This is a genomic window from Neorhizobium tomejilense, assembly GCF_964254135.1.
GTDB lineage: Bacteria > Pseudomonadota > Alphaproteobacteria > Rhizobiales > Rhizobiaceae > Neorhizobium > Neorhizobium tomejilense.
In genome coordinates this window covers 882,066-990,935 of sequence record NZ_CAXUSO020000001.1, presented here as the reverse complement: position 1 = coordinate 990,935, position 108,870 = coordinate 882,066, and the positions used below count along the sequence as shown (strand labels likewise).

The 108,870-nt window shown below is 62.0% G+C and carries 117 protein-coding genes, 1 tRNA gene and 1 other annotated feature (2 of these 119 running past the window's edge); of the genes, 68 read left to right on the top strand and 50 right to left on the bottom strand.

Going from position 1 to position 108,870, the window contains the following annotated elements:
• Window positions 1-362: the 3' portion of a 50S ribosomal protein L13 gene (gene rplM, locus ACSQ3G_RS05195; RefSeq protein ID WP_037080613.1), read on the top strand. The gene continues 103 nt to the left of window position 1, outside the view; the window shows 362 of its 465 coding nt (coding positions 104-465); its start codon lies beyond the left edge, outside the window; it ends in the stop codon at window positions 360-362.
• A 2-nt stretch (window positions 363-364) separates the two neighbouring features.
• Window positions 365-832 carry a 30S ribosomal protein S9 gene (gene rpsI, locus ACSQ3G_RS05190; protein WP_046605537.1) on the top strand — a complete coding sequence of 156 codons (468 nt, stop codon included), beginning with the start codon at window positions 365-367 and terminating at the stop codon, window positions 830-832.
• A 66-nt stretch (window positions 833-898) separates the two neighbouring features.
• On the opposite strand, the gene ACSQ3G_RS05185 is transcribed toward rpsI, so the two are convergent.
• Window positions 899-1,360 (bottom strand): Lrp/AsnC family transcriptional regulator, encoded by a 462-nt coding sequence (locus ACSQ3G_RS05185; protein ID WP_038541909.1) that lies wholly within the window; start codon window positions 1,358-1,360, stop codon window positions 899-901.
• A 150-nt stretch (window positions 1,361-1,510) separates the two neighbouring features.
• Here ACSQ3G_RS05185 and ACSQ3G_RS05180 point away from each other — a divergent pair, with 150 nt between their 5' ends.
• The 4 genes from ACSQ3G_RS05180 to ACSQ3G_RS05165 all read left to right on the top strand — a co-directional run bounded on the left by ACSQ3G_RS05180 (window position 1,511) and on the right by ACSQ3G_RS05165 (window position 5,193).
• Entirely contained in the window at window positions 1,511-2,302 is a 792-nt protein-coding gene (locus tag ACSQ3G_RS05180; protein WP_436109291.1) for a phenylalanine 4-monooxygenase, read from the top strand.
• Between the two features lie 83 nt (window positions 2,303-2,385).
• Window positions 2,386-3,345 (top strand): agmatinase, encoded by a 960-nt coding sequence (gene speB, locus ACSQ3G_RS05175; protein ID WP_436109290.1) that lies wholly within the window; start codon window positions 2,386-2,388, stop codon window positions 3,343-3,345.
• A gap of 64 nt (window positions 3,346-3,409) precedes the next feature.
• Entirely contained in the window at window positions 3,410-4,342 is a 933-nt protein-coding gene (gene argC / locus ACSQ3G_RS05170) for an N-acetyl-gamma-glutamyl-phosphate reductase (protein WP_436109289.1), read from the top strand.
• The gene (locus ACSQ3G_RS05165) at window positions 4,342-5,193 is read left to right on the top strand and encodes an aminoglycoside phosphotransferase family protein (RefSeq protein WP_436109288.1); all 852 of its coding nucleotides are present in this window, start codon (window positions 4,342-4,344) and stop codon (window positions 5,191-5,193) included. Before argC ends, ACSQ3G_RS05165 begins: the two co-directional genes overlap by 1 nt.
• On the opposite strand, the gene ACSQ3G_RS05160 is transcribed toward ACSQ3G_RS05165, so the two are convergent.
• Together ACSQ3G_RS05160 and ACSQ3G_RS05155 are read right to left on the bottom strand one after the other, a co-directional pair.
• Window positions 5,190-5,597 carry a DoxX family protein gene (locus ACSQ3G_RS05160; protein WP_436109287.1) on the bottom strand — a complete coding sequence of 136 codons (408 nt, stop codon included), beginning with the start codon at window positions 5,595-5,597 and terminating at the stop codon, window positions 5,190-5,192. The genes ACSQ3G_RS05165 and ACSQ3G_RS05160 overlap by 4 nt on opposite strands.
• Window positions 5,598-5,755: 158 nt before the next feature.
• Window positions 5,756-6,856: a COX15/CtaA family protein gene (locus tag ACSQ3G_RS05155; protein ID WP_436109286.1), complete on the bottom strand. Its 1,101-nt coding sequence runs from the start codon at window positions 6,854-6,856 to the stop codon at window positions 5,756-5,758.
• Between the two features lie 145 nt (window positions 6,857-7,001).
• Between ACSQ3G_RS05155 and ACSQ3G_RS05150 the strand changes: the two genes are divergently transcribed.
• Both ACSQ3G_RS05150 and ACSQ3G_RS05145 read left to right on the top strand, forming a co-directional pair.
• The gene (locus tag ACSQ3G_RS05150) at window positions 7,002-7,214 is read left to right on the top strand and encodes a DUF2842 domain-containing protein (protein ID WP_046667802.1); all 213 of its coding nucleotides are present in this window, start codon (window positions 7,002-7,004) and stop codon (window positions 7,212-7,214) included.
• A 119-nt stretch (window positions 7,215-7,333) separates the two neighbouring features.
• The gene (locus ACSQ3G_RS05145) at window positions 7,334-8,590 is read left to right on the top strand and encodes a GNAT family N-acetyltransferase (protein ID WP_436109285.1); all 1,257 of its coding nucleotides are present in this window, start codon (window positions 7,334-7,336) and stop codon (window positions 8,588-8,590) included.
• On the opposite strand, the gene ACSQ3G_RS05140 is transcribed toward ACSQ3G_RS05145, so the two are convergent.
• Window positions 8,591-10,822 carry a GumC family protein gene (locus tag ACSQ3G_RS05140; RefSeq protein ID WP_436109284.1) on the bottom strand — a complete coding sequence of 744 codons (2,232 nt, stop codon included), beginning with the start codon at window positions 10,820-10,822 and terminating at the stop codon, window positions 8,591-8,593.
• A gap of 213 nt (window positions 10,823-11,035) precedes the next feature.
• On the opposite strand from ACSQ3G_RS05140, the gene ACSQ3G_RS05135 reads away from it, so the two are divergent.
• The 11 genes from ACSQ3G_RS05135 to ACSQ3G_RS05085 all read left to right on the top strand — a co-directional run bounded on the left by ACSQ3G_RS05135 (window position 11,036) and on the right by ACSQ3G_RS05085 (window position 18,698).
• Window positions 11,036-11,593, top strand: a complete 558-nt coding sequence (locus ACSQ3G_RS05135; RefSeq protein WP_172717254.1) for a polysaccharide biosynthesis/export family protein — start codon at window positions 11,036-11,038, stop codon at window positions 11,591-11,593.
• A gap of 7 nt (window positions 11,594-11,600) precedes the next feature.
• Window positions 11,601-12,761 (top strand): glycosyltransferase family 4 protein, encoded by a 1,161-nt coding sequence (locus tag ACSQ3G_RS05130; RefSeq protein WP_436109283.1) that lies wholly within the window; start codon window positions 11,601-11,603, stop codon window positions 12,759-12,761.
• A gap of 99 nt (window positions 12,762-12,860) precedes the next feature.
• Window positions 12,861-14,414, top strand: coding sequence for an undecaprenyl-phosphate glucose phosphotransferase (locus tag ACSQ3G_RS05125; protein WP_436109282.1), 1,554 nt, complete (start codon window positions 12,861-12,863; stop codon window positions 14,412-14,414).
• Window positions 14,411-15,676, top strand: a complete 1,266-nt coding sequence (locus ACSQ3G_RS05120) for an O-antigen ligase family protein (protein WP_436109281.1) — start codon at window positions 14,411-14,413, stop codon at window positions 15,674-15,676. Before ACSQ3G_RS05125 ends, ACSQ3G_RS05120 begins: the two co-directional genes overlap by 4 nt.
• Window positions 15,677-15,707: 31 nt before the next feature.
• Window positions 15,708-16,001, top strand: coding sequence for a helix-turn-helix domain-containing protein (locus ACSQ3G_RS05115; RefSeq protein WP_172724202.1), 294 nt, complete (start codon window positions 15,708-15,710; stop codon window positions 15,999-16,001).
• 75 nt (window positions 16,002-16,076) lie between these two features.
• Complete coding sequence (locus ACSQ3G_RS05110) at window positions 16,077-16,226, top strand: hypothetical protein (RefSeq protein ID WP_436109280.1); 150 nt, start codon at window positions 16,077-16,079, stop codon at window positions 16,224-16,226.
• A gap of 104 nt (window positions 16,227-16,330) precedes the next feature.
• Window positions 16,331-16,519 carry a hypothetical protein gene (locus ACSQ3G_RS05105; RefSeq protein ID WP_038585561.1) on the top strand — a complete coding sequence of 63 codons (189 nt, stop codon included), beginning with the start codon at window positions 16,331-16,333 and terminating at the stop codon, window positions 16,517-16,519.
• 504 nt (window positions 16,520-17,023) lie between these two features.
• Window positions 17,024-17,100 (top strand) — tRNA-Pro (locus tag ACSQ3G_RS05100).
• A gap of 344 nt (window positions 17,101-17,444) precedes the next feature.
• A complete protein-coding gene (locus ACSQ3G_RS05095) occupies window positions 17,445-17,939 on the top strand; it encodes a hypothetical protein (RefSeq protein WP_436109279.1) in 495 nt (164 codons plus the stop codon).
• Window positions 17,923-18,300, top strand: coding sequence for a helix-turn-helix domain-containing protein (locus ACSQ3G_RS05090; RefSeq protein ID WP_436109278.1), 378 nt, complete (start codon window positions 17,923-17,925; stop codon window positions 18,298-18,300). The genes ACSQ3G_RS05095 and ACSQ3G_RS05090 overlap by 17 nt, the downstream gene beginning before the upstream one ends.
• Complete coding sequence (locus ACSQ3G_RS05085) at window positions 18,300-18,698, top strand: hypothetical protein (RefSeq protein WP_436109277.1); 399 nt, start codon at window positions 18,300-18,302, stop codon at window positions 18,696-18,698. The genes ACSQ3G_RS05090 and ACSQ3G_RS05085 overlap by 1 nt, the downstream gene beginning before the upstream one ends.
• Before the next feature lie 289 nt (window positions 18,699-18,987).
• Here the strand turns inward: ACSQ3G_RS05085 and ACSQ3G_RS05080 are convergent, their stop codons facing one another.
• From ACSQ3G_RS05080 to ACSQ3G_RS05050, 7 genes are all read right to left on the bottom strand, one after another.
• On the bottom strand, window positions 18,988-19,443 hold the full coding sequence (locus ACSQ3G_RS05080; protein ID WP_436109276.1) for a BA14K family protein: 456 nt from the start codon (window positions 19,441-19,443) through the stop codon (window positions 18,988-18,990).
• A gap of 99 nt (window positions 19,444-19,542) precedes the next feature.
• On the bottom strand, window positions 19,543-20,076 hold the full coding sequence (locus ACSQ3G_RS05075; protein ID WP_436109275.1) for a MerR family transcriptional regulator: 534 nt from the start codon (window positions 20,074-20,076) through the stop codon (window positions 19,543-19,545).
• Between the two features lie 153 nt (window positions 20,077-20,229).
• Window positions 20,230-20,568, bottom strand: a complete 339-nt coding sequence (locus tag ACSQ3G_RS05070) for an integration host factor subunit alpha (protein WP_007770264.1) — start codon at window positions 20,566-20,568, stop codon at window positions 20,230-20,232.
• A 121-nt stretch (window positions 20,569-20,689) separates the two neighbouring features.
• Window positions 20,690-21,661, bottom strand: coding sequence for a beta-ketoacyl-ACP synthase III (locus ACSQ3G_RS05065; protein WP_037080647.1), 972 nt, complete (start codon window positions 21,659-21,661; stop codon window positions 20,690-20,692).
• A gap of 20 nt (window positions 21,662-21,681) precedes the next feature.
• Window positions 21,682-22,728, bottom strand: a complete 1,047-nt coding sequence (gene plsX, locus ACSQ3G_RS05060) for a phosphate acyltransferase PlsX (RefSeq protein ID WP_436109274.1) — start codon at window positions 22,726-22,728, stop codon at window positions 21,682-21,684.
• 153 nt (window positions 22,729-22,881) lie between these two features.
• Window positions 22,882-23,448: a YceD family protein gene (locus ACSQ3G_RS05055; RefSeq protein ID WP_105402975.1), complete on the bottom strand. Its 567-nt coding sequence runs from the start codon at window positions 23,446-23,448 to the stop codon at window positions 22,882-22,884.
• Between the two features lie 6 nt (window positions 23,449-23,454).
• A complete protein-coding gene (locus ACSQ3G_RS05050; protein ID WP_436109273.1) occupies window positions 23,455-24,006 on the bottom strand; it encodes a ubiquinol-cytochrome C chaperone family protein in 552 nt (183 codons plus the stop codon).
• 223 nt (window positions 24,007-24,229) lie between these two features.
• Here ACSQ3G_RS05050 and ACSQ3G_RS05045 point away from each other — a divergent pair, with 223 nt between their 5' ends.
• The gene (locus tag ACSQ3G_RS05045; RefSeq protein WP_105426660.1) at window positions 24,230-24,745 is read left to right on the top strand and encodes an outer membrane protein assembly factor BamE; all 516 of its coding nucleotides are present in this window, start codon (window positions 24,230-24,232) and stop codon (window positions 24,743-24,745) included.
• Between the two features lie 72 nt (window positions 24,746-24,817).
• On the opposite strand, the gene ACSQ3G_RS05040 is transcribed toward ACSQ3G_RS05045, so the two are convergent.
• From ACSQ3G_RS05040 to ribH, 4 genes are all read right to left on the bottom strand, one after another.
• Window positions 24,818-26,959: a sodium-translocating pyrophosphatase gene (locus ACSQ3G_RS05040; protein WP_436109272.1), complete on the bottom strand. Its 2,142-nt coding sequence runs from the start codon at window positions 26,957-26,959 to the stop codon at window positions 24,818-24,820.
• Between the two features lie 219 nt (window positions 26,960-27,178).
• Complete coding sequence (locus tag ACSQ3G_RS05035; RefSeq protein WP_436109271.1) at window positions 27,179-28,402, bottom strand: MFS transporter; 1,224 nt, start codon at window positions 28,400-28,402, stop codon at window positions 27,179-27,181.
• A gap of 30 nt (window positions 28,403-28,432) precedes the next feature.
• Window positions 28,433-28,912, bottom strand: coding sequence for a transcription antitermination factor NusB (gene nusB, locus ACSQ3G_RS05030; protein ID WP_038549009.1), 480 nt, complete (start codon window positions 28,910-28,912; stop codon window positions 28,433-28,435).
• Window positions 28,913-28,915: 3 nt separating this feature from the next.
• A complete protein-coding gene (ribH, locus tag ACSQ3G_RS05025) occupies window positions 28,916-29,374 on the bottom strand; it encodes a 6,7-dimethyl-8-ribityllumazine synthase (RefSeq protein WP_046636529.1) in 459 nt (152 codons plus the stop codon).
• 206 nt (window positions 29,375-29,580) lie between these two features.
• Here ribH and ACSQ3G_RS05020 point away from each other — a divergent pair, with 206 nt between their 5' ends.
• Window positions 29,581-30,102 carry a GNAT family N-acetyltransferase gene (locus ACSQ3G_RS05020; RefSeq protein ID WP_436109270.1) on the top strand — a complete coding sequence of 174 codons (522 nt, stop codon included), beginning with the start codon at window positions 29,581-29,583 and terminating at the stop codon, window positions 30,100-30,102.
• A 15-nt stretch (window positions 30,103-30,117) separates the two neighbouring features.
• Here the strand turns inward: ACSQ3G_RS05020 and ACSQ3G_RS05015 are convergent, their stop codons facing one another.
• The 5 genes from ACSQ3G_RS05015 to ACSQ3G_RS04995 all read right to left on the bottom strand — a co-directional run bounded on the left by ACSQ3G_RS05015 (window position 30,118) and on the right by ACSQ3G_RS04995 (window position 35,193).
• Window positions 30,118-30,732 (bottom strand): riboflavin synthase, encoded by a 615-nt coding sequence (locus ACSQ3G_RS05015; protein ID WP_436109269.1) that lies wholly within the window; start codon window positions 30,730-30,732, stop codon window positions 30,118-30,120.
• Window positions 30,732-31,850: a bifunctional diaminohydroxyphosphoribosylaminopyrimidine deaminase/5-amino-6-(5-phosphoribosylamino)uracil reductase RibD gene (gene ribD / locus ACSQ3G_RS05010; protein ID WP_436109268.1), complete on the bottom strand. Its 1,119-nt coding sequence runs from the start codon at window positions 31,848-31,850 to the stop codon at window positions 30,732-30,734. Before ribD ends, ACSQ3G_RS05015 begins: the two co-directional genes overlap by 1 nt.
• Before the next feature lie 2 nt (window positions 31,851-31,852).
• Window positions 31,853-32,332 (bottom strand): transcriptional regulator NrdR, encoded by a 480-nt coding sequence (gene nrdR / locus ACSQ3G_RS05005; RefSeq protein ID WP_007771094.1) that lies wholly within the window; start codon window positions 32,330-32,332, stop codon window positions 31,853-31,855.
• A gap of 61 nt (window positions 32,333-32,393) precedes the next feature.
• On the bottom strand, window positions 32,394-33,683 hold the full coding sequence (glyA, locus tag ACSQ3G_RS05000) for a serine hydroxymethyltransferase (RefSeq protein WP_105426664.1): 1,290 nt from the start codon (window positions 33,681-33,683) through the stop codon (window positions 32,394-32,396).
• A gap of 178 nt (window positions 33,684-33,861) precedes the next feature.
• Window positions 33,862-35,193, bottom strand: a complete 1,332-nt coding sequence (locus tag ACSQ3G_RS04995) for a L,D-transpeptidase family protein (RefSeq protein WP_105402968.1) — start codon at window positions 35,191-35,193, stop codon at window positions 33,862-33,864.
• Window positions 35,194-35,615: 422 nt separating this feature from the next.
• On the opposite strand from ACSQ3G_RS04995, the gene ACSQ3G_RS04990 reads away from it, so the two are divergent.
• Both ACSQ3G_RS04990 and ACSQ3G_RS04985 read left to right on the top strand, forming a co-directional pair.
• Window positions 35,616-35,837, top strand: a complete 222-nt coding sequence (locus tag ACSQ3G_RS04990; protein WP_105402967.1) for a hypothetical protein — start codon at window positions 35,616-35,618, stop codon at window positions 35,835-35,837.
• Window positions 35,838-35,959: 122 nt separating this feature from the next.
• Entirely contained in the window at window positions 35,960-36,196 is a 237-nt protein-coding gene (locus ACSQ3G_RS04985) for a hypothetical protein (protein WP_038541845.1), read from the top strand.
• A 133-nt stretch (window positions 36,197-36,329) separates the two neighbouring features.
• On the opposite strand, the gene ldtR is transcribed toward ACSQ3G_RS04985, so the two are convergent.
• Entirely contained in the window at window positions 36,330-36,845 is a 516-nt protein-coding gene (ldtR, locus tag ACSQ3G_RS04980; protein ID WP_037081118.1) for a transcriptional regulator LdtR, read from the bottom strand.
• 233 nt (window positions 36,846-37,078) lie between these two features.
• The gene (locus ACSQ3G_RS04975; protein ID WP_046636524.1) at window positions 37,079-37,516 is read right to left on the bottom strand and encodes a DUF6163 family protein; all 438 of its coding nucleotides are present in this window, start codon (window positions 37,514-37,516) and stop codon (window positions 37,079-37,081) included.
• Between the two features lie 117 nt (window positions 37,517-37,633).
• Here ACSQ3G_RS04975 and ACSQ3G_RS04970 point away from each other — a divergent pair, with 117 nt between their 5' ends.
• From ACSQ3G_RS04970 to ACSQ3G_RS04945, 6 genes are all read left to right on the top strand, one after another.
• On the top strand, window positions 37,634-38,014 hold the full coding sequence (locus ACSQ3G_RS04970; protein WP_436109267.1) for a cupin domain-containing protein: 381 nt from the start codon (window positions 37,634-37,636) through the stop codon (window positions 38,012-38,014).
• A 92-nt stretch (window positions 38,015-38,106) separates the two neighbouring features.
• The gene (hemB, locus tag ACSQ3G_RS04965) at window positions 38,107-39,120 is read left to right on the top strand and encodes a porphobilinogen synthase (RefSeq protein WP_436109266.1); all 1,014 of its coding nucleotides are present in this window, start codon (window positions 38,107-38,109) and stop codon (window positions 39,118-39,120) included.
• Between the two features lie 61 nt (window positions 39,121-39,181).
• A complete protein-coding gene (locus ACSQ3G_RS04960; protein WP_436109265.1) occupies window positions 39,182-39,640 on the top strand; it encodes an RDD family protein in 459 nt (152 codons plus the stop codon).
• A 127-nt stretch (window positions 39,641-39,767) separates the two neighbouring features.
• Window positions 39,768-40,529: an arginyltransferase gene (locus ACSQ3G_RS04955; RefSeq protein ID WP_436109264.1), complete on the top strand. Its 762-nt coding sequence runs from the start codon at window positions 39,768-39,770 to the stop codon at window positions 40,527-40,529.
• A gap of 9 nt (window positions 40,530-40,538) precedes the next feature.
• The gene (locus tag ACSQ3G_RS04950; protein WP_436109263.1) at window positions 40,539-41,444 is read left to right on the top strand and encodes a DMT family transporter; all 906 of its coding nucleotides are present in this window, start codon (window positions 40,539-40,541) and stop codon (window positions 41,442-41,444) included.
• Between the two features lie 57 nt (window positions 41,445-41,501).
• Window positions 41,502-41,759, top strand: a complete 258-nt coding sequence (locus ACSQ3G_RS04945; RefSeq protein WP_436109262.1) for an AbrB/MazE/SpoVT family DNA-binding domain-containing protein — start codon at window positions 41,502-41,504, stop codon at window positions 41,757-41,759.
• On the opposite strand, the gene parC is transcribed toward ACSQ3G_RS04945, so the two are convergent.
• Window positions 41,760-44,042: a DNA topoisomerase IV subunit A gene (gene parC / locus ACSQ3G_RS04940; RefSeq protein WP_436109261.1), complete on the bottom strand. Its 2,283-nt coding sequence runs from the start codon at window positions 44,040-44,042 to the stop codon at window positions 41,760-41,762. It lies immediately after the preceding gene.
• 256 nt (window positions 44,043-44,298) lie between these two features.
• On the opposite strand from parC, the gene ACSQ3G_RS04935 reads away from it, so the two are divergent.
• A complete protein-coding gene (locus ACSQ3G_RS04935) occupies window positions 44,299-45,489 on the top strand; it encodes an aq_1923 C-terminal domain (RefSeq protein ID WP_436109260.1) in 1,191 nt (396 codons plus the stop codon).
• A gap of 54 nt (window positions 45,490-45,543) precedes the next feature.
• On the opposite strand, the gene ACSQ3G_RS04930 is transcribed toward ACSQ3G_RS04935, so the two are convergent.
• Both ACSQ3G_RS04930 and ACSQ3G_RS04925 read right to left on the bottom strand, forming a co-directional pair.
• Window positions 45,544-47,031, bottom strand: a complete 1,488-nt coding sequence (locus tag ACSQ3G_RS04930; RefSeq protein ID WP_436109259.1) for a SulP family inorganic anion transporter — start codon at window positions 47,029-47,031, stop codon at window positions 45,544-45,546.
• An 80-nt stretch (window positions 47,032-47,111) separates the two neighbouring features.
• Window positions 47,112-47,169, bottom strand: a sequence feature (sul1 is cis-regulatory element that is thought to sense ions involved in sulfur or methionine metabolism; They are found in Alphaproteobacteria).
• A gap of 104 nt (window positions 47,170-47,273) precedes the next feature.
• Window positions 47,274-47,594, bottom strand: a complete 321-nt coding sequence (locus tag ACSQ3G_RS04925; RefSeq protein WP_436109258.1) for a DUF1236 domain-containing protein — start codon at window positions 47,592-47,594, stop codon at window positions 47,274-47,276.
• A gap of 244 nt (window positions 47,595-47,838) precedes the next feature.
• Here ACSQ3G_RS04925 and ACSQ3G_RS04920 point away from each other — a divergent pair, with 244 nt between their 5' ends.
• Window positions 47,839-48,993 carry a serine hydrolase domain-containing protein gene (locus ACSQ3G_RS04920; RefSeq protein WP_436109257.1) on the top strand — a complete coding sequence of 385 codons (1,155 nt, stop codon included), beginning with the start codon at window positions 47,839-47,841 and terminating at the stop codon, window positions 48,991-48,993.
• A 69-nt stretch (window positions 48,994-49,062) separates the two neighbouring features.
• Here ACSQ3G_RS04920 and aspS read toward each other — a convergent pair whose 3' ends face one another.
• Window positions 49,063-50,853: an aspartate--tRNA ligase gene (aspS, locus tag ACSQ3G_RS04915; RefSeq protein WP_436109256.1), complete on the bottom strand. Its 1,791-nt coding sequence runs from the start codon at window positions 50,851-50,853 to the stop codon at window positions 49,063-49,065.
• Between the two features lie 337 nt (window positions 50,854-51,190).
• Here aspS and ACSQ3G_RS04910 point away from each other — a divergent pair, with 337 nt between their 5' ends.
• Together ACSQ3G_RS04910 and rnd are read left to right on the top strand one after the other, a co-directional pair.
• Window positions 51,191-52,438, top strand: a complete 1,248-nt coding sequence (locus ACSQ3G_RS04910; RefSeq protein WP_436109255.1) for an MFS transporter — start codon at window positions 51,191-51,193, stop codon at window positions 52,436-52,438.
• A gap of 77 nt (window positions 52,439-52,515) precedes the next feature.
• Window positions 52,516-53,661, top strand: a complete 1,146-nt coding sequence (gene rnd, locus ACSQ3G_RS04905; RefSeq protein ID WP_436109254.1) for a ribonuclease D — start codon at window positions 52,516-52,518, stop codon at window positions 53,659-53,661.
• Here rnd and ACSQ3G_RS04900 read toward each other — a convergent pair.
• Both ACSQ3G_RS04900 and ACSQ3G_RS04895 read right to left on the bottom strand, forming a co-directional pair.
• On the bottom strand, window positions 53,658-54,077 hold the full coding sequence (locus ACSQ3G_RS04900) for a type II toxin-antitoxin system VapC family toxin (protein ID WP_046636510.1): 420 nt from the start codon (window positions 54,075-54,077) through the stop codon (window positions 53,658-53,660). The two genes, rnd and ACSQ3G_RS04900, sit on opposite strands and share 4 nt — an antisense overlap.
• Window positions 54,074-54,319: a FitA-like ribbon-helix-helix domain-containing protein gene (locus ACSQ3G_RS04895; RefSeq protein WP_046636509.1), complete on the bottom strand. Its 246-nt coding sequence runs from the start codon at window positions 54,317-54,319 to the stop codon at window positions 54,074-54,076. The genes ACSQ3G_RS04900 and ACSQ3G_RS04895 overlap by 4 nt, the downstream gene beginning before the upstream one ends.
• 99 nt (window positions 54,320-54,418) lie before the next feature.
• Between ACSQ3G_RS04895 and ACSQ3G_RS04890 the strand changes: the two genes are divergently transcribed.
• Window positions 54,419-54,736 carry a hypothetical protein gene (locus ACSQ3G_RS04890; protein WP_436109253.1) on the top strand — a complete coding sequence of 106 codons (318 nt, stop codon included), beginning with the start codon at window positions 54,419-54,421 and terminating at the stop codon, window positions 54,734-54,736.
• Here the strand turns inward: ACSQ3G_RS04890 and ACSQ3G_RS04885 are convergent.
• Window positions 54,708-55,115: a DUF2000 family protein gene (locus tag ACSQ3G_RS04885; protein ID WP_436109252.1), complete on the bottom strand. Its 408-nt coding sequence runs from the start codon at window positions 55,113-55,115 to the stop codon at window positions 54,708-54,710. The two genes, ACSQ3G_RS04890 and ACSQ3G_RS04885, sit on opposite strands and share 29 nt — an antisense overlap.
• Between ACSQ3G_RS04885 and ACSQ3G_RS04880 the strand changes: the two genes are divergently transcribed.
• From ACSQ3G_RS04880 to ACSQ3G_RS04870, 3 genes are all read left to right on the top strand, one after another.
• A complete protein-coding gene (locus ACSQ3G_RS04880; RefSeq protein ID WP_436109251.1) occupies window positions 55,114-56,058 on the top strand; it encodes an AraC family transcriptional regulator in 945 nt (314 codons plus the stop codon). The genes ACSQ3G_RS04885 and ACSQ3G_RS04880 overlap by 2 nt on opposite strands.
• A 127-nt stretch (window positions 56,059-56,185) precedes the next feature.
• The gene (locus tag ACSQ3G_RS04875) at window positions 56,186-57,556 is read left to right on the top strand and encodes an esterase-like activity of phytase family protein (RefSeq protein WP_436109250.1); all 1,371 of its coding nucleotides are present in this window, start codon (window positions 56,186-56,188) and stop codon (window positions 57,554-57,556) included.
• Between the two features lie 256 nt (window positions 57,557-57,812).
• Window positions 57,813-58,238 carry a hypothetical protein gene (locus ACSQ3G_RS04870; protein ID WP_436109249.1) on the top strand — a complete coding sequence of 142 codons (426 nt, stop codon included), beginning with the start codon at window positions 57,813-57,815 and terminating at the stop codon, window positions 58,236-58,238.
• Window positions 58,239-58,285: 47 nt separating this feature from the next.
• Here ACSQ3G_RS04870 and ppx read toward each other — a convergent pair whose 3' ends face one another.
• From ppx to ACSQ3G_RS04850, 4 genes are all read right to left on the bottom strand, one after another.
• Complete coding sequence (gene ppx, locus ACSQ3G_RS04865) at window positions 58,286-59,806, bottom strand: exopolyphosphatase (protein ID WP_436109248.1); 1,521 nt, start codon at window positions 59,804-59,806, stop codon at window positions 58,286-58,288.
• 5 nt (window positions 59,807-59,811) lie between these two features.
• Entirely contained in the window at window positions 59,812-62,013 is a 2,202-nt protein-coding gene (locus ACSQ3G_RS04860; RefSeq protein ID WP_371411987.1) for an RNA degradosome polyphosphate kinase, read from the bottom strand.
• A 68-nt stretch (window positions 62,014-62,081) separates the two neighbouring features.
• Entirely contained in the window at window positions 62,082-62,801 is a 720-nt protein-coding gene (gene hdaA, locus ACSQ3G_RS04855) for a DnaA regulatory inactivator HdaA (protein ID WP_046667833.1), read from the bottom strand.
• 7 nt (window positions 62,802-62,808) lie between these two features.
• The gene (locus ACSQ3G_RS04850) at window positions 62,809-64,005 is read right to left on the bottom strand and encodes an AI-2E family transporter (protein ID WP_436109247.1); all 1,197 of its coding nucleotides are present in this window, start codon (window positions 64,003-64,005) and stop codon (window positions 62,809-62,811) included.
• Window positions 64,006-64,183: 178 nt separating this feature from the next.
• Between ACSQ3G_RS04850 and purM the strand changes: the two genes are divergently transcribed.
• The 4 genes from purM (at window position 64,184) to ACSQ3G_RS04830 (ending at window position 66,884) form a co-directional block, all read left to right on the top strand.
• Window positions 64,184-65,257 carry a phosphoribosylformylglycinamidine cyclo-ligase gene (gene purM / locus ACSQ3G_RS04845; RefSeq protein ID WP_436109246.1) on the top strand — a complete coding sequence of 358 codons (1,074 nt, stop codon included), beginning with the start codon at window positions 64,184-64,186 and terminating at the stop codon, window positions 65,255-65,257.
• Window positions 65,254-65,937 carry a phosphoribosylglycinamide formyltransferase gene (gene purN, locus ACSQ3G_RS04840; protein ID WP_436109245.1) on the top strand — a complete coding sequence of 228 codons (684 nt, stop codon included), beginning with the start codon at window positions 65,254-65,256 and terminating at the stop codon, window positions 65,935-65,937. The genes purM and purN overlap by 4 nt, the downstream gene beginning before the upstream one ends.
• Before the next feature lie 105 nt (window positions 65,938-66,042).
• The gene (locus ACSQ3G_RS04835) at window positions 66,043-66,369 is read left to right on the top strand and encodes an antitoxin Xre/MbcA/ParS toxin-binding domain-containing protein (protein WP_172717179.1); all 327 of its coding nucleotides are present in this window, start codon (window positions 66,043-66,045) and stop codon (window positions 66,367-66,369) included.
• On the top strand, window positions 66,366-66,884 hold the full coding sequence (locus tag ACSQ3G_RS04830; RefSeq protein WP_436109244.1) for an RES family NAD+ phosphorylase: 519 nt from the start codon (window positions 66,366-66,368) through the stop codon (window positions 66,882-66,884). Before ACSQ3G_RS04835 ends, ACSQ3G_RS04830 begins: the two co-directional genes overlap by 4 nt.
• Window positions 66,885-66,893: 9 nt before the next feature.
• Here the strand turns inward: ACSQ3G_RS04830 and ACSQ3G_RS04825 are convergent, their stop codons facing one another.
• The 3 genes from ACSQ3G_RS04825 to ACSQ3G_RS04815 form a co-directional block, all read right to left on the bottom strand.
• Window positions 66,894-68,063 (bottom strand): alpha-D-ribose 1-methylphosphonate 5-triphosphate diphosphatase, encoded by a 1,170-nt coding sequence (locus ACSQ3G_RS04825; RefSeq protein WP_436109243.1) that lies wholly within the window; start codon window positions 68,061-68,063, stop codon window positions 66,894-66,896.
• Window positions 68,064-68,216: 153 nt separating this feature from the next.
• Window positions 68,217-68,810 carry an NUDIX domain-containing protein gene (locus ACSQ3G_RS04820; RefSeq protein WP_436109242.1) on the bottom strand — a complete coding sequence of 198 codons (594 nt, stop codon included), beginning with the start codon at window positions 68,808-68,810 and terminating at the stop codon, window positions 68,217-68,219.
• Window positions 68,807-70,960 carry a molybdopterin-containing oxidoreductase family protein gene (locus ACSQ3G_RS04815; RefSeq protein WP_436109241.1) on the bottom strand — a complete coding sequence of 718 codons (2,154 nt, stop codon included), beginning with the start codon at window positions 70,958-70,960 and terminating at the stop codon, window positions 68,807-68,809. The genes ACSQ3G_RS04820 and ACSQ3G_RS04815 overlap by 4 nt, the downstream gene beginning before the upstream one ends.
• A gap of 83 nt (window positions 70,961-71,043) precedes the next feature.
• Here ACSQ3G_RS04815 and ACSQ3G_RS04810 point away from each other — a divergent pair, with 83 nt between their 5' ends.
• Genes ACSQ3G_RS04810 through ACSQ3G_RS04800 form a run of 3 tightly spaced genes read left to right on the top strand, consistent with a single transcriptional unit; the run spans window position 71,044 to window position 73,258 of the window.
• Entirely contained in the window at window positions 71,044-71,922 is an 879-nt protein-coding gene (locus ACSQ3G_RS04810) for a 23S rRNA (adenine(2030)-N(6))-methyltransferase RlmJ (protein ID WP_436109240.1), read from the top strand.
• 50 nt (window positions 71,923-71,972) lie between these two features.
• Window positions 71,973-72,638: a ribonuclease T2 family protein gene (locus tag ACSQ3G_RS04805; protein ID WP_436109239.1), complete on the top strand. Its 666-nt coding sequence runs from the start codon at window positions 71,973-71,975 to the stop codon at window positions 72,636-72,638.
• 23 nt (window positions 72,639-72,661) lie between these two features.
• Entirely contained in the window at window positions 72,662-73,258 is a 597-nt protein-coding gene (locus ACSQ3G_RS04800) for a glutathione S-transferase (protein WP_436109238.1), read from the top strand.
• A gap of 58 nt (window positions 73,259-73,316) precedes the next feature.
• Here ACSQ3G_RS04800 and ACSQ3G_RS04795 read toward each other — a convergent pair whose 3' ends face one another.
• The gene (locus ACSQ3G_RS04795; protein WP_046667843.1) at window positions 73,317-73,952 is read right to left on the bottom strand and encodes an outer membrane protein; all 636 of its coding nucleotides are present in this window, start codon (window positions 73,950-73,952) and stop codon (window positions 73,317-73,319) included.
• A gap of 682 nt (window positions 73,953-74,634) precedes the next feature.
• Here ACSQ3G_RS04795 and uvrC point away from each other — a divergent pair.
• The 4 genes from uvrC (at window position 74,635) to ACSQ3G_RS04775 (ending at window position 78,142) form a co-directional block, all read left to right on the top strand.
• Window positions 74,635-76,674 carry an excinuclease ABC subunit UvrC gene (uvrC, locus tag ACSQ3G_RS04790; RefSeq protein WP_436109237.1) on the top strand — a complete coding sequence of 680 codons (2,040 nt, stop codon included), beginning with the start codon at window positions 74,635-74,637 and terminating at the stop codon, window positions 76,672-76,674.
• Between the two features lie 97 nt (window positions 76,675-76,771).
• The gene (gene pgsA / locus ACSQ3G_RS04785; RefSeq protein WP_046605600.1) at window positions 76,772-77,359 is read left to right on the top strand and encodes a CDP-diacylglycerol--glycerol-3-phosphate 3-phosphatidyltransferase; all 588 of its coding nucleotides are present in this window, start codon (window positions 76,772-76,774) and stop codon (window positions 77,357-77,359) included.
• On the top strand, window positions 77,356-77,613 hold the full coding sequence (gene moaD, locus ACSQ3G_RS04780) for a molybdopterin converting factor subunit 1 (protein ID WP_046667845.1): 258 nt from the start codon (window positions 77,356-77,358) through the stop codon (window positions 77,611-77,613). Before pgsA ends, moaD begins: the two co-directional genes overlap by 4 nt.
• 70 nt (window positions 77,614-77,683) lie before the next feature.
• A complete protein-coding gene (locus ACSQ3G_RS04775; RefSeq protein ID WP_105431939.1) occupies window positions 77,684-78,142 on the top strand; it encodes a molybdenum cofactor biosynthesis protein MoaE in 459 nt (152 codons plus the stop codon).
• Here the strand turns inward: ACSQ3G_RS04775 and ACSQ3G_RS04770 are convergent, their stop codons facing one another.
• Window positions 78,143-79,039: a branched-chain amino acid ABC transporter permease gene (locus ACSQ3G_RS04770; protein WP_436109236.1), complete on the bottom strand. Its 897-nt coding sequence runs from the start codon at window positions 79,037-79,039 to the stop codon at window positions 78,143-78,145. It abuts the gene before it with no gap.
• A gap of 63 nt (window positions 79,040-79,102) precedes the next feature.
• On the opposite strand from ACSQ3G_RS04770, the gene ACSQ3G_RS04765 reads away from it, so the two are divergent.
• Window positions 79,103-79,651: a CGNR zinc finger domain-containing protein gene (locus ACSQ3G_RS04765; protein ID WP_436109235.1), complete on the top strand. Its 549-nt coding sequence runs from the start codon at window positions 79,103-79,105 to the stop codon at window positions 79,649-79,651.
• Entirely contained in the window at window positions 79,648-80,148 is a 501-nt protein-coding gene (locus tag ACSQ3G_RS04760) for a hypothetical protein (protein WP_436109234.1), read from the top strand. Before ACSQ3G_RS04765 ends, ACSQ3G_RS04760 begins: the two co-directional genes overlap by 4 nt.
• Before the next feature lie 91 nt (window positions 80,149-80,239).
• On the opposite strand, the gene ndk is transcribed toward ACSQ3G_RS04760, so the two are convergent.
• Together ndk and ACSQ3G_RS04750 are read right to left on the bottom strand one after the other, a co-directional pair.
• The gene (ndk, locus tag ACSQ3G_RS04755) at window positions 80,240-80,662 is read right to left on the bottom strand and encodes a nucleoside-diphosphate kinase (protein ID WP_007769585.1); all 423 of its coding nucleotides are present in this window, start codon (window positions 80,660-80,662) and stop codon (window positions 80,240-80,242) included.
• A 96-nt stretch (window positions 80,663-80,758) separates the two neighbouring features.
• A complete protein-coding gene (locus ACSQ3G_RS04750; RefSeq protein ID WP_436109233.1) occupies window positions 80,759-81,448 on the bottom strand; it encodes a glutathione S-transferase family protein in 690 nt (229 codons plus the stop codon).
• Window positions 81,449-81,654: 206 nt separating this feature from the next.
• On the opposite strand from ACSQ3G_RS04750, the gene ACSQ3G_RS04745 reads away from it, so the two are divergent.
• A complete protein-coding gene (locus ACSQ3G_RS04745) occupies window positions 81,655-82,689 on the top strand; it encodes a GGDEF domain-containing protein (protein ID WP_436109232.1) in 1,035 nt (344 codons plus the stop codon).
• 138 nt (window positions 82,690-82,827) lie between these two features.
• Here ACSQ3G_RS04745 and ACSQ3G_RS04740 read toward each other — a convergent pair whose 3' ends face one another.
• Entirely contained in the window at window positions 82,828-83,547 is a 720-nt protein-coding gene (locus ACSQ3G_RS04740; protein ID WP_105437307.1) for a RhiA family protein, read from the bottom strand.
• 219 nt (window positions 83,548-83,766) lie between these two features.
• Between ACSQ3G_RS04740 and ACSQ3G_RS04735 the strand changes: the two genes are divergently transcribed.
• The gene (locus ACSQ3G_RS04735) at window positions 83,767-84,480 is read left to right on the top strand and encodes a Crp/Fnr family transcriptional regulator (protein ID WP_436109231.1); all 714 of its coding nucleotides are present in this window, start codon (window positions 83,767-83,769) and stop codon (window positions 84,478-84,480) included.
• Between the two features lie 81 nt (window positions 84,481-84,561).
• On the opposite strand, the gene ACSQ3G_RS04730 is transcribed toward ACSQ3G_RS04735, so the two are convergent.
• Entirely contained in the window at window positions 84,562-85,446 is an 885-nt protein-coding gene (locus ACSQ3G_RS04730; protein ID WP_436109230.1) for a hypothetical protein, read from the bottom strand.
• 168 nt (window positions 85,447-85,614) lie between these two features.
• Between ACSQ3G_RS04730 and ACSQ3G_RS04725 the strand changes: the two genes are divergently transcribed.
• From ACSQ3G_RS04725 to ACSQ3G_RS04695, 7 genes are all read left to right on the top strand, one after another.
• Window positions 85,615-87,498, top strand: a complete 1,884-nt coding sequence (locus ACSQ3G_RS04725) for an ATP-binding cassette domain-containing protein (RefSeq protein WP_436109229.1) — start codon at window positions 85,615-85,617, stop codon at window positions 87,496-87,498.
• Between the two features lie 172 nt (window positions 87,499-87,670).
• Entirely contained in the window at window positions 87,671-89,029 is a 1,359-nt protein-coding gene (locus ACSQ3G_RS04720; RefSeq protein ID WP_436109228.1) for a TadE/TadG family type IV pilus assembly protein, read from the top strand.
• Complete coding sequence (locus ACSQ3G_RS04715) at window positions 89,030-89,548, top strand: TadE/TadG family type IV pilus assembly protein (RefSeq protein ID WP_436109227.1); 519 nt, start codon at window positions 89,030-89,032, stop codon at window positions 89,546-89,548. It begins immediately after the preceding gene.
• Window positions 89,549-89,613: 65 nt separating this feature from the next.
• Window positions 89,614-90,150, top strand: a complete 537-nt coding sequence (locus tag ACSQ3G_RS04710; RefSeq protein WP_172724111.1) for a TadE/TadG family type IV pilus assembly protein — start codon at window positions 89,614-89,616, stop codon at window positions 90,148-90,150.
• Window positions 90,151-90,434: 284 nt separating this feature from the next.
• Window positions 90,435-90,728, top strand: a complete 294-nt coding sequence (locus ACSQ3G_RS04705) for a CopG family ribbon-helix-helix protein (protein WP_436109226.1) — start codon at window positions 90,435-90,437, stop codon at window positions 90,726-90,728.
• A 5-nt stretch (window positions 90,729-90,733) separates the two neighbouring features.
• Window positions 90,734-91,033: a type II toxin-antitoxin system RelE/ParE family toxin gene (locus ACSQ3G_RS04700; RefSeq protein WP_105421328.1), complete on the top strand. Its 300-nt coding sequence runs from the start codon at window positions 90,734-90,736 to the stop codon at window positions 91,031-91,033.
• A 73-nt stretch (window positions 91,034-91,106) separates the two neighbouring features.
• Window positions 91,107-91,958 (top strand): polysaccharide deacetylase family protein, encoded by an 852-nt coding sequence (locus ACSQ3G_RS04695; protein WP_436109225.1) that lies wholly within the window; start codon window positions 91,107-91,109, stop codon window positions 91,956-91,958.
• 18 nt (window positions 91,959-91,976) lie between these two features.
• Here the strand turns inward: ACSQ3G_RS04695 and ACSQ3G_RS04690 are convergent, their stop codons facing one another.
• Both ACSQ3G_RS04690 and ACSQ3G_RS04685 read right to left on the bottom strand, forming a co-directional pair.
• Entirely contained in the window at window positions 91,977-92,426 is a 450-nt protein-coding gene (locus tag ACSQ3G_RS04690) for a DNA polymerase III subunit chi (protein ID WP_436109224.1), read from the bottom strand.
• Window positions 92,426-93,916, bottom strand: coding sequence for a leucyl aminopeptidase (locus ACSQ3G_RS04685; RefSeq protein WP_436109223.1), 1,491 nt, complete (start codon window positions 93,914-93,916; stop codon window positions 92,426-92,428). The genes ACSQ3G_RS04690 and ACSQ3G_RS04685 overlap by 1 nt, the downstream gene beginning before the upstream one ends.
• A 232-nt stretch (window positions 93,917-94,148) precedes the next feature.
• On the opposite strand from ACSQ3G_RS04685, the gene ACSQ3G_RS04680 reads away from it, so the two are divergent.
• The 8 genes from ACSQ3G_RS04680 to ACSQ3G_RS04645 all read left to right on the top strand — a co-directional run bounded on the left by ACSQ3G_RS04680 (window position 94,149) and on the right by ACSQ3G_RS04645 (window position 103,452).
• On the top strand, window positions 94,149-94,940 hold the full coding sequence (locus ACSQ3G_RS04680; protein ID WP_105421320.1) for a phosphatase PAP2 family protein: 792 nt from the start codon (window positions 94,149-94,151) through the stop codon (window positions 94,938-94,940).
• 114 nt (window positions 94,941-95,054) lie between these two features.
• A complete protein-coding gene (gene lptF, locus ACSQ3G_RS04675) occupies window positions 95,055-96,230 on the top strand; it encodes an LPS export ABC transporter permease LptF (protein WP_105402923.1) in 1,176 nt (391 codons plus the stop codon).
• Window positions 96,227-97,315 (top strand): LPS export ABC transporter permease LptG, encoded by a 1,089-nt coding sequence (gene lptG, locus ACSQ3G_RS04670; protein ID WP_105402922.1) that lies wholly within the window; start codon window positions 96,227-96,229, stop codon window positions 97,313-97,315. The genes lptF and lptG overlap by 4 nt, the downstream gene beginning before the upstream one ends.
• Window positions 97,315-99,642, top strand: coding sequence for an LPS-assembly protein LptD (locus ACSQ3G_RS04665; RefSeq protein ID WP_436109222.1), 2,328 nt, complete (start codon window positions 97,315-97,317; stop codon window positions 99,640-99,642). The genes lptG and ACSQ3G_RS04665 overlap by 1 nt, the downstream gene beginning before the upstream one ends.
• A gap of 133 nt (window positions 99,643-99,775) precedes the next feature.
• Entirely contained in the window at window positions 99,776-100,720 is a 945-nt protein-coding gene (locus tag ACSQ3G_RS04660) for a SurA N-terminal domain-containing protein (protein WP_436109221.1), read from the top strand.
• A gap of 43 nt (window positions 100,721-100,763) precedes the next feature.
• A complete protein-coding gene (gene pdxA / locus ACSQ3G_RS04655) occupies window positions 100,764-101,780 on the top strand; it encodes a 4-hydroxythreonine-4-phosphate dehydrogenase PdxA (protein WP_436109220.1) in 1,017 nt (338 codons plus the stop codon).
• Entirely contained in the window at window positions 101,780-102,613 is an 834-nt protein-coding gene (rsmA, locus tag ACSQ3G_RS04650) for a 16S rRNA (adenine(1518)-N(6)/adenine(1519)-N(6))-dimethyltransferase RsmA (RefSeq protein WP_436109219.1), read from the top strand. The genes pdxA and rsmA overlap by 1 nt, the downstream gene beginning before the upstream one ends.
• A gap of 137 nt (window positions 102,614-102,750) precedes the next feature.
• The gene (locus ACSQ3G_RS04645; RefSeq protein ID WP_436109218.1) at window positions 102,751-103,452 is read left to right on the top strand and encodes a hypothetical protein; all 702 of its coding nucleotides are present in this window, start codon (window positions 102,751-102,753) and stop codon (window positions 103,450-103,452) included.
• Between the two features lie 165 nt (window positions 103,453-103,617).
• On the opposite strand, the gene gmk is transcribed toward ACSQ3G_RS04645, so the two are convergent.
• From gmk to ACSQ3G_RS04620, 5 genes are all read right to left on the bottom strand, one after another.
• Window positions 103,618-104,298, bottom strand: coding sequence for a guanylate kinase (gene gmk / locus ACSQ3G_RS04640; protein ID WP_046636472.1), 681 nt, complete (start codon window positions 104,296-104,298; stop codon window positions 103,618-103,620).
• Between the two features lie 3 nt (window positions 104,299-104,301).
• Window positions 104,302-105,189 (bottom strand): YicC/YloC family endoribonuclease, encoded by an 888-nt coding sequence (locus ACSQ3G_RS04635; RefSeq protein WP_436109217.1) that lies wholly within the window; start codon window positions 105,187-105,189, stop codon window positions 104,302-104,304.
• Window positions 105,190-105,221: 32 nt separating this feature from the next.
• The gene (mltG, locus tag ACSQ3G_RS04630) at window positions 105,222-106,415 is read right to left on the bottom strand and encodes an endolytic transglycosylase MltG (RefSeq protein ID WP_105437290.1); all 1,194 of its coding nucleotides are present in this window, start codon (window positions 106,413-106,415) and stop codon (window positions 105,222-105,224) included.
• A 149-nt stretch (window positions 106,416-106,564) separates the two neighbouring features.
• Window positions 106,565-107,827 carry a beta-ketoacyl-ACP synthase II gene (gene fabF / locus ACSQ3G_RS04625; RefSeq protein ID WP_436109216.1) on the bottom strand — a complete coding sequence of 421 codons (1,263 nt, stop codon included), beginning with the start codon at window positions 107,825-107,827 and terminating at the stop codon, window positions 106,565-106,567.
• A 128-nt stretch (window positions 107,828-107,955) separates the two neighbouring features.
• Window positions 107,956-108,192 carry an acyl carrier protein gene (locus tag ACSQ3G_RS04620; RefSeq protein WP_003502080.1) on the bottom strand — a complete coding sequence of 79 codons (237 nt, stop codon included), beginning with the start codon at window positions 108,190-108,192 and terminating at the stop codon, window positions 107,956-107,958.
• Between ACSQ3G_RS04620 and ACSQ3G_RS04615 the strand changes: the two genes are divergently transcribed.
• Window positions 108,191-108,466 (top strand): hypothetical protein, encoded by a 276-nt coding sequence (locus ACSQ3G_RS04615; RefSeq protein ID WP_172724109.1) that lies wholly within the window; start codon window positions 108,191-108,193, stop codon window positions 108,464-108,466. The two genes, ACSQ3G_RS04620 and ACSQ3G_RS04615, sit on opposite strands and share 2 nt — an antisense overlap.
• A gap of 13 nt (window positions 108,467-108,479) precedes the next feature.
• On the opposite strand, the gene fabG is transcribed toward ACSQ3G_RS04615, so the two are convergent.
• A protein-coding gene (gene fabG, locus ACSQ3G_RS04610; protein WP_046636468.1) for a 3-oxoacyl-[acyl-carrier-protein] reductase crosses the window boundary here: on the bottom strand, window positions 108,480-108,870 show its 3' portion. The gene runs 347 nt beyond the window's last position; only the last 391 of its 738 coding nucleotides appear in the window; its start codon lies beyond the right edge, outside the window; it ends in the stop codon at window positions 108,480-108,482.

Genomic DNA, 108,870 nt, shown 5'->3' with positions numbered 1-108,870 from the left:
GGCTCCGCGGCAAGCACAAGGCCACCTTCACTCCGCACGTCGATGATGGCGACAACGTCATCATCATCAATGCGGAAAAGTGCGTCCTCACCGGCAAGAAGTATTCCGACAAGACCTATTACTGGCACACCGGTTACCCGGGTGGCATCAAGGAGCGCACCGCGCGCCAGATCATCGAAGGCCGCTTTCCGGAGCGCGTCATCGAGAAGGCTGTCGAGCGCATGGTTCCCCGTGGTCCGCTCGGCCGTCGCCAGATGAAGAACCTGCGCGTCTACGCCGGTTCCAACCATCCCCATGAAGCACAGCAGCCGGTCGCCCTCGACGTGGCATCGCTGAACAGCAAGAACGTAAGGAGCGCCTGATAATGGCCGATCTTTCCTCCCTGAAGGACCTCGCGCCGGCTGCCGAAGCTGCCGCTCCGGTCTATGTCCGCAAGGTCGATAGCCTCGGCCGCTCCTATGCGACCGGCAAGCGCAAGAACGCCGTCGCCCGCGTCTGGGTCAAGGCTGGCACCGGCAAGATCACGGTCAACGGCCGTGACTTCTCGACCTACTTCGCCCGTCCCGTCCTGCAGATGATCCTGCAGCAGCCGGTTATCGCCGCAGCCCGCACCGGCCAGTTCGACATCGTCGCGACCGTCGCCGGTGGCGGTCTCTCCGGCCAGGCCGGCGCCGTTCGTCACGGCGTTTCCAAGGCACTCACCTACTTCGAGCCGGGCCTTCGCGGCGTGCTCAAGAAGGGTGGCTTCCTGACCCGCGACAGCCGCGTGGTCGAGCGTAAGAAGTACGGCAAGGCAAAGGCCCGCCGCTCCTTCCAGTTCTCCAAGCGTTAATCGCTTCTGGTTTCAGACTTGCAAAAGGCGGGGCTTCGGCTCCGCCTTTTCGTTTTATGGGCTTTCTCATATCGGCAGCTCGGTGGTCGATTTCAGTTCGCGCAGGACAAAGCTGGAGACCACGTTGCGCACATGCGGATTGCGCATCAGGTGGCGGGTCATGAAGGCCTCGTAGGCTTCGACATCGCGCGCCCGGATCTTCAGCATGTAGTCGAACGTTCCCGACAGCGCATAACACTCCATGATCTCCGGCCGGTCGCGCACGACGGTGGCAAAGGCTTCAATTGCCTCCTCGTGATGGTCCTCCAGCGTCACATGGGCGACGATGCAGAGCTTGAGGTCGAGTTTTGCCGGATCGAGAAGTGCTACCCGCTTTCGGATGACGCCCTCGGCCTCCAGTTCCTGGATCTTGCGCCAGGCGGTGCTTTGCGACATGCCGGCCTTTTCCGCCAGTTCGGCAAGCGACGAACCATCGCCCGTCTGCACGAGTTGCAGAAGCTTGCGGGCCGCCTGCAGGTTTTCTTTCATGATGGCCTCTCCTCCCGAAATATCCTCCCATTATTTACGCCCAATTCGGCAAAGCTGAAATGATTACCCGCGCTTTGGGAGATATAATGGTGATCTGACGGCCGGTGGCTGGAGCACCCGGCCATTCCATCACGCAACGGGGAGGCGCTCATGACCAAACAAAGCACCTACACGGCAAACCTGCCGGATGCAGACGGGATCTATCACTACACACGCGAAGAAGACGGGATCTGGAGCGAACTCTACGAACGCCAGATGAGGCTCCTGGCCGACAAGGCCTGCCGGGAATATCTGGATGGCGTCCAGGCACTCGGATTGAAGGCGGACAAGGTTCCGCAGCTTCGCGATGTCGACCGGCGCCTCAACGAGACCACCGGCTTCGGCGTCGAGGGTGTGCCCGCCCTCATTCCGCCATCGCGTTTCTACGAGTTGCTGTCGCAGGGTAAGTTTCCGCTGGCGACCTTCATCCGCCGCCGCGAGCACATCGACTATATCGAGGAACCGGATATCTTCCATGAGGTCTTCGGCCACTGCCCGCTCCTCACCAACCAGAGTTATGCCAATTTCGTTCGCCGATTCGGCGAAAAAGCCGTCGGGCTTGGCCGGGAATATTCCTGGCATCTATTCCGGATCTTCTGGTTTACCGTCGAGTTCGGCCTGATCGACACGCCGCAAGGGCGCCGCTGCTTCGGCGCCGGCATCGTCTCCTCTCCCAACGAGACGCGGGCCGCCATGGAAGGCCGCGAGGCCGAATTCCGGCCCTTCGATCTGATAACGGTGCTCAGGACCCCCTACCGCATCGATATCGTCCAGCCGATCTACTATGTCATCGACAGCTTTGCGCAGCTGGAATCGATCATCGAGGAGGATATCGGCGCGCGCATCAGCGAGGCCAAGGCGCTGGGAGACTTTCCGCCGGTGTTCGAAGCCAAGGCTTCCTGAACGGGAGGCATTTGTTTCGTTCAGGCTTGCCTTGTCGGCCCTTATTGTCCAACGTCCCGCCACCTTAACGATGGAGGGACGCCATGGCAGAAAAGTCGATCGACCATGCCTTCACTGCAAAAAGCCTGACCTCGGCCGCGTCGGACCCGACGTTTGCCGGCGCACTGTCGTTCATGCGCCGCCGTTTCACCAAGGATCTGGCGGGTGTCGATACGGTTGTCTGGGGCATCCCCTTCGATGCCGCGACCTCCAACCGGCCGGGCGCCCGGTTCGGGCCGCAGGCGATCCGGCGGGCATCGGCGATCTTCGACAACGATCCGCAATATCCGTTCCAGCGCGATCTCTTCGCCGAGATGGCCGTCGTCGATTATGGCGACTGCCTGCTCGACTACGGCAACCACCAGAAGACCCCGGCTGCGATCGAGACCCAGGCGAATGTCATCCTCGACAGCGGCGCGTTTTTGCTGACGCTCGGCGGCGACCATTATGTCACCTGGCCGCTGCTCAAGGCGCATGCCGCCAAACACGGACCGATGGCGCTGGTGCAGTTCGACGCGCATCAGGACACGTGGCTCGACGACGAGGGACGCATCGACCACGGCTCCTTCGTGGCGCGGGCGGTGCGGGCCGGCCTCATCGACCCTGCCCGATCGATCCAGGTCGGCATCCGCACCCATGCGCCGGAAGATTTCGGGATCCGCCTCCTCTACGGCCATGAGGTTGAGGAGATGACGGCAGCCGAGATCGCGAGGGTTATCGTCAATCACGTCGGGGAAACACCGACCTACCTCACCTTCGACATCGACTGCCTCGATCCGGCTTTTGCGCCGGGCACCGGCACGCCGGTCGCCGGCGGGCCTTCGAGCGCCAAGATACTCTCGGTGCTGCGCCAGCTTGGGGGCCTCGACATCCGCGGCTCCGATGTCGTCGAGGTGGCACCGGCGTATGACCATGCGGATATCACCGCCATTGCGGGGGCGACGGTTGCGATGTATATGCTCGGTCTTCGCGCGGAACGCCGCGCGGGCGCGTTAAATTTCTGAATCAACTTGCTGGTAAACTGAATCCGGCATCCAATCCAAGGCACTGATCTAACAGGATAAGACCATGACAGCGAAAATCTTCATCGATGGCGAACACGGTACCACGGGACTGCAGATCCGCACCCGCATGGCCGGCCGCCGCGACGTCGAATTGCTGTCGATCCCGGAAGCGGAGCGGCGCAACGCCGCCATGCGCGAGGATCTCCTGAACAGCGCCGACGTCGCCATCCTCTGCCTGCCGGACGATGCCTCGCGGGAAGCCGTGACCATGCTTGCCGGCAACAACAAGGTGCGGGTGATCGACACCTCGACCGCCTTCCGCGTCGACCCCTCCTGGGCCTATGGCTTTGCGGAGATGGACAAGGCGCAGGCAGACAAGATCAAGGCCGCCCGGCATGTCGCCAATCCGGGCTGCTACCCGACCGGCGCGATTGCCCTCATCCGGCCGTTGCGCGCCGCCGGCATCCTGCCTGACGGTTATCCGGTCACGGTCAACGCGGTCTCCGGTTATACCGGCGGCGGCAAGCAGATGATCGCGCAGATGGAAGACCAGGCCAGGGAAGACGCCATCTCGGCCAACAACTTTCTCTACGGTCTGAACCTCAAGCACAAGCACGTGCCGGAGATGAAGATCCACGGCCAACTCGACCGTGCGCCGATCTTCTCGCCGTCGGTCGGCCGCTTCGCGCAGGGCATGATCGTGCAGGTGCCGCTCTTCCTCGAAGACCTCAAGGACGGCGCGACGATGGAGAGCATCCACAAGGTGCTGGTCGAGCATTATGCCGGCCAGGATATCGTCACCGTCGTGCCGCTCGAAGAGAGCAAGGCACTTGCCCGCGTCGATGCGGAAGAGCTGGTCGATACCGACACGATGAAGCTCTTCGTGTTCGGCACGCCGGGCGGCGCCTATGTCAACCTGGTGGCCTTGCTCGACAACCTCGGCAAGGGTGCCTCGGGTGCGGCCGTCCAGAACATGGACCTGATGCTTTCGGCCTGATGACCGAAGGCATTCCCTTCCCTTTTTCCTTTCCTGGCGAATGGCGGATCGAAACCGCCAGACAGATAGCCGATACCGTCGTCGGCACAGTCCTTGAAGTGACGCGCGCCGGCGGCGAGATCGATATCGTCAAGATCCTGAAACCGAAGGCATTGGAAGACAGTCTTCGCGGGGCCGATTTCATGGCCTGGCGGGATGGCGTCGGCTGCGTTCGGCTGATCGCGCGTTCGGACGATCTCCTGCTGATGGAACACGCAGGCACGGTGACGCTGCGGGACTATATGGAAACCCATGGGGACGGGCACGCAACCCGGATCGCCGCCGAGGTCCTCGCGGAGTATCATCGGCCGTCCGACATCGCGCCGCCGGCAAGCCTGATGCCGCTTTCCCGCTATTTCAAAAGCCTGTTCGAGAAGGCCGAGGCAGACCGCCGCGACGGTGTTGCCAACCCGTTCATCGAGGCGGCGGAATTGGCGGAAAGGCTGATCGCCGATCAGCGGGACATCAAGCCGCTGCATGGCGACCTGCACCACGAAAACATCATGCTCGGCCCGCGCGGCTGGCTGATCATCGATCCGACCGGATTGATCGGCGATCCGGCGCTGGACGTCGCCAACATGTTTTCCAATCCGCTCGACCGCTTCGACCTCACCCGCGGTGAAGACCGCATTGCCTCCATGGCCGCCGTCTTCGCCGAAACCCTTGGTCGCGACGTTCGCACTATCCTGCAATACGCCTTCGCCTATGGCTGTCTCTCGGCAGCCTGGCATGAAGAAGACGGCAATGCGAAAGACCGCGACGACGAGCTTGCAGTCGCCGCCGCGGTCCGCAGTGTGCTGCAACAGGCTTAAGCGAGCGCCTGCCTCAAACCCAGATGGACGGCGAGCTTCTCGCCGGGGCCATGCACGGCTGCGAAGAGCAGCCCGGCCAGGAAGGTGAAGTGATCGACGAAGAAGCCGAACTCCGCCTGATTGGCTTGCCAATGGCTGGGGCCATGGAAAGCGAAGGCCAGGAAGATGACGTAGGCGCCGGCAAGCAGCGCCGCTTCGGAGAAGAAGGCGCCGGTCAGGAATGCGAGGGCCAGCCCCACCTCGAAGATCGCCGCGATCCAGGCGAGGAACAGCGGGAACGCAAACCCGGCGCCCGAAATGAACCCGGCGGTTGCCTGCATATCTAGAAACTTGAACGTCGTCGCCATGACGAACACGCTGCCGAAGATCAGCCTTGCGACGAGAATTGCGATTGTATTTGCCATAACCCTACCCTCTCCTTGGCCGAAGCCCTTTGAACTATGTCCCAAGGACGGGCGACGGACACTGTGGCCGACATCGGACTGCAGATTTTTCGCAGTAAAAAGGCGGACGGAATTCAATCCGCCCGCCTCTCGCGGATATTTGTCAATGTACGGGCAGATCAGCTCTGCGTGACGATCGCCGTCTCCGGCGGATATTCGCCGACGAAACCGCGCCAATGGGCGACGGCAAAGCCGAGCACGATCAGGGCGGCGGCCTGGTGCGTCAGCGCCAGATCGAGCGGCACCTGCATGACGAGCGTCGAGATGCCGATGACGGCCTGTAGCGTCACCAGCCCGAACAGCAGGACGGAGCGGCGGGCATGGGTCGAGCCGGGGGCCAGCCGGAGAGAGACGATCATGTGCACGAGAGTGGCGGCCCACAGAACATAGGCGCCGCAGCGGTGCACGAACTGTACCGTCTTCGGGTTCTCGAACAGATTGATCCACCAGGGCTGCTGGACGAAGAGGTCGGCCGGGACCAGGGCGCCGTCCATTAGCGGCCAGGTGTTGTAGGAAAGGCCGGCATCCAGCCCCGCCACCAGCGCACCGAGATAGATCTGGAAGAGGACCAGGAAGGCGATCCCGCCGGCTGCCCATTTGGATCTTGCCGTCGGCGGAAGGTCGCGGCTATGCGGCGCCAGCCCGCGCATGATCCAGATGCAGGCGCCGAAGATCAGACAGGCGATGACGAGGTGCGTCGCGAGCCGGTATTGCGAGACGCTGACCAGTTTGGTGAGGCCGGAAGATACCATCCACCAGCCGATGAACCCCTGGAAACCGCCAAGCGCGAGAAGGCCGACCAGCGGACCCCGCAGGCGCTTTTCGATGCGACCGGTGAGCCAGAAGAACATCAGCGGCAGGGCGAAGACCAGGCCGATCGAGCGGGCGAGGAAACGGTGCGCCCATTCCCACCAGAAGATCGACTTGAACTGGTCGACCGTCATGTCCTTGTTGATTTCCTGATATTGCGGAATCCGCTGGTAGAGGCGGAATTCCTCGTCCCATTCCGCAGCCGACAGCGGTGGGATGACGCCGTGGATCGGCTTCCATTCGGTGATCGACAGGCCGGAATCGGTAAGCCGCGTCGCGCCGCCGACCAGGACCAGACAGAACAGCGTGAAAACCACGACGCCGAGCCAGATACGCACGGCCTTGCGGTCGCGCTCGCGGCGCTTGGTGTGGTTCAGGACATCGATGATCACAGCATCGGTTGCCGACATGGGTATGCTCCTGTCGCTCAAGCCAAAAGGACGCTGGTGCACGGCCATGCATCCATCAAGCATTTCGCGTTGCTTTGCCCCATCAACCCATGCAAAACAAGCCCCGGCGCTTTGCGGCATGCGGTCGCGGATAGGAGAAGACGTTTTGGTCCCGCGTTTGAGAAGTTTCATCGGCACCATCCTGATCATCGTTCTGGTGATCTTCTATGCGCTTGCCGCGACGACCTTCGCGACGCTGCTGCTTGCCACTTCGCCATGGTGGGTGCATTTCCTCTACTTCCTGATCAGCGGCCTCCTCTGGATCCTGCCGGCCATGCTGATCATCAAATGGATGGCAGGACCGAAGCCCAAGGGATAACCGGCTTTACCATCGGTTAACCAGCGGCAACGGTTTCGCGGGGCGTGAGGCCGCCGGTAAACCGAATTTTGGTGCCCTCCCCCTATGTTGCCGGCCAAACGGCATCAGCGGGCAAAGCCATGCAGCGGAAGATCCACCACGAAGATCAGGTCGAGGACATGCTCGACGCGCCGAAGGGTCAGAAAACCGTCCGGCTCGCCGAGCTATCGCTCGTTTCGACCGACGATCTCGAATCCGTCGAGGCCGAGTGGCGGCGGCTCGAAGGGCTTGGCAAAAACTCCCTGCATCAGGGTTTCGACTGGTGTCTCGCCTGGGTTCAAGCGCATCGCAGCGAACTTGCGATTATCCAGGGCGTTGTCGATGGCCGCACGCTTTTCATCCTGCCGCTCGAAATCGTGTCGGAACGCCGCGCCCGGATCGCCCGCCTGCTCGGTCACCGGTTCAACAACGTCAATACCGGTCTCTTCGATGCCGAGCTCGCCGCACCCGATGCGGAAGAACTGCAGAATTTCGCCTATGGCCTGAGGCTCGCCCTCTCCGACAAGGCGGATCTGGTCGTTCTCGACAATATCCCGCTCGTCTGGCGGGGCATGCGACATCCGCTGTCCGCATTTGCTTCGATCGAAAACCAGAACCATTCCTTCCAGTTGCCGCTCTTTCAGAATTTCGAGGCGACGCTGGCGCAGCTCAACGCGAAAAGCCGCCGCAAGAAGTTCCGCTCGCAGAGCCGCAAGATCGAGGCGATCGGCGGTTATGACCATTTCATCCCGACGGACCCCGCCGAAAAACATGCCCTGATCGATATCTTTTTCCGCCAGAAAGGCGAGCGTCTGAGACTGTTCGGCCTGCCGGACGTCTTCCAGCTGCCAGGCATCCAGGATTTCTTCCACCGCCTCATGGATGTCCCGGCCAGGGGAACCGATACGCCGCTGATGCTGCATGCCATCCGGCTGCGCGGCGAGCACGAGGGGCATATCGCGGCGATTGCCGGCCTGTCGCGCAAGGGCGATCATGTCATCTGCCAGTTCAGCTCGATCGACGAGACGATCTGCCCGGAGGCGAGCCCCGGCGAGTTGCTGTTCTGGCTGATGATCGAGCAGTCCTGCCGGGAAGGCGCGTCGGTGTTCGATTTCGGCGTCGGCGACCAGCCCTACAAGCGTAACTGGTGCACCCAGGAAACGGTGCAGCACGATATGTTGCTGCCGCTGACCTGGAAGGGTTCGGTGATGCGGCCGTTCCTGATCGGAGTGACCAAGGCGAAGGCGGCGGTCAAGCGCAGCCCTCACCTCTATGCGATGGTGCAACGCTGGCGGTCCCGCCGATGCCCGAAAACGTCGGAAGCCCCCGCCTCCGACGCAGAACCGTCAGCCGAATAGTCAGGCGGCGCGGCGTTTGCCGGGACGTGGCGAATGCCGGCCGGCGGTCTGCGCCATGACCAGCAGGTTGCTGTAACCGGCCGCCTCGAAATCCGTCACCAGTTCGGCGACTTCCTCATCCTTGAAGCCCGGCACCGACAGGACGATCTCCGCCATGGCGTTGCGGGTCAGGCGAGAAATGCCGGCGATCTCAGCCGGGCCGCATTCGATCAGCACCAGGTCATAGGCATCCGCCAGCGCGTCGATGACCATCGACAGGCGATCCACGCCGCGCATGGCACGCGCCGGATCGGAAGCGCCGTGCGGAATGATATGCGCGTCGGAAAGCCGATCCGGATGGATCGCGTCGCCGAAGGCGGTTTCGCCGCAGAGAAGGTCGGTAATGCCGGGCAGTTTCGGATTTTCCACCATCATCTGTGTCGGGGCGGCGGAACCGGTCATGTCGACCAGCACGACGGTGCGGCCGCTCTCGGCAATCTCGCGGGCGAGCATGACGGTCGCTGTCGAACCCTCGTCACCACCCGGTGAAATGGCGATCGCGACTGGCACGTCGTGGCGCTGCAGATAATGCGCGACCGAGCCGATGGTGAAGCCGCTATCGTCGACCTCCGCTACGGCTTCCTCCGCTTCGCTCTCCTTTTCGGCCAGCGACTGTTCGGCGATCTTGGCATAGGCGAGCGCTGCCGCGTTCTTCGCGCTTTCGCGGGCCGGTTCCGGCCGGTCGAAACGGGCGGCCTCGGCCTGCATCTGGTGGACCGGCAGGGGAGCGGCCGCAGCGGCGGGCGCGGATGCGCTAGCTGCCGGCACAATCTCGTCATCGATCTCTCTAACGCTGGACGGACGCAGGGCACGGCCAGAGAAGAGTTCGCTGACGATGACGATCAGGCAGCCGAAAATGAAGGTGGCGAGCGATACGACAATGACGATCGGGATGATCTTCGGGAAATAGGGTTCCGACGGTTCGACGGCTTTCGAGACGACGCGCGCGTCGGCCGGGCTCGAATTGCCCTCGAGGCGGGAGGTCGCCTCGCGGTAACGGGCGAGATAGGTTTCGAGCAGCTGGCGCTGGGCGGCGGCCTCGCGTTCCAGCGCGCGCAGGCCCACTTCTTCTTCGCCCGTCTTGGCGGAATCCGCCTTCAAGCCGTTGAGCTGGCCCATCAACTGGCGCTCGCGGATGCGCGACATCTCGGCTTCGTTTTGAAGGCTCGCGAGGATTTTCTTGGTTTCGCTCTCGATCTGCTGGCGGATGCCGGAAAGCTGGCCGCGCAGGCCTTTCAGCCGCGGATGGCCTTCGAGCAGCGAGGTCGAGGAGTCGGAGATCTGTGCCTGAAGGTTGGCCTCCGCCTCCTTCAGCCGCTGAATGACCTGCGAACCGACGACATCGCTCAGCGTGTCGGAAGCACGGCCGGCCTTCAGGGCGGTGCGGACGTTTTCGGCACGCGCCTCGGCATTCGCCCGCTCGCCGCGGATGCGGGCAAGTTCGGTCGAGATGTCGTTGAGCTGCTGGGTCGAGAAGCTGTTGGTCTCGGTGGTCTGGAACAGGCCGTTGGAGGAGCGGTAATCCGCGACCTTCTTTTCAGCCTCCTTGACCTTGCTGGTCAGGTTGGCGATTTCCGGCTCCAGCCATTTGGCGGTCTCGGAATGAGTGTCGAGCTTGGCGCCGCTCTGGAGCTGGAGATAGACCTCCGCCATCCTGTTCGGGATGTCGGCGGCAAGCTTCGGATCGCGCGAGGAGAACTCGATGGCGATGACGCGCGAATTCTCGACCGCATAGACATCCAGCTTCTCGCGGAATTCCTGGATCACCCGGTCTTCCGGGTCGAGCGACATCGGATCCTGCTTCAGGCCGATCAGGACCAGTGGATCGGGCAGGAGGGACTGCGCGGTCGGATCGAATTCCTTGAGCCTGGCGAGGTTGAGGTCGCGGGCAACGCGCTTGATCAGGTCGGTCGATTGCAGCAGCTGCGCCTGGCTGGTGATGTTGAGCGAGTCCAGCAGCGGGTCGTTGGCCTGTGCGGCCGCGTCCCCTCCCGACAGGTTGGGCGAGCGGGATTCGATCAGGAGCCGCGTCTCGCCCTTGTAGCTTGGCTTCATCAGGGTGGTACCGACAAGGGCCAGCGCTGCCGCGACGACCGTCGCGCCCAATATCCTGCCCTTGCGTTCCCAGACCGCCGATATGACCCGCCCGAGGTCGATGTCCACGTCCTGATTGCCACCGTTTACGCCTGACATGATACGCTCCAACTGATCGGTTTCGGCGAAGAGTAAAGGATCATGGTAACGCGAGGGTTAATGGCCAAGTACAGCGGTGGTACCCCAAGAAAATCCCCAAATTCCCGGCCTCTTTACCGGGCATTAACCCTAACGGATCGATAACGGGGACAGATGGTATGAACAGCCGGAGCCTCGACCGCGGAAATGTCCTTCGCCCCCTTCAAACGCGTGATGGCCAAACAGGTGCTGGCGTTAGCCCTCGCTGCGACGGCGCTTGCCGGCTGCACGAGCTACGCGCCCGCCCCGAAAAGCTTCCAGCAGGCAGCCATGCAGCCGTACAGGCTGGATAGCGGCGACCGGCTGCGCGTCAGCGTCTTCGAGCAGCCCGGCCTCACCAATACCTATACGGTCGACCAGGCCGGTTACATCGCCTTCCCGCTGATCGGCCAGGTGGCTGCCCGCGGCCAGACGCTGCCGGCGCTGGAAGGCTCGATCGCTTCCCGCCTCAAGCAGGGTTACCTGCGCGATCCGGACGTTACCGCCGAGATCGACCGCTATCGTCCCGTCTTCGTCATGGGCGAAGTCGGCCGGCCCGGGCAATATTCCTACGTGCCGGGGATGACCGCCCAGAACGCGATCGCGATCGCCGGCGGCTTCACCTCCCGCGGCAACCAGCGCGATGTCGACGTCACCCGCAAGATCAACGGCCAGGTGATCACCGGCCGCACCGTCATCTCTTCCACGGTGCTTGCCGGCGACACGATCTACGTCCGCGAGCGGCTGTTCTGACCGGTCCATGGCGGAGAGCCCTCCCTTGCGGATACTGCACTGCTTCAGGTCGCCCGTCGGCGGAATCTTCCGCCATGTGCGCGATCTCGTCGAGGAGCATCGGGCGGCCGGCCACGAGGTCGGTATCCTGTGCGACAGTTCGACCGGTGGAGCGCATGAGGACCGGCTGTTCGACAGCATAAGGCCGCTGCTTTCGCTCGGCCTCACCCGCATTCCGATGCGCCGCGCGATCGCCCCTTCCGATTTCGCGGCCATCTACAGGAGTTACAAACATATCAAGAGCTTGCAGCCGGACATCTTGCACGGGCACGGCGCCAAGGGTGGCGCCATTGCCCGGCTGATCGGCTCAGCCCTGCGGGTCAACAGGTATCGCGTAGCCCGCCTCTATTCGCCGCATGGCGGCAGCCTGCATTTCAGCCGGTCGAGCCTTTCCGGCCAGGCCGTGCTGCGGCTGGAACGTTTCCAGGAGCATTTCGGCGACGCTCTCGTCTTCGTCTGCGACTACGAGCGGCACACCTACGAGGCCAAGGTCGGCAAGCCGCGCAAGGTGTCGCGGGTGATCTACAACGGCATCAAGGATGCCGAGTTCGAGCCGATTGCCACCGACCCTGCGGCACCGCATTTCCTCTATATCGGCATGCTGCGCGACCTCAAGGGACCGGACGTCTTCATCGACGCCTTCGCCCGCACCGAAAGGGCGGTCGGTCATCCGCTTTCGGCCCTGATGGTCGGCGATGGCCCGGATCGCGACCGCTACGAGGCGATGATGGCCGAGCGCGGGCTTGGCCGCCGCATCCAGATGAAGCCGGCCATGCCGGCGCGCGACGCGTTCGCCATGGCGAAGATCGTCGTCGTCCCCTCCCGTGCCGAGGCGATGCCCTATATCGTGCTCGAGGCGCTGGCGGCCGGCAAGCCGGTGATCGCCTCGCGGGTCGGCGGCATTCCGGAAGTGCTCGGCGACACCAGTGAAGCCCTTGCCATTCCCGGCGACGCCGCGGACCTCGCCTGCGTCATGACGCAAGCGGTCACGACGCCCGGCTGGCAGGATGCGGTGATGCCGAAACCGGAAGCCTTCAAGGCGGTGTTTTCCGCCTCGGTCATGGCCCGCGAGATGCTCGGCCTGTATCAAGACCTGACAGGTTCGAAGCCGGATCCGGGGCGCGGCTAAAGGCTTCCTTCACCTCTTTTTGGTAAGCGTTTCCCATTGCTTCCAGTGTCGCCGGGGCTTCTAACGCCGCCGGGCCCGGAAGACCAAAGGGATCGGTCCATGAACCAGCCGAACAAGTCCGAGCAGTTCGATGTCGAAAGCCTTCGCAAGAAGGTTTCGGAACTCCGTGCAGCCGACGAAAAGCACGATCCGGCGAACGCCACGGTGCTCAATCCGTTTGCCCGCCAGATCGCCGAGCAGTTCCGCAACGACAGCTATTCGCCGACGATGCTGATCGGCCTGTTCCGGCTGTTCGAGCTCGTGGCCATGCTCGCGATCGGACTTGGTGTCGGGGCGCTTTTCGCGCCGATCGATCTTAGCGCCTTTCTCGCCCGTTTCGCGCTTATCGCCTGGGGCTCGACACTCACGGTCCTGCTTCTGCAGGTGGCCGACACCTATCAGATCCCGTCGCTGCGCGGCGCCTCGCGCGCCGCCAAGCGGGTCTTCGTCGGCTGGACGATCGGTTTCCTGCTGACCGCATCGACCCTCTATCTGGTCGAACCCAAGCCCTATCCGCTTGCCGGCCTTTTCGCCTGGTTGGTCACCGGCGCCTCTTTCCTGTTCCTCGAACGGCAGCTCACGGCCTTTGCCATCCGTCACTGGGGTCGCAACGGCGTGATGGAACGCCGCGCCATCATCGTCGGCGGCGGTGAGCCGGCGAAACAGCTCGTCCGCCAGCTCGAACAGCAACCCGACAACGACATCCGCATCTGCGGCATTTTCGACGACCGCAACAGCGAACGTTCGCCGACCGTCGTTGCCGGCTATCCGAAGCTCGGGACCTTCGCGGAACTCATCGAATTCGCCCGCCTCGCCCGCATCGACATGCTGATCATAGCGCTGCCGGCGACCGCCGAGGCCCGCATCCTGCAGCTGCTTCGCAAGCTCTGGGTGCTGCCGGTCGATATCCGCCTTGCCGCCCACGCCAATCGCCTGCGTTTCCGCCCCCGCTCCTATTCGCATGTGGGCGCCGTGCCGATGTTCGACATTTTCGACAAGCCGATCCGCGACTGGGACTCGGTCGCCAAGCGCGTCTTCGACATCGTCTTTTCGGTGGTCGGCCTCCTCCTTACCTGGCCGATCATGCTGGCCGCGGCAATTGCCGTGAAGGCGACCTCGAAGGGGCCGATCCTGTTCCGCCAGAAGCGCCACGGCTTCAACAACGAAATCATCGACGTCCTGAAGTTCCGTTCGATGTACACCGACCTCGGCGACCAGACGGCAGTCAAGGCCGTCACCAAGGGTGACCCGCGCGTCACCCCGGTCGGCCGATTCCTGCGCAAATCCTCGATCGACGAACTGCCGCAGCTGTTCAACGTGCTGCGCGGCCAGCTTTCGCTCGTTGGCCCCCGCCCGCATGCGGTGCTCGCCCAGACGGGAACGCGCAAATATGTCGACGTGGTCGAGAGCTATTTCGCCCGCCACCGCGTCAAGCCGGGCGTCACCGGCTGGGCGCAGATCAATGGCTTGCGCGGCGAACTCGACAGCGACGAGAAGATCCGTGCCCGCACGGCCTACGACCTCGACTATATCGAGAACTGGTCGCTGCTCTTCGATCTCAAGATCCTGTTCCTGACGCCGATCCGGCTTCTCAACACGGACAACGCCTATTGAGCACGCTCGACTATAGCCGGCCAGGCAGCCACCCAACGGGTTTCGACAGCCGCCTTGCCGCTATGAAGCTGGCCGGTTCCGGCCTGATCGCCTTTGGCGTCTTCCTGTCCGGCTTCGTCATTTCCGAGCCTGCCCCTTACGAACTGATCATGGTGATCCAGATCGGCATCTGGTTCCTGCTCGGCCTGAAGATATCGCGTACCGTCGCGCCGCTTCTCGTGATGCTGCTGACGTTCAACATGAGCGGCCTGTTCTCGATGTTCATCATGAAGGACATGAGCGGGGCGCCGATGTATTTCGCCGTCTCCACCTTCCTGGCCCTGAGTTCGGTGTTTTACGCGGCGATCATCGAGAACGACCACCGGCGCCTCAACCTGATCTTCAAGGCCTGGGTGGCGGCGGCAATCATCACCTCACTGCTCGGCGTTCTCGGCTATTTCAACGCCTTTCCGGGCTCGCATGTGTTCACCCGCTACAATCGCGCCATGGGCGCCTTCCAGGACCCGAACGTCTTCGGTCCCTATCTCGTCGCCCCCCTCCTCTACCTTCTCTACCGGTTGCTCACCGGACCGCTGATGAAGGCGCCGCTGCTGATCGCCGGCATCCTTGTCCTGGCGCTCGGCATCTTCCTCTCCTTCTCGCGCGCCGCCTGGGGCCTTCTCATATTTGCCGGCATCGCTTTGGTGATCGTCATGCTCCTCAAGGAACGCACGACCGCCTTCCGGTTCAAGATCCTGGCGATCGCGGGCGGAGCCGCGATCTTCCTTGTCCTCGCCCTTGCGATCGCGCTGCAGTTCCCGCAGGTCTCCGACCTGTTCACGAACCGCGCCAAGCTGGTGCAGGACTATGACGGAGCCCGGCTTGGCCGTTTCGAGCGCCACAAGATCGGCTTCCTGATGGCCATGGAACGGCCGCTCGGGCTAGGCCCGATGGCCTTTGGCAAGATCTTTGGCGAGGACGAGCACAATATCTGGCTGAAGACGCTGACCACCTATGGCTGGCTCGGCGCGATCACCTATCAGATCATGATCTGGTCGACGCTGTGGTTCGGCTTCCGCTACATGCTGCGCGAACGCCCGTGGCAGGCCTATCTGATGGTCGCCTGGGTGATGATATTGGGCCATGCAATCATCGGCAACGTCATCGACACCGACCACTGGCGGCATTTCTACCTCCTGCTCGGCATCGTCTGGGGCTGCATGGCGCTGGAACACCGCTTCATCCGGTCGCAGCGGCGACCACCCGCGCGCAGGACCGCTTGACTTTGCCGCCTGGCGCTCCAGATTTTCTAGAATGCTGACGGTCTCTCAACTCCGCGCTGCACGCGCGATGACAGGAATGACGGTGGAGGAACTCGCCGCCGCATCCGGGCTTTCCAAATCCGCCATCGAAGAGGCCGAAGCCTCCCAGGTCTTCGCAAATGCCGGTGTCACCGATCGGCTCCGTTCGATCTTCGAGTCGAAGGGCGTGTTGTTCCTCGGTGCCGGACAGGACGATGCCGGCGCCGGGCCGGGGTTGAGGCTGCGTCAGCAGTTTCATGACGAGGGAATCCGCCCCCAGAACCTCAACGCCGCAAACGACGACTGATATTTGCCGCGACGCGGGAACTCTTTGAGATTTCACGCATTTCCCGGCTGCTTGACAACACGCGAGCGGTTGTGAGTGACGCGCGCCAACAATCTCTATCTCATTAACGGCACTTTACCTGTCGCCTTCGTCGGCGTCGGTTTTTACGTCAATCGCGAAGAGACCAAGCCGAAAGGCGTCGAGCTCGGCATCGGCCAGAATGGTATTAAAGCCCAAGAGAAGTGAGGGTTCGTTAGAGGATACATTATTAACGATAGAAGCTCAGAGTTGTCCGGAACAAAATTTGCTCGGCGGATTTAGGTTCAGACAAACAAGAAAAGGGGATACTTATGTCTACGCATATGAATCTCGAGGATATCGACAGTAAAGGCTTGAAGAAAGTCTGGAGCGTTGCCGAGTTCGCAAAGCGCTATCGTATCGATCACGAGGAAGAAACCCGCCTTCTGAAACTTCTCGGACCCTTTGCGTCCCAGCAGGAACTTTTGATGAATGCAAGCCGGGCGCCGCGTTTTCGCTAAGCATTCGCATAGATACCGCAGCTAATCTTTTAGCCCGCCTTCAAGCCGAAGTTTCCAGCATGCGTAGCTTCGTTCTACATCTAAAATTACCTTCCGCAGGAACCTCTGCAATCCCCTTGTATTTGGCCTCCAGGAACCAATTGCCGCCCGAGCGGTTAGCCGCGGCTGCAGCCCCGGCGAGGCCCGTGCCGCTGCCCGCGACGAAGGCTTTCGCGACGCCCAGGTCGTCCGCGTGACGAGCCGCAGCGTCACCGTCGAGGGCTTCACGCGCAACGGACCGGACCGCATCACTTTCGCAAACCGCCGCGGCTGTCCCGAAATCTGACCTATCGCCGAGGCTGATTGGTCCATTGCCCCCGAAAGCCGCGCCCGAACTCGGGACCCGGCTTTTGTGTTCATCGGCGCACTCTTATGCCGGCCATCCTCTTTTTCTTCCGATCGAGGGATTTTGAGCTTGCGCCGCGATAGCGGAGCGACTAGGGAAAACATGCTCATTGAGCAGGTCGGGGCGTAGCGCAGCCCGGTAGCGCACTTGACTGGGGGTCAAGGGGTCGTCGGTTCAAATCCGGCCGCCCCGACCAATTATCCCCTTGAAATCTCAGTCAAAATCGGATGATTTGACGTTCTTCCCCGGAGGGGAAAAAACGGAACAAAAGCCGCTCAAAATGCGAAGTTCGAGGCATCAAATCCCGGAAAAGTCCCGAACGTCATTCCAAAATGTCCGCCGTTCGCGCTAGAAACGCGCGCCCCCAGCCTGCTAAAGCAATCTTGAAGCTATTAACGCGGGATCGGCGGAGAGTTCGGCACGAGGACGTTCCGCCGCGAGGCATTCTACCCTGCCGTTTACTTTAACAGTCGTAGGGTTGACACTGCTAGAGCATTGCGATGATACGTTGTGTTCCTCCCCCTTGTTAACGATTGCTTGTTGACTTATATGGCAACATTAGAAGAATTAGAAACGGCCGGCGTCCTTAAGAGAGTCAGAATCCGGATTGCCTTGCCGGATCGGGAGAGACGGTCCCTTTGGGTAATGCCGGCGGTGGAAAACTGGATCCGAAAAGAGCTGAAAGAACTTGTGGCTTTTGAACCAACGGATATCTCCCCGGAGCTCCAAGCGCGCGGTCTATTTAAGATGTTTATTGCAGGAGAGGCTTTGTCGGAGGGAGAAGAATTTCGTCTCATGCGGCCCATGGAGCACGACGTGTATGAGCTAAGGAGCGCCGATTTACGCTTCTTTGGCTGGTTCTACAGACCATCAGTTTTTATCGCAGTGGCCGCAGACACCATGGAGCGCGTACACACTATCTCGGGTTTATCTTCCGGATATCGAAACGCAGTCTCCGCGGCGCGTGCCAGTATCAATCTTGATCCGCCCAAGTACATCGAAGGAGCGAGCATTCGCCATGTCTTTTCTATTTGAGCTTGATCCAAAGGACGAAGCCGTCGCTGACCTTGTCGCCGAGGTCGGAAAGAAGCTGCAGCGCACGGTCAATCTGCGTGGCCTCACACAAAATGAGATAGCCCAACGGCTTGAAGTCGACCGCTCGCGCGTCAACCGTTGCCTATCTGGCTTCAACAATCTCACACTAAAAAGCTTGGCAGAACTTACGTGGGCGATGAATAGCAAAATTAGGTTTGAAATAGAGCTGAACGAAGAGGAGCAGGTCCAGGCAGCCGACGAAACTCGTGTAAACGTAGTCGCTTTGGCAGGGTGGCAGGGGGCTAGTCAGCAACAATCTGCGGTGCCCGATCTCGCCATGCTTAGGAAGGCATTCGGCTAATGCAAATCGATGTTGTATTTTGTGATTTAATCCGCACGGAGGTCAACGGAAAGCAGCTGCTGATCGGTGTCTACCCGGGAGACGTCATTATGGCGACTCATATCCCCGGCCCAATCCACGTGGCGGCATGGGCTCGGGTACGCGAGCTACCGGTGGGTAAACACCAGTTTGAGATATCTTTTTTTTCGCCACAGGATTCGGTCAGGACTGCCGCCAGCTTTAACGGAACGATAGAAGTCGCATTTGCAGGAATGATTTCAACCATCCATGCTGGGCCGGCGGTGATTCACGTTGACGAGATCGGCTTCATTAATGTGCAACTGAAAGTCACGACTGCTCAGGGGCGGATCATAGGCGATCAGTTTGCGGGGAAAATCTTTGTCGGCAAGGTTCCCTGAGGAATCTCATCGCCCTCCGGGCGGCTCGGCCATAAATCAATGGAGCCCAAAAAGAAGCCCGCCGGAGCGGGCAAGTTTGGTGAAAGTGGGAGGCCGAGGGAACAGGCGTAAGGAGACGCGCTATGACTGACCTCCGCGTTAGACGCCCATCCGGTCACACATTCGGGCCTGAAGGCGCAATGGAAGAAGTTGCGCAAGGACGCAGAACCGGGACTTCCCCATGCGATCTACCCACCCCACCGGATTGGCAGGGCGGGCTTAAGGTTTTCATCCGGTTCCACGACGGATATCAGTAGGGCGAATAGCACTGCTGGCGCGGGCCGTAATAGGGCTGGAACGTGTTGTCATAGGCCCTGTAGGACCGGTAGCGGGCGTAGCACCAGTTCACGTGCGAATTGCCGCCGACATAACGCCGAGGCGGGTAGTAGCGCGGTGCGTATCTCGGTGTGTAGCGCGGCTGGGCCAGCGCTCCGCCGATGATCGCGCCAAGTGCAAGCCCCCCGATGATCGCACCGGCATCCGGGCCACGGCGGTGGCGGCGGTAATGCCGATCGCCATAATAGCGGTCGCGGTAATAACGACGCCCTTCCCAGCGGTCACGGTCGCGCCAATAATATTGCACCTGCTGGATATCCTGAGATCTCTCGATGCGCGGTGCGCTGATCGACGGAAACGCCTGGGCGGGAGCGACGCCGCTAAAAGCCGTAATCAGGGACAGAATGGCGACGGCGAGCTTTTTTTTCATAATTCACCTCCTCTGATTTTCCTTATGAAGAAATGATCCTCCATTTCTCCTGAACCAGAGGTGAATGGTAAATTTTGCTTAACGTTGGCGTGCGTTGAGTTAGCGAACCTGATCCAAGAGGCGCTTGCATTCCAAAAGGTCGAAGAGCGCTTCCTGCAGCAAGGCACGGTCTTCCTTGCCGATGCTGGACTTGCCGATCGACACTTCCATGTCGTCCTCGTGCGAGGAGCCAAACCCGAAAAAGCGACCGCTCGGCTTCACCTTGGGGCGGCCGACGATCTGATCCTCTTCGGCCGTGCTGATCTTCGGCTCGGCCTGCTTTTCGCTATTTGCCGCCATGATTGCTTCCATCGTGGCGAGATCGCCTGAGGCAATCGCAGAGACGAACTTGTTGCCGTTCGTCTTCAGGAGCTTCTGCACGCCCTTAATGGTGTAACCGTGATCGTAGAGCAGGTGGCGGATGCCCTTCAGGAGATCGACGTCCTCGGGCCGGTAATAACGCCGCCCGCCGCCGCGCTTCATCGGCCGGATCTGCGGAAAACGCGTTTCCCAGAAGCGCAGCACATGCTGCGGCAGGTCGAGGTCGTCGGCGACCTCGCTGATCGTACGAAAGGCGTCCGGGCTCTTCTCCAAAGTTCATACTCCAAACGGCAGGCTGCCCATGCCCCAAGGGCAGACTCATAGCCTCCGATACATGGGCGAATTATGCGCCGAATCGGACATATCTCAACGGTTTAAGCCGAGAGATTCAAGCATGTTCACAGGATTGCGGAAAGGTCGCGGACTTCACGCCACCGGGCTTGCCGGCTTCAGTTTCGCCTTGCGCGCCGTATGCGCCTTGAGGATACGGCTCTTTAGCACGTTGGAGGCCTTGAACGTCATCACCCGGCGCGGAGAGATCGGCACTTCCTCGCCGGTCTTCGGATTGCGGCCGATGCGCTCGTTCTTGGAGCGCACCTGGAAGGTTGCGAAGGAGGAAAGCTTGACCACCTCGCCCCGGACGATCGCATTGCATATTTCGTCAATGACCGTCTCAACGAGCTCGGCCGATTCCGTCCGCGAAAGTCCGACCTTGCGGAAAACCGATTCCGCCAGATCCGCGCGTGTTACTGTCTTGCCGGCCATGATCCCCGCCCAATTTTCGAAATTGATCTTATCAAAGCCGATAGAGAGTATTTTGCTTGAGCGCGAGGGTCAAGCACCTGTGCTCAATCGCTTATTTACGTTTCGGCCGATCGTTGCCGCCCTACCAGCGGACCAGCAATGCGCCCCACGTAAAACCGCCGCCCATGGCTTCGAGCATCACCAGATCGCCCTTCTTGATGCGCCCGTCGGAGGCGGCAACCGAAAGTGCCAAAGGAATCGATGCAGCCGAGGTATTACCATGCAGATCGACCGTCACGACGACCTTTTCCAAAGGAATGCCGAGTTTCTTCGCCGACCCGTCGATGATGCGGCGATTGGCCTGGTGCGGCACCAGCCAGTCGAGATCGTCCGCCGTCGTGCCGGTCGCCGCGAACGCGCTGTCGATGACGTCGGTGATCATGCCGACCGCATGTTTGAAGACCTCGCGGCCCTCCATGCGCAGGTGCCCGACCGTGCCCGTGCTAGACGGGCCGCCATCGACGTAGAGCTTGTCCTTGTGGGAACCGTCGGAACGCAGGTGCGCGGTCAGCACGCCGCGATCGGCGATCGTCCCCTCGCCTTCCGCCGCTTCGAGCACCAGCGCGCCTGCGCCGTCGCCGAAAAGCACGCAGGTGGTGCGGTCCTTCCAGTCGAGGATGCGGGAAAAGGTCTCGGCGCCGATCACGAGGACACGCTTCGCCATGCCGCCGCGAATGTGCAGGTCGGCGGTCGCCATCGCATAAACGAAGCCGGTGCAGACCGCCTGCAAGTCGAAGGCGTAGCCATGGGTCATGCCCAGCCGGTTCTGGATATTGACGGCGGTCGCGGGAAAGGTGTTGTCGGGCGTCGAGGTCGCGACCAGCACGAGATCGATGTCATCCGGCGTCAGCCCGGCGTTTTCGAGGGCCGCACGCGCCGCCTGCTCGCCGAGAGACGCGGTCGTCTCGCCCTCGCCGGCGAGATAACGCTGACGGATGCCCGTGCGCTGCACGATCCATTCGTCGGAGGTCTCGACGATGTCTTCCAACTCGCGATTGGTCACTACCCGCTTCGGGAGCGCTGCCCCGTAACCGCGAACCACTGAACGGATCATTCTTAACTCACATCCTGTCGTCATGCCGCTTCGGGGCCAGCCGGCGGCTGGCGACGCGCATGGTAAATTGCGAGATCCTGCCGGATCTTCGCGTTGAGATCGTTGCGTGCCATGTCATAACCGACATCGATCGCGGCAGCAAAACCGTCGGCATTGGCACTGCCATGGCTCTTGATGACGATGCCGTTCAAGCCCAGGAACACGCCGCCATTGACCTTGTTCGGGTCCATCTTCTCGCGCAGCCTGTCGAAGGCGGGCTTGGCGAGAAGATAACCGATCCTGGCCAGCAGCGTGCGCGACATCGATTCGCGCAGGAGCGTGGCGATCTGCCGGGCCGTGCCCTCCGCCGCCTTCAGCGCGATATTGCCGGTAAAGCCCTCGGTCACCACCACATCGACGGTGCCCTTGCCGATGTCGTCGCCCTCGACGAAACCGTGATAGGCGATCGTCGGCAGGTTAGCCTCGCGGATCAGCCGCCCGGCCTCCTTGACCTCTTCCTGGCCCTTCACCTCTTCGACGCCGACGTTCAGAAGCCCGACGGTCGGCCTATCTACTTCGAAAAGTGAGCGTGCCATAGCACCGCCCATGATCGCAAAATCGAGGAGCTGCTGGGCGTCGGCACCGATCGTCGCGCCGATATCAAGCACGATGCTTTCGCCCTTGAGGGTCGGCCAGATGCCGGCGATCGCCGGGCGTTCGATGTTGGCCATGGTGCGCAGACAGAACTTCGCCATCGCCATCAGGGCGCCGGTATTGCCGGCGGAAACCACGACCTCGGCCTCGCCGAGCTTTACCGCCTCGATCGAACGCCACATGGTGGAGATATAACGGCCGCGGCGAAGCGCTGCACTCGGCTTCTCCTCCATGCTGACAGCAAGTTCGCATTCGTAGAAGACGGACTTGTCCCGCAGCTTCGGATATTTCGCGAGAACCGGCTCGCACTCAGCCTTCAGGCCATAGATGAGGAAGGTCACATCCGGGTGGCGTTCCAGTGCCTTGGCAGCACCGGCAATGACGACCTCGGGACCAAAATCGCCGCCCATGGCATCGATAGAAATTCTGATCACTCGTCCCTGATCCTTATCTTCGCCGAACGCATACCCTGTGGGGGGACCATGCGCCAGTCCTAACGTCTCCAACGGCCCTTCGCTCCTCATGCGGGGCCGTGCCGGCGAATTCGTGGCCAAAATATAGTTTTTGCTGTCGCTTACAACCCGTCCTCAATCCTTTTTCCAGTCCTTGAGGACGGCAAAGGGATTGGGGCGCCCGGACTTTTCATCCGCATCGGTTTCCAGGTGATCGGCAAACTCTGCGCCCGGTTCGCGCGGATAGGCATCGATCGCAAGTGCCGCGAACTCGGCCACCACTTCGCCGACATCGATCGTGTCGCCGATAAACATTTCGGGAAGATCGGGGCCATCGGGATCGATCACCATCTCCGCGGTATCGCTGGTGACGATCCGAGCGAGCTTCGATCCTTCAGGCACGAAGATCTGCTCAAACTCTTCGTCTATCTTCGATGCGACGGGTTCGAGCGTGACGACGGAGGACTGGACGATATCAGCCTTCACGCGCCCCTTGAGACGCACGCCGTCCTTCTTCCACCGGGCGATCTGCAGTTCCGCTTTCAGCGACCCGACCGAAACGACCTGCCACAGCTTTGCCAGGCCCTCGAGTTCGCGCGCATCGGCTTCGAGCTTCACCGTCACCGCATTCGCGGAAATATTCCCGACCTTGACGGGATAGGAAAAGGGAGGCTTTTCGCCTGCGCCACTATCGTTCTTCATCAAACCTCACTCTTCTCGCGGCAGCGGACCCGGCAGGGGCAGAACCGCGTGGCCGCGCGAAATCTCATCTTCGGGAATGCCGGCGAGCGCCGTCTCCGCAACAATCATCCAGTCCGCCAGCCCTCGCATCCCAGGCCCATCCTCCGTCTTCGGATAGATATTCCGGCTAAGGGCTGCGGCAAGCGCCTCGCCGTCCTTGTCTTCGAGCGCGGCCGCATAGGTCTCCACCCGACCATAGAACATGCCGGCCAGCTTTTTCATGCGCTTCGGCACGCTCTGATCGCCAATGCCGAGTTCGCGGATCGAATGGTCGATATCCTGAAAAAACGCGTCAACGATCTCCTGAGCCAGTTCCTGACCACTCGAATCGGACTTTGCGGTGCGCCTGAAAAACAGGATCATGACGATCGAAAGCATCTCGAAACGGCCCATGACCGTGTCCGGTACGTCAAGATCGCTATAGAAGAACGGAACGCGCGCCAACGACGTCAAGGTCGAATATTGGCGGTCAACTATCGCCTGGTTCTGGTTTTTCTTCTTGAAAAGGCCGAAGATCATCTGAATTCCCGTTATTTGCCTCCAGGAACGCCCTGGCCTGCCACCGGCCATGTTGCATGGAAACGAAAGCTGGTTTACCGAAGCATGCACGAATTGCAATGCCGTTCCGCCGGATCAGCGAACGGGGTGGGATCTTCGCGGCCTTAACAACAGGTCGGGATCGATCTTATGTCCCTGAATAGCCACAATGGTAGGGTCAGCAGGGGCAGGTTGAGTTTGGGGGATGCCGTTGAACAAGCGGGTTTTCGGATACGAGATGACATTCTTGAGTAAAACCGCGATGGCAATGGTCGTCGCATCCATCGCTGTCTCGGGTTGCACGTCCATGCAGATCGGCGACACCATGTATAACGGCTACGTGGTCGACCAGAAGTCGCTGGAGCTTATTCCGGTCGGGTCGAGCCGCGAGCAGGTGCTGCTGACGATGGGCACACCCTCGACGACGGCAACCTTCGATACCGAGGTGTTCTATTACATCTCGCAGAAACGCACGCGCGCTGCGGCTTTCATGAAGCCGAAGATCGTCGATCAGACGGTGCTCGCCATCTATTTCGACAAGGACGGCGTCGTCGCACGCCGCGCCAACTATGCGATGCAGGATGGCAAGGTGTTCGACACGATCTCGCGCACGACGCCGACCGGCGGCCGCGACCTCACCTTCCTGCAGCAGCTGCTTTCAGGCGGTTCCGGTGCCGGTGGGGCAGCAGCCCGCAGCATCCTGTCGAACTTCGGCAGGTAAGCACCTCGAACGAAAAAAAAGCCCGCGGGGATCGCTCCCCGCGGGCTTTTTAATTTCACGTTTGGCCGGATATCAGCCGGCAAGAACCGCAAGCAGCAGAAGCGCCACGATATTGGTGATCTTGATCGCCGGGTTGACGGCAGGGCCTGCCGTATCCTTGTAGGGATCGCCGACGGTATCGCCGGTGACCGATGCCTTGTGGGCTTCGGAACCCTTCATGTGGCGGGTGCCGTCCTTGTCGACGAAGCCGTCCTCGAAGCTCTTCTTGGCATTGTCCCAGGCGCCGCCGCCCGAGGTCATGGAGATCGCCACGAACAGGCCGTTGACGATGACGCCGAGCAGCGATGCGCCGAGTGCTGCGAAGGCAGAAGCCTTGTCGCCGCCGGAGATCAGCAGGACGCCGAAATAGACGACGATGGGGGCGAGAACCGGCAGAAGCGACGGAATGATCATCTCGCGGATCGCAGCCCGGGTCAGGATGTCGACGGCGCGGCCATAGTCAGGCTTTTCGGTTCCCGCCATGATGCCCGGCTTTTCGCGGAACTGCTTGCGCACTTCCTCGACGATCGAGCCCGCAGCGCGGCCGACGGCGGTCATCGCGATGCCGCCGAACAGGTAAGGGATGAGGCCGCCGAAGATCAGGCCGGCGACGACGTAAGGGTTGGAGAGGTCGAAATCGATTTCGCCGACGCCGTTGAAATACGGATACTGGGCACTGTTTGCCACGAAATATTTGAGATCGTTGGAATAGGCGGCGAACAGAACCAGCGCGCCGAGGCCGGCAGAACCGATCGCATAACCCTTGGTGACTGCCTTGGTGGTGTTGCCGACCGCGTCGAGCGCATCGGTCGACTTGCGCACTTCCGGCGGCAGGTGGGCCATTTCGGCGATGCCGCCGGCATTGTCGGTGACGGGACCGAAGGCATCGAGTGCCACGATCATGCCGGCCAGGCCGAGCATGGTGGTGACGGCGATGCCGGTGCCGAACAGGCCGGCGAACTGGTAGGTGGCGATGATGCCGCCGACGATGACGATCGCCGGAAGGGCGGTCGATTCGAGCGAGACCGCGAGGCCCTGGATGACGTTGGTGCCGTGGCCGGTCACCGAGGCCTGGGCGATCGAGTTCACGGGGCGCTTGTTGGTGCCGGTGTAGTATTCGGTGATGACGACGATCAGCGCCGTCACCACGAGGCCGAGAAGGCCACAGATGAACAGGTTCGTGCCGGTGATCGGCTTGCCGGCAACTGTGCCGATCGTGCCCCAGCCGATGGTCAGGGAGGTGGCGATGGCGAGACCGACGATCGACAGCAGGCCGGTGACGATCAGGCCCTTGTAGAGGGCGCCCATGATCGAGCCGTTGGAGCCGAGCTTGACGAAGAAGGTGCCGATGATCGAGGTGATGATGCAGGCGCCGCAGATCGCCAGCGGATAAACCATGACGGTCGCGAGGATCGGCGCGCCGGCGAAGAAGATCGCCGCAAGCACCATGGTGGCGACGACGGAGACCGCATAGGTTTCGAAAAGGTCGGCTGCCATGCCGGCGCAATCGCCGACATTGTCGCCGACGTTGTCGGCGATCGTCGCGGGGTTGCGCGGATCGTCTTCCGGAATGCCGGCCTCCACCTTGCCGACGAGGTCGCCGCCGACGTCCGCACCCTTGGTGAAGATGCCGCCGCCGAGACGGGCGAAGATCGAGATCAGCGAAGCGCCGAAGCCGAGCGAGACGAGCGCGTCGATGACTTCACGCGAGCCGCTCGGATGGCCGAGACCGGCCGTCAGAATCCAGTAGTAAATCGAGACGCCGAGGAGAGCGAGGCCTGCCACCAGCATGCCGGTGATGGCGCCGGATTTGAAAGCGATGTCGAGACCGGCCGCAAGGCTTTGGGAAGAAGCCTGGGCGGTGCGCACGTTGGCGCGGACCGAGACGTGCATGCCGATGAACCCGGCGGCACCCGAAAGTACGGCACCGATGACGAAGCCGACCGCAGCGGTGCCGGACAGCAGCACCCAGGCCAGGATGGTTACGACGACGCCGACGATCGCAATGGTCATGTATTGGCGCGCCAGGTAGGCCTGTGCGCCTTCACGGATATATCCGGCGATCTCCTGCATGCGGATGCTGCCCTGATCGGCAGCCAGCACGGAACGCGTCGCCCAGACGGCATAAATGATCGATAGCAACCCGCACACGATCACACCCATAATTACAGTCATTCGCTTTTCCTCTCCCTTAGCGCCGGGTGGTCCATACCCTCCGGCCGTGCACCCCTGCGACGGCGCACATCCACGAGATGAGCAAAGACCGCCGCAATACTCCATAGTGCGCATTCCCGCGCAGACGACCGCTCCCCTCCCAAGGAATCCGGGATCGCCTACGCGGACGGGAGATTGCGGTGGAGATGAATTGGCGTCAAGCCCCGAAGGGACAAGACTCTAAGCGGATTTCACGGAAGAGCGCTTGAACATCAGCGCCAGCACCAGACCGAGGCAGACGATCGTCACCGGCCAGATGATCAGGTTCATGAAGGACCAACCGTAGGCAGTGAACACCTTGCCCGAGGAGAAGGAGGACAGCGCCACCGTGGTGAACAGGATGATGTCGTGAAAACCCTGCACCTTGTCGGCCTCATGCGGGCGATAGCTGGAGGCGACGATGGCAGTCGAGCCGATGAAGGCGAAGTTCCAGCCGATGCCGAGCAGCACCAGCGCGCCCCAGAAGTTCCACAGCTCGATGCCCATATGGGCGATCACGGCGCAGCCCATCAGGATCAGGAGCCCGGCGGCGACGATCTTCTCGACGCCGAAGCGTGAAATCAGCATCCCGGTGAAAAAGCTCGGCGCGAACATGGCGAGCACGTGCCACTGGATGCCGAGTGTGGCCATTTCCGACGGAAAACCGCAGCCGATCACCATGGCAAGCGGCGCGCCGGTCATCATGAAGGTCATCAGCGCATAGGAGGAGATGCCGCAGATCATGCCGGTCAGGAACCGCTGGGTGACGACGATCTCACCCAGCGAACGCGCCGGGGCCGAAGCCGCGTGACTGCCGCTCATCTGCGGCAGTTTCAGCGGCGCCAGCATCAGGAGGGCGATCAGATAAAGCGGAATGACGGCCACGAAGGCGCCGGCGAACAGCACGGGCGACAATAGGTCCTTGGTCCAGATCGCAAGCTGCGGCCCGAGCACCGCCGAAACTATGCCGGCCGCGAGGATCCAGGAGATCGCCTTCGGCTTGTAGAACGAGGGGGACGCATCGGCGGCGGCGAAACGGATCTTCTGGCTGAAACCATTGCAGAGGCCGATCAACAGCAGGCCGACCGCAAAAAGCCAGAAGTTTGAATGGAAAAGCGCGATCGCGGCAACGGCGGCTCCCACCGCTCCGAGGACCGAGCCGAGCATGAAGCTCGCCTTGCGGCCGAGGAACCGGGAGGCGATGGCAACCGCGACGGCGCCGGCCGCCATGCCGATATTGAAGCCGGTCAGCGGAGCGGTCGCGAGCGACTTGTCATCGCCCAGCAGCTGGTAGCCGACGAGGCCGCCGAGCGCGAAAACCAGGGGCGGCGCCGAACCAAGGACGGCCTGGGCGCCGGCAAGCAGAGCGACACTGCGCCGGGCGGTGCTCATCTGTATCTGAAGACCGTCTACCGCGCCGTCCATGCCGCCCCACCCTGTCTTGCCGTTTAGTTTTTATTTCTTGGCTTCGCCGCGTACCTGCTTGGCAATGCGATCGAGGACAGCGTTGACGATGCGCGGCTCTTCCTCTCCGAAGAAGGCGTGAGCGATCTCGACATATTCGGTGACGATGACGGCTACCGGCACGTCCTTGCGCTCGAGGATTTCGAACGTACCGGCGCGCAGGATGGCCCGCAGCGTCGAATCGAGACGCGACAGCGGCCAATCTTCCTGCAGCGAGGCGCGGATCAGCGGGTCGATCTTCACCTGGTCGCGCACGACGCCGGCAACGATCGAGCGGAACCATGAGGCGTCAGCCTTCAGATAGGTGTCGCCGTCGAGTTCCTGTCCGAGGCGATGGGCCTCATATTCGGCTACGACTTCCAGCACGCCGGTCCCGCCGACATCCATCTGGTAGAGCGCCTGCACGGCCGCCAGGCGGGCAGCGCCGCGCTGGTTTGCCGGCTTCACCGGGTGTTCGCCTTCCTTGGCCATCAATCAACCACCGTTCAGCTTGTCACGCAGCGCGATCATGGTCAGCGCCGCACGGGCGGCAAAACCACCCTTGTCCTTGTCCGAACGGCGGGCGCGTGCCCATGCCTGTTCGTCGTTCTCGCAGGTGAGGATGCCGTTGCCGATCGCAAGCGATTCCGACACGGCGAGGTCCATCAGGGCACGGGAGGATTCGTTCGAGACGATGTCGAAATGATAGGTCTCGCCACGGATGACCATACCGAGCGCGACGAAGCCGTCGTAATCAGTGCCGCCCTCTTCCGACGCATCGAGCGCCATGGCGATCGCCGGCGGAACTTCGAGCGCACCGGGAACGGTGACCACGTCATAGGTCGCGCCGGCCTCTTTCAGCGCATGGGTCGCGCCTTCAAGCAGGGCATCGGACATATCGTCGTAGAAACGCGCCTCGACGACGAGGAGGTGTGGAGCGGTTTCGCGTGACATGATTCACCTTTGTTCAAATCGGCCCAGCATGAGATCGATATCGCCTCAAGGCGGGCCGATAGTCATATGGGTCTCGAGCAGGTGGCGGTCAAAACACGCTCTGAGGGGAATGGCAAGCAATTTTCGCTGAACGCAGCGATGCGAATCGGGAATAGCTGAGCGAGCGACGATAAGATCAGTGCCAACACCGGACCATGGAGCCCGCCATGACCACCATTCCAACCCTCGAAACCGAACGGCTGATCCTGCGCCCTCACCGGCTGGAGGAGTTCGAGACCTATGCGGAATTCTGGGCCGACCCGGACGTGGTCCGCTACATATCCGGTATCCCCTCGTCCCGGGAAACCAGTTGGAGCCGCATGCTGCGCGTCAACGGCATGTGGCAGCTCATGGGTTTCGGCTTCCTGGCGATTGAGGAAAAGGAAACGGGACGCTTTCTCGGGGAAGCCGGTTTCCAGGACATGCGCCGGGAATTTCAACCCTCCATCGAGGGGACGCTCGAGACGGGCTGGGCACTCATCCCGTCCGTCCACGGCCGCGGTTATGCAACCGAAGCGGTGGGCGCAATGATCGCCTGGGGCGACGCCCATTTCCCCGACCTCCGGATGACCTGCATCATCAGCCCCGAAAATGCCGCCTCGCTCAGGGTCGCATCCAAACTCGGCTTCCGCGAGTTCGCCCGTGCCAATTATCATGGCCCGATCGTGGTGCTGGCGCGCGAAAACTGATCGCGCGACAAGCCGTCAGCTTTTCGCCGGAAATTCCGCGAGCCTTGCGGCGTAACGCGCCATCGTGTCGACTTCGAAATTGACGAAATCGCCCGCCTTTCTATCGCCCCAGGTGGTGACGGCGAGCGTGTGGCGGATCAGCAGCACGTCGAAATCGGTGCCCTCGACGGCGTTGACCGTCAGCGACGTGCCGTCCAGCGCGACGGAGCCCTTCGGAGCCACAAATCGGGCAAGCGCCTCGGGTGCGCGAAGGCGGATGCGGACCGCCTCGCCCTCATGTTCGATGCCTAGAATTTCCGCCTTGCCGTCCACATGGCCGGAGACAATATGGCCGCCGAGTTCGTCGCCGATCTTCAGTGCCCGTTCCAGATTGACGCGCGTGCCCTCGGTCCAGGCGGCGATCGTCGTCAGCCGCAGCGCCTCTTCCCAGGCCTCGACCTCGAACCAGCGCTCGTTGCTGCCTTCGTCCGGCAGGTTTGTCACCGTCAGGCAGACGCCGCCATGGGAAATCGAGGCGCCCATGTCGATGGTTTTCGGGTCGTAATTGGTGGCGATCCTGAGCTTGACGCCTTCGTCCATCGGCGTCGTTGCCGCGACCGTACCGACATCGGTGACAATTCCGGTGAACATCAGAAACCTCTTTCGTATTCGAAACAGCGGTCCGGCCCGAAGCTTTCCTCGCGGACGAACTTGAACCCTGCCGGCATATCGGATGGCGTCAGCGGCGATTCAAGCCCGCCTCCGCCGACGATGCCGGTACCCTGGAAGAGAAGGACGCGGTCGACGAGATTTGCGTCGAGGAAGGCCTTCGCGACGGTCGCGCCGCCTTCGACCAGCAACGAGGACATGCCGCGAACCGCCAGGATCGCCAGGAGGATGTCGAGTTCGGTGCCGTCCATGATCTCAACGCCGGCGGCTTGGAGAGCGGCGGCCTTCAGGGCCAGATCACCTTTGGCGGTGGAGCGCGGAGCGGCACCGCCAGTCTCCAAGGAAGAAGGCGCAGCCACGACGATCACCGGCACGTCCCGCGCACTCTTCACCAGCTTGGAATCCAGCGGCAGTTCAACCCGCCTGTCCAGCACGATGCGGATCGGAGAGCGTTTCTCCAGCCCCGAAATGCGCACTGTCAGCTCGGGATCATCCGACAGCACCGTGCCAATGCCGACCAGGATCGCGTCGGCTTCGGCCCGCAGCCGGTGCACTTGCGCCCGCGCCTCGGGTCCGGTGATCGACACTTCCTCGCCGCGGCGGCCGAGCATGCCGTCGGCGGAAACGGCAAGCTTCAGAGTCACATGCGGGCGGCCCTTCGTCTGGCGGGTGAGGTAGGCGGCGAGCGCCCGGCGCCCCTCTTCCTCCATCAGGCCCGTCTCTACGACAATGCCGGCCTCGCGCAGGATCGCAATCCCCCGCCCCGAGACGCGCGGATCGGGATCGGTCAATGAGATGACGACGCGGGCGACGCCTGCCTCGACGAGCGCGTTGGCGCAAGGCGGCGTGCGGCCGTAATGCGAGCAGGGTTCGAGCGTGACATAGACGGTCGCCCCCCTCGCTTTTTCGCCGGCAATATCGAGCGCCTGGGTTTCCGCATGCGGCCGACCGCCCGGTGCGGTAACGGCGGAGCCGACGACCTCGCCGTCCTTGACGACCACGCAGCCGACCGAAGGATTGGTGCCCGTCTGACCGGTATGAAGGCGCGACAGACGCAGCGCCGACGCCATGAACCACCGATCTTCGGCAGCGCTCGTCATGGCTACGGCTCTATGCCGGGATCGCGGGCGATCTTGGCGTTGATCTCCTGGATCACCTTTTCGAAATCCTCCGCATGGGAGAAATCGCGATAGACGGAGGCGTAACGCACGAAGGCGACGTCATCGAGGCTCTTCAAGGCCTCGAGCACCTGCAGGCCGATCTCTTCCGACGAAATCTCGTTCTCGCCGGAGCTTTCGAGCCGGCGAACGATACCGGAAACCGCCCGCTCGATGCGGTCATTGTCGACCGGCCGCTTGCGTAGCGCGATCTGGAACGACCGCACCAGCTTGTTGCGGTCGAACGGCACTTTGCGGCCGGTCTTTTTGGTGACCATCAGTTCGCGAAGCTGCACGCGCTCGAAAGTCGTGAAGCGGCCGCCGCAATCCGGGCAGATACGCCGCCGGCGGATGGAGGTGTAATCCTCCGCCGGACGACTATCCTTGACCTGCGTGTCTTCCGAACCGCAATAGGGGCAGCGCATCGGCTCTCCTTGGATGGGCAAGAGGGACCGCGAATGCGGTCCCCGTTGGTACCGGTTGGGATCACATATACGGGTACATGGGGAAGCGGCCGGTGAGCGCCACGACCTTGTCGCGCACGGCGGCTTCGACGCTCGCATTGCCCTCGTCGGAATTGGCGATCTTCAGGCCGTCGAGAACCTCGATGATGAGATTGCCGATCTCCTTGAATTCCGCTTCCTTGAAGCCGCGCGTCGTGCCGGCCGGGGTACCGAGACGGATACCGGAGGTAACGAAGGGCTTTTCCGGGTCGAAGGGAATGCCGTTCTTGTTGGTGGTGATGTAGCCGCGACCGAGGGCCGCCTCGGCACGCTTGCCGGTAGCGTTCTTCTTGCGCAGGTCGACCAGCATCAGGTGGTTGTCGGTGCCGCCGGAGACGATATCGAGGCCGCCAGCCATCAGCGTTTCGGACAGCGCCTTGGCGTTCTTGACGATCTGGGCTGCGTAGTCCTTGAAGTCCGGCTGCAGCGCCTCACCGAAGGCGACCGCCTTGGCGGCGATGATGTGCATCAGCGGGCCGCCCTGGAGGCCCGGGAAGACAGCCGAATTGAACTTCTTGGCCAGTTCCTCGTCATTGGTGAGGATGACGCCGCCGCGGGGACCGCGCAGCGACTTGTGGGTGGTGGTGGTGGCGACGTGGCAATGCGGGAACGGCGACGGATGCTGGCCGCCGGCAACCAGACCGGCGATATGGGCCATGTCGACCATCAGATAGGCGCCGACCGAATCGGCGATCTCGCGGAAACGCTTCCAGTCCCAGATGCGGGAATAGGCGGTGCCGCCGGCGATGATCAGCTTCGGCTTGGTTTCCTCGGCCTTGCGCTGCACCTCGTCCATGTCGAGCAGGTTGTCGCCTTCGCGCACGCCGTAGGAGACGACGTTGAACCATTTGCCCGACATGTTGACCGGCGAACCGTGGGTGAGATGCCCCCCCGAATTCAGGTCGAGGCCCATGAACGTATCGCCCGGCTGCAGCAGCGCCAGGAACACGGCCTGGTTCATTTGGCTACCGGAATTCGGCTGAACGTTGACGAAATTGACGCCGAACAGCTTCTTGGCGCGCTCGATGGCGAGTTCCTCGGCGATATCGACGAACTGGCAGCCGCCGTAATAACGCTTGCCCGGATAACCTTCCGCATACTTGTTGGTCATGATCGAACCCTGCGCCTCAAGCACAGCGCGGGAAACGATGTTCTCCGAAGCGATCAGCTCGATTTCGTGGCGCTGGCGACCCAGTTCCTTCTCGATCGCGCCAAAGATTTCCGGATCGGATTCTGCAAGCGGGCGGGAGAAGAAGACGTCGGTGTTCGACATGTGCGAGGCTCCTCAAAGGGGTGGGCATTGCAATGTCGCGTCTTAGCCTTACGCCTTGCGCAGAGCAATACGGGGAACGACATTTGCTCGCCGGAAGACGCGGAGATGCTCCCGGAAAACAAAAAAGCCGCACCCTTGGCGGATGCGGCCTCCCGTAGACGAAAAAAAGAAGCAGATCTTATTGCGGCAGCAGATCGTCGTCGGCAGCGCCGGCCGGCTTTTCGATGCCGGTGGTCGTCTGCAGTGCCAGTTCCTGGTTGCCGTCACGCTCGTAGATGTCGTCGCGGAACTGCACGACGCGGTCCTTCGCCGACCAGGCGGTGATGTAGACGATATAGACCGGAACTTCGGTTGTGAGCTTGATCGGGGTGTTCTGGCGCGTCGAGATGACCCGCTCGATCTCCTGGCGCGACCAGCCGGTGGTGTCGCGCAGCAGCCAGCTGATGAGGTCGCGGACGTTCTGAACGCGCATGCAGCCCGAGGATTCGAAACGCATCAGCTTGTTGAACAGGCCCTGCTGGGGCGTGTCGTGCATGTATTCGTTGTTCGGATTGTGGAAGTTGATCTTCGTCGAGGCCATGGCGTTGATCTTGCCGGGATCCTGCCGGAACATCAGGTTCGGCGCCTTCGGCGCAAACCAGTCGACCGTTTCCGGAGCCACTTCGTTACCCTTGCCGTCGATCAGGCGGATGTTGTTGCGGGTGAGATAGGTCGGATCCTTGCGCATCAGCGGCACGATGTCCTTCTCGACGATCGAGCGCGGTGCAGTCCAGTAAGGGTTGAGGATGACCTCGTAGATCTTCGAGTTGATGGCGTGCGTCGGACGATCGATGCGCCCGACGACGGCATTGGTGCGCAGCGCCACGCGGTCGTTTTCCACAGCCTCGATATAGGCGGCCGGAATGTTGACCATCACGTAGCGCGGGCCGAGATCACCGGACATGGACTGCAGGCGCACCAGATTGGTGCCCAGCTGGCGCATGCGCACGTCGGCCGATATGTTCATCGCCTTGACGGTAAATTCGCCCATCACGCCGTCGGCAGGCAGGCCGTGGCGGGCCTGAAAACGTTTCACCGCACCGTCGACATAGCTGTCGAACGAGGAAGACATGCCCGCCTCGCGCGGCAGGTCGCCTGAAATCATCAGGCGCTGGCGCAACTGCTGCACGGACGGATCGACGACGCCGAGGCGCAGGCGCTGCTGGCCGGGATTGACCTCGGGCCAGCCGCCGTTCGCAACGATCTGCTGATAGTCAATGATCGCCTGCTGGATGTTCGCTGGTCCGCCGGCGCCGAGCACCGGATTGTTGGAGACGACATTGACGGCGGTTCTGGATGCGGCCTTGGCGTCGAACTGGTCGTCCCAGGTGCCGCGGCGAGGCGCATTGATCAGATCGTCCATCGCCGTCTGGGCGAATGCGGGCGCTGCAAGTGCGGCTGCACCAGCAGAGAAGGCCGTGCGAAGCAGGGCACGGCGGGAAAGAGCTTCAGATCCGATCTTCTTCGACATCAATAATACCCATCTGGTCCCGAGCAGCATCAAGGACGCCTACAGGGATATGGTTAAGAACGCGCAAAAAGTTAGCGCAGCCGCACGGGGGCTTCGTCGTCATCGCAATGTCGTGAAAGCGCGAATTCCCGCCGGCCCGTTGCATCCAGGCGGTCCCATAGCAATATGGCCAATTCGTGTCAGGTACTTGCGCGTCACAAAGCCGTGTTGGCACGTGATTTTTTCGGGCGGCAAATGCGCCACACCCCGCGAAAGCAAGCGATCCCGGAACGGCCTGCGGGATCGTCGATCCGGGACCTGCTTCTTTTACGGAACCGGCCCGGCATTCTGGACAGCAAGCCCTCGTTTGGAAACGTAAAAGCCGTAAGCCTGGGACAAGCGGATTGGCTAAAAGTCGACCGTCAAAGTGAGGAATACGAGAATTGAACTGGTACCCGATCGAAGCCCTTGAGCCTGGAAAGCTGGTCGTCCTGCATTTTCGCGATGAGACCGCCCCGCAATGCGTCGGCTATGTCGAACAGGACGGCGTCTGCGGCTGGCCGGAAAAGGTGACGGGCCGCAGACCTGACGGCTGGCTCGACCTCTCCTCGATGTTTGCGGGCATGACGACCGAGATTCGCCGGGCAGCAGCAGCGACAATGTAGGCGAGCATTCCGGCGCAAACGGACATATCGGAACGTATTTCCGATGCCCATAGCCGAATTCGTCTATCAACCCGGCTCCCATACTGGTAGGCACCCCAAACATCACCCATTGGAGAGCTACCGTGACCCTGGACGAAAAATACCAAATTATTGTCAATGCTTTCCAGAACAACAAGTTTGGCGTCTCGCCGACCTCCACCCGCGGCGCCGTACAGAACTACTGTAAAAAGCACGGTCTCCAGGGCGAAGACTATACGGAGACCCTCGCCTCAGCGATGACCGCCGGCTTGATTGCCCAGATGGCGGACTCGGCCCTCACCATCAGAAATGCGGGCCGCGCCCTGCTGGCCCAGCGATAGGTCGGATCCGCCAGAGCGGCTACGCAGCCTGCGCGCAAACAAGCGTAACGGCGCGTCTTCCGACACCCCGTTACGCTTTTGCGTAGCACCGCATGACTGGAGGTAATGGAGTGTTTCGCAAGCCCCCGGTGGATTAAAGGCGGTAAAGGATCTGGTCGTTCCAGAAGCGGTCGAGGCGCTGGAGCAGCTTGTTCATCTGCGAGAACTCTCCCTCGCCGATGCCGCCGACCTTTTCGATCGAGCCGATATGGCGCTCGTAGAGCTTGCCGACGGCCTCGGCGATCTCCTGGCCTTCCGGCGTCAGGCTGATGCGGACCGAGCGACGGTCGATGCGCGAGCGCTGGTGGTTGATGAAGCCGAGGTCGACCAGCTTCTTGACGTTGTAGGAGACGTTCGAGCCGAGATAGTAACCGCGGGAGCGCAGTTCGCCGGCCGTCAGTTCCGAATTGCCGATGTTGAACAGCAGGAGAGCCTGGACGGCGTTGACGTCGTCGCGACCCTGGCGATCGAACTCGTCCTTGATCACATCGAGAAGGCGGCGGTGAAGGCGCTCGACCAGATGCAGCGACTCCATGTACAGGGCGCGAATGGTATCTTCATGCGGATCTGCTACTGCCGGTGCCGCCTGCGGCTTCAGTTTCGTGTTCATCATGACTGCCTCATCCTGTTTTGTTTGGCGGTGTTTGTTTCTTCCCGCCTTGAGACAGACACTATCCAATACGCATAAAATTCGACTTAAAACATAGGCTTAACAAGCGCTTAACGCGTTTCTTCGAATTCCGGCCGGCCCTCGCCGGCCCAGGATGCGGCCATTCAGATTTAAGATAAATCAATCACTTAGCAGCGAATTCCCAGTCAAATTCGGCCGTCAAAGCTTTAATTTCAAGGTGAATCAATCCTTACCCGCTCCGCCTTGCGGCGCGCTTCGACCCATAAAGAGAGCCGAAATACGACGTAAAGCGCGGCGACGAGGCCGTGCATGAGGGGAACGAGACGGTTGTGTCCGAAGATCTCCGGCCAGACGATATACATCGACACCTGCGAGATCGCGGCGATTGCCCAGAGCACGGGTCCCCAGGACACGGTGAGCCAGAGGCCGAGCGAAGCGACCGGAAAAAGCACGGCAAGGGAAGACGCCGCCACCTTCCAGGGAAGGGTCAACAGATCGAAGCGGGCCATGCCCTTCAGCGAATAGCCGACCAGCATCGCCCAATATTGCAGGCCGAACCAGAAACAGGCGACCGCGACCAGCCTGAGGAAGACGACGTAGAGAATTTCGGTCAGCGTGCGCTTCGGCACTGTGAGTGAATCGGGTTCCATGGGACTACACTAGCCGCCGCGGTCGCCGACCGCCAGTACCAGCCTCTCGCCTGCACGATCGTTCAAGAGCGCCGCGCCTTGTCCTGATAGGGTTTGCCGCCAATCAAAGGAGAAGACATGACCGAGCGGAACTTTTCACATAGGCCGATAAACCTCGCCGAGAAGCTGGCACGGATACCCGACCTCTGGCAGCAGCGCGTCGTCGCCGAAATGAACGACTACCAGTTCAAGCTCGTCCGCATCGAAGGCGATTTCATATGGCACGATCACCCCGAGACGGATGAAACCTTCATGGTTATCGAAGGCCATTTGCGGATCGACTTCCGCGACGGCAGCGTTGACATCGGGCCGGGCGAAATGTTCGTCGTGCCGAAGGGCGTGCAGCACAAGCCATTCGCCGAAAAGGAAGTGAAGATGATGGTGATCGAGCCGCGTGGCGTTCTCAACACCGGCAACGAGGGCGGCGAACGTACGGCTCAAAACGATCTCTGGATCTAGCCAAGTCTCGACTGCGGCGATCGTTCCCATTCGCAAACGGCGTGCTGCATGATAATGACGCGCGCACGGGAAGAGAAGTTGGAGACTTTGCCATGGACAAGACGCATCTGGTCGACGAGATCACCGGCCACCGCCGCATGCGGCGCAACCGCAAGGCCGACTGGACGCGCAGGCTGGTGCAGGAGAACCGTCTGACGGTGGACGACCTGATCTGGCCGATCTTCATCGTTCCCGGCACCGGCATCGTCGATCCGATCGCCGCCATGCCCGGCGTCAACCGCATGAGCATCGACAAGGCGGTCGAGGCGGTCAGGGAAGCGGCCGATCTCGGCATTCCGGCGATCGCCACCTTCCCCGATATCGAGATGGCGTTGCGCGACGAGACCGGCTCCAACAGCCTGGTCGCCAACAACCTGATCAACCAGGCGACCGCCGCTTTCAAGAAAGCCGTGCCGAATGTCGGCATCATCACCGACGTGGCGCTCGATCCGTTCACCAGCCACGGCCATGACGGGATCCTCCGGGACGGCGTGATCGTCAACGACGAGACGGTCGACCAGATCGTGCGTGCCGCCGTCATGCAGGCGGATGCCGGCGCCGACATCATCGCGCCGTCGGAAATGATGGACGGCCGCATCGGCGCCATCCGCCGCGGGCTGGACGCCGCGGGCCATCAGGATGTCGGCATCATGTCCTATGCGACGAAATTCTCGTCCGGTTTCTACGGTCCCTATCGCGAGGCGATCAATACCAGCGGCCTCCTGAAGGGCGACAAGAACAGCTATTACATCTCGCCGGCCAACGGCACCGAAGCGGTGCGGGACGCGGCTCTCGACGTCGAGGAAGGTGCCGACATGCTGATGGTCAAACCCGGCATCGCCTATCTCGACATCTGCTGGCGCATCAAGGAAGCGTTCGGTCTGCCCGTCTTCGCCTACCAGGTCTCCGGCGAGTACACGCAGATCAAGGCCGCCGCGATGAACGGTTGGATCGACGGCGAACGGGTCATGATGGAGACGCTGCTCTGCTTCAAACGTGCCGGCTGCGACGGCATTCTTTCCTATTTCGCGATGGACGTGGCGAAGAAACTGGCGAAGAACGGGTGACCTTGTTGCCGAGGCGGTTTCATCCCATATCAATGTTCGAGAAACAGGAGATGTTGAAACGATGAGCCTCGACCCGAACCCGACCTATGCCGCACCGGACGACTGGCGCGCCTATAGTGGCGTTCTTTCGCGGCGGGTGTTCGCCTTCATCATCGACTACATGATCGTGCTGCTTTTGTGCATTCCGGCCGCGGTGGTGGTGTTCTTCCTCGGCATCATCACGCTCGGCCTCGGCTTCATGCTCTATCCGGCCCTGTTCGTGATCGTCGCCCTTCTCTATTTCGGGATGACGCTCGGGGGCTCGGCTCAAGCGTCACCTGGCATGCGCGCCATGGGGCTCGCTATGGTGCGGCTCGACGGCCGTCGGATGGATTTCCTGACCGCCATGGCCCATACGGTGATCTTCTGGATCATCAACTCGGTGCTGACGCCGCTGATTCTGCTCGCCGGCCTGTTCATCGAGCGTTCGCGCCTCGTGCACGACCTGCTGCTCGGCACCGTCGTGGTGCGTACGTCGTAACGATTACGCTACTGACCGAAAGTTTATGGCACTAGCCGGCTGCCTGTCGCAGCATATGGTTGACGTTTCGCTTTTATGCGCCATGGTATGACATTTACGATCCTAAAGACCGGACTGCCACGACGCAATGAACACCCAGGCAACGCCCTCACCGCAGTTCTACCTGACGGCCCCGGCAGTTTGTCCCTATCTCCCGGGTGAAATGGAGCGAAAGGTCTTCACTCACCTGGTTGGCCCGCGCGCGGCCGAGATGAACGACCTACTGACCCAGGGCGGTTTCCGCCGTTCGCAGAACATCGCCTATCGGCCGGCCTGCGAATCATGCCGCGCGTGCATTTCCGTGCGCATCCTCGCTCACGAATTCGAGCCCGTGCGTTCGATGAAACGGGTTCTCGCCACCAATCGCGACGTGATCGCGACGGTCTACCCCGCGCAGCCCTCCACGGAACAGTTCTCGCTCTTCCGCCGCTATCTCGACGACCGCCATCAGCGGGGCGGCATGTCGGACATGTCGGCGCTCGACTATGCGATCATGGTCGAGGACACGCATGTCAACACCCGCATCATCGAGTACCGCCGCCGCGAGCCTGGCTCCGGCATCAGCGCCGAGCCGAAGGGCGAGCTGCTCGCCGTTGCGCTGACCGACATGATGAGCGACGGCCTGTCGATGGTCTATTCCTTCTTCAATCCCGAGTATGAAAAGCGCTCGCTCGGCACGTTCATGATCCTCGACCACATCGCCCGCACCAGGACGCTCGGCCTGCCGCATGTCTATCTCGGATATTGGGTGAAGGGTTCGGCGAAGATGGGCTACAAAACCCGCTTCCAGCCCCAGGAACACCTCACCCCACGCGGCTGGGAAATCTTCGATCCCGCCACGGACGTCTGAAATCATCCCATGAACGATCATAAAAAGGGCCTCGTGCTCACCGCAATCGGCGGCCTTGCGCTCTCCTTCGACGTGCCGCTCGTGCGGCTCGGGCATGGCGAGATGTGGTCGACGGTTGCGCTGCGCAGCACCGCGACCTTCGCCGCCGCCATCATCCTGTGGCTGCTCGTCCGGCGCTTCGGTGCGACCCGCCCGGTGCTGATCCCCTGCAAGGCAGGGCTTGCCGCCGGGTTCTGCTACGGCATTTCGACGATCGCGTTCCTCGGCGCTGTCTTCAATACGGCCACCGCCAACGTCGTCTTCATCGTCGCCTTCACACCGATGTATGCCGCCATTCTCGGCTGGCTGGTCCTCAAGGAACGTCCCTCGCCTTCGACGCTCGTCACCATGCTGGTGATGTTTCTGGGCGTCGGCCTGATCGTCTCGGGTGGCCTCGCGGGCGGCCATCTCCTCGGCGACATCCTGGCGGCAACGGCCTCTTTCCTGCTGGCTTTGGCGATCACGCTCAGCCGGGTGGCGCGTATCGACATGGGTTTCGTGCCGCTGGTCGCGACCATCATTCCGGCAACGATCGGGCTTTCCTTCGTCGCCGCATCCTCCCTTGCCGGCACGGGCGGCTTTTCGGTCGCAGACCCCGTCTGGGTGATGTTCGACGGCGCGATCATGATGCCGCTCGCCTTCTGGTGCCTGGCGACCGGCCCGAAATATCTCTCCGGCCCCGAGGTCGGCATGTTCTACCTGCTCGAAACCATCCTCGCGCCGATCTGGGTCTGGCTGATCTTTTCCGAGATCCCGTCCTCTCGCACGCTCTTGGGCGGCTCAATCCTCGTGCTTGCGCTGATCGGTTATTCGGCATGGCAGATGCGGCGGGTGGAGAGGATGCGAGCCAGGGCGGCGGCCTCGCAACCGATTTGATATTCGCGAGCGCTTTTGCCTGTGGTAGTGTTTCAGCACTACTATAGGTGGCTGAGTATGAGCACGAAAAGCACTGTTCAGAAGATCACTATTCAAAAGATCGGTGAAGACCACGGCATTATCCTGCCGCAGGACGTTCTCGACCGCCTCGGCTGGAAAGAAGGTCAGGTCTTGGAGCTTCATGTCGACGATACTGGGATCGAGCTTTTCGATCCCAAGACAGTATCGGATGAGGATTTCCAGCGTCAGCTCCTCGCCGCCAAGATGGCGATGAGGAAGTATCACGTAGCCCTCAGCGCACTCGCCAAAAGCTGATCACCCAGCGAACTTCCCGCTCCGCGGAAAGCCCTTCGGAACGGCGCGGCCGGCGGTGGCGCGGTCGGCGATCCATTCCAGCAGCTCGTCCTTGTTGCGGGTGAAGGAGCGGCCGGCGCTGTCTTCCCAGGAAAGGCCGTCGGCCATGGTAAAGCAGCGGATGTCGGAAATGCCGCCGTCCTTGTAGCGCTGCAGGCGCACGCCCTTGCCGCGGGTCATTTCCGGCAGCTGCGATAGCGGGAAGACCAGCAGCTTGCGGTTCTCGCCGACGACCGCGACATGATCGCCCGAGACCGGCACGACCAGCTTCGTCTCATCGGGCATGGCAACGTTCATGATCTGCTTGCCCTTGCGGGTATTGGCGATCATCTCGCTCTCGGCGACGATAAAGCCGTTGCCGGCGGTGGAGGCGACGATCAGCTTGCGCTGTGGATCGTGGACGAAGGCGGTCAGGATGTCCTGGTCGTTCTCCATGTCGACGATGATGCGGATCGGCTCGCCATGGCCGCGGCCGCCCGGCAATTTGTCAGCGCCGAGTGTATAGGCCTTGCCGCCCGTCGTGACGAGCAGCAGCTTGTCGGTCGTCTGCGCTGTAAACGCGATCTTCGGCCCATCGCCTTCCTTGAAGGTCAGCGTCGAGGTATCCGACATGTGTCCCTTCAGGGCGCGGATCCAGCCTTTCTGCGAGACGACGACGGTGATCGGCTCCTTCTCGATCATCGACTGGTTGATCGCGTCGATATCGGCATCCGGCGCATCGGCGAAGGTCGTCAGTCGCGCGTACGGTTTGCCGCGGCCCTTGGCGAAATTCTTGCGGACGTCCTGGATCTCGTGCTCGATCACCCGCCACTGCTTGTCCTCGGAGGCGAGCAGCGATTCGATATCCGCCTTCTCCTTGGTGAGGTTCTCGTGCTCGGTGCGGATCTCGAACTCTTCGAGCTTGCGCAAGGCGCGCAGCCGCATGTTGAGGATCGCCTCGACCTGGATGTCGGAGAGCGACCAGCGCTCCATCATGACGGGCTTCGGTTCGTCTTCCTCGCGGATGATGCGGATTACCTCGTCGATGTTGAGGTAGGCGATCAAGAGGCCGCCGAGGATTTCCAGGCGCCGGTCGATCGCCGCCAGCCGGAAACGAGAGCGGCGCACCAGCACGTCGCGGCGGTGCGCCAGCCATTCCAGCAGCACCTCATTGAGCGCCATCACCTTGGGCACCCGGCCCATGGAGAGCACGTTCATGTTGAGCGGCAGGCGGGTTTCCAGCTCGGACAGCTTGAACAGCGATTCCATCAGCAGGGTCGCATCCACCGTGCGGCTCTTCGGCACGAGAACGACGCGAACGTCTTCGGCCGATTCGTCGCGAACATCTTCGAGCAGCGGCAGCTTGCGGGCGAGCAGCAGTTCGGCGATCTTTTCGATCAGGCGCGATTTCTGCACCTGGAACGGAATTTCGGTGACCACGATCTGGTAGCCGCCACGGCCGAGATCCTCGATGACCCAGCGGGCGCGGACGCGAAAACCGCCGCGACCAGTCTTGTAGGCCTCGACGATCGACTGTCGGCTGTCGATGATGATGCCGCCGGTCGGCAGATCGGGGCCTTCGATGCCGCCCTTGGCCGGTTCAGCCGGATCCGCCATCAGGTCCTCGATGGTCGCGGCCGGATTCTTGATCAGGTGCAGCGCGGCATCGCAGAGTTCGTGAACATTGTGCGGTGGGATCGAAGTCGCCATGCCGACCGCAATGCCCGACGTGCCGTTGGCCAGCAGGTTCGGGAAGGCGCCGGGCAATACGACCGGTTCCGAATTCGATTCGTCGTAGGTATCGCGGAAATCCACCGCGTCCTGGTCGATGCCTTCGAGCAGCAGTTCGGAAACCGCCGTCATCTTACTCTCGGTGTAACGCATCGCGGCAGGGCTATCGCCGTCGATATTGCCGAAATTGCCCTGGCCGTTGACGAGCGGATAGCGCTGGGAGAAATCCTGTGCAAGGCGCGCCAGCGCATCGTAGATCGACTGGTCGCCGTGCGGATGGAAGTTACCCATCACCTCGCCGACGATCTTGGCGCATTTGCGGAAGGCTGCATTGGGACGCAGGCCCATCTCGCTCATCGCATAGACGATGCGGCGGTGGACAGGTTTCAGGCCGTCGCGCACGTCCGGTAACGCACGATGCATGATTGTGGAAAGCGCATAGGCGAGGTAACGCTCTTCGAGCGCTGCTTTCAGATCGACCGGCAGGATGTTGTCGCCGCCGTCGCCGCCGGGTGGTGTCAGATTTTTTCCCATGGGCCTTGACTAGCGGAAAGCCTGATTCTCGGCAAGAAAGACCGGGCGACAGCCTGTGGATGAAGGCATTTCAGAAGCTCAAATCAGCGTTTGGTTTACCCTGAATCGTCAGCCGCAATTTTGACGAAAGGAATGTGGAACAAAGCCATAAACCTTTTACCCGGCGTGCCTATAAGGTGCGCGAACCAGTAGCCGAACTACCAACAAACCCAAAACGAAACGCGGGCCGGATCATTGCCCGCCAGGAGGAAATCCGATGCAATACTCCACCAAGGCCCGGCTTCTGCTCGCCGGCGCAGCGCTTTCGACTTTCGCCGGCCCGGCGTTTGCGCTCGACGGCAACGATCTCGTCGCCAAGATCAACAGTGCGCTCTCGGTCCAGGGCGGCGCCGGCTTCTCGGCGGAGAAGGCCACCGTCAGCGGTTCGGACGTCACGCTCACCAATGCCAAAATCCTGATCCAGGCCGGCAAGCAGAGCCTGCCACTCGGCACCGTCAAGTTCGAGGGCGTCGAAGAGGATAATGGCGGCTACACGGCCGAGACGGTCACGTTCGACAACGTCAACGCCACCCAGGACAAGACTACCTTCACTGCCTCGGACATCTCGATCAGCGGCCTCACCGTTCCGGGCAATCCGGGCGGCGACAACCTTGAGGCAATCCTGCTCTATGACGAGGCGCATGTCGGCAAGATGACCGCCACCGTCGACGGCAAGCCGGCTTTCTCAGTCGACGAGGTGAACGTCACGACGGAGGTCGCCGACGACAATTCCTCCATCGGCTTCGACCTCCAGGCCAACGGCATCAAGAGCGACCTCAGCCTCGTCGATGATGCGCAGGCCAAGGACACGCTGCAGCAGCTCGGCATCACCTCGCTTGACGGCAAGGTCGCCATGTCCGGCGCCTGGACCCTCAAGGACGGCACGCTCGACATCGATGAATACGCGCTCGATTTCGCCAAGGTCGGTCGCCTCAACCTCGCCTTCAGCATGTCCGGCTACACGCTCGACTTCATCAAGTCGGCGAATGAAACGGCCAAGGCGATGGAATCCAATCCGAACAAGGAAGAAGCCCAGCAGGCCGCAGGCCTTGCGATGCTCGGCCTGATGCAGCGCCTCACCTTCAACAGCGCCGAGATCCGCTTCGAAGACGCCGGCATCACCAAGAAGGCGCTCGACTATGCCGGCAAGAGCCAGGGCACCACGGGCGAAGCCATGGCGCAGATGCTGAAGGGCATGACGCCGCTGATGCTGGCGCAATACAACGTGCCGGAACTGCAGAACATGGTCAGCGCTGCGGTCAACACCTATCTCGACAAACCGGGCAGCTTCACGATCACTGCGGAACCGGCCAGTGCCGTCCCCTTCCCGATGATCATGGGTGCCGCGATGGGCGCACCAAACACGCTGCCGAAGGTCCTTGGCGTCAAGGTCACCGCCAACGACTGAGGCCGGCGACAGTGATTCGAAAAGCCCCGGCGAGAAATCGCTGGGGCTTTTCCTTTAATGGGCCTGGGAACTCGACATCGAGGCATGGTCTTTGTCATGGAGTGCGAAGCGGTCGATCATGCCGGCGCTCGCCTCGTTGGCCCCCCGCACGGTCACGTCCACACCTCGACGACGGTATTTGAGGACGATGTCGTCCAGCGCGCCGACCGCGGAAATATCCCAGAGATGCGCGTCGCCTACGTCGATCAGCACGGTCGCCACCGGCTCCTCGAAATCGAAGGACTTCAGCAGGCTCTCGGCGGAGGCGAAGAAGATCTGTCCCTCCACACGATAGGTCCGGACACGACCGTCCGAAGAGAGCTCCGAGCGGACGCGGAAGAGCCGCGCCACCTTGCCGGCGAAGAAGATGCCGGAGAGCAGGACGCCGACCAGAACGCCCTTCGACAGGTCCTGGGTGGCGAGAACGGTCGCGACGGTCGCCAGCATGACGATCGACGAGGTTCCCGGATGGCGCTTGAGATCGACCACGGACTTCCATGAGAAAGTGCCGATCGAGACCATGATCATTACCGCCACGAGTGCCGCCACCGGCACCACCCTCAACACGTCGTCGAGCACGAGCAACAGCACCAGCAGGAAAGCGCCGGCGACGAAGGTCGACAGCCGCCCCCGCCCGCCCGACTTAACGTTGATCACGGACTGACCGATCATCGCGCAGCCGCCCATGCCGCCGAACAGCGCCGCAACGATATTGCCGGAGCCCTGGCCGAAACACTCCTGGCTCTTGCTGCTGGTCGTATCCGTCATGTCATCGACGATCTGGGCCGTCAGCAGGGATTCCAGGAGGCCGACGGCGGCAAGCGCGACCGAATAGGGAAAGATGATCTGCAGGGTTTCGAAGGTCAGCGGCACCTGCGGCCAGCCCAAGGCAGGCAGCGCGGTCGGCATTTCCCCGAGATCGGCGACGGTGCGGGCGTTGATGCCGAAGACCAGTGCCACGACCGTGACCACGATGATTGCGACCAGCGGCGACGGGACCACCTTCGTCACGTAAGGGAACAGGTAGATGACAGCAAGCGCCACGGCGATCAGCACATAGGTCACGTTCGGAACGTTGATGAGCTGCGGGATTTGGGCGACGAAGATCAGGATCGCCAGCGAATTGACGAAACCGGTCATCACCGAGCGCGATACGAAACGCATCAGACGCCCGAGCTTCAGGAAGCCGGCGAGGATCTGCAGCAGCCCCATCAGGATCGTCGCCGCAAACAGATACTGGATGCCGTAGTCGCGAACCAGCGGCCCCATCAGCACGGCAGTCGCTGCGGTCGCCGCCGAAATCATCGCCGGGCGGCCGCCGGTCAGCGCGGTGACGCAGGCGATTGCCACCGAGGCAAACAGGCCGACCTTGGGATCGACGCCGGCGATGACCGAAAACCCAACGGCTTCCGGAATGAGCGCCAGCGCCACGACGATGCCGGAGAGGACGTCGCCGCGAATATTGGAAAACCATTCGCGGCGGTAAGCTGAAATTCTGTTCATGAGGAAAAGTTCGCAAAAAAGTCGCATCCGCCGGGAGGATTATCCAGGTGTGACCAGACGTAAATGGGGCTGATGCTTTGCGTTGTCCGGCGGATCGGCGGCCGGAAGAGCCACCCGGGAGTCACACCCGAGTCCTTGTGATGGCGAACCATAGAGGGTCGGATGCTGCGGCGCAATGTCACGAACAGAAAACCCGGCGATCGCTCGCCGGGTTCTTGTGCTCGAAAAGAGCCGGATGGAAATTATTCCAGAACCTGGATGACGGTCCGGGTCTGCGGATTGACGATAACGCGCCGATCGTTGACGACCGTGTAGGCATAATCGTCGTAACCCTCGACCCTGCGCACTTCTACCGTCTCCGGCAGCGCGGCGCCGACAGCGACCTCTCCCTCATAGGAGATAGATGGAACGCTCTGCTCCATGACATAGGTGCGGACTTCGCCGGGCAGGACGACCGTCGAATTGGTCGTGACCGGATCCTGGGTGACGATCGTCGTCTGGGCGTAAGCCGCGCCCGAGAGTGAGATCAGGACCGCCGACGCGGCCAGTAGGGTCTTGCGCATGTCTTTTTCTCCCTGTGCTTCTGCTGTTCTAACAACACAACGGCGCGGATATGGTTCCCCTATTCGCTTGACGCACGGGACGCCAGGACGGCATCCTGACGCCCCAGGCGGGCTCGATCGACACCATTGCGGTGGCGAGGCAGGGACCGGCAATCAGGCACAGGCAGATGTTTTATCGCTCATAGGATCGTCCCTCTCCGAGGCGATCCTAGATAACGTTGTCTTTTAGCGGAGGTTTTGCGCCATGAATTTGCCAATCCAACCATCGACCCGGATATTCTGCCCCACCATCGACGCGGTGATCGACGATGCCCTCGCCGCCAGGCGGCTCGTCGGCACCGTGGTAATGGTCGCCAGGGATGGCGAGATCGTCTACCGCCGCGCCGCTGGATTGGCGGACCGGGAAGCGGGCCTGAAGGCCAGCGAGGACACGATCTTCCGCCTGGCCTCGATAACCAAGCCGATCGTCACCATCACCGCCATGCGGCTGATCGAACAGGGCGGCATCGGCCTCGACGATCCGGTGACTAAATGGCTGCCGGATTTCCGGCCGCGGCTCGAAGACGGGTCCGAACCGGCGATCCTCATCCGGCATCTCCTCACCCACACCTCCGGCCTCAGCTATTGTTTTCACCTGGAAGATGGTCCCTATGTCCGGGCCGGCGTGTCGGATGGCGTCGATCAGCCGGGCCTCTCGCTGGAAGAGAACCTCCGCCGCATCGCCTCGGTGCCGCTGCTCTTCGCCCCCGGCACCGGCTGGCGATATTCGGTCTCAATGGACGTGATCGGCGGCGTCATCGAAAAGGAGACCGGCAAACGCCTCGGCGAGGCCGTCGCCGAGCTGGTCATGCGGCCGCTCGGCCTTTCCGATACCGGCTTCACCGTTACCGACCGCAGCCGGCTCGCAGCGCCTTACGTCGATGGTTCACCCGAACCGAAGCGCATGGGCGAGACGGAAAAGGTCCGTGCGCTCGACGGATCGGTGACGTTCGCGCCGGACCGGATCTTCAACCCCGCCTCTTTCCATTCCGGCGGCGGCGGCATGGCCGGGACCGCCTCCGACGTGCTGACCGTGCTCGAAACCATCCGAAAGGGCGGCGCGCCGCTGCTGTCGGAAAAGACAGTCCGGCAGATGACGACCAACCAGATCGGCGATCTGCTGGAGCCGACGCGGCCGGGCTTCGGATTCGGTTTCGGCTGGGCGATCGTGCTCGATCCGGCAAAGGCAGGACTGCCGGTTTCGCCCGGTTCGCTGCAATGGGGCGGCGTCTACGGCCACCACTGGTTCGTGGACCTGGCGAAGAAAATCACGCTGGTGGGGCTGACCAACACGACACTCGAAGGCATGTGGGGGCAATTCACGCTGGACCTTAAAAAAGCCGTCGCCGCCGACCTTTAGGCCGGTCATCCTCGCAGATTGAATCAGAAAGCCCGGCGCTTGGCCGGGCTTTTTTGTTCGCTGGAAAACTCAGTCCTTCTTCGGCGTCGGCATGACGCGGATGGCGAGTTCGCGCAGCTGCTGCGGCGTCGCCGGCGACGGGGCGCCCATAAGCAAGTCCTGGGCCTGCTGGTTCATCGGGAACAGCGTCACTTCGCGCAGGTTCTTGGCGCCGACGAGCAGCATGACGATACGGTCGATGCCGAAAGCAGCACCGCCATGCGGAGGCGCGCCGTACTGGAACGCGCGGTACATGCCGCCGAACCGATCCTCGACATCCGACTGGCTGAGGCCGACCTTTTCAAAGGCCTTGACCATCAGTTCCGGCGACTGGTTGCGGATCGAACCTGAAGCGATTTCGAAGCCGTTGCACACCGCGTCATACTGGAATGCCTTGATCGTCAGCGGATCCTGGTTTTCCAGCGCCTCGATGCCGCCCTGCGGCATGGAGAAGGGGTTGTGGGCGAAATCGAGTTTCTTTTCTTCCTCGCTCCATTCGTAGAACGGGAAGTCGACGATCCAGCACATGTCGAAACGGTCGCGGTCGACGAGGTTCAGTTCCTCGCCGGCGCGGGTGCGGGCTTCGCCTGCGAACTTGTAGAACTTGGCCGGGTCGCCGGCGACGAAGAAGCAGGCGTCGCCGTCATCGAGGCCGAGCTGGGTGCGGATCGCTTCGGTGCGCTCTTCGCCGATGTTCTTGGCGAGCGGGCCGGCGCCTTCGAGCTTGTCGCCTTCCTTGCGCCAGAAGATGTAGCCGAGGCCCGGCTGGCCGGTCGACTGCGCCCAGGCGTTCATGCGGTCGCAGAATGCGCGGCTACCGCCGGTCTTGGCCGGGATCGCCCAGACTTCGACCTTGGGGTTGGCGGCAATCATGCCGGCGAACACCTTGAAGCCGGAGCCGGCGAAATGTTCGGTGACGGCCTGCATCTCGATCGGGTTGCGCAGGTCCGGCTTGTCGGAACCATATTTGCGGATCGCCACGTCGTAGGGAATGCGCGGCCAGTCCTTGGTGACAGGCTTGCCTTCGGCGAACTGTTCGAACACGCCGGTCATCACAGGACCCATCGTGTTCCAGACGTCTTCCTGGGTGACGAAGCTCATTTCCAGGTCGAGCTGGTAGAACTCGCCCGGCAGGCGGTCGGCGCGCGGGTCTTCATCGCGGAAGCACGGCGCGATCTGGAAATAACGGTCGAAGCCGGCGACCATCAAGAGCTGCTTGTACTGCTGCGGCGCCTGCGGCAGCGCGAAGAACTTGCCTTCATGGATGCGGCTCGGCACCAGGAAGTCGCGCGCGCCTTCCGGCGAGGATGCCGTCAGGATCGGCGTCGAATATTCGGCGAAACCGATCTCGCCCATGCGGCGGCGCATGTCGGAAATGATCTGGGTGCGCTTGACGATGTTCCGGTGCAGGGTTTCGCGGCGCAGATCGAGGAAGCGGTACTTGAGGCGCACGTCCTCCGGATAGTCCGGCTCGCCGAACACCGGCAGCGGCAGTTCCTTGGCGGCGGAGAGCACTTCGATCTCCTGGGCGTAGAGTTCGATCTCGCCGGTCGCCATGCCCTTGTTGACGGTGTCTTCCGAGCGCGCCTTGACGAGGCCGTCGATGCGGATCACCCATTCGCCGCGGACGATCTCGGCGGTCTTGAAGGCGGGGCTGTCCGGATCGGCGACGACCTGGGTCATGCCGTAATGGTCGCGAAGGTCGATGAACAGCACGCCGCCGTGATCTCGCACGCGATGCACCCAGCCGGACAGGCGGACGGTCGATCCGACGTCGGACTTCTTGAGGGCGGCACAGGTATGGCTGCGGTAACGGTGCATTTCAGTATCCTGGACTGGTAGGTTTTGCGGTCTTTCGGCGTGCATGGCACGGCCTGCCGGCTTTATGGAAAATCGGCGGGAAAAGCGCATGATGGACATGCTTTGTCAAGGCAGAACCGACCTTAGCCCCAAAACGCCGTGAACGATCGGAGGGATGCCGGGCAGCAAGTCAGGACGCCGAGGCGGTTCCGAACAGGCCGCGCATCGCCCTCTCCATGAGGCGCTCACATTAGAAAGACCAGGCGTGTCGCTTATCGCTGGCCCTGCCGATGGTTCGGGATATAAAACGGGTAGAGCCATCCAGCGTCTCTCCCGATTCCCGTGCAAAGCCCTCCCGATGAGCCATATCCGTCCGCTGATCCCCCTCCTCGTTACCGCAGGCATCCTGATCGGCGGCAACGGGTTGCAGGGCACCTATATCGCGCTGCGCGGCACGACTGAGGGCTTTTCGCCCTCGACCATCGGCGTGATCGGCGCGGGGTACAGCATCGGCTTCGCCGTCGGCTGCATGTACGTGACGCGGCTGCTCAGGCAGATCGGCCATATCCGCACCTTCTCGGCGATGGCGGCAGTCACCGCGTCCGCTTCGATCGGCATGTCGATGATCGTCGACCCGACCTTCTGGTTCGCGATGCGCTTCGTGACCGGCATCGCGGTCGCCAGCCTGTTTGCGACGGTCGAGAGCTGGATCAACGCCAAGGTCACCAATGCCAACCGGGCGCGCACGCTCTCCATCTACCGTTTCGTCGATCTCGGCTCGGTGACGGTGGCGCAATACATCATCCCGACCGTCGGCATCGAAGGCCCGATCATCTTCAACATCATCACAATCGCGCTGATCCTGTCGCTGGTGCCGATCTCGATCGCCGACAAGTCGAGCCCGGCGCCGCCGGAAACGATCGCCTTCGATCTCAAGGCGGTCTGGCGGATTTCGCCGCTCGCGGTCGTGGGCGTCATTTCGGTCGGCCTGTCGATGGCGGCCTTCCGCAATATCGGGCCGATCTACGCGGCAGAGATCGGCATGAGCATAACCTCGATCGCCACCTTCATGAGCGCCGGCATCGTCGGCGGCGTAGTGCTGCAATATCCGCTCGGCATCTATTCCGACAGGCTCGACCGGCGCCGCGTCATCCTGTGGACGACGATCGGCTCGATCGTCACCGGCGCCTACCTCTCCTTCGGTGCCGGCACCAGCGAGACGGCCAATATCGTCAGCGTCTTCCTGTTCGGCGCCTTTTCGATGCCGCTCTATTCGCTGTGCTCGGCGCATGGCAACGATTACGCCAAGCCCGGCGAGCATGCGCTGGTTTCGGCCGGCCTGCTGTTCTACTGGTCGGTCGGAGCGACGATCGGGCCGCTGCTCGCCTCGATCCTGCTGCAATACTGGGGGCCGCGCGCCTTTTTCGCCTACACCTCGTTCATCTTCCTTGGCTTCATGATCTTCACGTTGAGGCGGATGCGGGCGCGTGCCTCCGTGCCCCCGTCGGAGCGTTCCTGGCGCTTCCGGGCATTGCTCCGGACGTCGGCTTATTTCAACCGGCTCGCCGGCCCGCCCGATAGACCCGATAAAGACGAGCGGGAGTAAAGGTTAGACACCGTTCCGTATTGACATATGCGGCGGGAAGGAGAAGGAAGGTTGATCACCCTCACGTGAATGAAACGATGATCCTAACGACCGCCGCACTCGAAGAAGCCTGCATCCAGCTGGCCCAATCGGACTTCATCACTATCGACACCGAGTTCCTCAGGGAAACGACCTTCTGGCCCGAGCTGTGCCTCATCCAGATGGCGAGCCCGACCGTGGAAGTTCTCGTCGATCCGCTCGCCAAGGGGCTGAGCCTGAAACCCTTCTTCGAGCTGATGGCCAATCCCGCCGTCACCAAGGTGTTTCACGCGGCCCGCCAGGATATCGAAATCATCCACCATCTCGGCAATCTGGTGCCGCATCCGATCTTCGACACCCAGGTCGCCGCCATGGTCTGCGGCTTCGGGGATTCGGTCTCCTACGATCAGCTCGTCAGCCGCATCAAGGACGTCCATATCGACAAGTCGTCGCGCTTCACCGACTGGAGCCGCCGGCCGCTCTCCGACAAGCAGCTCGAATATGCGCTGGCGGACGTCACCCATCTGCGTGACGTCTATCTGTTCCTCAAGGCCCAGCTCGAACGGGAAGGCCGGGCGCTGTGGCTGACCGAGGAAATGGCCGTGCTGGAATCGCCCGGCACCTATGACCTGCATCCGGACGACGCCTGGGCCCGCCTCAAGTCGCGGCTGCGCAAGCCGACCGAGCTCGCCGTCCTGAAATTCGTCGCCGCCTGGCGCGAGCGCGAAGCACGCAGCCGCAATGTGCCGCGTTCCCGCGTGCTGAAGGATGACGCGATCTACGAGATCGCCCAGCAGCAGCCGAAGGATGTGGAAGCCATGTCGCGGCTCCGCACCATTCCGAAAGGCTGGGAGCGATCCGCCTCCGGCACCGCCATCATCGAGGCGGTCAATGCAGCACTTGCCCTGCCGAAGACCGAGATGCCGCATGCGCCGAAACACGTGCATGTCCCGGAAGGCACCGCCGCTGCGGTCGAGCTGCTCAAGGTTCTCCTGAAGCTGATTTCCGACAAGCAGGGCGTCGCCGCCAAGATCATCGCCAATACCGACGATCTCGAACGGATCGCCGCCGAAGGCGAGGCCGCCAATGTCGGAGCCTTGCACGGCTGGCGCCGCGACCTTTTCGGCGAAACCGCCTTGAAACTGATCAGCGGTGGCGTAGCCCTGCGCTTCGTCAACAAGAAGGTCGAGGCGGTGGAGCTTTAGAGCTTCCAGGGATTGATGACCGGAATGCCCGCCGCTTCGAACGGCGCTGTATCTCGAGTGGCGACGGCGAAGCTGTGGACCTGGGCTATCGCGGCGATCTGACCGTCTGCCATCAAGATTGTTTTACCGTTGGCTCGCGCCAGAGCAACCAACCGGCCGTATGCAACGGCGGCCTCTCGGTCGAATGGCAAGATGCGCGGCCCGAAATAACGGCCAAAAATCTGCTCCATATCGTGGCGAAGTTCATTCTTCCGGCGCCCATCCGGCAGCTTCTCGATGCCGAGAGAGATTTCAGCCAAGCTTATGGCGGTCGCATATAGCATGTTCACTGGCTGGATATTGAGCCAGGTTTCCACATCCGAATTAATTCCGAGCTTCGCCGCTTCTGAAATTACATTGGTATCGAGGATGATCATTCAAACGATACGCCCCTTGCCGGGGCTTGATCCCGGGAAAAATCAACGTCGTCCAGGCCGCCGTATTTCTCCCCGAGTTGCCGTAACGCCGTCCCCAGCCCTATCGCCGGCTCCTTCGACACCAGCACTTCCTCCAGAATCTGCTCGATTTCGGCTTCCGCAGTCGTTCCATTTCTAACCGCGCGAGCTTCCAATGCACGGCTGGCTTCGTCGGACAGGTTTCGTATGGTGATTGCATTCATCAGCTCACCTCCGATCAGATATTGCTTGTTTTCCTATGATATCCATTTGGCAGACGCTTTTCAACGCGAGCCCACCATGCCCCAAGTCCGGAGCGACCAATGCGCTATCCGACACCGAATGTCCTGATCGCCGTCGTCGTCCTGCTCTCGCTGTTGCTCGTCCTTCTCATCGAAGCGGCAGGCCCTGGAGCCTTTTCGCCGCTCTGGATCCGCCCGATCACCCGGGTGATCTGCGCCGCCAACCTGCTCGTCGCCCTCGCAGGTCTCGTAACCTCGCGGTCAATTGCCTGGATCAACTATTTGCTGTTGAGCATCACTGCCTATGTCGTGGCCTCGACCACGCCGATCGCCGCGCTCTGGGTCATTCCGAAGACTATGTTCTTCGCAGTCAGTTATGCATTTTCGAGCCTTTGGTAATCTTGTCGACGATCTTCTTTTCGGCCCTGAGCGCGATGCCGACCAGTTTCGCATCCTCCGGCGCAAACTGCGCAAAAACCTCGCGGTTGGCCACGTCATGCCCGGTCGAGAACATTTCCTCGATATAGGCCGACGTCGTCACGTCGCGCTCCAGCGAGCGCCGGTGGATGGTGCGCAGCGTCTCCTGGTCGGCAGTCAGCACCACGATCGGCTGGATACTCATCGGATTGTAGACATGACCCGCCGCATCCCGATATGCTTCACCAATGATCGCGGGATTTTGCGCGATGATGCCGCTCGTCAGAAACGCGGTCACGTTGAGCTCCTGCCAGGGGGCGAGGTCATCGCGAAGCACGATCGCGATCTTGGTATCGAACATGAAAAACAACTCCGTCGAAGGTTATGCGAGAACTGACGAGATAGCGGCAGCCGATGCCGCGGGTCTTGAACGTTCGTGCAGCGCCGCAACCACGTCTGGCGGCAGCGCAAGAGGCGCCCCTTACGGCAGCGCAGGGTGCGCGCCTGATGGCATCGTCCAGGCGCCCTCCTCGCGTGGCATCGAGCGGATCGAGGCACGGTTCCACGGGCTTGGTTTCGAGCCGCATCGCCACGACACCTACGCGATCGGGATGACGCTTTCCGGCGTGCAGACCTTCCAGTATCGCGGTGCCGCCCGCGTCAGCCTGCCCGGCAATGTCATCGTGCTGCATCCGGACGAGGTGCATGACGGGGCGGCCGGCACCGACGCCGGGCTGCGCTACCGCATGCTCTACCTGCCGCCGGAGCGGCTGATCGAGGCGGCCGGCGGTGCGCGCGGCCTGCCCTTCGTGCCGGATCCCATCATAGCGGATGCGGAATTCCGGCGGTGTCTTGTCGAAGCCCTGGACGATCTGGCGGCCGAGCCGCAGGACCTGCTGCTCGACGACCTGATCGGCCGCATGGCAACAAGCCTCTGGCGCCATGCGGACGGCAAGGGTGGTGCGCCGGGCACGCCGCGCGCGCAACAGGCGGTTCTGCGCTGCCGCGATTACCTGCAGGCGAATTCGGGCCGCACGGTTTCTTCCGAGGAACTTGAGGAGGTGAGCGGCTTCGACCGCTACACGACCGCAAGGCAGTTCCGGAAACTTCTGGGAACGAGCCCGCACCGCTACCTCGTCATGCGCCGGCTCGATCGGGCAAAGATCATGCTGTCGGAAGGCGGCAGCCTGGCGGATGTCGCAGTCGGTACGGGCTTTGCCGATCAGGCGCATTTCACCCGTCATTTCAAGAAGACATTCGGCATGACGCCCGGGCGCTGGGTGGCGCTCAGCAGGAGCGCCTGAGGCCGCCGGCCTTTGTGAAATTTCAGTCATCAAAGCTTCATCGAAGCGTCAATCTTCCATCACCTCACCGTCACGCACTCGCCTTAACCGGTTGGCGTCTTTGACACGCCAACCAACAGGTGATCCCATGACCAAATTTCTGCTCGCCGCCCCCGTAATGATTGGCGCGTTCGCCGCGCTGATCGGCGGCTCCGCTTCCGCCGACGACAAGGTTTTCCCGGCCAAGCTCACCGGCCAGGCGATCCTTCCTGCCAACACGGTCGTTGCGGCTCCGGCCGATGCACCGGCGTTCCTCAAGACCTCCGGCAAGTTCACCACCGCCGACCGCAAACGCACCGAAGCCCTTGGCACCCTGCCGGGCAAGGACGGCGCCCGCGTGACGGACGTCAAGCTGCCGCTCGACGGCCAGCCGATCCAGGGTTTCTCCGGCATCAAGACCATGGCTGACGGCACGTTCTGGACGCTGTCGGACAACGGTTTCGGCGGCAAGAGCAATTCCTCCGACTCCATGCTGTTCCTGCACCAGATGAAATTCGACTGGGCCGCCAACAAGGCCGAAGTCGTCAAGAACGTCTTCCTCTCCGACCCCAACAAGATCGCGCCGTTCCCGATCGTCACGGAAGCTTCGGAGACCCGTTACCTCACCGGCGCCGATTTCGACATCGAATCGATCCAGCCGGTCGCAGACGGCTTCTGGCTTGGCGACGAATTCGGCCCCTACCTGATCAAGGTCGACATGCAGGGCCGCCTGACCGACGTCATCACGACCACGGTCGACGGCAAGCCGGTCACGTCTCCCGACAGCCCGCTCGTCCAGCTGCAGGCGAACCCGGTCGCCAAGCCACCGGTCTTCAACGTGAAGCGTTCCGGCGGTTATGAAGGCCTTGCTATGTCCAAGGACGGAGCCAAGCTCTACGGCCTGCTCGAAGGACCGCTCTACAAGGAAGACGGCAAGGTCGAAGACGCAGAGGGGCTGACGGCCCTGCGCGTCATCGAGTTCGACGTCGCCTCGAAGAAATGGACCGGCCGCTCGTGGCTCTACCCGCTCTCCAAGGGCGGCGAGGCGATCGGCGACTTCAACATGGTCGACGCGACCACCGCTCTCGTCATCGAACGCGACAACGGTGCCGGCACCGCCGACAAGCCCTGCGCCGATCCGGCGAAGCCCGAGCCGACCTGCTTCAACGCACCGGCCAAGCACAAGCGCGTCTACAAGATCGAGTTCAACGACGCCAATGTCGGCAAGGCAGCCCGCAAGATCGGCTATATCGACCTGATGAACATCCAGGACCCGGACAACAAGAAGAAGGCCGGCAGCGTCGCCGGCGTCTACGACATGCCGTTCGTGACGATCGAGAACGTCGACGTCATCGACGCCACCCACATCATCATCGGCAACGACAACAACCTGCCCTTCTCCGCCGGCCGCGCCGTCGACAAGGCCGACAACAACGAGTTCAGCGTGCTCGAAGTCGGTGAGTTTCTGGCTGCGAAGTAAGCAGCAGACGTCCCAAAAGCGAAGAGCGTCCGGTGAAAGCCGGGCGCTCTTTTCGTTTGGGCGCATTCAATCCACAGCATGAAAGGATTGACCGCAAATCTACGTTGCACCCCTTGATTAGCAACCACCCTGTGTCGCATTTTGCCAAGACCGGAATCAAGTCCCGAGGCCAAGCGGTTTGACCCGGATACGGGCACTGACAATCCCGGAAGCGGCGTCCCCAGCCGCTGAGGTCGTTAGTTGTGCGGAGAGAGATGTGAGCCTTATTTTTAAGCTGATTTCGTTTGCTATCTTTGCCTTGGTGTTTTCACGGGAAGTGAGGTCGGAGGAAGCCCTGCTTTCCGGCCGATGGCAGCAGATTTCATCCGATGCTGGATCGTGCGCAACTTGTTTTATTGGAATCGTCAAGCAGGGCACAGTTCTTGTCGTCAGCGCAAACAACGGTTGGTCTGCGACAGTGCAGACGGGTCGAAACGGTCCTGCACGCTTCGCCAGCGGCCAAGGGCGTTGGAAAATGCGGCCCGGCACGATCTACAGCAACAAGGCTTTCGATGTTGTTTTCGCCCTTCGTGGCGAACAACTCGTGATGGTCATGGTTATGGATTTTGGCAACGGCTCGAAGCGGACTGTTAGAGCCGTTTTCGCTAGACCAGCCCCGAAGCTTCCCATGGTCAAGGCCTAGCTCCTGCCGCAAACCAGCCGCTCTCCGGCCCTCCCCGCGAGCCCGCCCTACTCGAACCGGAACGCCAGCCGTTTGCCCGTCAGCCTCGCCAGCTGTTGCAGACGGCCGTCCAGGCGCTCGCCGGCAAAATCGCGGTAGGCGGAGGGGACGACGAATTCGAGGTCGAGATCCGGCTCGGAAGACACGCGGAAGGTCAGGTGGTGGACGAGGCCCGGCATCGAGGCCGAGAAGAGATAGACGACCCGGAGCAGACCGCCGAGCAGCTTTGCAAGATCGAGCAGGCGGGGCGTCGCGATCGTCGCAAGCGGGCCGGTTTCGCCGTCGTCGTGCAGGCCTTCGAAACGGTAGTAGTTGGCAAGCGCCAGATAGGCGCGGCCGGCATGGGTGATGCCGACGAAGGAGGAGTGGGCAATCAGGTTCAGCGCCTGCAGGCCGCGATAATCCGGATGGGCACGCCAGCTGATATCGGCAAGCAGGCAGGCGGCCTGGCGATAGCGGCTTTCCTCTTCCGTCTCGACGATCCCGAAGGCCGGCACCATGCGGCCGGTCCAGTCGGCAAGCTCGCGGGCGTGTTCGGGCGATCGGGCGCGCAGGATTGCGAGCTGGTCGGCGGCAACCAGTAGCGGATCGCCTGCCTTCTCTTCGTCGGAAAGCAGCGAATAGAGATAACCTTCGCGAACGCCCTGCGCCGAAAAGCTCACCCTGGCGGGCTTCATCACCGCCAGGACTTCCTGCATGGCGATCGCACCGAAGGGCAGCAGCGAACGGCGGCTCTTGGAGACGGCCTGCCAGGCGGGGTCCTTGCTGTCCTTGGCCGCAATCACCTCGTCGAGGAATTTCTGCATATCCTCGAGAGACAGTTCATAGCCCTGCATCATGTGCAGCGGATACTTGCTCATTTCCATATGCAGCTTGGCGATGTTGCGCCAGGTTCCGCCGACGGCATAGAAAGTGCGGCCCGCGCCGTTTTCCAGGAACCGCGCGGTGTTCACCTGCTTGCGGGCGAAGGTGCGCGCCTTGGAAAGCGAATTGCCGGAGGATTCCGACAGCCGCAGGCCCCCCAGCGGCAGGGTGATGCCCTTGCCGAACTCCGTGCCCTTGATGTCGATCAGTTCCAGCGAGCCGCCGCCGAGGTCGCCGGCAATGCCGTCGGGATCATGGAAACCACTGATGACGCCGAGTGCCGAATACCGCGCCTCCTCCTCGCCGGACAGAAGCTGGACCTGCTGGCCGAGGATCTCCTCCGCCTGGCGGATGAAATCCGGCCCGTTGGACGCTTCGCGGGCAGCGGCGGTCGCCAGCACATAGACTTCGGTGGCGCGGGCCTGGGTGGAAAGCGCGCGAAAACGCTTCAGCGACAACAGGGCACGCTCGACGCCCTCGTCGTCCATGCGCCCGTTCGAACCCAGTCCCTTGCCGAGGCCGCACAGCACCTTCTCGTTGAAGAGGACGGTCGGCGCGCGGGACAGGCCTTCGTAGATAACGACGCGGACGGAGTTCGAGCCGATGTCGATGACGGAGACAGGAGCGATCCCCGGAAGGCGCCCCTGGGCTTCTGATCGTACCATATTGCCTATTTCTTGCGTCCCGACACAAGGCCGGCGATAAGTTTCGGAGCACTCGACTTCAGGGCTTCACCGCGCCCCGAGAGGCTCGGATTGGTCATGAAATAGTGCTGCGCGTTAAAAGGTTCCTCGCCCTTGCGCACTTCCATGCGTCGCGACGTGCCGTCGGCCAATATCTCGTAGCTCTGCTGGTTGTCAATCAGGTTGCCGAGCATGATCTGGGATAAAACCTGCTCGTGCACAGTCGGATTGAGGAGCGGCACCAGCGTCTCGACCCGGCGATCGAGGTTGCGCGGCATCATGTCGGCGGAGCCGATATAGACGAGCGCCTTGTCCGACGGCAGACCGAAACCGTTGCCGAAGCAGAAGATGCGGCTGTGCTCCAGGAAGCGGCCGACGATCGACTTGACGCGGATATTGTCGGAAAGGCCGGCCACCCGCGGGCGCAGGCAGCAGATGCCGCGCACGACGAGATCGATATCGACGCCGGCGCGGCTGGCGCGATAAAGCGCATCGATGATCTCCGGATCGACCAGCGAGTTCATCTTCATCCAGATTGCCGCCGGCTTGCCTTCCTGGGCGTGGCAGATCTCCTCCTCGATATGGCGCAGGATGCGCGGCCGGAGCGTATAGGGCGAGACCGCCAGCTTCATGCTCTCGGCCGGCTCGCCGTAACCGGTGATGAAGTTGAAGATGTTCGCCATGTCGTGGGCGATCTTCGGGTTGCAGGTGAAGAAGGACAGGTCCGTATAGATCTTGGCGGTGATCGGGTGGTAGTTGCCGGTGCCGAGATGGCAATAGGTCCTGAGCTTGCCGTCCTCGCGGCGCACCACCATCGACATCTTGGCATGGGTCTTCAGTTCGATGAAACCGAAGACGACCTGCACGCCGGCGCGCTCCAGGTCTCGCGCCCAGCGGATGTTCGCCTCTTCGTCGAACCGGGCCTTGAGCTCGACCAGCGCCGTCACCGACTTGCCGGCCTCGGCCGCGTCGATCAGCGCTCGGACGATCGGGCTGTCGTTCGAGGTGCGGTAGAGCGTCTGCTTGATGGCGAGCACGTCCGGGTCGCGCGCCGCCTGCAGAAGAAACTGCACAACCACGTCAAAGGACTCGTAAGGGTGATGGACCACCATGTCCTTTTCGCGGATTGCTGCGAGGCAGTCGCCGGCGTGTTCGCGGACCCGCTCGGGAAATCGGGCATTGTGGGTCTCGAAGCGCAAGTCGTCGCGCGGCGCCTTGGTGATCTCCGACATGGTGTTGAGCGCCAGAAGGCCCGGCAGAACCGCGACGCGGTTTTCCGGCACGCCGAGTTCCTGCACCACGAACTGGCGGAGCGACGCCGGCATTTCCGAATCGGTCTCGATGCGGATGACCTTGCCGCGGCGGCGGCGCTTCAGCGCCGTCTCGAAGAAGCGCACCAGATCTTCGGCCTCTTCCTCGACTTCGATATCGCTGTCGCGGATGATGCGGAACGTGCCGGCTCCCTTCACCTCGTAACCGGGGAAGAGCCGGTCGGTAAACATGCCGACCACATCCTCCAGCGTAATATAGCGGATCGCGTTGTTGAGGTCCGGCAGGCGGATGAAGCGGTCGAGCGTGGTCGGCAAGCGCAAGAGCCCGGTCATCGGCTCCTTGCCGTGCTTGCTGTGCAGCTGTAGGCCCATCGAGAAGCCGAGGTTGGGGATGAACGGGAACGGATGGGCCGGGTCGATCGACAGCGGCGTCAGGACCGGGAAAAGCTCGTCGTCGAAAGAGTTCGCCAGCCAGTTGCGATCCTCGGCCGAGAGCGCCGCAGGCCTGACGATCAGGATGTCTTCCTTGGCGAGATACTGCTGCAGCACGGCGAGCGAGGCCTGCTGCTCCATCTGCAGGTTGTCGATCTCCTGCAGGATATTGTCGAGCTGTTCGGCCGGCGTCTTGCCGTCCGGCGAGCGGATGACGATGCCCTGCCGCACCTGCCCTTCGAGGCCGGCGACGCGCACCATGAAGAATTCATCGAGATTGGCCGCCGAGATCGACAGGAAGCGGACCCGCTCCAGAAGCGGATGGGCGGTATTCAGCGTTTCCTCAAGGACGCGGCGGTTGAACTGCAGCCAGGAGAATTCACGATTGATGAACCGGTCCGGACTGGTCATCAGGTCGAAATCGGTATTGGCCGCTTCCAGACCAGGTTCGCGCGTTTCAGTCGTGATCGAATCCATCTCATCCATCCCAATGCTAACCCTTGGTCATGCCAACCATCAGGGCCGACTACAGTTTGACGAGGGAATTGTCACAGTCAATCGTCGGCGCCCGCCCCGGTTCCGGAATTCCCAAAATCGTTCAGCACTTCCGCGGCCAGCGGGCGGGTTATCCGCGTGCCGCGCGCCAGCGCCAGGCGGTCCAGCCGCTCGACGATCGTCTGCGCCGCACCGAGCGACCGTTCCATGCGGTTGACGATGTAGCCCACCAGTTTGTCGTCGATATAAAGCTGGCGATCGGCGAACAGTTTTACGATCACCTGGGCCAGCAGGTCCTCGTCCGGCTCGCCGATTTCCACCACGGTCGCCGCCTTCAGCCGAGATTTGAGGTCCGGCAGGGTGACGCCCCAGGAGACCGGCCAGAGGCGCGAGGTCATCAGCAGGCTATGGCCGTTCTCGCGCACGCTGTTGATGACGTGGAAAAGTTCGGTTTCGTCGAATCCTCGGCGTTCGGCATCCTCGAACAGGACCGGACCCGCTGCGGCAACCGCCGCGGCATTCGAGCCGGCGACGGGATGGATCTCGGCCGCCCCCGCCTTTTCCCGCCAGATATGCGCCAGGTGCGATTTTCCCGACCCCACCGGACCCGCCAGCACGACGACCGGCGATGGCCAGGCCGGCCATTCGTCGACGATCGCCACGGCCGCAGCCAGGCGTTCGGACACCAGGAGGTCGTCCCGGGTTCTCGCCGCATCATGGGTGAATTGCAGCGGCAACTGCTCTTGTCTGCGCCGCTCGCGCTCGCTCGTCTCGGTCATTGGTCCTTCAAATGCTCTTCTGAGAGTCATTCGCGTGAGGGTCATTCGGGCCGGTTATCTGCCCAGCATTTTCGCCGTGTTCCAGCACATGCGACCGCTCGGCCTCTTCCCAGGGGAGTTCCGCCGCTCGCCCGAAATAGATGTCGCTGTCAAGATACCGCGACAGCACGAAACGGACAAGCACGCCGACCACCGCGGCGGCCGGCACCGCGATCAGCAAGCCGACGAAGCCGAATATGGCACCGAAGGCGAACAGGGCGAACATCAGCCAGACCGGATGCAGGCCGACGCTTTCGCCGACCAGCTTCGGCTGCAGGATGTTGCCCTCGAGGAACTGGCCGACGAAGAAAACGCCGGCGACGGCGAGGATCCACGGATAGTCCGGCCAGAACTGCACCAGCGCCACGCCGACCGAGAGCACCAGGCCGATCAGCGAGCCGATATAGGGAATGAAGCTGATCATGCCGGCGACGAAGCCAATCAGAAGCCCGAAATTGAGCCCGACAACCGACAGGCCGACCGCGTAGAAGATGCCGAGGATGAGGCAGAGCGAGCCCTGGCCGCGAATGAAACCGGCGACCGATTCATCCATCTCCCGGGCGATCTCGCGCACCGTCGCCACCTGGTCGCGCGGCACCCAGCTATCCACCTTGGCGACCATCCGGTCCCAGTCGAGCAGGATATAGAAGGCGACGACAGGCGTGACGATCAAGAGCGACACGACGTCGATGATCGCCTTGCCGGAATTCCAGATCTGGGCGAGCAGCGAGCCGACGAAACCGGCACCCTGGCTTAGCACTTCGGAGAAATTCTGCTTGACCGTCTCGATCTGGGCGCTGATCCAATGTGGCAGGAACGAGCTTTCCGGGCTCGATATGATCTGCTGCAGCTGGGAGATATAGCCCGGCAGGGCGGCGGCGAACTCGGTGAACTGGTTGATGATGATCGGGATCACCAACATCAGCGACAGCGCGAAGACCAGCACGAAACAGACGAGGATCACCACCGTCGCCATCAGCCGGCTCAAGCCCCGTCTTTCCAGCCAGTCAGCCACCGGATCGAGGAAGTAGGCGAGCGCCATGCCGGCCACGAAAGGCAGCAGGATCGAACGGAAGAACCAGAGAAACACCACGAAGACGATGAGAACGCCGACCCAGAAGAAGATGTAGCGCTTCAGGCTCGCGCCGCTGATATGATATGCCATCGCCGCTTCCTCTGAATTGCCCGGGCGAAAAAGGGATAGGGAAGCCCGTAACCCAGGTCAAGGGTTTGGAAGCGGTGCAGCAAGACCTGTGAAAAGCCTTCAAAACCGCGTCCAACGCTTGCATCCGGCGCGATGTCGTGCAATTGCGGGCCGCTACAATGATCATTGGAGATGAACGATGAGCGAGGCGGGCAAGAACGGTCTCACCTATAGCGATGCCGGCGTCGATATCGACGCGGGCAACCTCATGGTCGAGAAGATCAAGCCGGCAGTGCGCTCGACCCGCCGGCCCGGCGCAGACGGCGAAATCGGCGGCTTCGGCGGCCTCTTCGATCTGAAGGCCGCAGGCTTCACCGATCCGATCCTCGTTGCCGCCAATGACGGCGTCGGCACCAAGCTGAAGATCGCCATCGACGCCGATTTCCACGACACGGTCGGCATCGACCTCGTTGCCATGTGCGTCAACGATCTGGTGGTCCAGGGCGCCGAGCCGCTGCTCTTCCTCGACTATTTCGCCACCGGCAAGCTCGATCCGGACCAGGGTGCAGCAATCGTTTCTGGCATTGCCGCCGGCTGCCGCGAAGCAGGCTGCGCGCTGATCGGCGGCGAGACCGCCGAAATGCCCGGCATGTATTCCGACGGCGATTACGATCTGGCGGGTTTTGCGGTCGGTGCCGCCGAGCGCGGCCAGCTGCTGCCGGTCGGCGATATTGCTTCCGGCGACGTCATTCTCGGCCTCACCTCCTCCGGCGTTCATTCGAACGGCTTCTCGCTGGTCCGCAAGATCGTGACGCTTTCGGGCCTCGCCTGGGACGCACCCTCTCCCTTCCGTGAGGGCATGACTCTGGGTGAGGCGCTTCTGACGCCGACCCGCATCTACGTGAAGCCGCTCCTGAAGGCGATCCGCGAGACCGGCGCCCTCAAGGCGCTTGCCCACATCACCGGCGGCGGTTTCCCCGAAAACATTCCGCGCGTGCTGCCGAAGAACCTTGCGGCCGAAATCGATCTCGACTCCATTCCCGTCCCGCCCGTCTTCTCGTGGCTCGCCAAAACCGGCGGCGTCGAGCCGAAGGAAATGCTGCGCACTTTCAACTGCGGTATCGGCATGATCATCGTGGTCGCGCCCGAGAACGCCCAGGCGGTCGCCGATATCTTGACCGGCGAGGGCGAGATCGTCGTGCCGCTCGGTCGCATGGTCGAACGCGCCGAAGGCGGCCCCGGCGTGATCTACCAGGGCACGCTCGGCCTATGAGCGCACCCGCGGCTGAAACGGCGCGCAGAAAGCGCGTCGCCGTATTCATCTCCGGCGGCGGCTCCAACATGCTGGCGCTTGCCGATGCCTGCACCGCACCGGATTTCCCGGCGGAAATCGTCGCAGTCTTCTCCGACAAGCCCTCGGCGGGCGGCATCGAGAAGGCGCAGGCGCGCGGCATCAAAACCTTCGTCTTCGAACGCAAGGGGTTCGCCGGCAAGGCCGAACACGAGGCGGCGATCCTCGCGGCCCTCGACGAGGTCCAGCCGGACATACTCTGCCTCGCCGGCTACATGCGACTTTTCTCGGCCGAATTCATCAGCCGCTACGAAGGCAGCATCCTCAACATCCACCCTGCCCTTCTGCCGCTCTTCCCTGGCCTCCATACACATGAACGCGCCATCGAGGCCGGCGTGAAGATCGCCGGCTGTACCGTGCATTTCGTCACCGAAGGCATGGACGAAGGCCCGATCGTCGCCCAGGGCGCCGTCCCGGTGCTTGCCGACGACACCCCCGAGACCCTGGCCGGCCGCGTGCTGACCGTCGAACACAGACTTTACCCGCTGGCGCTGAAGCTGCTGGCGGAAGGCAAGGTGCGGATGGAAGGTAGTCGGACGATCACCTCGCCCGGCACTGAGACCGATATCGCCGATCAGCGGATCTTCTCGGCGGGCAGGTAGAGCCGGGACTCGACACGGAGCGCCCAACGTCCTACATTCTGTACGTAATCTTCGTACAGGAGACCGGACATGGCTGGTAAAACTCAGCGAATTCTCGATTTAGGGATGCCGTCGATGGAAGCCGAAGCCGTCTCTATCCGCCTTGGGATTTCGAAACGCGAACTGGCTGAGACGGCGGGGCTCTCCGCCAACACGCTCCAGCGCAAGGAGCGTGCGCAGTCTCCCGCAGCGACCACGCGGATCGGTGAAATGGCGGAGATCATCCACCGCGTCAGCGAATGGGCAGGAAGCGAACGGCAAGCCCTCGCCTGGTATCGCGCCGAGCCCATTCCGGCCTTCGGTGGCCGGACAGCAGAGAGCATCGTCAAGAGCGGCAAGGCGGCAGCCTTGCGCGACTACCTCGATCACCTGGCGATCGGCGGCTTTGCTTGAGGTTCCAGGGCATCTGCTATCGCGCCCATGATCCTCGCTGGGCGATCAGCCCGATATCCGGCGAAGGCGCGGCTATTCGCGGTGCCCGCTTCAATCCCAAGGGCGTACCGGCACTCTACCTCTCTACTTCGATCGAGGGTGCGATCACCGAAGCAAGCCAAGGGTTTGGGCACAGGATCCACCCGTTGACGATCTGCTCCTACGACATCGATTGCGACGACGTCGCCGACCTCACGGACGAGGCTTCGCAAAATGCGCTTGGCATATCGCTTGATGTCATGGCGTCCGCCTGGGCGTCTGCACTCTCGGAAAGCAGGAGACCGGACTCCTGGGCAATTTATGACAATCTTTCCGGTACTTATGCCGGCATCCTCGTCCCCTCCTTCGCCCACCGGGCCGCAACCTCGGTCAGCAATCTCGTGCTGTGGGACTGGGGATTCGATCTGCCGCATCGGGTCCACGTTATCGACCCGACAGGCAGGTTGCCGAAGAACCAGAAGTCCTGGGAAGAATAGGCCCAAGCCTCAGGCCGCCAGCGCCCGGAGCGGGTGCAGCGTGCCGTCGCTGTAGACGAAGCGGCCGGCGCGGAAGGTGGCGCGGATGCGGTGCACGTCGCCCTTTTCCACCACCACCAGATCGGCGCGCTGGCCGATGACGATCTCGCCGCGATCCGTCAGGCCAGCGGAGCGGGCGGCATTGCCGGTCGCCATCGCAACGGCCGCCGGCAGGCCACCTTGCGCCACGTCCGCCAGCTTGAAGACGCCCGGCACGAAAGCAGCCGGATGATAGTCGGCGGCAATCACCGTCAGCAGACCGGCCTTGGCGGCGTCGAGCGCGCTCAGATTGCCGGACATGGACTTGCCGCGCAGCGCATTCGGGGCGCCCATCAGCGTCCAGAGCCCGCGACGGCGGGCCTCCTCGGCGGCCGGCAGCGTCACCGGGAACTCGCTGATCGTGACGCCGAGATCGTACATCTCGGCCACCTTCTCAATGCTGTCGTCGTCGTGGGAAGCGAGCGACAGGCGATGCTTGAGGGCGAGGGAGACGATCTCCTTCAGTTTCACCTCGATCTGCGGATTGTTGCGCATGGCGATGCGCTTCTGAACAATCTCGGCAGCCATTTCCTCGGAAATTGCCCGGCGTTCGGAGATGCTGGCGACATAGGCGGCGATGTTGTTGTACTGGCCCTGGCCCGGCGTGTGGTCGGTGAGCGAGACCATGTCGATCTCGTCGGCCTTCAGCAGCCGTTCGAGCGCCGGCGCGGCGCCGACATTGGTGATCTCGTAACGCGCGTGGACGCGGTGGTCGATCAGCAGGTTGTCGCGCAGGCGGTTGATGCCTTCGATGATGGCCGAGGTCGTCTCCAGCGAACGGACATGGCCGTAGACGCTTTCGGTGGCGAAGGAAACGGCGGCATAGGCCGTGGTGACGCCGGCCGCGGCAAGCTTCTTATCGAGTTCGTGGATGCCGAAATCGATCGGCATCTGGGCGTTCGGCCGCGGCGCGATCTCGCGCTCGATCATGTCGCCATGCAGATCGACGAAGCCCGGCATCAAAAGCCGCCCGCCGCCGTCGATCGCGGCGCCTGCGACCGGTTCGTCGCGGATTTCGGCGATCACGCCGTCTTCAATCCGCACGGAACCTGCGTCCACCACCTCGTCGGGGAGGACGAGGGTGAAATTGCCGAGCCACATGGCTTTCTCCTGACCATATAAGGATGATTATCAAGAGGCAGCGCTTAGCCGCCATTCGTGACATTCATGTGAAATCGGCGCGGCACGAGGTCAAGTCACAATCAAACGGCGGCTGAAACAACAGGCGAGCAGATAATTTTATCGCTCCGGCTGTCAGGCTGTGAGCGATGCCTGATTGATCACCGCCCATTGCAGCAACATGATCGTCTTGGCATCGATGATGTCGCCGGAGCCGACCATCGCCACCGCCTCGCCAAGCGGCAGTTCCAGCACCTCGATATCCTCGTGCTCCTCGGCCAGACCGCCGCCACCATCGACCCGGTCGGAGAAGTCGATCGGCGCATGGAAGAAATGCACGACCTCGGTGATCGCTCCGGGCGACATGAACGCCTTGAACAGAAACCGCACGTCCCTCAAACGATAGCCGGTTTCCTCCATTGCTTCGCGCCGGATCGCATCCTCCGGATGGTCCTCGTCAAGCAGTCCGGCGGGTACCTCGACAATCCACGCCGGTTTGCCGGAGAGATAGGCGGGCAGACGAAACTGCTTCACCAGCACGATCGTGTCGCGCCTGGCATCGTGGAGAAGAATGCAGGCGGCCTCGGATTTATGGTAGATTTCCCGGTGCAGGCGGTGCGTCTCACCGCTGCGATCGGTGTAATCGAGTTCGTAGCTCGAAAGCCGCGTCCAACCATCCGACAGCGTCTTTTCGCCGGCGATCTTCACCCGATCATTCTGCCCGGTCATGCGAGTTCCCTGCGAAGCCATACCTTGTTGTCGTGGAAGGCGGCACCGCCATAAGGCGCCACGGCATCAGCGCCGGTCAGCACGTTGATGCCCTCGCCGTCGAGATGTTTGCGGTTCGGCCACAGCCCTTCGGCAATCAGCACGCCCGGCCTTGCGCCGGCGACGAGCCTCGCATGCAGGCGGATTTCCCCGCGGGCGTTGCCGAGCCGGACGATATCGCCGTCGACGATGCCGAGGCGTGCCGCATCGGTCGGTTCGATCATGACTTCCGGCCGCCCTTCCCGCTCGTAGGAGCTTTTCGTCTCGGTGAAGGACGAATTGAGAAAACTACGGGCCGGCGAGGTCGCGAGCCGGAAGGGATGTGCCTCGTCGGCCACCTCGATGATATCGACCTGGTCCGGGAAGACCGGCAGTTCGGCGATCGGTCCCAGCGGCCCGACATTTTTCGGCGGCTTGTCCGGCGACGGGCCGTTTGCCCAGTCCGGCCTGAAGCGGAACTTTCCGTCCGGGTATCCGAAGCCCTTGATGTAATGCGCGGTTTCAAAATCCGGCTGCGCGTCGATCCATTTTTCGCGCGCAAAGTCGTCGTAGCTTCCCCAGCCGCTGGCGTTGAGGATGCGGTCGATATGCTGGCGCTCGTCGAGGCCGAAACCGGGGAAATGATCGACGCCGAGGCGTTTGGCCAATTCCTCGATGACGAAGAGGTTGGTGCGAACCGTCGATGGCGGCTCGACGAGCTTCGGCCCGAGCAGGATATGCTGCTGTCCGCCGGCGCGGTAGAGGTCGTCATGCTCGACGAACATGGTGGCCGGCAGGACGATATCGGCGACTTCGGCCGTGTCGGTCACGAACTGCTCGTGCACGGCCACGAACAGATCGTCGCGCAAAAAACCCTGGCGGACGAGGCGCTGTTCCGGCGCGACGTTCATCGGGTTGGTGTTCTGGATCAGCAGCGCAGTCACCGGCCCGCCGTGCCGCAGCGCCTCCGCATCGCCGGTCAGCACCCGGCCGATCTGCGACTGGTCGAGCTGGCGGATATCGGGATCGGCATAGGCCGTGCCCATCAGCTCGGACTTGTTGAGCCGGAAAATCTCGCCGTTGTTGTGGAAGGCGCCGCCGCCCTCGTGTTGCCAGCAGCCGAGCACGGTCGCGATCGACAGCGCCGCATGCATGGCGACCGTGCCGTTCCTCTGGCGGGCAAAGCCGTAGCCCAGCCGGAAGAAGGTTTTCTGGGTCGTGCCGACGAGGCGGGCGAAGGTCTCGATCTCTTCGACCGACAGGCCGGTGATGGCGGAGGCCCATTCCGGCGTCTTCGCCTTCAGATGCGCTTCGAGGCCGGCCGGGTCGTCGGCATATTGCGCCATGTAGGCGCGGTCGGCATATCCGTCGCGAAAGGCGATATGCATGACGGCGCAGGCAAGCGCCGCATCGGTGCCGGGGCGCACGGTCAGCGCCATGTCGGCCTGTTTTATCGTCGGGTTGTCGTAGATGTCGATGACGACGATCTTGGCGCCGCGTTCCTTGCGGGCTTTCACCGCATGGGTCATGACGTTGACCTGGGTGGAGACGGCGTTGGTGCCCCAGATCACCACGCAATCGGACTTCGCCATCTCGCGCGGATCGGGACCGCGCAGAGCGCCGGTTCCCATCACGTAACCGGTCCAGGCCATGTTGGTGCAGATCGTGCCGAAGAAGCCGGAGTATTTTTTGGCATGCCGCAGGCGCTCGATCGAATCGCGCTGCACCTGGCCCATCGTGCCGGCATAAAAATAGGGCCAGATCGCTTCCGACCCGTGTTTCGCCTCGGCTTTGACGAAGGCGTTAGCGATCTCGTCGAGTGCGGCCTCCCAGGACAGCTCTTGCCAGTTCCCCTCGCCCTTGGCGCCCAAGCGGCGCTTCGGGTGCATCAGCCGGCCGGGATGGTAGAGCCGCTCGGAGTATCGGGCGACCTTGGCGCAGATGACGCCGGCCGTATAGCTGTTGTCGGCAGCCCCGCGCACGCGGCCGATGCGGCCGTCGGCGGTGAGATCTATGTCCAGTGCGCAGGCCGACGGACAGTCGTGCGGACAGACGGTGTGTCCGACGGAATTGTGGCCGGACTTTTCGGGGGCGATTGGGGTTTTCGCGGTAATCGGGGTCGCAACGTTCATGGCTTTTCTATATTGCAAGCTGACGTCCGCAAAAAGCGTGATTTGCAGCGCATCAATTTAATTCAAGCGAGACACCAGCAACGATGAACTACCGGCACATCTATCACGCGGGCAATTTTGCCGATGTTCTCAAACACGCGATCCTTGCGCGGCTGATCCGCTATGCCCAGAACAAGGACAAGGCATTTCGCCTGCTGGATACCCATGCCGGTATCGGGCTTTACGACCTTTCCTCTGACGAGGCGCAGAAGACAGGCGAATGGCGCGACGGCATCGGCCGGCTGATGGAAGCGGAACTGCCGGCAAAGGTCGCGGACCTGCTGGAGCCCTATCTGACGGCGGTCAGGGAACTGAACCCGACCGGTCCGCTGAAACTTTATCCCGGCTCTCCGAAGCTTGCCCGCATGCTGTTCCGTCCGCAGGACCGGCTGTCGGCGATGGAACTGCATCCGGAAGACTTCAATCGCCTGCACAATCTGTTCGAGGGCGATTTCCAGGTGCGCGCCACCGAACTCGACGGCTGGCTGGCGCTGGGCGCCCATCTGCCGCCGAAGGAAAAGCGCGGTATCGTGCTCGTCGATCCGCCTTTCGAGGAGGAAGGCGAATACAGGCGGCTGGTGAAAGGCCTGTCGACCGGCTGGCGCCGCTTTCAGGGCGGCACCTTCTGCCTCTGGTATCCGATCAAGAAGAGCGCGCCCCTCAGGGCCTTCCACGACGAGCTGAAGGCGCTGGAAATCCCGAAAATGCTGTGCGCCGAATTGACCGTTCAAAGCGACCGCGAGACGACCGGGCTGTCCGGCTCCGGCCTCATCATCGTCAACCCGCCCTTCACGCTGAAGGATGAGCTGCACGCGCTTCTGCCGACCTTGAAAACCATCCTGGCGCAGGACCGGTTCGCCTCGCAGCGCGCCTTCTGGCTGACCGGTGAGACCGTCGACAGCGACCTCGATTCGGAGTCTTGACCGGGCGAGGCTTCCCGCCCATGGTGCCGCGCATTGCAGGGGGCCGGCCGATGACCAACCGATTTATCGCTTTCCTTTTTCTCGCACTTTTCGCGTCCACTGCCTCCGCCCAGGAGCGCCGATCGGACAATCGGCAGGATCATGCGGGGCAGTTCGATTTCTACGTCCTGTCGCTTTCCTGGTCGCCGACCTTCTGCGCTTCGCAGAGCGGCGGCAAGAACGACCAGCAATGCAGCACGGACAAGGATTTCCGTTTCATCGTCCACGGGCTGTGGCCGCAATACGAAAAGGGCTATCCGGATTTCTGCGAAACGAAGGAACCGGGCCGCGTGCCGCAATCGCTCGGCCAACCACTCTTCGACATCATGCCGTCGATGGGGCTGATCGGCCATCAGTGGCGCAAGCACGGAAGCTGCACGGGGCTCAGCCAGCGTGATTATTTCGGCAAGCTGCGTGACGCCTTTTCGCGGGTCAAACTGCCCGCCGACCTGTCCCGCGGCGACTCGGCCGTGACGCTGTCGGCCGACCAGATCGAAGAGAAGTTCCTCGTCGCTAATCCGGGCATGAGCCGGCGCGGCATTTCGACGAGTTGCGAGGGCCGGCAGCTGGAGGAAGTGCGCATCTGCCTCACCAAGGACCTGCAATTTCGTGATTGCGCCGAGGTCGACCGCGGCGGCTGCCGGATCAGCCAGATCACCCTGCCGCCGGCAAAATGACATTTATCGAGAAGGACAAGACCATGAAGCTGCTGTACTCCCCGGCCTCGCCCTATTCGGCCAAGGTGCGCATGGCGGCGCGCCATCTCGGCATCGAGATTATCGAGGTGAAGACCGACACCAACGCGGCCCCGGCGGAACTCGTGAGCAACAACCCGCTCGGCAAGATCCCGGTCCTGATTCGGGAAGGCGAGCCGCCGATCTACGACAGCATCGCGATCATGCACTGGCTCGATCGCCAGTCGGGCGGCAAGCTCTATCCGAAGAAGGATGCGAAGCGCACCGAGGCGGAGGTGCTGGAAGCGCTTTGCGACGGCATGATGGATTGCCTTCTGGCGATCGTCTACGAGCGTCGCTCGCGCGACGAGGACAAGGTCCACCAGCCGTGGATCGACAAACAATGGGCCAAGGTGGTGCGCGGCCTCGATCACCTGGAGAACAACCTGCCGAAGACAGGCAAGAAGCTGCATGGCGGCCATTTCGCGCTGGCCGCGTTGATCGGTTATCTCGATCTGCGCTTCAACGGGCAATGGGCCGAAGGCCGGCCAGAGCTCGCCTCCTGGCCGGATGTCTTCACCAAGCGCTTCGCCTCCTACACCGCCATGAAATCGGCGGCCTGAAACAAAAAAAGCCCGGGCCGAAGCCCGGGCTTTCCCCAGCCTGTTAAGGCTATCGAACTTAGAACTTCACGCCGATACCGACCTTGACGCTGTGATCGTCGAAGCCCTTCGAAACCGAACCGGAATCGAGCGAGTAGCTGTCCGAACCGAAATCCGTGTAACGGTATTCGACACGAGCGGTGATGTTGTTGGTGACGAAGGCTTCGGCACCGGCACCGACCGTGTAACCGACGGCGGTCTTGTTTTCGGACGAAGTCGCGTCGCTCAGTTCGTTGTCCTGCAGGGCGACACCGGCCGTACCGTAGATCAGGAAGGGGTTGAGGTCGTAGCCGACGCGGCCGCGAACCGAGCCGTTCCAGCCGGCCTTGCCTTCAAAGCCGTCATCCGTGGTGCTCTTCGTGCCGTTATAACCGACGTCTGCTTCGACACCGTAGACGATCGAACCGCTCTGGAAGTTGTAGCCCGTATAGGCACCGCCGCCGAACTGGCCGTCACGGTCGCCGCTACCGAAGCGACCCCAGTCATACTGACCATAACCACCGAGATAGAAACCCTGCCAGCTGGCGGCCGGGGCCGGCTCCTCGGTTGCAACCGGGGCCTGCGGAATTTGTTCGACGGCATCAGCGGCATTGGCCGCAGAGATGGCGATGAAGCTGACTGCCGAGGCCATCAGAGTTGCGATGAGAGTACGCATACATTTTCTCCTTTTACTGCTGCGCCGGGAATTCGCCGCGACAACATGGTTGGCGACACATTTGTTCCCTGCCCGCTGAGACGGAATGTGGAGGTCAATTGAGGAATAGAAAGAGCCGAAATGTGAATTGATTGTGGCACACAGAAGGCCAAAATTTGATGTTGCTGTATCGCAACACACGTTTGATTAACCTTAAGCAATGCTTACTTTGAATATAAATATTTTTACATTTATAAATTACTTCTTAAATCCAAAGCACAACTCAGTCAATACACCTGCTGACGCGAGCCGGCGCGGGCGCCACTCGCCAAGTTCGACTTGTATTCGCAGCAACACCGGATCGGGCGCTTGTAGAAACAAAAATCTGAGCTGAAACACGCACGTATTTCTCCTCTCCGCAGGAAGGCGGCCGGAACCGGTGGCGCCTGCCGCCGGATTTGTGCCTTAAATATTCCACCGCAGGAACGGCCATTTCGGCCTTCGTCAAGAGCACGCGACGGAATTCTCGCCAGCGCTTTCAAAATCTGCCTCGACACACTATTTCTCCGGCAGCGGCCTTCGTGCAGGGAATCGGGCCGCTTCAGCGCAATATTTTGACAAGCTGCCGGTCTCCGGCACATGTCTTGGGCGCACGGTTCGAATCGGTGATGGCCGGATGTCGATATCCGGCGGAGACTATGGAATGAACGGAACGAAGCTGCCCGACGGCGGCGTTCTCTATGACGAGACGGAAGAAGACGACGACGATGTGCTCGTGGCAGAACCGAGCCAAGGCCCCGCCGCGTCGATCGACTGGAACGAGGGCTGGAAGAACGACAGCGGGCTGAAGGGCGCCGACCTGATCGCCGAATTCGTCAAGCACCTGCCGAATGCGCCGGGCGTCTACCGGATGTTCAACGACGCGCAGGATGTGCTTTACGTCGGCAAGGCGCGCAGCCTCAAGAAGCGCGTCGGCAATTATGCGCAAGGCCGCGTCCATTCCAACCGCATCGCCAAGATGGTGCGCGAAACCACCCACATGGAATTCGTCACGACGCGGACGGAAACCGAGGCGCTGCTGCTCGAAGCCAACCTCATCAAGCGCCTGCGGCCGCGCTTCAACGTTCTTCTGCGCGACGACAAGTCGTTTCCCTATATCATGATCACCGGCGACCATCGGGCTCCGGCGATCTTCAAACATCGCGGCGCGCGGGCGCGCAAAGGCGATTATTTCGGACCCTTCGCCTCGGCTGCTGCCGTCGGCCGCACCATTAACTCGCTGCAGCGCGCCTTCCTGCTGCGCACCTGCACCGACAGCGTGTTCGAGACCCGCACCCGCCCCTGTCTGCTGTTCCAGATCAAGCGCTGTTCGGGGCCCTGCACCCACGAGATCAGCGACGAGGGTTACGCGGCGCTGGTCGGCGAAGCCAAGGACTTCCTCTCCGGCAAGAGCCAGAACGTCAAGTCGGCGATCGCCCGCCAGATGGCGGAAGCCTCCGAGGACCTGGATTTTGAGCGCGCTGCCGTCTATCGCGACCGCCTGGCGGCGCTCAGCCACGTCCAGAGCCACCAGGGCATCAACCCGGCCGGCGTCGAGGAGGCGGATGTCTTCGCCATCTATAACGAGGGCGGCCTCTCCTGCATCCAGGTGTTCTTCTTCAGGACCGGCCAGAACTGGGGCAACCGCGCCTATTTCCCGAAGGCCGATCCGCAGCTTTCCGGCCCGGAAGTGCTCAATGCCTTCTTGGCGCAGTTTTATGACGACAAGCCTGTGCCGAAGCAGATCCTGCTGTCCGAGACCGTCGAGGAACAGGAATTGCTCGCCCAGGCTTTCTGCGAAAAAGCCGGCCACAAGGTGACGATCTCCGTGCCGCAGCGGGGCGAGAAAAAGGACCTGACGGACCACGTTCTGGCGAACGCCCGCGAGGCGCATGGCCGCCGGCTTGCCGAAACCTCGTCGCAGGCGCGCCTGTTGCAGGGGCTTGCCGAGACCTTCGGGCTTTCCTTCGTACCGCGCCGGATCGAGATCTACGACAACTCGCATATCATGGGCACCAATGCGGTTGGCGGCATGGTCGTCGCGGGGCCGGAAGGTTTCGTGAAGAGCCAGTACCGCAAGTTCAACATCAAATCGACCGACATCACTCCCGGCGACGACTTTGGCATGATGCGCGAGGTGATGACCCGCCGCTTCTCGCGCCTGCTCAAGGAAGAGGGCATTCCCGACCGCACCGCCGCCGCGGCCGCCAGTGCCGAGGATGCGGCCGATGCCACCTTCCCCGCCTGGCCGGATGTGATCCTGATCGATGGCGGCCAGGGGCAGATGAGCGCGGTGCGCGCCATTCTCGACGAACTCGGCATCCGCGACGTGGTGACTGCGATCGGCGTCGCCAAGGGCGTCGACCGCGACGCCGGCCGCGAGCGGTTCTTCGCCGACGGACGGTCAGATTTTTCGCTGCCGCCGCGCGATCCGGTTCTCTATTTCATCCAGCGCATGCGCGACGAGGCCCATCGTTTCGCGATCGGCTCTCACCGGGCAAGGCGCAAGAAGGAGATGGTCAAGAACCCGCTGGACGAGATTTCCGGGATCGGGCCTGGCCGCAAGCGCAAGCTGCTGCAGCATTTCGGCACGGCGAAGGCGGTGTCGCGCGCCGGCCTGACCGACCTCATGGCGGTCGAGGGAATTTCGGAGGCCGTCGCCAAGCAGATTTACAATCACTTTCACGAGAACCGGGCCGGCTAAATCGGCCCGACGCAATCGGCTGTAAAAAAGCCGCGGGAACATGTTGACGCCTTCCTCCTGAGGCATCAACTAGGAGCAAACATCCGGAAGGCTCTCCATGGCGTCGCGCGCATACAATATTCCCAATCTTTTGACCTATGCGCGCATTGTGGCGGTGCCGATCATCGTCGGCTGCTTCTTCATCGAGGGGCAGCTTGAAAGCTCCGATGTGGCGCGCTGGACAGCGCTGGTGCTTTTCGCCGTCGCGTCGATTACAGACTATCTCGACGGGTATCTCGCCCGCATCTGGAACCAGACGTCGAATATCGGCCGCATGCTCGATCCGATCGCCGACAAGCTGCTGGTCGCCGCCGTGCTGCTGTTGCTCGCCGCCGACCAGACGATCGCCGGCTGGTCGCTCTGGGCGGCAATCACCATCCTCTGCCGCGAAATCCTGGTGTCGGGCCTGCGCGAATACCTGGCTGCGCTGAAGGTCTCGGTGCCGGTCACGCGCATCGCCAAATGGAAGACGACGATCCAGATGGTGTCGATCGCCTTCCTGCTTGCCGGGCCTGCCGGCGATAAAATCTTGCCCTACACGACCCAGATGGGCATCGTGCTTCTCTGGCTCGCCGCGATCCTGACCTTCTACTCGGGCTATGATTACTTCAAGGCCGGGGTCAAACATCTGGTGGACGAAGAATGACCGTCAAACTCGTCTATTTCGCCTGGGTGCGTGAACGGATCGGCAAATCCGAGGAGGATCTCGACCTGCCGGCAGGCGTCGTGACGGTCAATGACCTGCTCGCGCATCTGACGACGCTCGGCGAGGAATACGAGAACGCGCTGCAGTTCCCCGACGTCATCCGCGTCGCCATCAACCAGGAACATGCCGAACACGACGAACCGATCGCCGGCGCGCGCGAGATCGGCATCTTTCCGCCGATGACCGGAGGGTGATAATGGCTGGGGCCGGCGCCAGTTGCGGAACAACCCATTCCTCCCCGGCGGGGAGAGGGAGAGGTTGCCCATGACCGCTCCCACCATCCGCGTCCAATCCGCCGACTTCGACCTGCAGGCCGAAATTGCCGCCCTCACCGCCGGCCGCAAGAATATCGGCGCCGTCGTCACCTTCACCGGCCTCTGCCGCGACGAACAGGGTGCATTGTCAGCGCTGGAGCTCGAACACTATCCGGGCATGGCGGAGGCTGAAATGTTTCGCATCGGGGAACTGGCGATCGAGCGCTTCTCGCTGCTCGGCCTCACCGCCATCCACCGGTTCGGCAAGATCATGCCCGGCGAAAACATCGTGCTGGTCATCGCCGCCGCCCCCCACCGTCAGGCGGCCTTCGACGGCGCCAATTTCGTCATGGACTTTTTGAAGACCTCAGCCCCGTTCTGGAAGAAGGAACACGCCGCCGACGGCGCCCAAGGCGACTGGATCGCTGCCAAGGACGCGGACGACACTGCCCGCGACAAATGGCGGTGACTACGGCACCACCCGCTCCCGGCGGCTCATCACCAAGACCATGACCAGCAAGGCGACGATCACCAGGTCGCGCCAGACGATCGGGCCGTAGCCGCTCCAGAGCGTTTCGGCAAAGCCGATGACGGCCGCGCCTGCGGCGGCACGCAGGGGATTGGAATGACCACCGGCCGCGGCGATCAGTACGACCTTCAGGCCGAACAGCAGGCCTGCGCCAAAATCCATCGTGCCGTAGTGGGAGGTCGCGAGCACGCCGCAGATGGCGGCGTAGAATGCCGCCGCCGCGTAGGCCGTGACGAAAACCCGCGCGGAATTGGTGCCGGAGAGTTCCGCCGCCAGCGGATCGTCCGAGACCGCCCGCCACATGCGGCCCCAATGGGTGCGCTCCAGAACCAGATAACCCGCCCCGATGATCGCCAGCATGACGGTAACGTTGGCGAGCTGGATCAGCGTCAGCGTCACCGGAAAGCCGTCTGCGTCCCAGAAGACAATCGCGTCGTTGAGGAAGGGCGGCAGCCAGAGTTCGCGCGTATCGGCGGCGATGCGGGCGCCCTCCATCAGCACCATCAGCGCGCCGAGCGAGGCGACGATCACCGCATTCGGCGAGATCTTTGCAAGCGGCCGCATGACCACCTGCCCGATCGTTATCCCTGCCCCGATGCCGCCAGCGATCCCGGCCGCGGCGCCCAGTCCCAATGCGGCCGGCAGGACCAGCCAGAGCCGGTTCCAGCCGAAATGGGCAACGAGCAGGTAGAGGTGTCCGGAAAAGGCGAAGATCGCACCATAGGTGATGTCGGCCCTTCGCGTCACGGCGAAGGCGATCGCATATCCGAAGGCGAGCGTCGCGTAGAGCGCTGCCAGCGGAACCGCGTTCGCCAGTTGCTGCAAGAGATAGGCCATGGGCACTCCGATAGCGTCGACGAATATAACTGGTCAATCACACTTTACCAGTTATAATATCGCATGAGCTTTTCCTGGACCCCGCATCGTTTTGCCGGTGGCGCGCTGGCGCTGGATGTCGCCAACAGCGTCATCCTGCGCATCGACCCCGAGCGCAGCATTGACCGGTTCGCCGAGCCGCAGCAGATGCATGCTTTTCCGAAAGCAGCCGAGAAATTTTCGGCCGAGCGGTCGCTATTCGGGGATCTCGCACCTGTCCCGGCCGAGAACCACACGCCGTTCATCGCGCTGCGCGAAGCGATAGACCGCTATTTTCGCGCCCGTGTTCGTGGTGACGACGCGCAGGCGTTGCTTGCCGATTTCCTCGAAGCGACGGCAGCCATCCTGCGCCGTGCGGAGAGGAATTCGCTGGAGGCGGCGACCGCCCATTCGGCGCTCAGGCTGCTTGCCGACGAAGAGATTTCGCGGATGAAGATCTGCGGCAGTTGCGGCTGGCTGTTCCTCGACCGAAGCCGCAATCGCAGCCGTACCTGGTGCGACATGGCGGTGTGCGGCAACCGGGTCAAAGCCAACCGCCATTATCATCGGAGGAAGAAGGAGGCCGCGTCATGATGCGCCGGTTTATGGTTCTCAGCCTTGCAGCCCTCACCCTTGCCGCATGCCAGCGCGAGGCGGAAAAGCTGGTCGAGGTGAGCGGGCATATCTTCGTGTTCAACTACCGGGTCGCCAGCGCCACCTACCTCGTGACGCTCAACAAGACCGGGCCGATACCCGAGGGAACCGTGGCGATCGCCAAATTCGACGACCCTGCCGGCGGCGATCCGATCGTCATCAGTGAGAAAATCTTCCCGGCCTGGAACAAGATCACCCTGCAGAGCCCCAATGTCCGCTGCGTGCGCAAGGACAAGCCCTATTCCGTTGATATCCGGCTGGTGGATGCGGGCGGGCGGACGCTGCAGGAATTGAAGACCCAGCTCGTCTCCGACGTCGACCAGTCAGTGCTTCCCAGCAAGCCGCTGGTGCTCGGAGCCGGCTACGAGCGGAATCCGGATGTCTTCAAGCCGGACGGGACGACCGACTACGGCCGGGACGCCGACTGCCCGGCCTGAAGCGATAGACGCCAGCCGAATATCCCAGAACGAAAAAACCGGGGCCAAAACCCCGGTTTCATCAAAGTCTTCCGGCGAGATGGGGCTTAAATCAGCCGACGATCTCGGTTTCGGAGAACCAGTAGGCGATTTCCTGGGCGGCGGTTTCCGGAGCGTCGGAGCCGTGAACCGAGTTCTCGCCGATCGACAGCGCGAAGGTCTTGCGGATGGTGCCTTCGTCGGCGTTTGCCGGGTTGGTGGCGCCCATGATCTCGCGGTTCTTCAGGATGGCGTTTTCGCCCTCCAGAACCTGGACGATGGTCGGGCCGGAGGTCATGCCTTCGACCAGCTCGCCGAAGAACGGACGTTCCTTGTGAACGGCGTAGAAGCCTTCTGCCTCGCGCTTGCTCATCCAGACGCGCTTGGAAGCGATGACGCGCAGGCCATTGTCTTCAAACACCTTGGTGATGGCGCCCGTGAGGTTGCGCTTGGTGGCATCCGGCTTGATCATCGAAAACGTGCGTTCAATCGCCATTGTTCTATCCTTCGTTTCCTGTGGCCCCGTGACTAGGGGGAAAGTGGGCGGTCTTTACCCGCCCCTTTCACTGGAAACAAGGGGGTTCGGGCAATTTCACGCCGCTGTCACACTGCGTCCGACGCCATTATGCAGGTCGAGGCAGCGTTCGAACCACAACCCGACCGGGTCGTCATCGGAAAACACCTTGGTGCCGGCGGTGACGCGCATCCATTGCAGCGCCCCGAACAAGATATAGTCGACAAAAAGCGGGCCGTCGCCGCCGATGAAGTCGTGATATTTCAGGGCGTGGCGGATCGGCTCCAGTTTTGGCGCGAAACCGTCGATCTCGGCCTGGCGGTTCGCTTCCATCTCCTCCAACGTCCTGCCGAGCCGGGCCTCGCGGCTGGCGCGGAAATAGACCTGGTCGGTCTCCCCGAGCATGTCATGAATATTCTTGACCGCGATCTTGGTGATCGCCGTATGCACCACCATCTGGGAAAAACCCTCGACGAAACGGGCGAGCGCCTTACCGGCCGGGCCGCCGAACAGCGTCGGCCGGTCCGGATAGGTCTCCTCCAGATAAAGCGCGATCTCGAAACTGTCGCGGATCAGCTCGTTGCCGTCCCGAAGGATCGGCACCGTCTTCGAAAACCCGCCTTCGAGGCTGGGGATCTCGGTAAACGGCGTCGGTTTCTCGATGAAATCCAGGCCCTTGTGGGCGAGCGCCTGCACGACTTTCCAGCAATGCGGCGAAAACGGGCGGCTCTCATCGGCGCCGCAGAGCGAGTAGAGAATACGGGTCACGGCAGGCTCCTGATCTGGACATTTGGCTGGCGATATTGAAAGCAAATTGCCTTTTGAATCCAATCAGGAAATTTCATGAATCGCATTCGATCGACCATTTCGATGGTCCCTTAACCGTAACTACCGGCAATCCGGCCCTTTTTAGCAAATGTTAAAGCCGGTCCCGCATGGCTTGTTTCACTATCGAGCAACTGTGGGGACGAGAGATGGCGGGCGAAGCGAGCAGAACGGGACAGGATCGCGGCCTGCAGGCTGTCGTCCAGCTCATGGCGAAGCTGGACGTGAGCGGCCTGCCGCGCAATTACGAGCTCTTCCACGAGGCGCTGCTGGGCGGCGACCCCGCCCTTTCGCGCGAAGTCTTGGCACTTCCCGCCGGTCCTTCCCAGACGGTGCTCGACGAGATGGGGCTGCGCCATCAGCTCTCGGCTTTCGTGGCGCTCATGCCCGCCAGGGGTCGCGATCAGGAAATAAAGCTGCTGCTGGAGCTCCGGGACAAGATGGCAAGCGGCGTCACCCAGAAGAAGGGTTTCAGCCGGGTTCTGGAAACCGTCGCCCGCAGCCTGCGCCAGGACAGCACGGCGGGGCCTGAGGATATTCTGGCCGAGATCGAATATCTGAGCGTCTCGCTGTCCGATGCCGTGGTCGCCGAAACCGAACTGGAAGCTATTCTTCGCGCCGGTGCCGATCGCCTCGTCAAGGCCGAACGCGAAGCGTCGGCTGCCCGCTCGGTAACGCTGCGCGACCGGCTGACCTCGCTGCCGAACCATGCGGCGCTCGCCGAACGGCTGGAGGCGCTTTACGGCATAGATGCCGACAACCGCGATACCGCGCTGTTCCTGGTGACGGTTACCGATCTGCCGCATTTCGCCCGCACCTATGGCGATCCCGCCGTCAACCGGATCGTCAAGAAGGCCGCCTCGATCTTCCGCAAGGCGATCAAGAAGAACGATTTCCTGGCGCGCATCGGCAAGGGTGATTTCGCCTTCGTCTTCCGCGACGTCGGCCGCGACAGCGTGCAGACGATCGCCGAGCGGCTGATCGCCTCGATCACCGACAATCTCGTCTTTGCCGCTTCCGACGGCACGAGCGGCATCGGCCTGTCGGTCGGCGCAGCACTCGCCGCCAACGCCTTCTCACCACAGGAACTCCGCCTCCAGGCCGGCACGGCGCTTGAAACGGCCAAGGCCAATCCGCGAATGATCGTCGCGCTTCACGGCGAGGCACCGAAACGGTCATCCTGAATCGGCCAGGATTTCCAAAACAGAATAGAGGCCGCGGTTTCCCACGGCCTCTATTCTGCGAACGAACGAACGAAGATCGGCGGCCACTAGCGATACGTCCGACGGTCGCCCTCTTGCCCTACCAGCAGGCCAGCGGAATTATGCCGGCACGAACTGGTTCTTCTGCGTGAACCGAACGGAGACATCCGTGACACCGGCGAAGCTCACCTCGTAGGCCGCCGAAGACGTGGAGGTGTCGATCACCTGTCCCTGGACGAAAGAGCCGGCGAGAATGTAATATTTCGGCTTCGGCGTGAACTGGTACAAGAGACCGGGCTCGAGCTGGACCGCGATCGTCGGCTTGCCGGCCATGGCGATGCCGACATTCAGGTAGACGCTCTTGCTGGCCTGCACCGGCACGGTCGGAATGGTGTCGTCCGCCTTGGCGAGGATAAGGCCTTTCGTCGCGTCGGATGGCCCCTCCGGAAAACCGGGGGCGCCATAGGGGAACGGCCCCTGATAGGTCACCGGCACCTGATTCTGATTGTTGATCATGACGCCGACCGAGCTCGCCGTCTGGAAGGAACGCGGCGAGCCGGGCGTGCCCTGTTGCTGAACGTAGCCAACGGTCACGGAATAGTCGATCGTCCAGTTGAAGGACGACGTGCTCGGCTGGTCGGGGGTACCCGCAGCGGCTCCGCCGACCATCCAGGCCAGCGACAGGGGGTCGACCGACGGCCCGATAATCTTCGGGATCGTCTGGAACAGGGCAAACTGCTGCCATTTCGCGTTTTCGTTGAGAACCGTGAGGCTGTAGGGCTGGCCCCCTGCCTGTGCGCTGAAGGCCTTGATCGCGTTCTGCCCCATGTAAATGGTCATAATACATCTCCTCATTTGGGTTGCCGCCACGACACCATGCGGTGGCGGCATCTGTGCTCACGGCACCGGCTTCCGCGGAGCATCATTTGCACGAACACAACCTAGGATATTTAAATCTGAAAATATGTCACACAGGTAACAACCCTGATTTGCATTTTTGCTAAATATCAACCCTGCAGACGGCAGCCATATTTCCGATCTTAGGGTGGATGCGAGCAGATGAAAACAATGAAAAACATGAAGATATCAGATGAGATAAGAAAAACAGAGCTGTTCAGCACTGCTGATGACGATGTCATTTCAGCGTTCGCAAATAAAATAAATATAAACACATATAGAGATCGGCAAACACTATTTCTTAGTGGAGATATTTGCGATACACTTTATGTTATACTGTCAGGTGGCATTTGTCTTTATTTTATATCCGAGAAAGGCAATGAAGTAATTTTTTCCGAACTTCAACCAGGGGACGCAGTCGGCGAGATTGAGTTCGCCCTCAACTACCGGCATTCCTCGAACGCAGTGATATGCGGGGCGACGCGGCTGCTCGAAATCGACCGGAAAACCTTCAATGAACTCTCGGCGATCCCGCAGGTGTCTTCCTACCTAATGCGGACGATCGCCCGAAAGCTCCACCGCACCATCATGTTCGCGGAGGGAATGGCGCTTTACCCGCTGGAGACTCGCCTTGCTCGTCTGCTGCTCAATCTCGGCGCCTCCCACGGAAGGTCGACCAGCGACGGCATCCTCATCGAAAAACCGATATCCCAGAGCCGCATGGGCCAGCTCATCAATGCCAGCCGGCCGCGCATCAATGCTCAGCTCCAGGCCTGGAAAAGCGAACGGCTGATCGGCGTGCGGCAGCACCGCATCATCATTTTCAACAAGAGATCGCTGCAGATCATCTCGCGTCATTCAGACCCTGCGGCCTGAATGACGCGAGTGCCTCTGCGGGCGCCGGACCAGTGCGGCGATGCCCGGCGCCGCCCCCAACGCTCGGCCCGGAACGGCCGCTTACGGGCAGCCGTTCTTGACGATCGCGATCAGGTCAGCGGTATCCTGGGTGAAACTCGGCCCGTAGACACCGTCCGGCGCTCCGCTGGAGACGACGCTGACCGCCTTGTGGACGTTGTTGGCGGTCACGAACCACGCCCCGCCGCTTGCGCCGCCGCCATACATGGGATGCGGGCCGGCGTCATAGGCGGTGCCGGCCTGCACGGTGATGCGGGCCGTTTCCCGATACATGTATTCGCCGCCATCGAGCCGCCCAGGGTAACCGGTGATCGTCACATTGTCATCGACATGAGCGCCGTCAATGCCGAGTTCATATTTGCCGACCGCGGATGCCGCAGTGGTGCGCATCACCGAATAGTCGAACTGCGACCGCGCCATGCTCGGCGGGTTGCCCGACACCTCGGTCCAGCGCAACAGCACTGCCACCCGGTCGATTTGGTAGAGAGTTCCGCCACCGCCCGCATAACCTTGATAAAAGCGGATATTGGTGGCCTGGTTGCCGTTGCCCCAGGCGGAATGGGCGGCACCCATGACGATCCGGTCATCCGCGACAAACTGAGCGCTGGCCGTGTAATCCGCGCCGCCGAGCGTAAACAGCAGCTTGCCTCCGAACTTATAGGGCGCTTCATTGATCGGCGCTCGCTCCGCATCGGTATCCTTGAGGCTGCGCCGTTGTTCGGTGAGACTACCCTCGGCCCGGCCAATCGTCTCCCCGAACGGAATCGCATTGGCGATCCGTTCCGCAGTCCAGTAGCCGCCGGCGGCGCCCGCCAACATGGCACCGCCAGGGCTCCAGCAGGTAAAGTCCACCGCCCCGGCGCTGAGCGGCGTCATCAGTGCGGATGCCGACAGCAGCATCGACCACGTCAATCTCGTTACTCTCATGACATTTGCTCTCCCGATCGAAGTTCGATCGCACCATCGCGACCCGCGGCGGCGCCGCCTCAATGATCTACCAGAGCGTGCAATTTCCTTCTGTTTCCCTCGGCACAGCGAAATACCGGTCCATCGGCGCCCTTGCCAACAAACGGTGTTTCGGCCAAAACCGCCGCCATGATCACGATTACCGAACTTTCCGCCCGCATCGCCGGGCGTCTCCTCCTCGACAATGCCAGCGTGACGCTACCCGCGGGCACAAAGGCGGGGCTCGTCGGTCGCAACGGCGCCGGCAAATCCACGCTGTTCAAGGTCATCACCGGTGAACTGGGGTCGGAGACCGGTTCGGTCTCCTATCCAAAGAGCGCCCGGCTTGGCCAGGTGGCGCAGGAAGCGCCGGGCACGGAGGATTCGCTGATCGAAATCGTGCTTTCCGCCGACAAGGAGCGCGCCGCACTGCTGGCGGAGGCGGAAACCGCCACCGATCCGCATCGCATCGCCGACATCCAGATGCGGCTCGTCGACATCGATGCGCATTCGGCAGAGGCGCGCGCGGCCAGCATTCTCGCCGGTCTCGGCTTCTCCCAGGAAGCCCAGTCCCGCCCTGCCTCGTCGTTTTCCGGCGGCTGGCGGATGCGCGTGGCGCTCGCCTCCGTCCTGTTTGCCGAGCCCGACCTGCTGCTGCTCGACGAACCGACCAACTATCTCGATCTCGAAGGCACGTTGTGGCTGGAAGACTATATCCGGCGTTATCCGCATACCGTCATCATCATCAGCCATGACCGCGACCTCCTCAACAACGCGGTCAACGCCATCGTGCATCTCGACCAGAAGAAGCTGACCTTCTACCGCGGCGGCTACGATCAGTTCGAGCGGCAGAAGGCCGAGGCCGACGAATTGCAGACCAAGGCGAAGGCCAAGAACGAGGCCGCCCGCAAGCACCTGCAGAGCTTCATCGACCGCTTCAAGGCCAAGGCCACCAAGGCCCGGCAGGCGCAGAGCCGCGTCAAGGCGCTGGAGCGCATGGGCACCGTCGCCGCGGTGATCGAGGACCACGTGCAGCCGATCACCTTTCCCGAGCCGGAAAAACAGCCCGCCTCGCCGATCGTTGCTATCCAGAACGCCGCCGTCGGTTATGAACCGGGCAAGCCGATCCTCAAGAACATCACGCTGCGCATCGACAACGACGACCGCATCGCCCTGCTCGGCTCGAACGGCAACGGCAAGTCGACCTTCGCCAAGTTCATCGCCAGCCGGCTCAAGGCGGAAAGCGGCGATATCCGGCTGGCACCGAGCCTGAGGATCGGCTTCTTCGCCCAGCATCAGCTCGACGATCTCGTGCCGGCGGATTCGCCCGTTGCCCATGTGCGCCGGCTGATGCCGGATGCGCCCGAGGCCAAGGTTCGCGCCCGCGTTGCGCAGATGGGGCTTGCGACCGAAAAGATGGCGACGGCCGCAAAGGACCTGTCCGGCGGCGAAAAGGCGCGTCTGCTGATGGGCCTTGCGGCCTTCCACGCACCGAACCTGCTGATCCTCGACGAACCGACCAACCATCTCGACATCGACAGCCGCCGTGCGCTGATCGAGGCGCTCAACGACTACGAAGGCGCCGTCATCCTGATCAGCCACGACCGCCATCTGATCGAGGCCACCGTCGACCGCTTGTGGCTGGTCAACAACGGCACGGTGTCGAACTTCGAAGGCGACATGGAGGAATACCGCAACCTGATTGTCAGTTCCGGCAAAAAAAAAGACGAAAAAATTGAGCTAACCGAAGATCTCTCATCCAAGGCGGACCAGCGCAAGGCGAATGCGGAAAAGCGCGCCTCGTTGGCGCCGCTCAAGAAAAAGATCAACGAAATCGAGGCTGTAACCGCCAAGCTGGAGAAACTGATCAAGGCTCTTGATAAAGAACTTGGCGACCCCGCCCTCTACGAAAAAACTCCCGCCAAGGCCACCCAGAAGGCCAAGGAACGCGGTGAAGCCGCCGCCAAACTCTCTGCCGCCGAAGAGGAATGGCTGATGCTGTCGTCGGAATACGAAGAGGCGATGGCGAGCTGAGTTTGCTCCAGCGGTGAATATTACCCCCTTGCCGACCAGACCCGCGATATCCTCGACGACGTGGCCCTAGTCGGGAAATCGGCGAACCCGCCACCCGCAATGCGATTAATCATTGAATTAGGAATCTATTATAATATCGGCCGATTATTCACAGGGATGATTTTCCGGCCTTATGTCCAATCCGCGGCGGCTTCTCGCTCTTTCTGGCCTGCTTGCGGATCGCCGCGGCAATATTGCCATCATGTTTTCCCTGCTGCTCGTGCCGCTGATCACCGCCGTGGGCGCCAGCCTCGACTACGTGCGGGCCTATAACGCCCGTTCGAAGATGCAGGCCGATCTCGATTCCGCCTTGCTCGGGGCAGTGAAAAGCGTGGGAACACTGGATAATGCTGCGCTCAAGACGCGCATCCAAGAATGGTTCGCTGCCCAGACCGATCTCGGGAGCGGCGGCTACACGCTCGAAGAAATCGACATCGACACATCGAACCGTAAGATCACGGCGACAGCCCGCGCGACGGTGCCCACGACGCTGCTCAAGATTGCAGGCATAGATGACGTCGGCGTGGCCACCTCCTCGTCGGTCGAAGGCCCAGGCCGCGCCTATCTCGACGTGCACATCGTACTCGACAAGTCCGCTTCGATGCTGCTCGCGGCGACGAGCGCCGGCCAGTCCAGCCTGATGTCGTCACCCGCCAAGTGCGCCTTTGCGTGCCATACGCCGGAAGGGGCGACCTTCTCCTACAAGGGCAAGACCTATAACAATGTCTACGACCTGTCGGTGGCGATGAACATCAAGCTGCGGGCCGATGTCTCGGTGGACGCCGCGCGCGAAGTTCTAGACCTCATCGACACGGCAGACGCCGCCCATGAACGCATCCGGGTCGGCCTCTATACCCTTGGCAAGACCACGACCCAGGTATTGTCGCCCACCTTCTCGACCTCGACGGCCCGGACGAAGCTGAACGACAAAACCAGCGGGATGACGAGCGCGACCTCCGAAGAGGCGACATATTTTGACTACTCCCTGACGGCCCTCAAGCCCATGATCGGAACGGCCGGAGACGGAACCACCAAGGATGCGCCGCTGAAACTCGTTTTGATCCTGACGGACGGGGTCCAGTCCGAGCGCAACTGGGTGCTGCAAGGCGATTCCGGCATCCGCTCTCCGACAGCAAAAAGCTCGCTGCAGACCGTCGTCACGCCGATCAATTCCAAATGGTGCAAGCCGGTGAAGGACCTCGATGCCACAATCGGCGTTCTCTACACCGAATACCTGCCGATGACCTGGGACTGGGGTTACAATGCGACGCTCGGCAAGACCATGAGCAGCAGCGGTTTCAGCTCGATCTGGGGAGGCACGGTCGCTTCCGGCAAGAGCAGCAGTACGCGGACAGCCTATATCCCCAAAGCGCTCGAAGAATGCGCAACGAGCGGCGACCTTTTCCTGCAGGCGAATTCGGCCGAGGAAATCGAGGAAGGCCTGTCCTTGCTCTTCAAGCAATATCTCTCCAAAGTAAGGCTGACAAACTAGATGACGGCGATGCACCGTTTCAAAGCCCTCCTACGGAACGAGCAGGGAACGGCCGCGGTCGAGTTTGCACTGCTTGTCTTGCCATTCTTCGTCTTCCTGTTTTGCATTCTCGATATGGCGCTGATGTTCTTCGTCGACAGCGCGCTCGATTCGGCCCTGCATACGGCCGCCCGTTCCGTCCGGGTCGGCAACGCCCATGCGAACGGCTGGGATCTCGCCACTTTCAAGAGCAATGTCTGCGACGGCATGGCGCTCGCCTTCAGTTGCGAGGACGAACTCCTGGTCACGACCACTACGATGTCCGATTTCTCGTCGATGAGCTTCACGTCGCCGGTCAGCGGCGGCGTTCTCTCCGTCACCGAGAGCTTTTCTCCGGCCGGGTCGGGAGACTACGTGATGATCCAAGCTTTCCTTCCCTGGGACAGCCTGCTGGCCGCGATCGGCGCAGACGTGAACACGCTCGCCGATGGCACCTATGTGCTCTCCGCTTCCGTGATTTTCAGAAATGAACCCTTTTGAGACATCGCACGATGGTACCAAGGCACGATCCCGACCACAGGCAAGGGAACCGGCGCGAAAGCAGCATGCGGGCTTTGCTCGCCGACCGCAAAGGTCAGTCTGGCATCGAGTTCACCCTGCTTCTGCCGGTGATGGCGCTGCTGTTCGCGGGCACCGTCGATCTCGGAGAAGGCCTGATGGTGAAGCGGAAGATCAACCAGATCGCGGAAGTGGCGAGCGACATCGTCTCCCAGGAAACAAGCTGGAGCAACAGCGAGCTCAATACCCTTCTCCAAGGGACCGCCTCCATTCTCATTCCCTTCGACAGCAGCGCACTCGCAATCCAGGTCGCCCTCGTAGACTTCGACGCCGCAGGCAACGCGAAGGTCAACTGGTCGTCGGCCTATCAAACGAACGCGCAGGTATCCGGGGATCCGCCCGCCTTCGAAATCCCCGCCGATCTGATCGAAAGCAATGTGCAGCTCGTCGTCGTGCAGGTGAATTATGCAATGGCGACGCCTTTCACCTCTCTGTTTTCCGCAGTCACCGGCTCGGGTGAGTACAGCTTCGTCGGCAAGGCGATCTCCCGCCCGCGGGTCGGCGACAAAATCGCCAAGAAGTAGGGCCGTCCAACAGAGGTTGTCCTCGCGAAAGCTGCCGCGGCAAAGGAACCGCATCCGCAAACCTCGATTGCGGCGACTGCGTCAGTGGCGTTGACACCAAGACTGCCGGCGCCGCACGGTTCTGAGCCGACGAGAATTTCGCCCTCACCGACCTCGCCTGTTTGCCATTCGCCTCATCCTCCCGGCAGATATGAAGTCGCGCTCCCAGAACGAAGTTCTGCTTTGGGATAACCGGAGTTTCAGGTTATTATTGCGCGGCCAACACACAGCTCATCAGGTTGCCAATGCAAAGCCATCCGCTGTCACTTCGCCTCAAGCCAGACGTCCAGGCGCGCCTTCAAGCAGAAGCTGAAGCCAGCGAACAGAAGATGGCCGAAATCGCGGCGACGGCTATCGAGACCTACCTGGAAAGCCAGGCGGAAAAACGCCTTCAGCTTGAGCAGGCGATTGCGTCGGCCGACGAAGGCACCTTTGTTTCCAGCGAAAAAATGGCAGACTGGATTGCCTCCTGGGGTTCGGAGAACGAACTCCCGGAACCGGAACCGGATATATTTACAAAACCTTCCAGACGCGCCTGATCCTGATGAAGATCGTCTATCTGCCGCGAACGCGCGCCGATCTTCGATGGATGAAAGAGTATTATACGCACGTATTTCCAGACGGTGCTCGGTATGCGCGGCTGCGGTTTCAAAACGCCGAGCAGCTTCTCAAAGACAATCCGCAAGCGGGACGCCCTGGGGCACTCTCGGGCACGCGGGAACTCGTGATCGCGAGGACCCCTTTCATCATTCTCTACCGCATCCAGGCGGATAGGATCGAGATTCTCCGTATCTGGGACGGACGCTCGTTTCGCCAATTGAGCCCGGCCAGCGATCCATCATAACCAGCCATTAACCATAATCGGCGAATGTGACGTCGCTTCAACTCCTTAGTCACTTTTTAGCCGAGTCGCTCCCATGTTTGTCCGCGTCCTTTGTGTCGCCGCCGCCGTCGCGTGCCTTCTTTCCTCCTGCGCCGGTCGCAGCCAGACCGAGGCCGGCTCGCTTGCCACTTCATTTGCACCCGCCAAGGGCCTCTCCTCACCCAAATCGCCCAAAAAGGCGGAGGCGGATTCGCCGGTGGCGCTGACGCCCGTTGCCTGGGGGCGTTTCAACAATCCGGGCAGCCTTTCCGGCCGCACCCTCACCGCCTCGTCGCTTTCCGACCTGAAGCTTGCCGACAAGGAGGTCGTGCTGACCTTCGATGACGGCCCGATGCCGAAGAAGACGGAGAAGATCCTCTCCATCCTCGACGAATACGACGTCAAGGCGACCTTCCTGATGGTCGGGCAGATGGCCAAGGCCCATCCGGAGATCGCCCGCAAGGTGGTCAATGCCGGCCACACGATCGGCAGCCATACCTATCGCCATGCCGACCTGCAGAACCTTTCCTTCGATGCGGCCGTGGCCGAAATCGAAAAGGGGCGCGATGCGGTGACCAGCGTCACCCATGAGGATGCCGGCTTCTTCCGCTTCCCCTATCTCGCCGACACCAGGCGCCTGCGCCAGTGGGTCGCTTCGAACAACATGGTGGTGCTGGACGTCCAGGTCGATTCCAAGGATTATTTCGGCGTCTCGCCGGCCGCCGTCGCAACCCGCACGATGAATTCGCTGCGTGCTCACGGCAAGGGCATCATCCTGCTGCACGACATCCATGCCCGCACGGCCGCCATGCTGCCAGCGCTGCTCACCCAGCTGAGCGCCGAAGGCTACAAGGTCGTTCGCCTGCGCCACAGCAATTCGTCGATGATGATGGCTTGGCTGAACTGAGGGAAAGAATGCGCGGGGTCAGGCCTTCTTGACCCAGCGCCCCTCTTCCGATTGCTGCCAGTAGGTCAGCGCATGCCCCTCGCCCTTCAACTTCTTCCACTGGGCGCGGGCGTTGTCGAGCTGGACGGTATCGTAGCCGTCGAACATGAAGACGATCCGGTCATAGTCGGCTATCGGCGGCGGCTCGGCACCATCCACCAGAAAACGAACCGTCGCACCGTTGCCGTTTTCGGCAGCGGAGGTCAGCAGCACCGGCTGCGCCTCGGCCATCGGCGAGGCGTCGGTGCCATGCGGCAGGAAACTGTCCTCGCGGAAGGTCCAGAGATGCGCGTCGAGAAAATCCCGACGCACATCGCTGCTCGTCTGCACCGCCACCTTCCAGCCGCGCTCGACGCTCTTTTCGAGCAGCGCTGGCAGCGCCTCCTCAAGCTTCGATTCAGTCAGGTGGTAGAACAGGACTTCAGTCATTAGCTCTCGTAATGCGCCCGCACGAGTTCGTCCAGCAGCCGGACACCGTAGCCGGATCCCCAGGACTGGTTGATCTCGCTCGACGGGGAGTTCATCGCGGTGCCGGCGATGTCGAGATGCGCCCAGGGCGTTTCGCCGACGAAGCGCTTCAGCAGTTGCGCCGCGGTGATCGACCCGGCGTTGCGGCCGCCGGTATTCTTCATGTCTGCGAATTTCGAATCGATCAGCTTGTCGTATTCCTTGCCGAGCGGCATGCGCCACAGGCGCTCGCCGGTGACATCCCCGACGCCGGCCAACTGGCCGGCCAGCGTGTCGTCGTTGGAGAACAGGCCCGCCTGCAGATTGCCGAGCGCCACCAGGATCGCGCCGGTCAGGGTGGCGAGATTGATCATGAAACGCGGCTTGAAGCGATCGTTGCAATAGTGAAGCGCATCGGCAAGCACCAGCCGGCCTTCCGCATCGGTGTTGATGATCTCGATCGTCTGGCCCGACATCGTGGTGACGATGTCGCCCGGTCGCTGGGCGTTGCCGTCGGGCATGTTCTCGACGAGGCCGAGAATGCCGATCGCGTTGACCTTGGCCTTGCGGGCGCCAAGCGTATGCATGAGGCCGATCACGGCAGCGGCGCCGCCCATGTCGCCCTTCATGTCTTCCATGCCGGCACCCGGCTTGATGGAAATGCCGCCGGTATCGAAAACGACGCCCTTGCCGATGAAGGCGACCGGCGCATCCTTCGGCTTGCCGCCCTTCCATTGCATGACGGCGAGCCGCGGCGGGCGGACCGAACCTTGCGCCACGCCAAGCAGCGCGCCCATGCCGAGCTTCTTCATCTCCTTCTCGGTGAGAATTTCCACCTCGACGCCGAGCTTCTCCAGTTCCTTGGCCTTGTCGGCGAATTCGACCGGTCCGAGAACGTTCGGCGGCAGGTTGACGAGTTCGCGGGCGAGAAGCACGCCGCCGGCGATCGCCTCGGATTCGGCGAAAGCCTTCTTGGCGGCCGCAGGCTCGGCGGTGACGATCGTCACCTTCACCGTCTTCGGCGCCTTTTCCTCGTCATCGCCCTTCTTTGTCTTGTAGGTGTCGAAACTGTAGGCCCGCAGCAGCATGCCGAGCGCGAAGCCGGCCAGTTCGGCAGCACCGACCGCAAGGCCGGGCACATCCGTGAAGATCGCCACCCTGGTCATCGACTTGACCGCGGAAGCGGCAATGCCGCCCGCCTTCAGCCAGTCGTAGGCGGTCAGCGCCTCGGCCTTGCCGAGGCCGAGCACGACCAGCCTGTCGGCGGGAGACCCCTGAGGCGCGATAATGTCCAGCGTCGACATCAACTTGCCGGAAAACTTCGCGATCTCCGCCGCCCGGGTCACGATGCCGGCCGGATCGGCATCGGCAGCGCCCGCTGCCGGCCCGCCGCCGGCTAGCTTGAGCTGGATGGCAAGGCCGCCGTCGATCTTGGCGGACTTGGCGAAGGAGATATCGAATTTCACGGACATTGCGACTCCAGGAGGCTTTTCCAAAGAACGCGGCGATCATCGCCGTTTCGGCTTGAAGCGCAAGGGCGAGATGTCACAACTGCGTCAACCCGGTTGCGGGCTCCCTCTCCGGCGCGTCAAAAAGCCTGATTTCGGGAGGGGACATTCCCTTCTATCGGCAGCCGGCACCTGTTCAAATCCGACGCGTCTTGCTCTAGGGTCGCGCCGCCCGACGACCAACGGATCATTTCGCATGACATCGCCTTCCCAAACCCTCCCCGAATGGCTTGCCGCCATGCGACGATTCTTTGCCAGGCCGAAGGGCTGGTTCATCGTGCTGATGGCGCTCTGGTGGGTGCTGCTGGCGGTCTTCTACCTGGTACCCGAGATCGACCTTGCCGTGGCGCGCGCCTTCTTCGCCCAGGCCGCCTGTGGCGAGGCTATCGAACGAGGCCGGGTCTGCGGCAGTTTTCCCTATGGCACCGAAACCCTGTTCGTCCTGATCCGGCGCGTTCTCTTCTACCTGCCGGCGCTGGTCGCGATCTATCTCCTCTACCGGCTGATCGCCAACCTGCAGCACCACGGCGAGACCTACAGCCCGCGCAAGACGCGGGATTATTCCATCGCCCTGGTTTCCTTCCTGATCGGCCCGTATGTGCTGGTCAACCTGATCCTGAAGCAGGTCTCCAACCGGCCCCGCCCCTACGAGACCGACTTTTTCGGCGGCAAGGACGTGTTCACGCCGGCCGGCGATTTCGGCGGCGCCTGCGTCGGCAACTGTTCCTTCATTTCCGGCGAGGCGGCGGGCGCCGGATGGCTGGCCTGCCTCATCGTTTTGCTGCCGAAACCGCTGCGTCCGGTGCTCGGGCCGCCGCTGATCGCCATCTCGCTGATCTCGCCGGCGCTCAGGACCTCCTTCGGCGGCCATTACTTTTCGGACGTGACGCTCGGCTGGTTGTCGTCGCTGGTGGTCTATGCAGCGGTGGCTGCGTGTTTCGAAATGTCACAGCGAAGAAGAAAACGGAATTCGCAAACAAATTTGTGACGCAGCCCCTGTCGCAAAGCTGATCTCAATCGCTTAGATAGGCGCGACCGTCATCTCGGGGTAACTAGCTGTCACCATTCCCCGGGTGACGTTGTGCAAGGTATCTAGGCCGGAATGAAGCTTCTCGAAGTCTACATATTGCGCCGGATTTTTCAGATGTTCCTGGTGACGCTCCTGCCGGTGCTCACCATCATCTGGACCATCCAGGTGCTGGGACGCATCAACCTGGTCACCGATACCGGCCAGTCGATGGGCTCGTTCGCGACTCTTGCGACCTTCATCCTGCCGACCATCATCCCCGTCGTGCTGCCCTTCGCGCTCGTCATCGGCATCACCCAGACGCTGACGGCGATGAACAACGATTCGGAATTGCCCGTCATCGACGCGGCCGGCGCGTCGCGCAGCATCATTTACCGGCCGGTGCTGATGCTCGGGCTCGCGCTTAGTCTCTTCTCGTTCCTGGTGACGAATTTCGTGGAGCCACCGTCTCGCGTCGCAGCCCGCCAGATGGTCGCCGCCGCTTACGCCGACCTGCTCTCCTCGGTCATCGAGGAAAAGACCTTCCGCAGCATCGAGCCGGGGCTCTACGTGCAGATCTCGGAGCGCCATTCCGGCCGCGTGCTCAAGGGCCTGTTCGTCGTCGATTACCGCGACCCGAATTTCGACCTCATCTATTACGCCCGCGAGGGATCGATCGACGAAAGCGGTACCTCACTCACCATGCGTGACGGCGAGGTCCACCGCAAATCCGCCGACGGACGCATCTCGATCATCAAGTTCGTCTCCTACGCCTTCGACCTGTCGGCGATGACGAAGGCGGAAGGCGGTCTGCCGCAATATTCGACCGACCGCAGCCTCGCTTTCCTTCTGAACCCGGATCCGAACGATCCGGTCTACCAGAAATCGCCGGACGCCTATCGGTCGGAATTGCACAGGCGCTTGTCCGACTGGCTTTTCCCTATCACCTTCGCGCTGATCTCGCTGGTCATTGCCGGCAGCACCCGCTCGCACCGGCAGACCCGGGTCCATCCGATGGTGTTTGCGCTTTTCCTCGCTTTCGGCGTGCGCTGGCTCGGGTTCTCGGCCACCAACATGGTCGAACGCCATCCGCTCTACACCCCGCTCCCCTACGCCGTGCCGATCGTCTTCTCGCTGATTGCGATCTTCATGCTTGCCACCAACCGGCAGTTCTCGGCGCCGCGCTTCATCGCTCGCGGCATGTCGCGCCTGGCCGGCAGCGTGCAGCGGCGCATACCCGCCTCGCGGACTTCGGGCGGAGGTACGGCATGATCTTCACGACGCTCGGCCGGTATTTCTTCCGTCGTTATATCATCACAGCACTCTGGTTCCTGCTCGGCGTGGGCGCCATCATCTTCCTCGCCGACTTCAGCGAGACCAGCCGCCGCATGTCGGGTTTCAGCGGCTACACTGTCTCGACCGGGCTGGCGATGACTGCCATGCGCGTGCCGCTCATCCTGCAGCAGACCATCCCGACGCTCAGCCTGTTTATCGGCATGACGGTGCTGATCGCGCTCAACCGCCGCTACGAACTGGTGGTGACGCGCGCCGCCGGCATTTCCGTCTGGCAGTTCATCTCGCCGTTCGTCATCGGAGCGTTTCTGATCGGGCTCGCCACCTTGCTTGTGATCAATCCGCTCGCCGCCTGGGGCCAGCGCGAATCCGCTTCCATGGAGGCCAGCTGGCGCGAAGCGAGCAACCGCTCCCGGGCATCCACCTTCATTCCCTGGATCCGCCAGATCAGCGGCGACGACGACACGGTCATCGGCGCCAAGAGCTATCAGGAGAAGGGAACGCGGCTTATCGACGTGGTGGCTTTCCAGTTTGACAAGGACGGTCGCGTGATCATGCGGCAGGACGCCAAGACCGCAAAATTGGAAGATGGTTACTGGCTGCTTAACGACGTTTTGGAAAACCGGCCGGGCGAAATTCCGGTGCGTCGCGAGACAGCACAGGTTCGCACCAAGTTGAAGCAGGAATATATCCAAGAGAGCCTGGCGCAGCCTGATACTGTTGCGTTTTTTGATCTTTCCAGAAAAATCGAGGTCAGCAAATCTTTCGGCATTCCCACAAAGGCGCTCGAGACGCAGTATCACTCGCTGCTCTCCCTGCCGATCCTGCTCGTGGCAATGACTCTCATTGCTGCAACAGTCTCATTAAAATTCAGTCGGTTCGCCCAGTCCCGGTCCGTGATTCTGGGTGGAATAGTTTCTGGCTTCGTGCTTTATGTCGTCACGGTGCTTGTGAAGGCATTCGGAAGCAGCGGGGCAATTCCTCCTTTCGTGGCGGTCTGGATTCCAGTGATCGTCGCGACGGCACTGGGGACGACAATTCTGCTTCATCAGGAGGATGGCTAGTGGCGGTAAGTAACCGCAAACATATAAGACGGCTCGCCGCCGCCCTGCTGACAGGTGTGTCTGTATGCGTATTTGGCGTATCCGCAACGGTTGTGCAGGCTCAGGGTCTGGTGCCTCAGGCAGCGGACGGCGCCAAGATGCTGTTGCGCGCCAATGAGCTCGTCTACAATCAGGACGCCGAGGTGGTCACCGCGACCGGCGGCGTGCAGATCTATTACAACCGCTACAAGATGGTGGCGCAGCGCGTTCAGTACGATCAGAAGAGCGGCCGCGTCATGGCGACCGGCAATATCGAGCTGATCGAGCCGGGCGGCAGCCGTGTCTATGCCGAGCAGATGGACGTCACCGACAGCTTCGGCGAGGGTTTCATCAACGCGCTCCGCGTCGAGACCACCGACAATACCCGCCTTGCCGCCGAGAGCGCCGAGCGCCAGCCTGGCGACCTGATGGTGCTCAACAATACCGTCTACACCGCCTGCCTTCCCTGTGCCCAGACGCCGGGCAAGGCCCCACTATGGCAGGTCAAGGCGCAACGGGTGGTCCGCAATGGCCAGACCCATACGATTCGGCTTGAAAACGCCCAGTTCGAACTGTTCGGCCTGCCGATCGGTCGCCTGCCTTTTGCAATCGAGGTGCCGGACGAAACGGTCGAGCGCAAGTCGGGCCTTCTGTTCCCGCAGTACAGCGCAAGCGACAATCTCGGCTTCGGCGTGACGGTACCCTACTATCACGTGTTCTCGCCGAGCATGGATGCGACGCTCAGCCCTACCTATTATTCCAATCAGGGGCTGCTGCTTCAGGGTGAGATCCGCAACAAGTTCGAGACAGGCGAACATACGTTCCGCTTCGCCGGGATCCATCAGAACGATCCGGAAGCCTTCGATCCGAATACCAGCGACCGGGCTGCGGATAACCGCCTCATGGCCGCCTCCAAGGGCGAGTTCAAGATCAACCCGCGCTGGACATTCGGCTGGAACGTCATGACCCAGAGCGACAACAACTTTTCGCGGACCTACAAGCTGACCGGCGTCGGCGGCGGCACGTTCACCAACGACGTCTATCTCACCGGCCTGGGGACGCGGAACTATTTCGACCTGCACAACTATTATTTCAACATCCAGGACGACACCTATAGCAACACGGCCGAGCAGGAACAGGCGATCGTCTACCCTTCGCTCGACTATACCTACTACGCGCCGGAACCGATTCTCGGCGGCGAGCTTTCGGTCACCTCCAACATTACCAACCTGTCCCGTCGCGAAGACGACTGGTACAGGGAAGGCACCACCAATCGTTTCCCGGGTCTTGAAGGCAGCTACAGCCGCTTGACCGTAGAAGCCGAATGGAAGCGTACCTTCAACACGCTCGACGGCCTGCTGCTGACGCCGATCCTCGCCGCCCGCGGCGACGGCATCCGCCATACCGGTTCCGGCACGCCGGGTCCCTATTTCGGCGATATGGAGTCTGAAGGCGCCAACGGTCGTTACATGCTCACGGCCGGTCTCGAGGCCCGTTATCCGATCCTGCTGACCACCGAAAACAGCAGCCATATCATCGAGCCGATTGCGCAGATCTTCGCGCGTCCCGACGAGCAGATGGCCGGCGGATTGCCGAACGAGGATGCCCAGAGCTTCGTCTTCGACGCCACCAGCCTTTTCGAACGCGACAAGTTCTCGGGCTTCGACCGTGTCGAAGGCGGCACGCGCGCCAATGTCGGCCTCCGTTATACCGGCACGTTCGCCAACGGCATCGGCGTGCGCAGCATTGTCGGCCAGTCCTACCATATTGCCGGCCAGAACTCGTTCGCGACCGAGGACCTGGTTCAGGCGGGCGCCAATTCCGGGCTCGAAACGCGCCGGTCCGACTATGTCGCGATGGCGGCCGTCGATCTGCCGCTTGGCCTCACGGTCGGGGCAAACGCCCGCTTCGACGAGAAGACATTCGCGATCAAGCGCACCGATGCCTCGCTTTCCTACACGACGCCGCGGGTGAGCGGCTCGCTGGTCTACACGCAGGTCGATGCTCAGCCGGAATACGGTTCGGACGACGCGCAAGACGTGCTGAAGCATTCAATGAGCTTCCGGATCAACGAAAACTGGGCGCTTGCCGGCACGGCGACCTGGGATCTCGCGGACAAGGAACTGGTCCGGCGCGGCATCGGCATCAGCTATGCGGACGAATGCACGATCTTTACGGTTGCCTATTCCGACAAGCCGTCGGACACGGCCGCCAACGACTGGACTGTCAGCGCCCGCCTGAGTTTCCGCACGCTCGGCGATATCAGCGTCGGCTCGACCGAAGGTTTCGATCAGGACTACCGCTACTGAGGTAGCGGCTCGTCCGATCGGCTGACTGTCATCGTTTCGCCGCAAGAATTGTGCAAGCGGTCGCAAATAGAGTATGAAATGCGAGGCCGGTCGGGCTCAAGTGCCCACCGGGGCGGGAAAAGGGATTGGTATCATGTTCGCAATGACCGCAACGCGCAAGCTGGTGCTGGCCGCGGCCGCTTTGGCCGCCTCGGTCGTCATTCAGCCCGCCGCCCAGCAGGCGCAGGCCGCCAGCGAAGTTTCGGCCGTCGTCAACAGGACGGCGATCACCAGCACCGACGTCGGCCGGCGCGTCGCCTTCCTGCGCCTTCAGCGCCAGAAGGCAGATGCCAAGGCGGCGCGTGAGGCGCTGGTTGATGAGGCGCTGAAGCGCCAGGAGATTTCCCGCGTGAAGATGTCGGTCAGCACCGAGGACGTCGACAAGGCCTTCGAGCGGTTTGCCGCCGGCAACAAGCTGAGCGTGGCGCAGATGAGCCAGATCCTCGACAAAGCCGGCGTCGGTGTCGAGCATTTCAAGAGTTACATCGCCGTGCAGATGAGCTGGCCACGACTGGTCAACGCCCGCTACGGCGGTTCGCGCGGCCGCATGTCGAGCCAGGAACTCGTCACGCGAATGATGGAGAACAAGGAAAAGCCGGTCACGACCGAATATTTCCTGCAGCAGGTGATCTTTGTCGTGCCGCCGGCCAAGCGTAACGCCATTCTCGCCAAGCGCCAGAAGGAAGCAAACGCCGCGCGCTCCAAATTCCCGGGCTGCGAGCAATCGAAGGATTTCGCCGCGACCATGCTGGACGTGTCGATCCGTGACCTCGGCCGCGTCCTCGCCCCCGAGCTGCCGGCCGATTGGAAGCCGCTGATCGAGAAGACGACGGATGGCGGCACGACCGGCACCCGTGTCACCGAACGCGGCGTCGAATTCCTGGCCATCTGCAAACAGCGCCAAGTGTCGGACGACCTCGCGGCGGAAGTTGTCTTCCGCGCCGAGGATCTCGGCAAGGCGAAGAAGGAAGGCGTCGACCCCAACGACAAGAAATATCTCGATGACCTGCGCAGCAAGGCCCAGATCGAGTATCGCTAAGAACATCGCTGATCTCGACACTTAAGTCATTTCCGGAGCCGTAATGCCACTCGACCGTCCGCTTGCGTTGACCCAGGGCGATCCTGCCGGCATCGGCCCCGATATCACGCTTGTCGCCTGGGCCTCGCGCCAGGCATACGACCTGCCGCCTTTCCTCTTCCTCGGCGATCCGGCCGTGCTCAAGGCCCGCGCCGTGATGCTCGGGCTCGACGTGCCGATCCGCGAGGCGGATAGCGAAAGCGCGATGTCGATCTTTCAGGACGCCCTGCCCGTGCTGCCGATCCCGGCCGGCGCGGAAATCGCAGCCGGACAACCGCATGTGGCGACCGCCAAAGGGACGATCCAGGCGATCGAGACCGCCGTTTCACTCTCGCTTGAAGGCAAGGCCGCCGGCACGGTCACTAACCCCATCGCCAAATCCATTCTCTATCAGGCCGGCTTCGGGTTCCCCGGCCACACGGAGTTCCTCGCCGCCCTCGCCGAGCGCGCGACCGGCAAGAAGATTCTGCCGGTGATGATGCTGGCGGGGCCGAAACTCCGGGCCATCCCGGTGACCATCCATATCCCGCTGAAAGACGTGCCCGCGGCGCTGAGCGCGGAACTGATCGCCGAGACCTGCCGCATCGCCCATCACGATCTCAAGATCCGCTTCGGCATCGACAAGCCCCGGCTTGCGGTTGCCGGCCTCAACCCGCATGCGGGCGAGGATGGCGCAATCGGCCGCGAGGACCAGGACGTCATCCATCCGGCGATCTTCAAGCTGCGGGCCGAGGGCCTGCACGTCTTCGGGCCGCTGCCGGCCGATACGATGTTCCACGACGAGGCGCGTGCCCGTTACGACGTGGCGATCTGCATGTATCACGACCAGGCGCTGATCCCTGCCAAGGCGCTCGGTTTCGACACCTCCGTCAACGTCACGCTCGGCCTGCCCTTCATTCGCACCTCGCCGGACCACGGCACGGCGTTCGGTATTGCAGGCCAGGGTGTGGCCCGCGAAACCAGCCTCGTCGAGGCGATCAAGCTCGCCGGCAATCTCGCGTCAAAGTCGAAAGTCGCCTGATGGCCACTCTGGACGGCTTGCCGCCGCTGCGGGACGTGATCCAGCGTCACGGGCTCGACGCCAAGAAGGCGCTCGGCCAGAACTTTCTTCTCGACCTCAATCTCACCCAGAAGATCGCCCGCAGCGCCGGACCGCTCGCAAATGCGACCGTCTTCGAGGTCGGCCCCGGACCCGGCGGCCTGACCCGAGCCATCCTGTCGCTCGGCGCCAAAAAGGTGATCGCCGTCGAACGGGACAGCCGCTGCCTGCCGGCACTCGCCGAAATCGGCGAGCATTACCCCGGCCGGCTGGAGGTGATCGAGGGCGACGCGCTGAGGACCGACTTCGCGGCGCTCGCGCCTGAAGGTCCGGTAAAGATCATCGCCAACCTGCCCTACAATGTCGGCACCCAGCTTCTCATCAACTGGCTGCTGCCCGCGCCGGACCGATGGCCGCCCTTCTGGGAAAGCCTGACGCTGATGTTCCAAAAGGAAGTCGGCCAGCGGATCGTCGCCGACGAGGACGACGACCATTACGGACGGCTGGGCGTGCTCGCCGGCTGGCGCACCGATGCGCATATGGTCTTCGACGTGCCGCCGCAGGCCTTCACACCGCCGCCGAAGGTCACCTCGACGGTCGTGCACCTGACGCCCCGGACAAATCCCCTGCCCTGCGACGTCGGCAAACTCGAACGCGTCACCCACGCCGCCTTCGGCCAGCGCCGCAAGATGCTGCGCCAGAGCGTCAAATCGCTCGGCGGCGAGGCGCTATTGGTGAAAGCCGGGATCGACCCGGCGAGACGGGCGGAGACGCTGTCGGTGGAAGAGTTTGTCAGGTTGGCGAACTGTTTGTGAACAGCGGCAGTAACTCCTTCAGCCGAAGGAGACATTTGTCGACTCCCCTTCACCTTCTTGGGAGCGGGGCCTACCCCTTGTCCGGTACGGCTGATCTTGCATAGGTTGGCATCTGATAAAGGCTGGAGGGATTGGCTGTGGGCTTTCGCGAGCAATGGGATAGATGGGGATGGATTGTTCCAGCTGCCGTGATTGTTTTTTTCTCTGTGCGGATGCTGTTTGGTCGCGAGGCTTTTTGTGCGGTTGGTGATGGTGAACATTGCGCGCGCGAATGGGTTTCCGCGCTAAGCGGTTACGTTGCAGCAATTGCCGCGGCGATTACCATTAGAAGCTTGTTTAAGCAGGCCGATGCGGCTCAAAAACAGACGGAATTCATGATCGGTGATGCGGCACCAACTATTGACGTCGTTCAGCATAAACATGCGCCGCAGCAGGTCGTTCTAAGGATACGCAATTGGAACCGGCGCTCCATGATTGTGCGAGAACTGCGGCTCTTGGGAGCCGACTACGTCAGGATGCTGCACATTAGATTCGACAAGGGCTCCGAAGACGGAGATATGTTTGGTTATGCACCCAGCTATACCTTCGATCCCGCACTGATGATTGAGGGATGGGTTAAGAGAGACGATGCGCCGCCGCTCGTGAAGTTCGGGCTGCACGCAATGCGTGGACAGGACGACTATCTCGACGAAGAGTGGCGATACGTGAAAATCGAAATCATCTATGAAATGGTCGGCACATCTGTGATATGCTCTCAAAAGGCGCACGTTCATCTCGTTGCTTCGAACATTCGGGCCGATCTCCTGAAATCTCTCGCTGGCGTGGAACTTGAGCTCTGATTTCATCACAAACCCTCTGCATTCAGGGTGCCGAGGTCTCGTGATGACTGATGGCGCAAGGTGACCGCCGGTATTGCTTACGTGGGCTGCGCAAGACCGTAAATCCCGGCAATGAACCGATGAAATTCACAGCTGCGGGCAATCACGGGCCGGAGGTCAAACCGCCTACAGCTCCGGCTCTTCCGTCAGCAACTCGCTCACAAAATCGAACAGGCCGTGGCGGCGGTCGCGGCGGATGCGTTCGGCGTTGACGATGCAGCTGACATGCCCGAAGGCCTCGTCGAGGTCGTCGTTGACGATGACGTAGTCGTATTCCCGCCAGTGCTCGATCTCGGCGCGGGAGTTCAGGAGGCGCGTGCGGATCACCTCTTCGGAGTCCTCGGCGCGGCGGTGCAGGCGCGACTGCAGTTCGGTCATGGTCGGCGGCAGCACGAAGATCGAGACGACGTCGGCGGCCATCTTTTCCTGCAGCTGGCGGGCGCCCTGCCAGTCGATGTCGAACAGCATGTCGCGGCCTTCGCTCATCGCCAGTTCCACCGGCTCGCGCGGGGTGCCGTAGAAATTGCCGTGCACCTCGGCCCATTCGAGCAGATCGCCGGCGTCGCGCATCTTCTCGAACTGCGGCACGGTGATGAAATGATAGTGCTTGTCGGCGATCTCGCTCGGCCGCTTAGCCCGCGTGGTGACGCTGATCGAGATTTCGAGGCTGCGATCCGCATCCAGAAGATTGCGGGCGATCGTCGACTTGCCGGCGCCCGACGGCGAGGAAAGAACCAGCATCAGTCCGCGCCGGGCGATCTTCACGGCCGGGGACGCTTTGCCCTGAGACGATGGGGCCGGGCTCATGTCTTACTCCAGATTCTGGACCTGTTCGCGGAACTGGTCGATGACGACTTTCAACTCGATGCCGGCGGACGTGACCGCGGCCGAATTGGACTTCGAACAGATAGTATTCGATTCCCGGTTAAATTCCTGTGCAAGGAAATCGAGCCGGCGACCCACCGGGCCGCCCTTGTCGATAAGCTCGCCCGCGGCCGCCACATGCGCCTTCAGCCGGTCGATCTCTTCGCGCAGATCGGCCTTGGTGGCAAGCAGGGCCGCTTCCGCATGCAGCCGGTCGCGGTCGAGCGTCGGCGCCTCCTGGAGGAGCGCTGCGAGCTGGAAGGAGAGCTTGCGGGCGATCTCTTCCGGCGTGCGGGAAGGGTCGGTCTCGACGGCCTGGGCAAGCTCGGCGATACGGGCGACCTGACCTTTGAGCACGGCTGCAAGCGCCGTGCCCTCGCCCTCGCGCATCCGCTGCAGATGACCGATCGCCTCGTCCAGGCTCGCGACGATCGCACCATCGCGGGCTGCGACCGTCTCCTCGTCCTCTTCCGCCTCGCGGATATCGACCAGGCCGCGAATGCCCATCAGCGTGTCGAGCCTCAGCGGCGAAGGATCAACGAGATCGCCGAGTTCGGCGCGCAGCGCCAGCACGGCTGCCAGCGCATCGCGGTTCAGCACCGCTTCCACCTTGGTCTCGGCAACGGTGAGGGTGAGGGTCGCCTGCAGATTGCCGCGCGAAAATTTCTCCGTGATCAGCCGGCGTACGTCCGGCTCCAGCCGTTCGAGACCCGGCGGCAGGCGCAGCCTTATATCGAGGCCCTTGCCGTTCACCGAGCGCAGTTCCCATGCATAACGGTTGCGCCCGCTCGTGCCTTCGCTGCGGGCAAAACCGGTCATGGACTGCAATGTCATCGGTGTCTCCAGATCATGCTTTCGGGAAGCGGTCAGTTGCTCTTCGGCGGCTTTTCCGCTTCGTCGCCGTCCGGCTGGCCATCCACCACTTCCGGGTTGGCGGCGCGCTCGGACTCCATTCTACGCCAACGACGGACGTTGGCATTGTGTTCCTCGAGCGTCGCGGCGAACACATGCCCGCCGGTCCCGTCGGCCACGAAATAGAGGTCCTTGGTCCGCCAGGGATTGGCGACGGCTTCGAGGGCCGCCCGGCCGGGATTGGAGATCGGGGTCGGCGGCAGGCCCTTGATCTGGTAGGTGTTATAGGGCGTCTGCTTGGCAAGGTCCGACTTGAAGATCGGCCGGTCGGAGGGTTTTCCCTCGCCGCCGAAGATGCCGTAGACGATCGTCGGGTCCGATTGCAGGCGCATGCCGCGCTGCAGCCGGTTGATGAAGACGGAGGCCACATGGGCGCGCTCGTCTTCCTTGCCGGTCTCCTTTTCGACGATCGAGGCGAGCACGACGAACTCTTCCTTGGTCTTGATCGGCAGGTCCGGGTCGCGACGCTCCCAGATCTGGTCGACCATCTTCTGCTGCGCAACCCGCATCTGCTGAATGATGTCGGCGCGCTTGCTGCCGCGCGAGAACTTGTAGGTATCGGGCCTCAAGCTTCCCTCGGTCGGCAGTTCTGACGGCAGGTCGCCTTCGAGCACCGCATCCTCGGCGAGGCGCAGCATCATCTGGCGCACCGTCAGGCCCTCCGGCATGACGACCGAATAGAGGATCGACTTGCCCGATTCCAGGATGCCCATGATGTCCTTCATGGAGGCGCGTGCCTTGATTTCGTATTCGCCGGCCTTCAGCGTCTCGCCCTTGCGCAGGTAGGTCGCCGTCACGTAGCGGAAGATGCGTGCGTCGGAGATGATGCCGTTGCGTTCGAGATTGGTGGCGATTTCCGCAAGCCCGTTGCCGGGGCGGACCATGAAATGGGTGTTGGCTTCGAGCGGGCCTGGCTGCTGGAAGGCCGAGATCATGTAGTAGAAGCCGGCAACACCGATCACGCAGAGAACGACGACCATGGTCATCAGGAAATTCAGGAAGATGACGACCTGGCTGCGTGCCTTCTTGGAACGGCGGGGCGGTTCCGGAACGCGCTCGGGCTTCAGGGCCTCGTTCGGCGATTTCGGAATAATCGGCCCTCTGCCATTGCCGGGCGGCAATTCACTGACATGATTCGTATCGTTCAACCGCGCCCCCCGGGGTTAACGCCCCCCTACAGACTCAAAGACTTTAGACCTGCTTCTGGCCAACCAATGCGGCGAAAAACAGGTCCCGAAGATGATACGAGCCGAGCCGCGAGTCCAGCCGGCATATGTTTCAGGGCAAGCCCTAAAAATCAGGCTTCGTAGCGGCGCAGCACGAGAGATGCGTTGGTGCCGCCGAAACCGAAGGAGTTCGACAGCGCGACGTTGATCTCGCGCTTGCGCGCCTTGTGAGGCACGAGGTCGATCGCCGTCTCGACATCGGGATTGTCGAGGTTGAGCGTCGGCGGCGCGATGTTGTCGCGAATGGCGAGCGCCGAGAAGATCGCCTCGACCGCACCGGCAGCACCGAGAAGATGGCCGATCGCCGACTTGGTCGACGACATGGAGATCTTCGAGGCGGCGTTGCCGACCAGACGCTCGACCGCGCCGAGCTCGATCGTGTCGGCCATGGTCGAGGTGCCGTGGGCGTTGATGTAGTCGACGTCCGACGCCGAAATACCCGCACGCTTCAGCGCCGCGGTCATGCAGCGGAACGCACCGTCGCCGTCTTCCGAAGGCGCGGTGATGTGGAAGGCGTCGCCGGACATGCCGTAGCCAACCACTTCCGCGTAAATCTTGGCGCCACGGGCCTTGGCATGTTCCAGCTCCTCCAGAACCACGATGCCGGCGCCCTCGCCCATGACGAAACCGTCGCGGTCGCGGTCATAGGGGCGCGAGGCCTTCTGCGGATCGTCGTTGTGCTGGGTCGAAAGCGCCTTGCAGGCGGCGAAGCCGGCCAGCGAAATGCGGCAGATCGGCGATTCCGCGCCGCCGGCAACCATCACCTCGGCGTCGCCAAAGGCGATCATCCGGGCGGCGTCGCCGATTGCGTGGGCGCCGGTGGAACAGGCCGTGACGACGGCGTGGTTCGGTCCGCGCAGCTTGTGGCGGATCGACACCTGGCCGGAGACGAGATTGATCAGCCGGCCGGGAATGAAGAAGGGCGAGATGCGGCGCGGACCCTTGTCGCGCAGCGTATAGCCTGCCTCGACAATGCCTTCGAGGCCGCCGATGCCCGAACCGATCAGCACGCCGGTGGCGATCTGGTCCTCGTCGGTCTTCGGATGCCAGCCGGCATCTTCGAGCGCCATTTCGGCGGCGGCCACGCCGTAGATGATGAAGGGATCGACCTTGCGCTGTTCCTTCGGCTCCATCCACTGGTCCACGTTGAACGTGCCATCGGAACCGTCGCCGACAGGAATGCGGCAGGCGATCTTTGCGGGAAGGTCTTCGACCTCGAATTCAGTGACGACGCGGGCGGAGTTCTCGCCGGCCAGCAAGCGCGACCAGCTGACTTCCGTTCCGCATCCGAGAGGAGATACCATGCCGGTACCGGTGATAACGACCCGTCTCATCGCCAGTGCCCTACCCTATAATTTTTTCTCGATTTTCAGGGCCCAAGCCCCAATTGCTGAAACGGCCCGAACAAGCGGGCCGTTTTCGGGACCTGCCTTGCGGCGTCATCCCCACTATGTCGGGTTGATCAGGCCTGGGCCTTCTCGATGAACTTCACAGCGTCGCCGACGGTCAGGATGGAATCGGCAGCGTCGTCAGGGATCTCAACGCCGAATTCTTCCTCGAAAGCCATGACCAGTTCGACGGTGTCGAGCGAGTCCGCACCGAGATCGTCGATGAAGCTTGCGCCTTCGACGACTTTGTCGGCGTCGACGCCGAGGTGGTCAATAACAATTTTCTTAACGCGTTCTGCGATATCGCTCATGTCGGTTTCCTCGACCTTTGTCTTTATCGAATGCCCGATCGGCATCCGCACCCTGTTAAAAACCTGCGACCGCCGCTTGTTCAGCGCCGATGCGGGCAAACCCGTTCTCCCCTTTTCAGGTTCCGATCCTATTGCACTCACGCAATATGACGGCCTGCATTTCAGGGTGACCATTCACAGTCATGGCCCGCTTAACATGGTTTCCGTGTTCAGCAAAGCCAGAATTTGTTCCATTGCACAGCCGCCAACAACCGATTGTAACGTGTTTTCCTGAAGGCGGCACTCAATCAGATCATCGCCATGCCGCCGTTGACATGCAGGGTCTGGCCGGTGACGTAGCCAGCCTCGCTCGAGGCGAGATAAAGGACCGCTGACGCGATGTCCGATCCGGCGCCCATGCGCTTCATCGGAATGGCGCCGAGGATCGCCTCTTTCTGCTTGTCGTTGAGCTTGCCGGTCATCGCGCTGTCGATGAAGCCCGGCGCGACGCAGTTGACCGTCACGTTGCGGGTAGCGATCTCCGCCGCCAGCGATTTGGAAAAACCGATCATGCCGGCCTTGGAGGCGCAGTAATTGGTCTGGCCCGGATTGCCGGTGACGCCGACCACAGAGGTGATGTTGATGATGCGGCCGTAACGGCGGCGCATCATCGGGTGGGTGAGTTCGCGGGTCAGGCGG

What these genes read in the sequence shown, in the direction of transcription:
- rpsI (WP_046605537.1), top strand. Translation starts at nt 365, where the DNA reads ATGGCCGATCTTTCCTCCCTGAAGGACCTCGCGCCGGCTGCCGAAGCT.
- ACSQ3G_RS05185 (WP_038541909.1), bottom strand. Translation starts at nt 1,360, where the DNA reads ATGAAAGAAAACCTGCAGGCGGCCCGCAAGCTTCTGCAACTCGTGCAG.
- ACSQ3G_RS05180 (WP_436109291.1), top strand. Translation starts at nt 1,511, where the DNA reads ATGACCAAACAAAGCACCTACACGGCAAACCTGCCGGATGCAGACGGG.
- speB (WP_436109290.1), top strand. Translation starts at nt 2,386, where the DNA reads ATGGCAGAAAAGTCGATCGACCATGCCTTCACTGCAAAAAGCCTGACC.
- argC (WP_436109289.1), top strand. Translation starts at nt 3,410, where the DNA reads ATGACAGCGAAAATCTTCATCGATGGCGAACACGGTACCACGGGACTG.
- ACSQ3G_RS05165 (WP_436109288.1), top strand. Translation starts at nt 4,342, where the DNA reads ATGACCGAAGGCATTCCCTTCCCTTTTTCCTTTCCTGGCGAATGGCGG.
- ACSQ3G_RS05160 (WP_436109287.1), bottom strand. Translation starts at nt 5,597, where the DNA reads ATGGCAAATACAATCGCAATTCTCGTCGCAAGGCTGATCTTCGGCAGC.
- ACSQ3G_RS05155 (WP_436109286.1), bottom strand. Translation starts at nt 6,856, where the DNA reads ATGTCGGCAACCGATGCTGTGATCATCGATGTCCTGAACCACACCAAG.
- ACSQ3G_RS05145 (WP_436109285.1), top strand. Translation starts at nt 7,334, where the DNA reads ATGCAGCGGAAGATCCACCACGAAGATCAGGTCGAGGACATGCTCGAC.
- ACSQ3G_RS05140 (WP_436109284.1), bottom strand. Translation starts at nt 10,822, where the DNA reads ATGTCAGGCGTAAACGGTGGCAATCAGGACGTGGACATCGACCTCGGG.
- ACSQ3G_RS05135 (WP_172717254.1), top strand. Translation starts at nt 11,036, where the DNA reads ATGGCCAAACAGGTGCTGGCGTTAGCCCTCGCTGCGACGGCGCTTGCC.
- ACSQ3G_RS05130 (WP_436109283.1), top strand. Translation starts at nt 11,601, where the DNA reads ATGGCGGAGAGCCCTCCCTTGCGGATACTGCACTGCTTCAGGTCGCCC.
- ACSQ3G_RS05125 (WP_436109282.1), top strand. Translation starts at nt 12,861, where the DNA reads ATGAACCAGCCGAACAAGTCCGAGCAGTTCGATGTCGAAAGCCTTCGC.
- ACSQ3G_RS05115 (WP_172724202.1), top strand. Translation starts at nt 15,708, where the DNA reads ATGCTGACGGTCTCTCAACTCCGCGCTGCACGCGCGATGACAGGAATG.
- ACSQ3G_RS05105 (WP_038585561.1), top strand. Translation starts at nt 16,331, where the DNA reads ATGTCTACGCATATGAATCTCGAGGATATCGACAGTAAAGGCTTGAAG.
- ACSQ3G_RS05090 (WP_436109278.1), top strand. Translation starts at nt 17,923, where the DNA reads ATGTCTTTTCTATTTGAGCTTGATCCAAAGGACGAAGCCGTCGCTGAC.
- ACSQ3G_RS05085 (WP_436109277.1), top strand. Translation starts at nt 18,300, where the DNA reads ATGCAAATCGATGTTGTATTTTGTGATTTAATCCGCACGGAGGTCAAC.
- ACSQ3G_RS05080 (WP_436109276.1), bottom strand. Translation starts at nt 19,443, where the DNA reads ATGAAAAAAAAGCTCGCCGTCGCCATTCTGTCCCTGATTACGGCTTTT.
- ACSQ3G_RS05070 (WP_007770264.1), bottom strand. Translation starts at nt 20,568, where the DNA reads ATGGCCGGCAAGACAGTAACACGCGCGGATCTGGCGGAATCGGTTTTC.
- ACSQ3G_RS05065 (WP_037080647.1), bottom strand. Translation starts at nt 21,661, where the DNA reads ATGATCCGTTCAGTGGTTCGCGGTTACGGGGCAGCGCTCCCGAAGCGG.
- ACSQ3G_RS05055 (WP_105402975.1), bottom strand. Translation starts at nt 23,448, where the DNA reads ATGAAGAACGATAGTGGCGCAGGCGAAAAGCCTCCCTTTTCCTATCCC.
- ACSQ3G_RS05050 (WP_436109273.1), bottom strand. Translation starts at nt 24,006, where the DNA reads ATGATCTTCGGCCTTTTCAAGAAGAAAAACCAGAACCAGGCGATAGTT.
- ACSQ3G_RS05045 (WP_105426660.1), top strand. Translation starts at nt 24,230, where the DNA reads ATGCCGTTGAACAAGCGGGTTTTCGGATACGAGATGACATTCTTGAGT.
- ACSQ3G_RS05040 (WP_436109272.1), bottom strand. Translation starts at nt 26,959, where the DNA reads ATGACTGTAATTATGGGTGTGATCGTGTGCGGGTTGCTATCGATCATT.
- ACSQ3G_RS05035 (WP_436109271.1), bottom strand. Translation starts at nt 28,402, where the DNA reads ATGGACGGCGCGGTAGACGGTCTTCAGATACAGATGAGCACCGCCCGG.
- nusB (WP_038549009.1), bottom strand. Translation starts at nt 28,912, where the DNA reads ATGGCCAAGGAAGGCGAACACCCGGTGAAGCCGGCAAACCAGCGCGGC.
- ribH (WP_046636529.1), bottom strand. Translation starts at nt 29,374, where the DNA reads ATGTCACGCGAAACCGCTCCACACCTCCTCGTCGTCGAGGCGCGTTTC.
- ACSQ3G_RS05020 (WP_436109270.1), top strand. Translation starts at nt 29,581, where the DNA reads ATGACCACCATTCCAACCCTCGAAACCGAACGGCTGATCCTGCGCCCT.
- ACSQ3G_RS05015 (WP_436109269.1), bottom strand. Translation starts at nt 30,732, where the DNA reads ATGTTCACCGGAATTGTCACCGATGTCGGTACGGTCGCGGCAACGACG.
- ribD (WP_436109268.1), bottom strand. Translation starts at nt 31,850, where the DNA reads ATGACGAGCGCTGCCGAAGATCGGTGGTTCATGGCGTCGGCGCTGCGT.
- nrdR (WP_007771094.1), bottom strand. Translation starts at nt 32,332, where the DNA reads ATGCGCTGCCCCTATTGCGGTTCGGAAGACACGCAGGTCAAGGATAGT.
- glyA (WP_105426664.1), bottom strand. Translation starts at nt 33,683, where the DNA reads ATGTCGAACACCGACGTCTTCTTCTCCCGCCCGCTTGCAGAATCCGAT.
- ACSQ3G_RS04995 (WP_105402968.1), bottom strand. Translation starts at nt 35,193, where the DNA reads ATGTCGAAGAAGATCGGATCTGAAGCTCTTTCCCGCCGTGCCCTGCTT.
- ldtR (WP_037081118.1), bottom strand. Translation starts at nt 36,845, where the DNA reads ATGAACACGAAACTGAAGCCGCAGGCGGCACCGGCAGTAGCAGATCCG.
- ACSQ3G_RS04975 (WP_046636524.1), bottom strand. Translation starts at nt 37,516, where the DNA reads ATGGAACCCGATTCACTCACAGTGCCGAAGCGCACGCTGACCGAAATT.
- ACSQ3G_RS04970 (WP_436109267.1), top strand. Translation starts at nt 37,634, where the DNA reads ATGACCGAGCGGAACTTTTCACATAGGCCGATAAACCTCGCCGAGAAG.
- hemB (WP_436109266.1), top strand. Translation starts at nt 38,107, where the DNA reads ATGGACAAGACGCATCTGGTCGACGAGATCACCGGCCACCGCCGCATG.
- ACSQ3G_RS04960 (WP_436109265.1), top strand. Translation starts at nt 39,182, where the DNA reads ATGAGCCTCGACCCGAACCCGACCTATGCCGCACCGGACGACTGGCGC.
- ACSQ3G_RS04955 (WP_436109264.1), top strand. Translation starts at nt 39,768, where the DNA reads ATGAACACCCAGGCAACGCCCTCACCGCAGTTCTACCTGACGGCCCCG.
- ACSQ3G_RS04950 (WP_436109263.1), top strand. Translation starts at nt 40,539, where the DNA reads ATGAACGATCATAAAAAGGGCCTCGTGCTCACCGCAATCGGCGGCCTT.
- ACSQ3G_RS04945 (WP_436109262.1), top strand. Translation starts at nt 41,502, where the DNA reads ATGAGCACGAAAAGCACTGTTCAGAAGATCACTATTCAAAAGATCGGT.
- parC (WP_436109261.1), bottom strand. Translation starts at nt 44,042, where the DNA reads ATGGGAAAAAATCTGACACCACCCGGCGGCGACGGCGGCGACAACATC.
- ACSQ3G_RS04935 (WP_436109260.1), top strand. Translation starts at nt 44,299, where the DNA reads ATGCAATACTCCACCAAGGCCCGGCTTCTGCTCGCCGGCGCAGCGCTT.
- ACSQ3G_RS04930 (WP_436109259.1), bottom strand. Translation starts at nt 47,031, where the DNA reads ATGAACAGAATTTCAGCTTACCGCCGCGAATGGTTTTCCAATATTCGC.
- ACSQ3G_RS04925 (WP_436109258.1), bottom strand. Translation starts at nt 47,594, where the DNA reads ATGCGCAAGACCCTACTGGCCGCGTCGGCGGTCCTGATCTCACTCTCG.
- ACSQ3G_RS04920 (WP_436109257.1), top strand. Translation starts at nt 47,839, where the DNA reads ATGAATTTGCCAATCCAACCATCGACCCGGATATTCTGCCCCACCATC.
- aspS (WP_436109256.1), bottom strand. Translation starts at nt 50,853, where the DNA reads ATGCACCGTTACCGCAGCCATACCTGTGCCGCCCTCAAGAAGTCCGAC.
- ACSQ3G_RS04910 (WP_436109255.1), top strand. Translation starts at nt 51,191, where the DNA reads ATGAGCCATATCCGTCCGCTGATCCCCCTCCTCGTTACCGCAGGCATC.
- rnd (WP_436109254.1), top strand. Translation starts at nt 52,516, where the DNA reads ATGATCCTAACGACCGCCGCACTCGAAGAAGCCTGCATCCAGCTGGCC.
- ACSQ3G_RS04900 (WP_046636510.1), bottom strand. Translation starts at nt 54,077, where the DNA reads ATGATCATCCTCGATACCAATGTAATTTCAGAAGCGGCGAAGCTCGGA.
- ACSQ3G_RS04895 (WP_046636509.1), bottom strand. Translation starts at nt 54,319, where the DNA reads ATGAATGCAATCACCATACGAAACCTGTCCGACGAAGCCAGCCGTGCA.
- ACSQ3G_RS04890 (WP_436109253.1), top strand. Translation starts at nt 54,419, where the DNA reads ATGCGCTATCCGACACCGAATGTCCTGATCGCCGTCGTCGTCCTGCTC.
- ACSQ3G_RS04880 (WP_436109251.1), top strand. Translation starts at nt 55,114, where the DNA reads ATGAAAAACAACTCCGTCGAAGGTTATGCGAGAACTGACGAGATAGCG.
- ACSQ3G_RS04885 (WP_436109252.1), bottom strand. Translation starts at nt 55,115, where the DNA reads ATGTTCGATACCAAGATCGCGATCGTGCTTCGCGATGACCTCGCCCCC.
- ACSQ3G_RS04875 (WP_436109250.1), top strand. Translation starts at nt 56,186, where the DNA reads ATGACCAAATTTCTGCTCGCCGCCCCCGTAATGATTGGCGCGTTCGCC.
- ppx (WP_436109248.1), bottom strand. Translation starts at nt 59,806, where the DNA reads ATGGTACGATCAGAAGCCCAGGGGCGCCTTCCGGGGATCGCTCCTGTC.
- ACSQ3G_RS04860 (WP_371411987.1), bottom strand. Translation starts at nt 62,013, where the DNA reads ATGGATGAGATGGATTCGATCACGACTGAAACGCGCGAACCTGGTCTG.
- hdaA (WP_046667833.1), bottom strand. Translation starts at nt 62,801, where the DNA reads ATGACCGAGACGAGCGAGCGCGAGCGGCGCAGACAAGAGCAGTTGCCG.
- ACSQ3G_RS04850 (WP_436109247.1), bottom strand. Translation starts at nt 64,005, where the DNA reads ATGGCATATCATATCAGCGGCGCGAGCCTGAAGCGCTACATCTTCTTC.
- purM (WP_436109246.1), top strand. Translation starts at nt 64,184, where the DNA reads ATGAGCGAGGCGGGCAAGAACGGTCTCACCTATAGCGATGCCGGCGTC.
- purN (WP_436109245.1), top strand. Translation starts at nt 65,254, where the DNA reads ATGAGCGCACCCGCGGCTGAAACGGCGCGCAGAAAGCGCGTCGCCGTA.
- ACSQ3G_RS04835 (WP_172717179.1), top strand. Translation starts at nt 66,043, where the DNA reads ATGCCGTCGATGGAAGCCGAAGCCGTCTCTATCCGCCTTGGGATTTCG.
- ACSQ3G_RS04825 (WP_436109243.1), bottom strand. Translation starts at nt 68,063, where the DNA reads ATGTGGCTCGGCAATTTCACCCTCGTCCTCCCCGACGAGGTGGTGGAC.
- ACSQ3G_RS04820 (WP_436109242.1), bottom strand. Translation starts at nt 68,810, where the DNA reads ATGACCGGGCAGAATGATCGGGTGAAGATCGCCGGCGAAAAGACGCTG.
- ACSQ3G_RS04815 (WP_436109241.1), bottom strand. Translation starts at nt 70,960, where the DNA reads ATGAACGTTGCGACCCCGATTACCGCGAAAACCCCAATCGCCCCCGAA.
- ACSQ3G_RS04810 (WP_436109240.1), top strand. Translation starts at nt 71,044, where the DNA reads ATGAACTACCGGCACATCTATCACGCGGGCAATTTTGCCGATGTTCTC.
- ACSQ3G_RS04805 (WP_436109239.1), top strand. Translation starts at nt 71,973, where the DNA reads ATGACCAACCGATTTATCGCTTTCCTTTTTCTCGCACTTTTCGCGTCC.
- ACSQ3G_RS04800 (WP_436109238.1), top strand. Translation starts at nt 72,662, where the DNA reads ATGAAGCTGCTGTACTCCCCGGCCTCGCCCTATTCGGCCAAGGTGCGC.
- ACSQ3G_RS04795 (WP_046667843.1), bottom strand. Translation starts at nt 73,952, where the DNA reads ATGCGTACTCTCATCGCAACTCTGATGGCCTCGGCAGTCAGCTTCATC.
- uvrC (WP_436109237.1), top strand. Translation starts at nt 74,635, where the DNA reads ATGAACGGAACGAAGCTGCCCGACGGCGGCGTTCTCTATGACGAGACG.
- pgsA (WP_046605600.1), top strand. Translation starts at nt 76,772, where the DNA reads ATGGCGTCGCGCGCATACAATATTCCCAATCTTTTGACCTATGCGCGC.
- moaD (WP_046667845.1), top strand. Translation starts at nt 77,356, where the DNA reads ATGACCGTCAAACTCGTCTATTTCGCCTGGGTGCGTGAACGGATCGGC.
- ACSQ3G_RS04775 (WP_105431939.1), top strand. Translation starts at nt 77,684, where the DNA reads ATGACCGCTCCCACCATCCGCGTCCAATCCGCCGACTTCGACCTGCAG.
- ACSQ3G_RS04770 (WP_436109236.1), bottom strand. Translation starts at nt 79,039, where the DNA reads ATGGCCTATCTCTTGCAGCAACTGGCGAACGCGGTTCCGCTGGCAGCG.
- ACSQ3G_RS04765 (WP_436109235.1), top strand. Translation starts at nt 79,103, where the DNA reads ATGAGCTTTTCCTGGACCCCGCATCGTTTTGCCGGTGGCGCGCTGGCG.
- ACSQ3G_RS04760 (WP_436109234.1), top strand. Translation starts at nt 79,648, where the DNA reads ATGATGCGCCGGTTTATGGTTCTCAGCCTTGCAGCCCTCACCCTTGCC.
- ndk (WP_007769585.1), bottom strand. Translation starts at nt 80,662, where the DNA reads ATGGCGATTGAACGCACGTTTTCGATGATCAAGCCGGATGCCACCAAG.
- ACSQ3G_RS04745 (WP_436109232.1), top strand. Translation starts at nt 81,655, where the DNA reads ATGGCGGGCGAAGCGAGCAGAACGGGACAGGATCGCGGCCTGCAGGCT.
- ACSQ3G_RS04740 (WP_105437307.1), bottom strand. Translation starts at nt 83,547, where the DNA reads ATGACCATTTACATGGGGCAGAACGCGATCAAGGCCTTCAGCGCACAG.
- ACSQ3G_RS04735 (WP_436109231.1), top strand. Translation starts at nt 83,767, where the DNA reads ATGAAAACAATGAAAAACATGAAGATATCAGATGAGATAAGAAAAACA.
- ACSQ3G_RS04730 (WP_436109230.1), bottom strand. Translation starts at nt 85,446, where the DNA reads ATGAGAGTAACGAGATTGACGTGGTCGATGCTGCTGTCGGCATCCGCA.
- ACSQ3G_RS04725 (WP_436109229.1), top strand. Translation starts at nt 85,615, where the DNA reads ATGATCACGATTACCGAACTTTCCGCCCGCATCGCCGGGCGTCTCCTC.
- ACSQ3G_RS04720 (WP_436109228.1), top strand. Translation starts at nt 87,671, where the DNA reads ATGTCCAATCCGCGGCGGCTTCTCGCTCTTTCTGGCCTGCTTGCGGAT.
- ACSQ3G_RS04715 (WP_436109227.1), top strand. Translation starts at nt 89,030, where the DNA reads ATGACGGCGATGCACCGTTTCAAAGCCCTCCTACGGAACGAGCAGGGA.
- ACSQ3G_RS04710 (WP_172724111.1), top strand. Translation starts at nt 89,614, where the DNA reads ATGCGGGCTTTGCTCGCCGACCGCAAAGGTCAGTCTGGCATCGAGTTC.
- ACSQ3G_RS04705 (WP_436109226.1), top strand. Translation starts at nt 90,435, where the DNA reads ATGCAAAGCCATCCGCTGTCACTTCGCCTCAAGCCAGACGTCCAGGCG.
- ACSQ3G_RS04700 (WP_105421328.1), top strand. Translation starts at nt 90,734, where the DNA reads ATGAAGATCGTCTATCTGCCGCGAACGCGCGCCGATCTTCGATGGATG.
- ACSQ3G_RS04695 (WP_436109225.1), top strand. Translation starts at nt 91,107, where the DNA reads ATGTTTGTCCGCGTCCTTTGTGTCGCCGCCGCCGTCGCGTGCCTTCTT.
- ACSQ3G_RS04690 (WP_436109224.1), bottom strand. Translation starts at nt 92,426, where the DNA reads ATGACTGAAGTCCTGTTCTACCACCTGACTGAATCGAAGCTTGAGGAG.
- ACSQ3G_RS04685 (WP_436109223.1), bottom strand. Translation starts at nt 93,916, where the DNA reads ATGTCCGTGAAATTCGATATCTCCTTCGCCAAGTCCGCCAAGATCGAC.
- ACSQ3G_RS04680 (WP_105421320.1), top strand. Translation starts at nt 94,149, where the DNA reads ATGACATCGCCTTCCCAAACCCTCCCCGAATGGCTTGCCGCCATGCGA.
- lptF (WP_105402923.1), top strand. Translation starts at nt 95,055, where the DNA reads ATGAAGCTTCTCGAAGTCTACATATTGCGCCGGATTTTTCAGATGTTC.
- lptG (WP_105402922.1), top strand. Translation starts at nt 96,227, where the DNA reads ATGATCTTCACGACGCTCGGCCGGTATTTCTTCCGTCGTTATATCATC.
- ACSQ3G_RS04660 (WP_436109221.1), top strand. Translation starts at nt 99,776, where the DNA reads ATGTTCGCAATGACCGCAACGCGCAAGCTGGTGCTGGCCGCGGCCGCT.
- pdxA (WP_436109220.1), top strand. Translation starts at nt 100,764, where the DNA reads ATGCCACTCGACCGTCCGCTTGCGTTGACCCAGGGCGATCCTGCCGGC.
- rsmA (WP_436109219.1), top strand. Translation starts at nt 101,780, where the DNA reads ATGGCCACTCTGGACGGCTTGCCGCCGCTGCGGGACGTGATCCAGCGT.
- gmk (WP_046636472.1), bottom strand. Translation starts at nt 104,298, where the DNA reads ATGAGCCCGGCCCCATCGTCTCAGGGCAAAGCGTCCCCGGCCGTGAAG.
- ACSQ3G_RS04635 (WP_436109217.1), bottom strand. Translation starts at nt 105,189, where the DNA reads ATGACATTGCAGTCCATGACCGGTTTTGCCCGCAGCGAAGGCACGAGC.
- fabF (WP_436109216.1), bottom strand. Translation starts at nt 107,827, where the DNA reads ATGAGACGGGTCGTTATCACCGGTACCGGCATGGTATCTCCTCTCGGA.
- ACSQ3G_RS04615 (WP_172724109.1), top strand. Translation starts at nt 108,191, where the DNA reads ATGTCGGTTTCCTCGACCTTTGTCTTTATCGAATGCCCGATCGGCATC.
- ACSQ3G_RS04620 (WP_003502080.1), bottom strand. Translation starts at nt 108,192, where the DNA reads ATGAGCGATATCGCAGAACGCGTTAAGAAAATTGTTATTGACCACCTC.